94 protein-coding genes, 3 pseudogenes, 1 riboswitch and 3 other annotated features (2 of these 101 only partly in view) are annotated in these 115343 nt (G+C 31.0%); of the genes and pseudogenes, 15 read left to right on the top strand and 82 right to left on the bottom strand.

Annotated features, from left to right (window positions below; all coding sequences use genetic code 11):
- Window positions 1-195 carry the start of an SDR family NAD(P)-dependent oxidoreductase gene (locus tag DMR38_RS04615; protein WP_127723903.1) on the bottom strand. It extends 813 nt beyond the left edge of the window, so the window shows 195 of its 1008 coding nt (coding positions 1-195); it begins with the start codon at window positions 193-195; the stop codon falls past the left edge of the window.
- A 167-nt stretch (window positions 196-362) separates the two neighbouring features.
- Window positions 363-1187, bottom strand: coding sequence for a hypothetical protein (locus tag DMR38_RS04610; RefSeq protein ID WP_127720208.1), 825 nt, complete (start codon window positions 1185-1187; stop codon window positions 363-365).
- A 206-nt stretch (window positions 1188-1393) separates the two neighbouring features.
- Here DMR38_RS04610 and DMR38_RS04605 point away from each other — a divergent pair, with 206 nt between their 5' ends.
- Together DMR38_RS04605 and DMR38_RS04600 are read left to right on the top strand one after the other, a co-directional pair.
- The gene (locus DMR38_RS04605; RefSeq protein ID WP_127720207.1) at window positions 1394-2137 is read left to right on the top strand and encodes a hypothetical protein; all 744 of its coding nucleotides are present in this window, start codon (window positions 1394-1396) and stop codon (window positions 2135-2137) included.
- A 319-nt stretch (window positions 2138-2456) separates the two neighbouring features.
- Window positions 2457-3662, top strand: a complete 1206-nt coding sequence (locus tag DMR38_RS04600) for an IS256 family transposase (protein ID WP_175413112.1) — start codon at window positions 2457-2459, stop codon at window positions 3660-3662.
- Between the two features lie 237 nt (window positions 3663-3899).
- Here the strand turns inward: DMR38_RS04600 and DMR38_RS04595 are convergent, their stop codons facing one another.
- The 36 genes and pseudogenes from DMR38_RS04595 to DMR38_RS04415 all read right to left on the bottom strand — a co-directional run bounded on the left by DMR38_RS04595 (window position 3900) and on the right by DMR38_RS04415 (window position 41112).
- The gene (locus DMR38_RS04595; protein ID WP_127720205.1) at window positions 3900-4871 is read right to left on the bottom strand and encodes a flagellin; all 972 of its coding nucleotides are present in this window, start codon (window positions 4869-4871) and stop codon (window positions 3900-3902) included.
- A 288-nt stretch (window positions 4872-5159) separates the two neighbouring features.
- Window positions 5160-5486 carry a hypothetical protein gene (locus DMR38_RS04590; protein ID WP_127720204.1) on the bottom strand — a complete coding sequence of 109 codons (327 nt, stop codon included), beginning with the start codon at window positions 5484-5486 and terminating at the stop codon, window positions 5160-5162.
- A gap of 116 nt (window positions 5487-5602) precedes the next feature.
- Window positions 5603-6178 (bottom strand): annotated as a pseudogene (locus DMR38_RS04585) (AAA family ATPase); the annotation flags it as partial.
- A 504-nt stretch (window positions 6179-6682) separates the two neighbouring features.
- Window positions 6683-9013: a glycosyltransferase family 2 protein gene (locus DMR38_RS04580; protein WP_127720203.1), complete on the bottom strand. Its 2331-nt coding sequence runs from the start codon at window positions 9011-9013 to the stop codon at window positions 6683-6685.
- Window positions 9014-9548: 535 nt separating this feature from the next.
- Entirely contained in the window at window positions 9549-10163 is a 615-nt protein-coding gene (locus DMR38_RS04575) for a transposase (protein ID WP_243124439.1), read from the bottom strand.
- Between the two features lie 174 nt (window positions 10164-10337).
- Entirely contained in the window at window positions 10338-10913 is a 576-nt protein-coding gene (locus DMR38_RS04570; protein WP_127720202.1) for a hypothetical protein, read from the bottom strand.
- Between the two features lie 113 nt (window positions 10914-11026).
- The gene (locus DMR38_RS22620) at window positions 11027-14521 is read right to left on the bottom strand and encodes a flagellin (protein ID WP_347562540.1); all 3495 of its coding nucleotides are present in this window, start codon (window positions 14519-14521) and stop codon (window positions 11027-11029) included.
- Window positions 14522-14885: 364 nt separating this feature from the next.
- Complete coding sequence (locus tag DMR38_RS04555) at window positions 14886-15248, bottom strand: four helix bundle protein (RefSeq protein ID WP_127720201.1); 363 nt, start codon at window positions 15246-15248, stop codon at window positions 14886-14888.
- A 155-nt stretch (window positions 15249-15403) separates the two neighbouring features.
- Complete coding sequence (locus DMR38_RS04550) at window positions 15404-15565, bottom strand: carbon storage regulator (RefSeq protein WP_127720200.1); 162 nt, start codon at window positions 15563-15565, stop codon at window positions 15404-15406.
- A 336-nt stretch (window positions 15566-15901) separates the two neighbouring features.
- Entirely contained in the window at window positions 15902-16270 is a 369-nt protein-coding gene (locus tag DMR38_RS04545; protein WP_347562546.1) for an AAA family ATPase, read from the bottom strand.
- Between the two features lie 130 nt (window positions 16271-16400).
- Window positions 16401-16703, bottom strand: a pseudogene (locus DMR38_RS22115) (flagellin); the annotation flags it as partial.
- Between the two features lie 1725 nt (window positions 16704-18428).
- A pseudogene (locus DMR38_RS21690) lies at window positions 18429-18830 on the bottom strand (flagellin protein); the annotation flags it as partial.
- 301 nt (window positions 18831-19131) lie between these two features.
- Complete coding sequence (locus DMR38_RS04535; RefSeq protein WP_175412917.1) at window positions 19132-19470, bottom strand: flagellar protein FliT; 339 nt, start codon at window positions 19468-19470, stop codon at window positions 19132-19134.
- Between the two features lie 27 nt (window positions 19471-19497).
- A complete protein-coding gene (fliD, locus tag DMR38_RS04530; RefSeq protein WP_127720196.1) occupies window positions 19498-21363 on the bottom strand; it encodes a flagellar filament capping protein FliD in 1866 nt (621 codons plus the stop codon).
- Between the two features lie 162 nt (window positions 21364-21525).
- Entirely contained in the window at window positions 21526-21912 is a 387-nt protein-coding gene (gene fliS / locus DMR38_RS04525; RefSeq protein ID WP_127720195.1) for a flagellar export chaperone FliS, read from the bottom strand.
- 179 nt (window positions 21913-22091) lie between these two features.
- On the bottom strand, window positions 22092-22394 hold the full coding sequence (locus tag DMR38_RS04520; protein ID WP_127720194.1) for a hypothetical protein: 303 nt from the start codon (window positions 22392-22394) through the stop codon (window positions 22092-22094).
- A gap of 30 nt (window positions 22395-22424) precedes the next feature.
- Window positions 22425-22787, bottom strand: coding sequence for a flagellar protein FlaG (locus DMR38_RS04515; RefSeq protein ID WP_127720193.1), 363 nt, complete (start codon window positions 22785-22787; stop codon window positions 22425-22427).
- Window positions 22788-22820: 33 nt separating this feature from the next.
- The gene (csrA, locus tag DMR38_RS04510) at window positions 22821-23036 is read right to left on the bottom strand and encodes a carbon storage regulator CsrA (protein ID WP_063600793.1); all 216 of its coding nucleotides are present in this window, start codon (window positions 23034-23036) and stop codon (window positions 22821-22823) included.
- Window positions 23037-23468 carry a flagellar assembly protein FliW gene (gene fliW, locus DMR38_RS04505; RefSeq protein ID WP_127720192.1) on the bottom strand — a complete coding sequence of 144 codons (432 nt, stop codon included), beginning with the start codon at window positions 23466-23468 and terminating at the stop codon, window positions 23037-23039.
- Window positions 23469-23741: 273 nt separating this feature from the next.
- Entirely contained in the window at window positions 23742-25709 is a 1968-nt protein-coding gene (locus DMR38_RS22210) for a hypothetical protein (RefSeq protein WP_243124437.1), read from the bottom strand.
- Window positions 25710-25747: 38 nt separating this feature from the next.
- A complete protein-coding gene (locus DMR38_RS04490) occupies window positions 25748-26101 on the bottom strand; it encodes a four helix bundle protein (protein ID WP_127720191.1) in 354 nt (117 codons plus the stop codon).
- A 177-nt stretch (window positions 26102-26278) separates the two neighbouring features.
- On the bottom strand, window positions 26279-28222 hold the full coding sequence (gene flgK, locus DMR38_RS04485; RefSeq protein ID WP_127720190.1) for a flagellar hook-associated protein FlgK: 1944 nt from the start codon (window positions 28220-28222) through the stop codon (window positions 26279-26281).
- Window positions 28223-28245: 23 nt separating this feature from the next.
- Window positions 28246-28659, bottom strand: a complete 414-nt coding sequence (gene flgN / locus DMR38_RS04480; RefSeq protein ID WP_243124435.1) for a flagellar export chaperone FlgN — start codon at window positions 28657-28659, stop codon at window positions 28246-28248.
- Between the two features lie 21 nt (window positions 28660-28680).
- Window positions 28681-28953 carry a flagellar biosynthesis anti-sigma factor FlgM gene (gene flgM / locus DMR38_RS04475; protein ID WP_127720188.1) on the bottom strand — a complete coding sequence of 91 codons (273 nt, stop codon included), beginning with the start codon at window positions 28951-28953 and terminating at the stop codon, window positions 28681-28683.
- A gap of 238 nt (window positions 28954-29191) precedes the next feature.
- On the bottom strand, window positions 29192-30388 hold the full coding sequence (gene fliY, locus DMR38_RS04470) for a flagellar motor switch phosphatase FliY (RefSeq protein ID WP_127720187.1): 1197 nt from the start codon (window positions 30386-30388) through the stop codon (window positions 29192-29194).
- Window positions 30381-31376 (bottom strand): flagellar motor switch protein FliM, encoded by a 996-nt coding sequence (gene fliM, locus DMR38_RS04465; RefSeq protein WP_127720186.1) that lies wholly within the window; start codon window positions 31374-31376, stop codon window positions 30381-30383. Before fliM ends, fliY begins: the two co-directional genes overlap by 8 nt.
- A 27-nt stretch (window positions 31377-31403) precedes the next feature.
- The gene (locus tag DMR38_RS04460) at window positions 31404-31805 is read right to left on the bottom strand and encodes a chemotaxis protein CheW (protein WP_013237611.1); all 402 of its coding nucleotides are present in this window, start codon (window positions 31803-31805) and stop codon (window positions 31404-31406) included.
- 378 nt (window positions 31806-32183) lie between these two features.
- Window positions 32184-32546: a response regulator gene (locus DMR38_RS04455; protein WP_013237610.1), complete on the bottom strand. Its 363-nt coding sequence runs from the start codon at window positions 32544-32546 to the stop codon at window positions 32184-32186.
- Between the two features lie 33 nt (window positions 32547-32579).
- Window positions 32580-33179, bottom strand: a complete 600-nt coding sequence (locus tag DMR38_RS04450) for a chemotaxis protein CheC (RefSeq protein WP_127720185.1) — start codon at window positions 33177-33179, stop codon at window positions 32580-32582.
- Between the two features lie 11 nt (window positions 33180-33190).
- On the bottom strand, window positions 33191-35263 hold the full coding sequence (locus DMR38_RS04445; protein ID WP_127720184.1) for a chemotaxis protein CheA: 2073 nt from the start codon (window positions 35261-35263) through the stop codon (window positions 33191-33193).
- A gap of 12 nt (window positions 35264-35275) precedes the next feature.
- On the bottom strand, window positions 35276-36043 hold the full coding sequence (locus DMR38_RS04440) for a protein-glutamate O-methyltransferase CheR (protein WP_127720183.1): 768 nt from the start codon (window positions 36041-36043) through the stop codon (window positions 35276-35278).
- Window positions 36044-36047: 4 nt separating this feature from the next.
- Window positions 36048-37163 carry a chemotaxis response regulator protein-glutamate methylesterase gene (locus tag DMR38_RS04435; protein WP_127720182.1) on the bottom strand — a complete coding sequence of 372 codons (1116 nt, stop codon included), beginning with the start codon at window positions 37161-37163 and terminating at the stop codon, window positions 36048-36050.
- A 22-nt stretch (window positions 37164-37185) separates the two neighbouring features.
- Complete coding sequence (locus DMR38_RS04430; protein ID WP_127720181.1) at window positions 37186-37674, bottom strand: chemotaxis protein CheD; 489 nt, start codon at window positions 37672-37674, stop codon at window positions 37186-37188.
- Window positions 37675-37698: 24 nt separating this feature from the next.
- Window positions 37699-38145: a chemotaxis protein CheW gene (locus DMR38_RS04425; protein WP_065077683.1), complete on the bottom strand. Its 447-nt coding sequence runs from the start codon at window positions 38143-38145 to the stop codon at window positions 37699-37701.
- A gap of 124 nt (window positions 38146-38269) precedes the next feature.
- Window positions 38270-40222, bottom strand: coding sequence for a flagellar assembly protein A (locus tag DMR38_RS04420; RefSeq protein ID WP_127720180.1), 1953 nt, complete (start codon window positions 40220-40222; stop codon window positions 38270-38272).
- A 62-nt stretch (window positions 40223-40284) separates the two neighbouring features.
- Window positions 40285-41112, bottom strand: coding sequence for an aminotransferase class IV (locus DMR38_RS04415; RefSeq protein ID WP_127720179.1), 828 nt, complete (start codon window positions 41110-41112; stop codon window positions 40285-40287).
- A 517-nt stretch (window positions 41113-41629) separates the two neighbouring features.
- On the opposite strand from DMR38_RS04415, the gene DMR38_RS04410 reads away from it, so the two are divergent.
- On the top strand, window positions 41630-42274 hold the full coding sequence (locus DMR38_RS04410) for an HAD-IB family hydrolase (protein WP_127720178.1): 645 nt from the start codon (window positions 41630-41632) through the stop codon (window positions 42272-42274).
- A gap of 73 nt (window positions 42275-42347) precedes the next feature.
- Here DMR38_RS04410 and DMR38_RS04405 read toward each other — a convergent pair whose 3' ends face one another.
- From DMR38_RS04405 to DMR38_RS04395, 3 genes are all read right to left on the bottom strand, one after another.
- Window positions 42348-42695, bottom strand: coding sequence for a DUF1292 domain-containing protein (locus DMR38_RS04405; RefSeq protein WP_127720177.1), 348 nt, complete (start codon window positions 42693-42695; stop codon window positions 42348-42350).
- Window positions 42696-43137: 442 nt separating this feature from the next.
- Window positions 43138-46650 (bottom strand): pyruvate:ferredoxin (flavodoxin) oxidoreductase, encoded by a 3513-nt coding sequence (nifJ, locus tag DMR38_RS04400; RefSeq protein WP_127720176.1) that lies wholly within the window; start codon window positions 46648-46650, stop codon window positions 43138-43140.
- 609 nt (window positions 46651-47259) lie between these two features.
- The gene (locus DMR38_RS04395) at window positions 47260-48324 is read right to left on the bottom strand and encodes an undecaprenyldiphospho-muramoylpentapeptide beta-N-acetylglucosaminyltransferase (protein ID WP_127720175.1); all 1065 of its coding nucleotides are present in this window, start codon (window positions 48322-48324) and stop codon (window positions 47260-47262) included.
- A gap of 255 nt (window positions 48325-48579) precedes the next feature.
- Here DMR38_RS04395 and DMR38_RS04390 point away from each other — a divergent pair, with 255 nt between their 5' ends.
- Window positions 48580-49383, top strand: a complete 804-nt coding sequence (locus DMR38_RS04390; RefSeq protein ID WP_127720174.1) for a helix-turn-helix domain-containing protein — start codon at window positions 48580-48582, stop codon at window positions 49381-49383.
- A gap of 96 nt (window positions 49384-49479) precedes the next feature.
- On the opposite strand, the gene DMR38_RS04385 is transcribed toward DMR38_RS04390, so the two are convergent.
- From DMR38_RS04385 to DMR38_RS04295, 19 genes are all read right to left on the bottom strand, one after another.
- Window positions 49480-51489: a methyl-accepting chemotaxis protein gene (locus DMR38_RS04385; RefSeq protein ID WP_127720173.1), complete on the bottom strand. Its 2010-nt coding sequence runs from the start codon at window positions 51487-51489 to the stop codon at window positions 49480-49482.
- A 269-nt stretch (window positions 51490-51758) separates the two neighbouring features.
- A complete protein-coding gene (arcC, locus tag DMR38_RS04380; RefSeq protein ID WP_127720172.1) occupies window positions 51759-52724 on the bottom strand; it encodes a carbamate kinase in 966 nt (321 codons plus the stop codon).
- Window positions 52725-52774: 50 nt separating this feature from the next.
- A complete protein-coding gene (gene arcD / locus DMR38_RS04375) occupies window positions 52775-54205 on the bottom strand; it encodes an arginine-ornithine antiporter (RefSeq protein WP_127723899.1) in 1431 nt (476 codons plus the stop codon).
- 105 nt (window positions 54206-54310) lie between these two features.
- The gene (gene argF / locus DMR38_RS04370; RefSeq protein ID WP_127720171.1) at window positions 54311-55312 is read right to left on the bottom strand and encodes an ornithine carbamoyltransferase; all 1002 of its coding nucleotides are present in this window, start codon (window positions 55310-55312) and stop codon (window positions 54311-54313) included.
- An 88-nt stretch (window positions 55313-55400) separates the two neighbouring features.
- Window positions 55401-56681 carry an arginine deiminase gene (gene arcA / locus DMR38_RS04365; protein WP_127720170.1) on the bottom strand — a complete coding sequence of 427 codons (1281 nt, stop codon included), beginning with the start codon at window positions 56679-56681 and terminating at the stop codon, window positions 55401-55403.
- 376 nt (window positions 56682-57057) lie between these two features.
- Window positions 57058-58431 (bottom strand): amino acid permease, encoded by a 1374-nt coding sequence (locus tag DMR38_RS04360; protein WP_175413109.1) that lies wholly within the window; start codon window positions 58429-58431, stop codon window positions 57058-57060.
- A gap of 312 nt (window positions 58432-58743) precedes the next feature.
- Window positions 58744-59199 carry an arginine repressor gene (locus tag DMR38_RS04355; RefSeq protein ID WP_127720168.1) on the bottom strand — a complete coding sequence of 152 codons (456 nt, stop codon included), beginning with the start codon at window positions 59197-59199 and terminating at the stop codon, window positions 58744-58746.
- A gap of 56 nt (window positions 59200-59255) precedes the next feature.
- Window positions 59256-61028 carry a single-stranded-DNA-specific exonuclease RecJ gene (gene recJ / locus DMR38_RS04350; protein ID WP_127720167.1) on the bottom strand — a complete coding sequence of 591 codons (1773 nt, stop codon included), beginning with the start codon at window positions 61026-61028 and terminating at the stop codon, window positions 59256-59258.
- Window positions 61029-61222: 194 nt separating this feature from the next.
- Window positions 61223-62455, bottom strand: a complete 1233-nt coding sequence (locus DMR38_RS04345) for a pitrilysin family protein (RefSeq protein ID WP_127720166.1) — start codon at window positions 62453-62455, stop codon at window positions 61223-61225.
- A 49-nt stretch (window positions 62456-62504) separates the two neighbouring features.
- The gene (locus DMR38_RS04340) at window positions 62505-63059 is read right to left on the bottom strand and encodes a DJ-1 family glyoxalase III (RefSeq protein WP_127720165.1); all 555 of its coding nucleotides are present in this window, start codon (window positions 63057-63059) and stop codon (window positions 62505-62507) included.
- A 60-nt stretch (window positions 63060-63119) separates the two neighbouring features.
- Window positions 63120-64109, bottom strand: coding sequence for a lipoate--protein ligase (locus DMR38_RS04335; RefSeq protein ID WP_127720164.1), 990 nt, complete (start codon window positions 64107-64109; stop codon window positions 63120-63122).
- 251 nt (window positions 64110-64360) lie between these two features.
- Entirely contained in the window at window positions 64361-67234 is a 2874-nt protein-coding gene (locus DMR38_RS04330; protein ID WP_127723897.1) for a DNA topoisomerase IV subunit A, read from the bottom strand.
- A 79-nt stretch (window positions 67235-67313) separates the two neighbouring features.
- Entirely contained in the window at window positions 67314-69263 is a 1950-nt protein-coding gene (locus DMR38_RS04325; RefSeq protein WP_127720163.1) for a DNA topoisomerase IV subunit B, read from the bottom strand.
- A 139-nt stretch (window positions 69264-69402) separates the two neighbouring features.
- Complete coding sequence (locus DMR38_RS04320) at window positions 69403-70776, bottom strand: HAMP domain-containing sensor histidine kinase (RefSeq protein WP_175412916.1); 1374 nt, start codon at window positions 70774-70776, stop codon at window positions 69403-69405.
- Window positions 70767-71426: a response regulator transcription factor gene (locus DMR38_RS04315; RefSeq protein ID WP_127720162.1), complete on the bottom strand. Its 660-nt coding sequence runs from the start codon at window positions 71424-71426 to the stop codon at window positions 70767-70769. Before DMR38_RS04315 ends, DMR38_RS04320 begins: the two co-directional genes overlap by 10 nt.
- Window positions 71427-71624: 198 nt before the next feature.
- Window positions 71625-72398: a lantibiotic immunity ABC transporter MutG family permease subunit gene (locus DMR38_RS04310; protein ID WP_127720161.1), complete on the bottom strand. Its 774-nt coding sequence runs from the start codon at window positions 72396-72398 to the stop codon at window positions 71625-71627.
- Between the two features lies 1 nt (window position 72399).
- Entirely contained in the window at window positions 72400-73164 is a 765-nt protein-coding gene (locus DMR38_RS04305) for a lantibiotic immunity ABC transporter MutE/EpiE family permease subunit (protein ID WP_127720160.1), read from the bottom strand.
- A 5-nt stretch (window positions 73165-73169) separates the two neighbouring features.
- Window positions 73170-73877 carry a lantibiotic protection ABC transporter ATP-binding protein gene (locus DMR38_RS04300; RefSeq protein ID WP_127720159.1) on the bottom strand — a complete coding sequence of 236 codons (708 nt, stop codon included), beginning with the start codon at window positions 73875-73877 and terminating at the stop codon, window positions 73170-73172.
- Window positions 73878-74021: 144 nt separating this feature from the next.
- Window positions 74022-75170 carry a DEAD/DEAH box helicase gene (locus tag DMR38_RS04295; protein WP_127720158.1) on the bottom strand — a complete coding sequence of 383 codons (1149 nt, stop codon included), beginning with the start codon at window positions 75168-75170 and terminating at the stop codon, window positions 74022-74024.
- Between the two features lie 333 nt (window positions 75171-75503).
- Between DMR38_RS04295 and cooS the strand changes: the two genes are divergently transcribed.
- From cooS to DMR38_RS04280, 3 genes are read left to right on the top strand one after another with little or no spacing between them, the layout of a single operon-like run.
- Window positions 75504-77384: an anaerobic carbon-monoxide dehydrogenase catalytic subunit gene (gene cooS, locus DMR38_RS04290; protein WP_127720157.1), complete on the top strand. Its 1881-nt coding sequence runs from the start codon at window positions 75504-75506 to the stop codon at window positions 77382-77384.
- 18 nt (window positions 77385-77402) lie between these two features.
- Window positions 77403-77858, top strand: a complete 456-nt coding sequence (locus DMR38_RS04285; RefSeq protein WP_127720156.1) for a 4Fe-4S dicluster domain-containing protein — start codon at window positions 77403-77405, stop codon at window positions 77856-77858.
- Complete coding sequence (locus DMR38_RS04280; RefSeq protein WP_127720155.1) at window positions 77855-79117, top strand: FAD-dependent oxidoreductase; 1263 nt, start codon at window positions 77855-77857, stop codon at window positions 79115-79117. The genes DMR38_RS04285 and DMR38_RS04280 overlap by 4 nt, the downstream gene beginning before the upstream one ends.
- 781 nt (window positions 79118-79898) lie before the next feature.
- Here the strand turns inward: DMR38_RS04280 and leuB are convergent.
- From leuB to DMR38_RS04260, 4 genes are read right to left on the bottom strand one after another with little or no spacing between them, the layout of a single operon-like run.
- The gene (gene leuB, locus DMR38_RS04275; protein WP_127720154.1) at window positions 79899-80963 is read right to left on the bottom strand and encodes a 3-isopropylmalate dehydrogenase; all 1065 of its coding nucleotides are present in this window, start codon (window positions 80961-80963) and stop codon (window positions 79899-79901) included.
- Entirely contained in the window at window positions 80960-81454 is a 495-nt protein-coding gene (leuD, locus tag DMR38_RS04270) for a 3-isopropylmalate dehydratase small subunit (RefSeq protein ID WP_127720153.1), read from the bottom strand. Before leuD ends, leuB begins: the two co-directional genes overlap by 4 nt.
- On the bottom strand, window positions 81454-82719 hold the full coding sequence (gene leuC, locus DMR38_RS04265) for a 3-isopropylmalate dehydratase large subunit (RefSeq protein WP_127720152.1): 1266 nt from the start codon (window positions 82717-82719) through the stop codon (window positions 81454-81456). Before leuC ends, leuD begins: the two co-directional genes overlap by 1 nt.
- Before the next feature lie 28 nt (window positions 82720-82747).
- Entirely contained in the window at window positions 82748-84283 is a 1536-nt protein-coding gene (locus DMR38_RS04260) for a 2-isopropylmalate synthase (protein ID WP_127720151.1), read from the bottom strand.
- A 98-nt stretch (window positions 84284-84381) separates the two neighbouring features.
- Window positions 84382-84580 (bottom strand) — a binding site (T-box leader).
- A gap of 50 nt (window positions 84581-84630) precedes the next feature.
- Window positions 84631-84824: a binding site (T-box leader), on the bottom strand.
- Window positions 84825-85083: 259 nt separating this feature from the next.
- Between DMR38_RS04260 and DMR38_RS04255 the strand changes: the two genes are divergently transcribed.
- Window positions 85084-87198, top strand: coding sequence for a methyl-accepting chemotaxis protein (locus DMR38_RS04255; protein ID WP_127720150.1), 2115 nt, complete (start codon window positions 85084-85086; stop codon window positions 87196-87198).
- Window positions 87199-87239: 41 nt separating this feature from the next.
- Here the strand turns inward: DMR38_RS04255 and cutA are convergent, their stop codons facing one another.
- The 8 genes from cutA to DMR38_RS04215 all read right to left on the bottom strand — a co-directional run bounded on the left by cutA (window position 87240) and on the right by DMR38_RS04215 (window position 97246).
- Window positions 87240-87575, bottom strand: coding sequence for a divalent cation tolerance protein CutA (cutA, locus tag DMR38_RS04250; protein WP_127720149.1), 336 nt, complete (start codon window positions 87573-87575; stop codon window positions 87240-87242).
- A gap of 129 nt (window positions 87576-87704) precedes the next feature.
- Window positions 87705-88571 (bottom strand): NAD(P)-dependent oxidoreductase, encoded by an 867-nt coding sequence (locus DMR38_RS04245; RefSeq protein WP_127720148.1) that lies wholly within the window; start codon window positions 88569-88571, stop codon window positions 87705-87707.
- Window positions 88572-88670: 99 nt separating this feature from the next.
- Window positions 88671-89540: a DUF1002 domain-containing protein gene (locus DMR38_RS04240; protein WP_127720147.1), complete on the bottom strand. Its 870-nt coding sequence runs from the start codon at window positions 89538-89540 to the stop codon at window positions 88671-88673.
- 413 nt (window positions 89541-89953) lie between these two features.
- Window positions 89954-90478 (bottom strand): FmdE family protein, encoded by a 525-nt coding sequence (locus tag DMR38_RS04235; protein WP_127720146.1) that lies wholly within the window; start codon window positions 90476-90478, stop codon window positions 89954-89956.
- A 131-nt stretch (window positions 90479-90609) separates the two neighbouring features.
- Window positions 90610-92037, bottom strand: coding sequence for a transglutaminase domain-containing protein (locus tag DMR38_RS04230; protein ID WP_127720145.1), 1428 nt, complete (start codon window positions 92035-92037; stop codon window positions 90610-90612).
- A gap of 159 nt (window positions 92038-92196) precedes the next feature.
- Complete coding sequence (locus tag DMR38_RS04225; RefSeq protein ID WP_127720144.1) at window positions 92197-93381, bottom strand: cation:proton antiporter; 1185 nt, start codon at window positions 93379-93381, stop codon at window positions 92197-92199.
- Window positions 93382-93428: 47 nt separating this feature from the next.
- Window positions 93429-93487, bottom strand: a sequence feature (sodium ion sensor (DUF1646 type); this cis-regulatory element may regulate processes involved in with the transportation of sodium ions).
- 202 nt (window positions 93488-93689) lie between these two features.
- Entirely contained in the window at window positions 93690-95531 is a 1842-nt protein-coding gene (locus DMR38_RS04220; RefSeq protein ID WP_127720143.1) for an ABC transporter ATP-binding protein, read from the bottom strand.
- Window positions 95532-95536: 5 nt separating this feature from the next.
- Window positions 95537-97246 carry an ABC transporter ATP-binding protein gene (locus DMR38_RS04215; RefSeq protein WP_243124433.1) on the bottom strand — a complete coding sequence of 570 codons (1710 nt, stop codon included), beginning with the start codon at window positions 97244-97246 and terminating at the stop codon, window positions 95537-95539.
- Between the two features lie 203 nt (window positions 97247-97449).
- Here DMR38_RS04215 and DMR38_RS04210 point away from each other — a divergent pair, with 203 nt between their 5' ends.
- Both DMR38_RS04210 and cls read left to right on the top strand, forming a co-directional pair.
- Entirely contained in the window at window positions 97450-97836 is a 387-nt protein-coding gene (locus DMR38_RS04210) for a hypothetical protein (RefSeq protein WP_127720141.1), read from the top strand.
- A gap of 62 nt (window positions 97837-97898) precedes the next feature.
- Window positions 97899-99422 (top strand): cardiolipin synthase, encoded by a 1524-nt coding sequence (gene cls, locus DMR38_RS04205; protein ID WP_127720140.1) that lies wholly within the window; start codon window positions 97899-97901, stop codon window positions 99420-99422.
- A gap of 9 nt (window positions 99423-99431) precedes the next feature.
- Here the strand turns inward: cls and DMR38_RS04200 are convergent, their stop codons facing one another.
- From DMR38_RS04200 to DMR38_RS04190, 3 genes are all read right to left on the bottom strand, one after another.
- Window positions 99432-100793: a Na+/H+ antiporter NhaC family protein gene (locus tag DMR38_RS04200; protein ID WP_127720139.1), complete on the bottom strand. Its 1362-nt coding sequence runs from the start codon at window positions 100791-100793 to the stop codon at window positions 99432-99434.
- 180 nt (window positions 100794-100973) lie between these two features.
- Window positions 100974-101162, bottom strand: a complete 189-nt coding sequence (locus DMR38_RS04195) for a hypothetical protein (protein WP_013237552.1) — start codon at window positions 101160-101162, stop codon at window positions 100974-100976.
- Window positions 101163-101208: 46 nt separating this feature from the next.
- Window positions 101209-102390 carry an MFS transporter gene (locus tag DMR38_RS04190; protein ID WP_127720138.1) on the bottom strand — a complete coding sequence of 394 codons (1182 nt, stop codon included), beginning with the start codon at window positions 102388-102390 and terminating at the stop codon, window positions 101209-101211.
- Between the two features lie 112 nt (window positions 102391-102502).
- Here DMR38_RS04190 and DMR38_RS04185 point away from each other — a divergent pair, with 112 nt between their 5' ends.
- Together DMR38_RS04185 and DMR38_RS04180 are read left to right on the top strand one after the other, a co-directional pair.
- Entirely contained in the window at window positions 102503-103828 is a 1326-nt protein-coding gene (locus DMR38_RS04185) for a PLP-dependent aminotransferase family protein (RefSeq protein ID WP_127720137.1), read from the top strand.
- Window positions 103829-104103: 275 nt separating this feature from the next.
- Window positions 104104-104415, top strand: a complete 312-nt coding sequence (locus DMR38_RS04180; protein WP_127720136.1) for a DUF3471 domain-containing protein — start codon at window positions 104104-104106, stop codon at window positions 104413-104415.
- Window positions 104416-104697: 282 nt separating this feature from the next.
- Here DMR38_RS04180 and DMR38_RS04175 read toward each other — a convergent pair whose 3' ends face one another.
- The 5 genes from DMR38_RS04175 to DMR38_RS04155 all read right to left on the bottom strand — a co-directional run bounded on the left by DMR38_RS04175 (window position 104698) and on the right by DMR38_RS04155 (window position 110010).
- Window positions 104698-105435 (bottom strand): ABC transporter ATP-binding protein, encoded by a 738-nt coding sequence (locus DMR38_RS04175; protein ID WP_127720135.1) that lies wholly within the window; start codon window positions 105433-105435, stop codon window positions 104698-104700.
- Window positions 105416-106420, bottom strand: a complete 1005-nt coding sequence (locus DMR38_RS04170) for an ABC transporter substrate-binding protein (protein WP_127720134.1) — start codon at window positions 106418-106420, stop codon at window positions 105416-105418. Before DMR38_RS04170 ends, DMR38_RS04175 begins: the two co-directional genes overlap by 20 nt.
- An 11-nt stretch (window positions 106421-106431) precedes the next feature.
- Window positions 106432-107184, bottom strand: coding sequence for an ABC transporter permease (locus DMR38_RS04165; protein WP_127720133.1), 753 nt, complete (start codon window positions 107182-107184; stop codon window positions 106432-106434).
- 17 nt (window positions 107185-107201) lie between these two features.
- Window positions 107202-107936 (bottom strand): TatD family hydrolase, encoded by a 735-nt coding sequence (locus DMR38_RS04160; RefSeq protein ID WP_127720132.1) that lies wholly within the window; start codon window positions 107934-107936, stop codon window positions 107202-107204.
- A gap of 62 nt (window positions 107937-107998) precedes the next feature.
- Window positions 107999-108101: riboswitch (TPP riboswitch) on the bottom strand.
- Window positions 108102-108159: 58 nt separating this feature from the next.
- The gene (locus tag DMR38_RS04155) at window positions 108160-110010 is read right to left on the bottom strand and encodes an LTA synthase family protein (RefSeq protein ID WP_127720131.1); all 1851 of its coding nucleotides are present in this window, start codon (window positions 110008-110010) and stop codon (window positions 108160-108162) included.
- A gap of 179 nt (window positions 110011-110189) precedes the next feature.
- Here DMR38_RS04155 and DMR38_RS04150 point away from each other — a divergent pair, with 179 nt between their 5' ends.
- From DMR38_RS04150 to nhaA, 3 genes are all read left to right on the top strand, one after another.
- Window positions 110190-110771 (top strand): hypothetical protein, encoded by a 582-nt coding sequence (locus DMR38_RS04150; RefSeq protein ID WP_127720130.1) that lies wholly within the window; start codon window positions 110190-110192, stop codon window positions 110769-110771.
- Window positions 110772-110774: 3 nt separating this feature from the next.
- Window positions 110775-112151: a 23S rRNA (uracil(1939)-C(5))-methyltransferase RlmD gene (rlmD, locus tag DMR38_RS04145; RefSeq protein ID WP_127720129.1), complete on the top strand. Its 1377-nt coding sequence runs from the start codon at window positions 110775-110777 to the stop codon at window positions 112149-112151.
- Between the two features lie 198 nt (window positions 112152-112349).
- Window positions 112350-113546 carry a Na+/H+ antiporter NhaA gene (gene nhaA, locus DMR38_RS04140; protein WP_127720128.1) on the top strand — a complete coding sequence of 399 codons (1197 nt, stop codon included), beginning with the start codon at window positions 112350-112352 and terminating at the stop codon, window positions 113544-113546.
- Between the two features lie 186 nt (window positions 113547-113732).
- Here nhaA and DMR38_RS04135 read toward each other — a convergent pair whose 3' ends face one another.
- A complete protein-coding gene (locus tag DMR38_RS04135; RefSeq protein ID WP_127720127.1) occupies window positions 113733-114812 on the bottom strand; it encodes a branched-chain amino acid aminotransferase in 1080 nt (359 codons plus the stop codon).
- Window positions 114813-114829: 17 nt separating this feature from the next.
- Window positions 114830-115343 carry the final stretch of an APC family permease gene (locus tag DMR38_RS04130; RefSeq protein WP_127720126.1) on the bottom strand. The gene runs 878 nt beyond the window's last position, so 514 of the gene's 1392 nt are visible here — the last part of the coding sequence; its start codon lies beyond the right edge, outside the window — the gene reads right to left on this strand; its stop codon occupies window positions 114830-114832.

Below are 115343 nucleotides of genomic sequence, written 5' to 3'. Positions count from 1 at the left end.
TTCATCTAACTTATTTTCATCTCTTACGTCTCCACCTATAAACTTGAAATTAGAATTATTTTTAAATTCCTGTATATTCTCAATTCTTCCATTAGATAAATTATCAAAGGCTGTAACTCTATGACCATCTTCCAGCAGTTTTTTTACTATCCAGTGTCCAATAAAGCCAGCTCCTCCTGTAACTAATATGTTCATCATATTCTACCTCTTTTCCGCATATAAAAATAATTAATAATTAAGAGTTAAGAATTAATAATTCTAGTTGTGAACTGATTACTTCATATTATTTATTAATTTATTCTATAAAAGCATTTAATATCCTCTTTTATATGGTTAGCATCATAAACTCCTTTTTAATAAAATTAACTTAGAAGTTGTGAAACAGTACTATTTTGTAACCTAGATGATTGACAGTCCAGTGCATTAGCCGCGTTTTCTAAAATCGCTTTGGAATTATATAATGCAATACGTGCAGTATACTTATCCATAGCTTTTAATTGACATAAGTCTTTAACTGTCATATCTACTACCATATTCTGATACATAGCATCATCTACAAGCCCTCCTATTTGACTTTTTATATTACCAGAATATTTATCCAAAGGTTTTATCAAATTATTCTCTATTCTATTGGTATCTTTCAATATATCTCTTATACCTAGTTTCCCTTCAATATGAAATTTTCCATCACCATTTTTTTTATTGTCTTTATCCGCATCAGAATCTATACTTATATCAAAAGGTTTTAAATCTATAATAATATCAGATCCATGATTAGTTTCTACATTAATCTGATTCTCTCTAAAAGTATTATCTCCAAAAGTAGAGTTTACTACACTATTCATATAACTTATTATTTCATTGGCCTGTTTTTCTGCAGCCTTCCTATCTTCATCTGTCAACTTACCACTATTATATTCAGAAGATATTTGTTTCAATTTCTGGGACATATCTTTTAATGAATTTACAGCTTTATTTTCCTCTTGAAGGTAAGAAACCCCTTCTTGTATATGTTTCTCTGAAGTTTGTGCTTTACTTAGTTCAACTTTTAATTCATTTACTTCTAAAGTATCAGCCATTGATTTTTGAGAATCTAGCCTTGTTTTTACTGCATTTGATAATTTCTTATTTTGATTATTGTACATACTTAAAAAACTACTTTTAAATTTAATTTTTGAAATATTCATAATTACACGCCTTTCTACTTAAAAGTTGAGAATTAACAACGGATAGTTAAATACTTCGTTTCTCTTTCATTAACTATTTATGTTATCGTAGATAAATCAAAATCTTTATACCAAAGTAAATAATAAATAGTTAAGTTTTCCATATTTGTAACGATAAATGTTTTGGAAAAGTCTATTTATATAAAACCTGTTTTGGAGATGATTACATGACTATAAACTCAATTCAATCAAAAACTATAAATATAAATAGTTTATCTCATGATAATAAACTAGACAAAAAAAACAAAAAAAATTCAATAAGTAATATTAAATCTAATAATAATGTAATTCAAGCTTTGGAAAAAGAAAAAGAATCAATTCAAGATCAAATCCAGGGAATTAAAGATAGCAGTATGGATGAAAAAAGCAAGCAATCCAATATTAAAGATTTAAACAAACAAATTGAGCAAATAGATTCAAAAATTGCTGAAATCAAATCAGAACAAATAACTCATAAAAAAGAAAATGAAGAGAAACAAAAAAAGAAAGAAAATTCTACTGAAAAAATAACATATGATGAGAACGCACAGAAATCAATACAATTAAACAATTTAATAAAAATTGCTTCAAATGTCTCTAAATTATCTAAAATGTATACTATTAAAGCTGGTATGAAAAGACAAATGAATGTTATCCTAAGTGAACCTGATCCAATAAAGGGAACCTATTCTAATTCTCAGATGGCCCAAATGGATAAATTATCCTCAAATATAGGAAGGATAGATGAACAGATTTCATCTAAAACAAAAGAAGTCAAGAATGCTGCAAAGAAAAATATAGGAACCCAAGGAAAACAGTCTTCCAAAAAAAGTAAAACAGATAATATGATAGTTGATGATAATAAAGATACTTCTTCTACAAAAAAATCTCATAAAAAATCCAAGAAGGATAAGATAAGTACTTATGTATAACTAACTTTCGCAGTTTAAAAATATTGCGAAGCAACTAATTCACAATGCACGATGCACAGTTCACAATTAAGGATGATTTTCTTCCGTTAAAACTTCAGAAAATCTAAAATATAGCGCCATTGAAGCAGAGCTTCAATAAGCTTTAAATTTAAAATTTTTCGCAGCACAGCGGAGAAAAATCTACCGAAATTGTGCATTGTGGAGCCTGTGATAAAAAGTCTGTAAATCAAATAAAAACATAAAGCTTTCTATGATAAAATAAAAATTATAGGAGGCTTTTTTTATGGCAAGGAAAAAAGATGTTTATAAGGTAAAACCAATGACAGATGGTAAGAGAAATATTATAACTTCTCTTATAAGTGAGTATGATATCAAATCTGCAGAGGACATTCAAGATGCACTGAAAGATCTACTGGGAGGAACTCTTCAGGAGATGCTGGAAGGTGAGATGGACAACCATCTTGGCTATGAAAAGTATGGACGCTCAGATGAAGCTAACTACAGGAATGGTAAGAAAAGCAAGAAAGTACGAAGTAAATATGGTGAAGTAGAGATTGATGTACCTCAAGATAGGAACAGTACATTTCAGCCGCAGGCTGTAGCAAAGCGCCAGAAGGACATATCAAGCATAGAAGACAAAATAATATCGATGTATGCAAAAGGTATGACTACAAGACAAATATCTGAAATTATTGAAGACATATATGGTTTTGAAGCAAGTGAAAGTATGATATCTAACATAACAGACCGCATATTACCAGAGATTGAACAGTGGCAGCAGCGTCCATTGTCTACAGTTTATCCAATTGTTTTCATAGATGCAGTACATTTTTCTGTTAGAGATAATGGTATAGTAAAAAAACTTGCTGCCTATATAATCATGGGAATAAATGATGCCGGAATAAAAGATGTGCTTTCCATAAATATAGGTGAGAACGAGAGCAGCAAATACTGGCTTGGTGTTCTAAATGAGCTTAAGAACAGAGGAGTTAAAGATATTCTTATACTTTGTGCAGATGGTCTTTCTGGCATAAAAGAATCTATAAATGCGTCCTTTCCGGACACAGAGTACCAAAGATGCATCGTACATCAGACAAGAAATACACTTAAATATGTATCTTATAAACACAAGAAAGATTTTGCAAAGGATCTTAAGAGTATATATCAGGCTCCATCTGAGGAAACTGCTCATAAAAATCTGGAAATTGTAACTAAGAAGTGGAATGATAAATATCCAGGATCTATGCGAAGCTGGTTGAAAAATTGGGATGCTATAACCCCTATATTCAAATTTTCACCAGAAGTCAGAAAAGTAATATATACAACGAATGCCATAGAAAGCCTTAATAGCACATACCGCAGATTAAACAGTCAAAGAAGCGTATTTCCAAGTGATACTGCACTTCTAAAGGCACTTTATCTTGCAACATTTGAGGCAACTAAGAAATGGACGTCAGTCCTCAGAAACTGGGGTAAGGTTTATGGTGAACTATCCATAATGTATGATGGCAGACTTCCCGAATAAAATTTTTATGAAAATAACGCCTTTTTTCTTAGGCGTTATTGACATACTCATTTTTAAATTATATATTTGAAATTAAGACAGAAATAATTTTTTACATAGCTGTCTTTCTAAAATATCATAGAAAGCTAATTTACAGAAAAAATCTAACACTCTCGCATTGTGAACTGTGAATTGTGAATTCATTTAGGTCGTAATTTTTTTATATTAAGTCAAAATTTTATATGTGCAGAAGTTAAGCTACATTATAAAAGACTTTAATAACTGTGACATCCGTTCTGATGAATTACGATTAGCTTGTACTAGCATTGCCTGCGATGCTTGAGAAAGAATATTGTATCTTGAATAATTTATCATTTCCTTTGCCATATCAGCATCTTCTATTTTAGATTCTGATGCAGATATATTACTTGCTGTATCACCAAGACAATCTATCCTACACTGTAATACATTTTGAAGAGCTCCTAAACCTACTCTAAAACAAGATACCTTTCCTATAGCATCACTATATATTTTAATAGCAGCACTAGCATTTTTAGGATCTGTCATATCTAGTGCATACTCTACAGCTTTATTGTCATTTCCATCAGTAACTACATTATCTTTATCATTTGGATTTGACTCTACAAATTTTGCTGTTACTTTTCCATCCTTTGATGTAACACTTCCACCCGATTGTCCACTTATATTTAGTGCTTTGGCTTTCATATCCTCTACTTTGATCACATCACATTGCCCTAAATCAGCTCCAGCTTGAATTACAGGATGAGGATTAATTTGATTATATTTTTTGCCATCAAAGCTTAACAGCTTTATAGTATTAAACTCTGTATTGTCACCTATATCGTTAATTTCTGAGGTTAATTGATTGATTTCGCATTGAATATTTTTTCTATCTTGATCTTTTAATGTTCCATTTGCAGCTTCAGTTGCTAACTGCTTCATTCTTTGTAATATTGAAGTAGTCACCTCTAATGCACCATCTGCAACCTGTATAGCAGAAACATCATCCTGGGCATTTCTTGATGCCTGCTCTAGTCCTATAATTCGTGACTTCATTTTTTCAGATACTACCAAACCTGATGGGTTATCCGATGCACTATTTATGGCTAATCCAGAAGAAAGTCTCTTAGCAGCTTTTGCCATCTTAGACGTATTTATTGACATATGTCTCAATGCATTTACTGCATTTATATTATGATTGATTACCATGTGCCTGCCTCCCTCCAATTTCCTCACATTGTAATTTTATCATAAATAATTACATTTAACAAAAATAAGCACCAACAGCTTATATGCTAGCTATCGATGCCTACTTACATTTTCCAGAATTTATACTCCCGGAGTACTTTTAAGTAATTTCTCCAAATCGTTAAATTCATTAATATATACCTTTTTGATTGTTTCATCTAATCTTTTCATTGTAAAATCTCACATCTGTTGATGTCTCTATTAACGAACTCATATAATCATATATAAGTTGCTCATAAATTTTATTATTTATTTTATAATCTTCAAGCTTGCTATATTTTCCATATTTCTAGCTGTTACTACCTCAACTGTAGCTAAATCTTTTCTCATATCTTCAACTTTTCCTGAAAGTTGAATCATATCATTACTTAATTTATCATGCTCAGCCTTATTAGTATTAGCCTTATCCTCAAGTATTCTAAGTATAGCACCATGTTCTTTCTGCTGTATTCTTATAAGTTCAATATCATTTTTTATCCCACTAATATCACTTTTTATTTCTTTAATATCATCATTTATATATTTTAATTTTTCGTCAAGTAAATTACCTAATGCCTTTAATAATTCATTATCCATATTACACCACCCTACATCTAATATACATTACAAGTTTAACATGTCATTATTGCAAATTCAACATGTAAATTCCTAGTGGAGTATCTAACAATAGACTTCCACTATACTCTTTATATTCTTTTTTCTGAATACTCATGCTTCATAAATTGTTGAAATTTTAAAAGTATCTTTTGTACATCAAGGTTTCCATCTTCTCTTATAAAATTTGACTTTTCATTGTAAAATCCAACATCAGTTGATGTTTCTATTAATGAACTCATATAATCATATATCAGTTGTTCATATATTCTATTATTTATTTTCAAGCTATTGTCTTCATTTTTAAATATTCCATAAAGTATTCCCATATTTATAATTGGATTACTTATATTGTAATTAATTTTATTTCCATCTATAATTAAACTCTTTATCATTTCTTTCAGTTTACTGTTGTTTTCAATATTTTTAATCAAACTTTGAAAATTCGTATTATCATCATTTAAAAGTATCTTTACAGCTTTATCCATATATTCTTTTTTCCACTCAAGTTCACCTTCCTGCATTATTTTCTCGTCTATTATTTTGCAAAGTTTGCTTACAAGGAAAGGATATCCCGAAGTATAAAAGTAAAGTCTTTCTGAAAAATACTCTTTATTAAGTTCTACACCTTTACTTTGTACATAGTTATCCAGCATAGTTCCTATTTCTTCCTTCACATTTTTCCATTATATATAGCATATTTTTATTATGGTCGCAAGAAGTCAATTTTATGCAAACATTTGTTCTTTTAATAATCATTTAGATATACTAAAAAAGAGCAGCCAATTCAATGACCGTTCTAAAAATATTATTACATTATTTTACAGGTGTCTGTCACCATTGCTTAATTAAATTTTTAACTCTAATTACAATTTGTTCTCTGCCTATTTTTCTGCTCTCTAAATATATTGTTATATAAGAAGGCATAAATATCAGCATTACTGACATTGTAAAAAATAAGATGACAATACTGTCAGTAGTGCCGATATCCACGGCTGTTTTTGATTGTCCCTACTATTTTTTCGTAGGATTAGTAGGGCGGAAACTGTGCCCTATTTGCCCTACAAAATAGGAATATCCTCCACAACAAAATGAGCACTTGAACTAATATTAGATTAGCATAAGCAATAAAAATCACAAAGCATCAATATCTTTTATTTTTTACTATTTGAATTTTCTTATATACTTTTAAAAAAATCTTCAACTGTTATATTAGAATTCAAAATTTCTAACAAATTTTTAATAATGTTTCTTATATTCTCTTTTAGTTCTTTATTATCAGATGCCAAAAATGCAGTTTTATAGTATTCTATTGCTTTATTATAGTTTTGATTCATCTCATAAACGTAAGCTAAGTTAAATAATATATCTGCATTATCTGGGTCAACTTTTAGTCCTTCTAAAAGAATTTTTTCAGCTTCGCTATTTTTTTGCTGCATCATATAAATTACTGCTTTCATTGAATATATTTCAATATCATTTTTCACAATATCTTCGTATTGTGAAATTAAAAATTGTGCATTATCAAGTTTTCCACAATCAATTAACTTTGAAATATTCTGTTTTAATTTAGTCTTATAATTTTCAAATTCTTTTTCTTCTTTGCCTGTTAAGACTTTTTCGTTTTGCATTAAAATTTCTATTCCCTTTTTCATATAAGTATATGTTTCTAAAGCTATTCTCAGATATTTGTAATAACCTTTCATATCATTATTATCTCTGCATTTTTGAGCATGATATAAATAAATAAAAAAAGCATCCTCATTATTCTTTACATCATATACTATTTTATTATCTATACACCATTTACTATATATTGTTGTCACATAAGAAATACCAAATTTTATATATTTTTTAAATATATATTGATAGCTCTTATCATCTATGTTATCAATTAATAATACATATCTGCAAAATAATCTATTAATTCTAACATTATTGTAATTGTTAACGTCGTCATGAAAATTAATATACTCAATTAATAAGTTGGATAAATCCTTATGTGTATCATTTAAATATTCCATAAATTTATTGAGTCTAGAATCCCACACATTATACAACAATGACCCTATATCTCCACCAGCTTTAAGCATATAATATATCAAGTCTCCAAAATAATTTGGCTGCAAATTCATATCCATTTTGTTTACAAAATCAATAATAATTTTCTTTAAACCATTACTAGCTATTGCTTCTGAACTTCTTATTTTATTTAAATACGAATAAGAATTAGAATAGCCTGCAAACCTCTTTATCAAAAGTTCTCTCTTGCCTTTTTCTAATTCATTCATGCATTGTTCTAAAACATAATTAAATTTATTTTCAAACTGTATGCCATTTGGAATTATTACATCTTCATAATACTTGTTAAGTTCCAAATACCTATCTAATTTTATATATGAACTAACAACTGCTCCTATACTATTTTGTATAAATTCCTTTGAAGTTAATAATTTGCTATATTCCAAACACTTTTCATACATTCCAATCCCATAATAACCTACAACAAGATCATTATACGCTTCTTCTATTCTACCTAAAGTATACAGTCCTAAATTTACATTATACCTCAATTTAGAGTTATTGTATTCCTTGACCAGAGCAATATATCTCTTATAACTTTCAATGGATTTCTTAAAAGTTTCACTGAAAGCTTCAGATTTTGCCATATAAAATGCAAGATCAATATAATTATTATCTAATTTCAATCCTTCCCTGCAAACTTCTTCTGCTTCAGAATATTTTTTAAAATCCATTAGACAGATAACATACTGATAATAAACATACAAGAAATCCTTTTTATTAAAATGACCTTTATTCATAATCTCATAAGTTTTTTTAATCTGATTTAGTGCATCTTTACAATCATCATGCATTCTATATGTAACAGAAAGTTGAAACCCATAATAAATGTTATCTGGATCTTTTTCTAATTCCAATTTTAACAATTTGCTAGTTCTAAAAAATTTTCTTTCCATGAGATTTTTATCTTCATTAATATATCCATAATGAACAATCTTAGCATTTATTGCAATTACAGGCTTTTTAAATACCGGGTAATTATGAACCACTCCTTTATAATAAAACTCTCCATCATTTTTAAAAAGTCTAGGAGATTGTATTACACTATAATCGTATCTATCCTTTATACTATTTAAATTTTCAACAGGCATAATTGCAGTATTATACTCATTACACTTTTCTGATTTTAAAAAAGTAATCAATTGATTTTCATTTGAAACTTCCTCATCTGCATCAATAATAAATATCCATTCCCCAGCTGCATAATTTATTGTAATATTCCTCATTGCGGAAAAATCATTATTCCATTTATGTAAGTAAACTTTGTCTGTATATCGTTTTGCTATTTCTATGGTCCTGTCTTGTGAACCTGTGTCAACTATAATTAATTCTGACTCTATAGTACTCATTATAGTTTTTAAGCTATTTAAACATCTTTCTAAATTTTTTTCTTCATCTTTAACCATCATACATATGCTTAATTTCATATCAATTTATTCCTTTCAAATATAATAAACAAAAACCTTTTTGAGAACTGCATCTAGAACAGTGTATACAATAATTATCTACATCATAAAATACTTCTATTAGTAAATATTACATAAAACGTCATGGTTTTGTTTTATTTTGTTTGTTTCATCACTTATAATAATAAAACATTTTGATTGGCTTTTTTATACCTTAAATATTTCCATTTTACGATTCGAACTCACGTTAAATTATCATGCTTAGTCTTAATTCTTTTCCACTGTTTTCAAAAGCACATTCTAAGTCTTCAGCTAGTGGTTACAACTACCAAGTCCACAGCGGACTTTCACCGCCAAGTTGTCGCCCATGCTGGGCGCACCATTTATATTTTTATTATGGTCATAAAAAATTAATTTTATACAAACATCTGTTCTTTTTATAATCATTTAGGCATACTAAAAAAGAACAGCTACAGGTACTCCCTAATCCTTACTTTGTAGCACTAGCACCTACAAAAAAACAAGCACCAGCAGCTATTTATCCAGCTATTAATGCTCATTCTAATATTTTCCCATATTCTGTCTTCCTACTTTCTTCATTTGATGGGTCAAAAGCAGCCAACTTTCCATCAATTGAAGTTTCAACATATTTTTTATATAATTCTCTATCTTTGTCTTTAAAATAGTTCAATATTCTTTGACTGCAAATAATACGCTCTTTCTTCATACCTATGTACATAGAATAGCTGTTCCATTTATATTCCTCGGCACACTGTACCATTTTTGCTTTTACAGGGTTTAGATGAATATATCTGCTAGTTTCTAATGCTTGAGCATCATTTTCTATTAATTCTGAGTAATATCTTTCCTGAAACAGATGTCCTATATAATTATACTTATTGTTAAAGTATCGATCATATATACCATTTACTCTCCTCATAAAAAAACTTATATGTTTTTCCTTAGTTTTTACCATAAAATGAATGTGGTTAGTCATGAGACAATAACAAATAAGTTCATACTGGTAATCGTAATATTCAAATGTTCCCTCAATAATTTTTAGATAAATTTGAAAATCTTCTTCATCTCTAAAAATGTTATTCCTATGATTTCCTCTTGCTGTAATATGATAACTTGCATATGAAAGCCAAATTCTTTGTGGAGTTCCCATTATATCACATTTCCTTCTATAATGTTATATCTTAAAAATAACCATTCTTATTCAAAACTAATCACATTGTGACTATATTCTTTATTAACAATTTGTTCACGACCCCTTAGGCACTTGCGAAGGGACTTAGGTTGCTACATCCTTAGGGTGTTTGCGAGAGCTCGTCTGAGATTGCTAACCCTTTATCTTAATTAGGTTCCTCATCTCTTCAATAATATTATTATCATTCACATAAACAACGTGATTTCTTAATTTAGCAGCATATTCCTCTTTAGAATATCTATATAATTTGCTTTTACTTTTATAATTATCAAGGTACCCATAAAAATTATTTTTAAAATCTGCTATCAATTGACTAATATCTTCAGGAAAGCAGAACTCTCCCATTGCAATACTATTTAATTTTTGAGTTAATATTAAGAAATTATCATTGTGATGGTTTAATGGATTTATGTCTATATATGAAAACATGTCACTATTAAATGTATATTCCTCAAATGTCTTAATGTCCAAATCTCCATCATCACCTAATAATTGAGCAAGTCGAAATAAATAAATGTAATCAATAAACACATTATATCGCTTATCAAACAAATTAATTTTGTCTTCGACCATTGTAGATACTTGTTCATTTTTATATATTTCTTTTTGCAATTTTCTTTGATAATATGCAATTATAAATGAGGAACTAACGGTGAATATTCCACAAATAGTACTAATAATGTAGATTCCTAAATCTAAACCTTTCAACTAAATCACTCCTCGTATAACATATAATAAGTTTATAGTCAGTTAAATATATATTTCAAAAAGATCCAGAATACTAATTCTGGATCTTAAATAAATCTCTATAAGTTTATAAATTATCTTAATAACTGAAGAACCTGTTGTGGCTGTTGGTTAGCTTGTGCAAGCATAGCCTGAGCAGCTTGTGACAAAATATTGTTCTTTGAGTAATTTGACATTTCTTTTGCCATATCAACGTCTCTAATTCTTGATTCAGCTGTTGTTAAGTTTTCTGAAGCAGTTCCCAAGTTATTAATTGTGTGCTCTAATCTATTCTGATAAGCACCAAGTTTAGCTCTTTGAGTTGAAACTGCATTTATAGCATCATCAAGCACACTGATTGCTGCTGTTGCTTTCTGATTTGCTGTAGTTCCACCATCATTTGTGGATATATCCAATGCATACTCTGTATTTACATCAGAAGTTCCATCAGTTACATCAGAAACTGTAGTGTAGCTTGCAACTTTTCCATTTTTAGCTGCTACTTTAGCTTCAGAACCATCTCCACTAATTCCAAGAGCAGCAGATCTCATATCTGAAATAGATATCTTCAAGCTCTGGTCAGTATTTGCACCTACCTGCAATGTTGCAGAGAAATCTCCTTTTGTTGAACTAACAGTTTTTACATCTGGTGCTGTAGCTGATGCTTCAGTATCTTTTTGAGTTAATATAAGATTTCCAGTAGAAGCATCTACAGTAGCTGTATATTTATCTTTAAGAGCTGCATTTGTATTTATTGCAGTTGCCAATTCATTTGTCTGAGTAGCAGCATCTGCAGCAGCTTTTATAGCTGTACCATTTGCATATCCTACATTAGCTGGTTTTCCTGAAACATTTATTTCAGTTCCATCTATGACAAATTTAGCTCCATCTACTGCTGGTGTAGCGCCAAAATTCATTTCATACTGTCCTGAAGTTCCTGTAGCTTTAACTGAAACATCAGTTGTTTTCATATCTGTACCTGAAGCTGCTTTTTCTGTTAATGTAACCTTATTACCATTTGCTGTAACAGTATATTTTGTCTGTATATCAGCGTCAGAACCCAATGCATTAGCAATATTAGCAGCTTGAGCTGATTTGTCACCACCAGCAATATCAAATTCACCTGCTACTAAAGGCTTAATTGAACTATCACCAGCTGTAAGAGTCTTTCCTCCTACAACAACTTTATCGCCTACAGCAAAAGCTGTATCAACATTTACAGTATATTCTCCTTTAACTTCTTGGATGCCTCCAGCTAAAGTACTAGTTCCTTTAGTAATTGAATTTCCAGTTGTGCTTGTATCCCAGTTTCCTTGAGCTGTAAAAGTAAACTTAGACAAATCTATTGTTTTCCAATCTGAACCATCTTTGTATCCTACAACTCCTAATTTTTGAACAGCTTCTTGTATTTTTTGAGCTGTATTTTTATATGCAGTATCTCCAAGATGTATTTTCAAATTACCACCATCTACTTCAACACCCATAGTACCTGTTGTAGCAGCAGTTACTCCGCCAGCAAAACCTGCTGATGCAGTAGTAAAAGCACCGGCGTCAACATTATGAGTATTCCAGTCAGTACCACCTGTAGCAGTAAATTTGTTAAAATCAATACCATCTTTTAGGCCTAAGCTTTGTATTGCTGTTTGAATATTTGAATCTGTATTATTAGCAGCAGTTGTACCTAAAGCAATATTCAATGTACCATCTTTATAAGTTACCGATAAACCAGTACCTGTATTTCTTGATATTGTAGTAGTAAACTGATTAGCTGCTATTCCAGCACCAACAGCATTAACAGTTAATGTATTAGTACCTCCACCAGCACCAACTACCTGAGCTGTTGCATCTGCTGCTGCTTTAGTAGTTGCTGCATCTATAGCTACAGTTTTAAAGTTTTGTCCACCAGCATTTGTTACAACTAACTTATCATCAGTTCCATAACCTGCTACTATTGGATCAGTTAAATCAACACCCTTAGTCTTTCCAGCTAACTCTTTAAGAGTTATTTGAGAAGCATTAGGACCAGTTCCAACTGTTGCTGTTCCAAATCTAGCAGCTAAATCTGTATCAGCATTAATAGCAGCTGCTAAACTCTTTGCTTGCTCATTTTCCTGAGTGTTTGATAAAGCACTTGTTCCATCAAATGATAAAGCTGTTTCAATTGCAGTAACATCAGCAGTAGCACCAGTAACATCCATGCTTACTTTCGAAACTGCATTTTTAGATGTAATAGATAACTTATTACCTACTCCAGCTGTACCTACAACATTAGCAATATCTGATAATTTTGTTCCATCACTACTTGTAAGATTTCCTAAGTCAGTTACCAAACCAGCAACAGTTGTTTCTGTTTTTAATTTCGTATCATTAATTGTAAAGACTCTGTCTCCTACAGTAATACTCAAACTAGATGTACCTAGAGTACTCATAGCAGCTACATTAGTATCTGTTAAATCAGTACCGCCACCAGTTATTCCAACTGTATTATCAACTTTGAATTCTCCATTAGCTGCATTTGCAGTTCCTATTACTCCAACAAATTTCTTTCCAGCAACAGTAACTGAATCACCTTTTTCTTCAAATGCATCCTTAATACTAAAATCATAAGTACCTTGTGTTTCTGCTTTATTTCCAGACATTACTGATTGAGCAGTAACATCAGTTATAGCTACATTTGTGGATGCTGGCTCATCTACTACTAATTTTCCTTTTACATTAGTAGTATCTGTACTTGCATCTATAGCACTCTTTAATTGGTTGTACATTTCAGAAGTATTTGTAGCAAGAGAATTTCCTGCTGAATCTTTACCAATTGTAAAGGTATAAGTATTATTTCCTGCATTATAGTTAACTGAAGAAGCAGTATTATTTGTAGTTCCCTGTTCTATTTTTATAGTTCTGTTATCAAAATTATCTCCTAAACTATCTGCCTCTATTTTTATACCTTGAACAGTTGCTGATGATTTTACTCCTACAACGCTTGATGCTGTAGTTTCCATAGTTGATACTGATCCTGTAGCTGCTGCTCTTGATCCTTGAACAGTTGCTGTAGAATTCTGTGCTACAACACTTTTTTTAACAACATCTAAGTCTGAAAGTGCTCCAGTAACTACTCCAGCAATTCCTGCTTTATCTGTAGTTACATTTGTTGCTGTAGTAACTGCTGCTTTAGTATTTCCTTTTAATAAAGCCTGAGTATTAAATTCTGTTGTGTTACCTATTCTGTTAATTTCTGAAGTCAATTGGTTCATTTCTGTCTGTATTTGACTTCTATCATCACCTACATTAGTATCGTTGGCTGATTGAGTTGCCAATTGCTTCATTCTTTGAAGAATTGAAGTTGTTTCGTTTAATGCACCTTCACCAGTTTGTATCATTGAGATACCATCCTGCGCATTAGTTGAAGCCTGATCTAATCCATTGATCTGACCTCTCATTTTTTCAGATATAGCTAGTCCAGCTGCATCATCTGCTGCACTATTGATTCTTAAACCTGAAGAAAGTTTTTGCATTGATTTTGATGCATTACCTGAATTGATGTTCATGTTTCTTATAGCATTATTTGCCATTAAATTGTGATTTATTATCATAATATTTCCCTCCCTGATTTTTACCTGCACTTCCTTGTGCTAGGTTTGTTTTATTTATAGTTAAACCCTAAGGCTTACTAACAAGTTAATTAATAATTAATAGTGAAGAATTAATAGTTATGGATGATTTTCTTCCGCTGTGCTTCAGAAAATCTTTTAAAATATTAGTTTTTCTAAACAAAGAGAAGAAAAACTTTCCTTAACTCTTAATTATTAATTCTTAATTTTTAACTAAAAAAAGGAGCCAACCATCTCCGCCTCATCAGCATCCTGCTGAATTACGGAAATAATTGACTCCTCCTGAGTTCTTTTTATCAATTAATAATTAATAATGAAAAATTAATAGTTATGGATGATTTTAATTTCAATCATTTTTTAAATTTTGTCTTGTTGTCTTAACTATTGATACCAATATTTTACTTAACTCTTCACATTCACTTAAAATTGTTTTTGATGTATTAATATCTATGTAATTAGTTGCTGTTAAAAGTTCTAACCAATACATAGCTTCTGAAGATTCCTTAAGTGCTATGTTCATTTTTGATAGGAAATCTCTTTTACTTTGAGCAAACAAACCTTCTTTAACATTAGCACCTATACTTGTACCAGAACGTAACAGCTGTTTAGAAAGAATACTCTCCTTATTTTCATTGCATAAATATTTGTATAAATTAACTACTTTTATAGAAAATTTAAACGCTTTATTATAAATCAAACTATCCTTCAACTTTTTAATCTCCTAACTTTGTAAACATATCTAAAATTCTAGACATACTGGTTAGGATTTATTCAATTAATAATTAATAGTGAAAAATTAATAGTTATAGATCATTTTCTGAACATAGTGAAGAAAAACTTTCCTTAACTCTTAATTATTAATTTTTAACTATTCTGTTCTTCCCAGACTTCTCCTCTTGTGATTTCTACATCTTTAGGAGCATCTATGGCGAGTCTTAAGTCTCCTTTATCACTTTTTACAACTTTAACTTTTATATTTTCTCCAATTACCACATATTCTCCTGGCTTCCTGCCTAATACTAACATTTAATGTCCCTCCCTGGATTGTTATAATCAAAAAAACAACTAATACACCTACTCACATCTGCCTCCTGCAGAGTATAATAGGTATACCAGTCGTCCTGACTTTTTCTTTATAAACTTTTATGTTAAATTTTCGGTATATTCGTAAAAAACCTTATATCCATTTAATATATTTTTTTCTTATACTACCTATGTTTTCTACCTACTTAACTATTCGTTTTAAATTTAAAAAGCTTTATATTTAAAACAAAAAATTTTTATATTTAAATAACCAACCTTGGCACATGGGAAATTTTCACTTAAAAAACGCATTGCGAAGGCTGCATCTTTAACTATTGTTTAACCAACACTTTTTTCGCTTTCATCACCACTTATATCAAAAAAGCTTGAACTTTTTATTATATAATCATCAAATATTTCCTCAAAGGTTTCTATATCTCCTGTAACAAGGCTTTTAAGCATTATATTAAATTTATCGTTATTTATGCTTTCCTTAAACCATTCAAGTATTATCTGCCTGTATAAATAATTTACTTCCATGTTAGCTTCTATGCCATAATATTTTAATGTTTTCTCTACTTCCTCTTCTGTGAAACCAAAGTATTCATTATATTCACTGCTTAATATAGTACATACATTTATATTATTAAGTCCGAAAAAAATACTTTCCTTTGCCACTCTGAGTATTCCTGTTAGATTACAAACAATAATTAAGTATTTCTTTTAAACTCGGTATTAATTTTGTAACTCAACTTTCGCACATATAAATTTTTTGAAGATACCTTAATGTAAAAGAGCCAGAGAAAATCTCTGACTCTTTTATTATAAAAATCTAAAATTATCTTAATAACTGAAGAACCTGCTGTGGCTGTTGGTTAGCTTGTGCAAGCATAGCTTGAGCAGCCTGAGATAAAATATTGTTCTTTGAGAAGTTTGACATTTCTTTTGCCATATCAACGTCTCTTATTCTTGATTCAGCAGAAGTTAAGTTTTCTGATGAAGTTCCTAAGTTATTTATTGTGTGCTCTAATCTATTCTGGTAAGCACCAAGTTGTGCTCTTTGCGTTGATACTGCATTAATAGCGTTATCTATAACCTTAATTGCTGCAGTAGCAGTATCGTGTGTGGAAATATCAAGGGAAGATTCAACACTTACATTATCAGTTCCATTTGATACAGATTTAGCTGTTGTAAATTTAGCTCCATCAACAACTCCTTGGGAAGCTCCTGCAGTTGTTCCTGATATACCAAGAGCTTGTGCTCTCATATCCTTTACATCCATTTGGAAGCTTTGTCCCTGATTTGCACCTATTTGGAATTTAGCTGTAAATGTTCCACCAACAGTTTCATTTTTTACACCTGCTGCACTTGTATTAAATGTAAATGTTGTACTGCTTCCAGTGGATAATGATGAAGAAATATCTCCTACATTTATTACAGCCTCACCTACTCCATCTTGAGCTGTTACTCTAACATTTTGCTGACCTGAAACAACATTTACTGCACTACCTATTGTTCCATCTTTTTCAGTCAATTGTGCTTCATAGTGATTTTGAGTTACCTGGAATGTAATAGCATCTGTACCCGCAGCAGCTGCTGTAATGTGACCTGATGCTAATGTAAATGATAAATCTCCTGCTGTTTGTGCACCACCTGTTATTGTAATATCAGAATATCCTGATACAGTTGACCAAGTTGTTCCATCAGAACCCAATTGCTGAAGTTGAGCATGGTCAGCACCAGCAGCTAAACTAACATTTGTTAATCTATAGGTTCCTGTAGCTAAACTTGTATTTGCACTGATAGATAATCCTAATGCTGCTATATCTCCAGCAACAACTGCGCCACTAACTGCACTACTTGAAGTGCTTGTACTTGCAGCTTTATTTGTAATAGTTACTGTTTGCTGTCCATCTTTAAGTCCCTTAGCTGAAACTACACTTTCATTAGTAAGCTTATCACTTCCAATAAAATTTGAAACAGCTACAGTTGAGTTATCTGAAAGCGTATATGCATTTCCTGCTATTCCTGTAGTCTTTGCAGTAATTTCTAATTTTGTTCCATCAGTCTTGCTTACATATTCATTTGGTAGATAAGAATCCCCAGCAGCAACACTAACTCCAAACTTGTCAACTGCTGCGCCAGTACTATTATATAGAGCAGAAACTATCTTATCCACTATTGCTTCATCATTCCCAGCTCCCTTTAAATCAACTGCAAAATCTGCATATCCACTATAAGCTCCATCAGTACTATCATATAAGTCTATTTTCTTACCATCAATTACAAATCCTGTACCTTTTAAATCTGATACAGTTTTACCAGTAAAATCTATTGTAGCACTTGCATTAGCACCAGCTCCAGCAGTTGTAACAACTTCAGCTACTGTTGCACTAGCCATAGCAGAACTTGAACTATAAGTTACAGAGCCATTAATTCCAGCATCAGTACCCGTTAATTTTCCATTACTGAAGGATAATGCTTTAGCACTTACAACTACATCAGCATTTGAAGCTACAGTTAATTGATATTTACTTGATAAATCAGCATCTGCTGCAATTGCGAGACCTAGTGCTTTTTCTATTGCATCAGCAGAATTAGTAGCAGTAGCTGTATCACTAATTCCTATTTGTGTTGCAGTTGAATTTGCACCTGAAATATTTTTGTTTAAAGTAAATGTTAAATCTTTTCCGCCTAGATTAAAAGTTATAGTTTTTCCATCATCAGCACTTGTAAAGTTATTAGTAATTGTAAAAGTCTTAGTTAGTTGTGCCGAACCTTCTTCTCCACCTGTAAGTTGTGAAGGTACAGTTAATGCACTTGCTTTAGAAGCTAACTTAGGATCAACTCCACCACCATTAAGTAACTTTTGGGTATTGAATTCAGTAGTATTACCTATTCTGTTTATTTCTGAAGTTAATTGGTTCATTTCAGCCTGAATTTGAGTTCTATCATCGCCTACGTTAGTATCATTGGCTGATTGAGTTGCTAATTGTTTCATTCTTTGAAGAATTGAAGTTGTTTCATTTAGTGCACCTTCAGCAGTTTGCAGCATTGAAATACCATCTTGAGCATTAGCTGAAGCTTGATCAAGTCCGTTGATTTGTCCTCTCATTTTTTCAGATATAGCTAGTCCTGCTGCATCATCTGCTGCACTATTAATTCTTAAACCTGAAGAAAGTTTTTGCATTGCCTTACTAGCATTACCTGAATTAACATTCATGTTTCTGATTGCATTATTTGCCGCTAAATTGTGATTGATTATCATAATAAATTCCTCCTTGAATTTTACCTGGGCGTCCTTGCCCGTTTTATTTATAGTTAAACCCTTCGTCAATCGACAATTCACGATTCACATTTCACAATTATGAATTATCTATTAACTTCAGGCTTACTAACACTTTTTAAGTTGAAAATTAATAGTGGATAGTTGAAAATCAACATTATTTGTTCTTTGTTATCTGAACTTTGTTCTTTGTTTTGCTATTTATTTTATCGTTGCTATTTTTATTTACTTTACTACTTTTTTTGACTTTTTAATTGCTTTTTTATTTATTTCTATAATTTAATTATATTTTTTTACTAAATATAGTAGTACCTATATGTCTACTATAACTTTTTGTTAAAGTTCTTTTTTGAGATATATCATCAATTTTTCTTCTTAAATCCTTTTTCTTTTCAAACATCATTTTTGATAATTTATTCTGAAAATCAATTATTTTAAATTGTTTGACTGCATCATTATATTGTTTTTTTGTACAGTTCAATTCTTTTAAATTATCCAACAGCTTCTGTCTTTCACCCATTAAACTTTCAAGTCCATCATAATCATCATTCTCAAGTTTATTAATAAGTTCACAGGTTATATTTCTTAAATTCTCCATATCTTTTTCCAAATATAAATCCATCATTTACTCCCCATTCTAATTCTCATATCAACTTCCAAGCATAGAAGATAATTCTGATTGCTGAGCATTTAATTGATTCATTACGACTTCCAATTTGGAGAATTGCTGGTAATATTTTTCCTGCTTAGTAGCCATTTTTGCTTTAATATCTTTTATTTTAAGCTGCTGTTCATATATTTGATCTGGAAGTGTATTTTTTCCTCCAGTTCCTGTGAGAGTAAAGTCATATTGCTTATTTGCAAAAGAAGTCAGTATAGCACTGTTAAAAGTCGTGTTTGTATACCCAACATTTTTTTGTAATATTTTTGAAATTCTAGTAAAAATTCCGTCTTCTTTATATTGTGCAAGGCTGCTGTCGTATTCTACAGTACCATCCTTTGCTACGGTATTGGGAATAGCAGATATATTGGTAAACATTTTAGATATTTGATCACCTTTAGTTGCTATAGCCGTTTTTAATTGTTCTGGGTCAACTATATCAATATGTGCAGGTGTAGTATAATCTTTAGATGTATCTATACCAAAATTATTACTGCTATAACGACCTAACGAAAGTCCAACATTATTTACTGACGTAGTAAAGGCTGTGTTCAAATCATTAAGCATGGTTTCAAGATTATCATCATTTCTAAGAATACCTACTTTAGCTTTAGCTTCCCATGCTGTGATTTGTGAAGTAGTCATTTGAGCTTTTTGCGCATCTGTCAAAGGTTTATAATCAGAATTTGGCTTTTCAGTAAGTTTTGTTTGAATATCATCTACTATACTATTGTATTTATCAATAAATGATTTAATTTTATCATATACCTTGCTGGTATCTGAACCAATATTTACTGATGCAGTACCTTCACTTGATAACATATAGCTCATTCCATCTATAGTAAAATTATTAGTGGTCTCTGCATTACCATTTGTATCATTTAAAGTAACAGGACTGCCTCCCGGCACAGTAATAGTTACATCTGCATTTTGTGAATTTTGAATTGCGACTTTTGCAGCATCTGTGACCTTATAGTTACTTGCATTATCACTAGTAATTTTCCAATCTCCTGCAGTTACAGTAGTTGTTGTAGTTACACCATCTTTTGTAACTGTATTAGTAGTGGTTCCTGTTCCTTTATTTTCAACTACATCAGTAGAAAATCCAATTATACTAGAAAGCGAAGCTGTAGTCCCACTTTTTATCGTTAAATCTGAAGATTTACCTGTACCAGCTGAAGTTAAAGTAAATTGTCCTGTAAGTTCACTAAATTTGGCTTTTACATTGCCTATACCTTGATTATTTATTGCATTAACTAAATCTCCTACTGTAGCTTTTCCCTCCGTATTATCTAAGGTAATATTTACATCGCTTCCACCTGTATTTACTGTTAAAGTAATAACTTTCTTTAAACTAGTTGCTTCTGCTCCCTCTGCAGTTGTACCTGTTATATCAGTTAATTTTGTAGTAAGTTTTGTCCCTGCCGCTAATGTATTAGTTACTCCTGCACCTTTAGCTAATTGAGCAACTGATACCGTATATTTTCCTGTCTGTGCTCCAACCATTGGAGTAAATGTTGCCACTGATGTATCCACTGAGGATAATCCATCTGCTGCACTTACAGTAAATGGTGCAAAATTTGATTGTGATAAAATATTTTTTTCTGAAGTTCCTGAATCAAAAAAACTACTTTGCAACTCCTTTATGTTCTTTATAATATCTTGATATGCTTCTTGCTTCCACTGCTCAGTTTGCTGTGTCTGCTGAGCCTGGTCAAGTTTTGTCTGTTCTCCTGCCATCATTTTTTTTACTAATGCATCTACATCAAGGCCTGATGCCAAACCTGTTAATCTAATCATATTACCGCCGCCGGCACCAGTAGTACCGGATGCTACTGAACTTACATCACTCATGTTTATAACCTCCTCTTTTATCCAGTTAATAGTGTATAGTTAATAATTAATAGTTATGGATAATTTTCCTTCGCTCTGCTTCAGAAAATCTAAAATTAAATATTAGTTTTTATGAACATAGTAAAGAAATCTCATTCACTCTTAACTCCTAATTTCTAACTTTTACTTGCTTGTTTTAGAAATCTTATAGGCTTCTTCCCATGTGCTTCTAACATCTTCTATTAATGGAATTACCTCATCCATTATTTTTACATCTTTTTTCATATTTGCGTCTACTAATCTTCTAACTATAAAATCATATACGCTCATAAGAGATTGTCCCCATTTTCCTGCCTTGGAAACATCCAAAGATATCATAAGTTCATTAAATATATTCTGGGTCTTTATTATATTTTCGTGAGCCTTTTTTATATCCTTGTCCATCATCGCCTGTCTTGCTATTTTTGAAAACTTTGATGCTCCGTCTACCAGCATCAAAAGGAGCTGTTCCTTTGAGGCATAATTTACACTGTTACTTTTATAGGTTTTATAAGCATTTCCTGCATACATACAATAAACCTCCCTTTATTTAATTGACAATTCACAGTTCACAATTTAGGCTGATTTTTCTCCGCTATACTTCGAAAAATCTTAAATTCAAGTAGTGCAACCATTAATTTTTTAGATTTTCTGTGGTAACAGAAAATCTATCCTTAATTGTGAATTATGCATCGTGCATTGTGCATTAATTATTTCTTAACATCTAAAATGTTTCCTCTTTCATCATCTATTGAAATGTTTTCCTTATCTTCTTTAAAGGCTTTTACTTGAACTTCTTCCACTTTACTTGCTTCTACAAAAATACGTTTTTTATTTTTTCCCTGTTTGTATTTGGTGAGTTCTGACTTAAAATCTCCCTGATTATTTTTTTCCTTACCTTTAAAATCCTTATTTATAAAAATCCCTGATTTATTATGAACTTTTCCTGCACTTGTAGTTTCTTTTACTCTGCGGCGAACTTCCGGGTCTACTTTATTTAACCTAAATTCCATTAAAATCCCCCCTAGAATAATATCAATGCCTTAAACTTTTTTGTCCAGAAAAATTCCAGCCAATTCGCAAAGTTTATCTACCATATCTACTATACTTTTAGGTGGTATTTCTTTTATTACTTTATTAGTATTATTATCTACTATGCTTACCATTATATCTTTAAATTTTCCATACACTTCATATTTCAAATGAGTAGGCGTATCTTCCATTAACTTGTTTATTTTATCTACAGCTTTTTTTACATCCTTTTCATTTACATTTTCACTATTTGATAATTTATTATCTACAGTTTTGTTAACTACATCTGCATTTTGCTTAGTTTGCAAAACATCACTAGATGTATTAAACCCTAAAGATAGCTGTCTTCCTTGACCCACATCTTTAACTTCCATGCCAAACACCTCTTTAATAATTCTTTAATAAAACTATTTTTTTATTTTTTTTAATACGCTCATATCTGAAGCTGCCGCATTTTTATTTTCCTCTTCTACTTCCTTGTAAAGTTCTTTTCTAAGTATTGTTATATTTCTCGGTGCAGATATAGAAAGTTTAACACTTCCTTCTTCTATTTTTACAATAGTTATTTCTATATCTTCTCCTATACGAAGTGACTCACCTTTTTTTCTACTTATAACTAGCAATTAAAACTCCCCCTTAAAAAGTGGGTATTTTATTGGATAATCTACATTATCCAGTATTAATTGTTCCCCAATATTTTCATTCTTATTTATTATTATGGGAGCTTTTAAATTAACTGTTATATTTTCTAGTTTAGTGCTTAAGTTAACTGTATTTACTACAATAATATCTTTCTGGCTTTTTATATTAAGCTCGCATACCTTAATTTCATTCAAATCAAATTCATAATTTTTCAATACATTAAAGGGTGAAACTACCACAATTCCTATATTAACATCTTCAATAGAATGAAGTATATAAAATAATTTATTTTCCTCTGCAGGAAGCAATATAAATTTTCTCAAGTTTTCAAAACCAGGAATGCCTTTTTTAAACATTAGTATATCTTCATTTTCATAGTTTAGTACTCCATGATATTTTGTGTTTAATTTCATTATTATCTCCCTCTATGTTTAATTCACAATGCACGATGCACAATTCACAATTAAGGATGACTTTCTTCCGTTAAGACTTCAGAAAATCTAAAATGTATCACTATTGAAGCAAAGCTTCAATAAGCTTCAAATTTAAAATTTTTCGCAGCACAGCGGATAAAAATCTACCGAAATTGTGCATTGTGAACTGTGAATTGTGAATTCATTTAGATCGTAATATTTTTATATTAATTCAAAATTTTATATTAGATAAAGTTGCATTAATTATTAACTTTATCTAATATAATCTAAAAGCGTAGGCTGTATTACTTTTCCACCAGTTTGGAGACATGCCTGATAAACCGTAATAGAAGTATAATATTCTATAGTCTTCTGGGTAATATCTATATCTTCTGTTTTTGAAAGTACTTCTTTTAAGTCAGTTATTGAGGCTGCATTCTGAGTACTCAAGTCACCCATTCTCTTTTCTTTTGCACCAATCTTTGAACGAACCTGAAGAACCTTTTTGGAGGCTGCATCTATATCTACAAGATCCTGACCCATTAATTCTTTCTTTGCATCATCTTCACTATTTGCATCTTTTGTCCATACACCATATTTACTTATCATAGCTCCACCATCATTTTTTACTGTAACTAATACAGCACCTGGTGTAGTACTAGTTATTGGATTATTATTACTATCCGTATAACGCAACACTTGTCCTGCTAAATGATGCTGAATTCTATCCACAAGTGCATTTATACTATCTCCTGAAGTTGTATTATAGTCATTTCCATACTGCATTATATCTGATGCTGTTGCATTATAAGTGAGCACTACTCCCTGTGAAATTTCTATGCTTTTATCTGCACCTATGTTTTCCATAGTCATGTTTGAAAGCTGAGGTGATATATCTGATATATTGGTAGTCATATTTATGTCACTACCATTTATCATCACTTTTATATTAGTGCCATCAGTTTGAAAATTAACTTTTCCCTTTAAACTAGATGATTGTATTTGGCTATTTAGATTACTAACTATATCACTTGCAGTTGAACCTGAGGGAGTTAATTTTACTGGTGTATTTGTTCCGTCAGTAAAAGTTATATTTTTATCTGTTCCTTGCCAGTTACTAGATTTAAATCCACTAGAAACTACTTCCCCTGTTCCAAATAAAGTATTTGTCATATCACCTACAGTAGTATTAGTCGGATCTATATTTATACTATCGCTGCCATTTGCAGCAGTAAATTTTATACTGCCATCTCCAGTTTTTGATATACTTATCTTTCCATTAATTGTAGAATTACTTTTTAACTGACTGCTTAAATCACTAATTACACTGTCTATATCCGTATCCGAGGAACCTACTGTTAATGTAGCAGACGTTCCATTTACATCAAAAGCTATATTTTTCCCTGTCCAGTTACTCAATGTAAATCCATTCGATTGTGCTGAAGAAGTTCCAGAAAAAGTTCTGGACATATCACTTATATCCGTAGACAGCTTTATATTGTCTGAATTGTTCACAGCTATAAATTTCACATTTCCGTCATTGGTTTTTACTACATTTATTTTATCTGTAAGTCCGGTTTTCCCTTGTATCTGACTATTTAAATCCTTGACAACATCATCTATTCCTGGGTATGAAGACTTTAAATCAACCTGGTAATCAGTTCCATTGACATTAAAAGTTATACTTTTCCCTATCCAATTATTTACATCAAATCCATTAGACACCACATTAGGAAGATTAGTTACGGCATTTCCATCCTTATCAGCATACTCTAACGTCACAATTCCATTAGCATCAGTAGTTGTAGTTATTGGTTTTGAAAGTCCTGCAGTTCCTCCAAATATATATTCACCTTGAAAGTTCGTATTAAGCAATGTGGCAATCTGCTGTACTTCCTGATTTACTGCATCATTAATTTTATCTTTTTCATCTTGTTTATAAACTCCACCTGCTTGCTCTAAATTTTTTCTTATATTACTAAGTACAGTCCCAATTTGCCCTAATGTGGTGTCTGTTGTTTGCATCCACGTATTTGCAGTTTTTATATTAGAACCATACTGAGTGGTATAATTCACAGAGCTTTGAAGCTGCATAGCTCTTTCAACATTTATTGGATCGTCAGAAGGCTTTGAAAAATTCTTCGTAGAAGATACCTGCTGCTGGATTTTACTTAAATTTTCAAGATTTCTCTGCATATCTGCTAAAAAATTGTTCGATAGTGTTTTATTTGTTATTCTCAAAACTCAATCACATCCTTCTTCAATTCACAATTCACAGTTCACAATGCACAATTGTTTTTGGTGGTCTTAACTATAGAATTTAATATCTTGCATATTTCTTTACAGTTATCCAATATAGCATTTGGGTTATCTATGTAACCAGTATACATCAGTAATTCAATCCAATATTCTGTTTCATTTGCTTCTTTTAATGCTATATTCATCTTAGATAAAAAGTCTTTTTTTGATTGTCCTCTTAATGCTTCCTTAACATTTGCTCCGATGCTTGTTCCTGATTTAAGTAGTTGTTTTGATAAAACATATTCCCTACTTTTTTCACACAATTCTTTATATAAATTAACTATTTCAACTGAAAACTGAAAAGATTTGTCCTCAATTATATTTGAAACCATATTTAAACTCCTTTAAGAATATTTATCTTAATTATTATCCCAATTTAAAATAAGTATTCTTAAAATCGTCAATTGTTCATAATATATTACTAATTAATCAACTTTCATAATTCCATAGATTTTCTGTGACAACAGAAAATTATCCTTAATTGTGCATCGTGAATCGTGAATTGTACATTATCTCTTAAGTTGGTTTATAACTACATCCAAAAGTTCATCCACTGTGGATATCATCTTTGCATTTGCCTGATAACAGTGCTGAAATTGAATGAGATTTGTCATTTCTTCATCAATTGATACTCCCGAGTTCGCCTCTCTAGACTGAATATAGCTTTGACGCTTAACAGATTGAGTATCCACTGTTTGTTTAGCTTCCTGTTCATGGCTACCAACCTTATTTACAAGATCATTAAAATAGTTATCTAAAGTAGATCCTCCATTTACTTTTCCTACAGAATATACATTGTTTATTGTACTATCTGATGTAAATATATCTTTTAATAAATCACTTCTATCACTTCTAGTGTCTATTATTCCAGTATAAGTATCCTTATTGGTGTTTATACTTCCAATATTCATAATACTGTTGGCAAGCTGTGCTACAGCTACAGCTCTATTTCCATCAGTATTAGTGTTTAAGGAATTTCCCTTTGAATCATATTTACTATCTACTTTTATTTTAGATGGATCATTCATTATTGCCACATTTACTGTTATATTGGCTGCTGTTATATTGTTTTCATCTGCTGCTGAATATTTAGATGAATCTTTTTGATCTGCATTTACAAAGAAATTATTTATTCCACCCTCTGCAGAGCCATCTGTAGGATTGTCTTTTACCCAGGTGCTGCTCTGACTTATTATTGCATTTACGGAAAGTGCCAATCCTTTTGCAAATTTATTGAGTTCATCTTGATAATCATCTATATCCTTTTGTACTGATGTATAACCTTTAAGTTCACCTGTTGGAGGTTTAAAAAGAGCAAGCTCACTAAAGCTTATTGGATCTGTAGAAGTACCATCTAATTTTTCTCCATCAGTAACTGCTGCTTTGCCTGAAGTATCCTGCCCTCCTGTAACCTTATAGGCAACTCCATTTTTATCTGCCCAGAGCACCCTATTTTCATCCATTTCTTTTTCTTGATCAGATGTCATCCCTACATATATGGTTACTTTGTTGGCATCTGTGAGAGTATCTCCTTTTTTATAATAATCTACTTTATATACAGTATTTCCATTACTATCTTTTGTAACATTTCCGTCAGAATCAGTTTGAGGTGTTATACTAGTTATATAGGAAAATGCAGCTACATTTTCATCCGGATTATCTGTTTGAACTATATTAAGTGGTTTACCATTTAATATAGGTGCAGATCCATTATCCTTTTCAACGGAAGCACTATTTGAAGTAGTTACATCTATTCCATCATAGTCTTTATTCGTAATGCTTATTCCAAATTCGCTGCTGAGTTGATCTAAAAGTACATCTCTGCTGTCTAAAAGATCATTTGGATTTTGTCCCGACGTCTTTGTATCTTTTATCTGCTGATTTAAATTAGATATCTTTCCCAATATAGTATTTACATTTACCACCACATTTTTTATTTCTGTATTAGTATTGGTTTTAATATCTGAAATTTGTGAATAAGTATGGTTTAATTCATTAGTAAGTTGATAGGCCTGCTCTTTCACTGTACTTACGTTTTGAGATGATGTAGACAGTGACTGCCAGGAACTAAAAAACTTCTGTATAAGTGAGGATATTCCACTGCCTGTTGACCCAGTATCTGTTCCCAGTACATTTTCTACCTGACTCAAGTATTTATCACGTGCTTTATACTGTCCACTAGCTCCATTTTCTACCCTTATTTGATAGTCCAAAAAACTATCCCTTATTCTCTCAATGGATTCTATATTTACTCCTGTACCAAGCTGTCCTGCACCAGCTGCACTGTCCATACTTGGCAGTGTATAGGGTGTTGTGGTTACCATATCTGCCCTCTGCCTTGAATATCCATCTGTATTAGCATTTGCTATGTTGTGGGATGTTACATTTATGGCAGTTTGCTGTGCAAAAAGTCCACTTTTTGCTGTATTAAATATTGAAAATAACCCAGGCATTTAATTCAACTCCTTATTTTTATTTATCTGCTTTTTCCAAAAGCATTATAGGTTTTAGCTTGTCTGTTTGGGTTCAATGCCCTGAGCATTTGATTTGCAAAACCAAGCCACTGTTTTACAAGTGCTTCATTTGTATCCTTTTGAAATTTCATCTTTTCAAGCAAGTTAACTATATCTAAATATACTTTTTCTAATTTTTTATCTCCTGATTCTCTTATAATCTCCCTCATAGGCCTGTCACCAGTTATTTTTCTTCTTTGAACTTCGAGCCTTGCTACATTTCTACTTCTTTCTTCTATGACTTTCACTATTTTATCTAATAAAAACACCTGTCTTTCCACAAGATATTTATTTTGCTCAATCAAAGCTTCATAAAGTGATTTAAGCATCTCATATTCTTCTAACATAATCTCAGACAGCTGCAGTTCCAAATACATCACCTCCCAGGTATATGAAAATTATACTTTACCCTTTATATTATCTATAATTTTTTGTGCCACAAGCTTAGAATCTACTTTATAAGTTCCATTTGCTACGGACTTTTTTATGCTTTCTACTCTCTCTTTAGAATTTACAAATTTATCATCTAGGGAATAAGGGCTGAGACTCTTTCCTATAGATGATATGTGAATGGAATCCTTGCTGTTTGATTCACTCTTTAAACTTTTCTCTACATTATGCCTATTGTAAAAGCTCACCAGCTTACTGGAATTGATCCCATTTATTTTCATAAAAATACACCCCTAACCATAACTACTTCAAATATCGTTTTTCTTTACTAGTAACATTATCGGGTACATATATTTAATATTTATACTTTGAATTAAAGATAAATTGCTTATTTTAAATAAAAAGTCCCTATATGTTTCCACTTTAATACACAAATAAATCTTATTATATTAGGAATTAAAATAAGGTATGTACAGCTTCCACAATACACACCTTACTTTAAAATTTGTTGCTCTAATCTTACTTTCCTAAAGATTTAATTTTTTCCTCATTGCTTACTATTCCCGTTATTCTAACTCCAAAGTTTTCATCTATTACTACTACTTCTCCATAAGCTACTTTCTTACCGTTTACCAGTATCTCCACAGGTTCCTCTGCCAATTTATCCAATTCTATAAGAGAACCCGTTCCTAAGTTCAATATATCTTTAATATTCTTTTTTGTTCTTCCAAGTACTACTGATATTTCAAGAGGTACATCCAGTATAAGATCTATATTTTTAGGAACAACTTCTGTGTCTTGTGATCCACCAAGTGGCTGAAAAGATGCCTTACTGACTTCTACGGGCTGCCTATTTACATTTGTTTCTATAGGTTTCTCATATACCGGTGCCCTTTGCTCCATTTGAGGCTGCGTTGGTGCTGGCTGAGGCTGCTGTTGTACAGGCACTTCAGGTTCAGGTTCAGGCTGAGAACTAATACTCTCATTTTCAGGTGCACTAGGAGCTGACTCCTCTGGTGCAGTTTCTTCCTGACCCATCATTATAGAAACTACTTTTTTAGCTGTAGCTATAGGTAATACCTGCATTATACTGCTATCTACTAGTTCTCCTATTTTAAGAGAAAATGATACTTTTACAACCGCCTCATCTTCAGATATTCCTTCAGTAAGAGGTTTTGTAATATCATTCCATACTTTAGACACAGGAGGGGATATATTTACCTCCCTCATTAACATAGTAGCCATAGACGTAGCGGCAGACCCTATCATCTGGTTCATAGCCTCAGATACTGCACTTATTTCTATCTCGCCTAATTCTTTAATATCTGGATCTATTTTACCGTCTCCACCCATCATAAGACTTGCAATTACAGCCGCATCTGTAATCTTCATTACCAGTAAGTTTTCTCCTATTATACCTTCTGTATACTTAACTTCCAAAGCAACATTTGGAACTTCAAATTCATTTTTCAACTCTTTAAGAGTAGTTACAACTACCACCGGAGTAGTTATATTTACCTGCTGGTTTATTATTGTAGAAAGTGCTGTAGAGGCAGATCCCATAGATATATTTCCTATTTCTCCAAGTAAATCTTTCTCTATATCTGGCAACTGTGGGTCATCTTGAGAATTTGTTTCTGATGGTGGATCCGGCGTACTTTCTCCTCCATTTAAAAGTGCATCTATCTCTTCCTGTGAAAGAAATCCATTACTCATAATTTTCCACATCCTTATCTAAAATATCTAATATCTCAACGCCCATGTTCTTATCTATTACACCAGGCTTTCCATAATAATACACCTTATCTTCCACCATTAGTTTCACAGGGCTTGTAGTTTTTTCCTTTAGGGTCAATACGTCTCCCACATTAAGGTTCAAAAATTCTTGTACCGTAACATCTACAGTTCCAAGTATGGCAGTGAGTTCTACATCAACTACATCTAACCTATTTCTAAGCTTTTCTCTGGACTCATTCAATATATCTTCATCACTGTCCTGAAACCAGTATTGAACTACTAATTTATCAAGTACCTTTTCTATACTCAAATAAGGAATGCATATGTTTATAAAAGTACTACTGTTTCCCATCTCCACTGAAAAAGTTATAAGTGCAACAGGGTCATTAGGTGCAAGTGTCTGATTTAGTGCAGGATTTGTCTCAAGTCCCTCCACTTCTGTTTCTATAGGCATTACATCTTCCCATGCCAATTTCAAATTTGATATAAGCCCTGCATTTACAACTTTTATAATATTTTTATCTATATCCGTAAATTCCTTAACTTTGTATTTTCTATTACCGTTTCCTCCTAAGAGCAAGTCTATAATTTGAAATACAAATTGAGGATTCACTTCAAACAAAACAGATCCGCTTAAAGGCGGCATTTTAAATATAGTTAAAACAGTAGGATTAGGTACAGAATGAATAAACTCCTCATAAGTTATTTGCTGAACAGATTCCACTTTTACTTTTACATTAGCTCTAACCTGCGCAGTTAAATAATTTGAAATTATTCTAGCATAATTGTCATGAATAAGTTCAAGAGTCCTTATATGATCTTTAGAAAACTTCTGGGGACTTCTAAAATCATAAGGTTTTACTTTCTGCTTTTCCTCTTCTTTGGGTACTTCATCTGGAGTAAGTTCTCCAGCAGATAAGGCAGCTAAAAGGTCATCTATTTCATTCTGTGATAATACATCTGCCATTCTCTTCCCTCATTTCTTAAGAAAATTCTAATTTGAAAGAAGTTTGTCTATATCAATTAAAGTAACTATGCTATCTTTAAAATTTATTATTCCCTCTATATAGACTTTTTTTCCTTCATCATTTATCTTTTCAATAGCATTTTCTTCTACATCTAAAACTTCATCTACCTGATCTACTGTTATTCCCACTAATTCATCTTCCATTTCCAGTATAAGTATACTGTTTTCGCTTATTTCAGCTTTGGGAATATCCATCAAGAGATTTATATCCAGGAGAGATATTACATTTCCCCTTAAATTTATAAGTCCCTTTATATAAGCTGGAGCCTGTGGGACTTTTGTTATTTCCATAGAATTATTTATACTTTGAACTTTAGCTGTTTCTACAGCAAATTGTTCATTATTTAATCTAAATATAACAACTTGCATATTTACACCTCCATATGCATAGGTACATAAACTATGTAACAAGTATCTTTGCATAAAATTTCAAATCTCAATTTTCTGCTTACCAGATGAAATCAGAAATTAAATATATGGAGTATACTATCGAACTGTTTAAAGTTTACAGTAAATTTAACTCTACTTGATAGTTTTCGTAATAAACCATATTACCTTTATACTAGCCATAAAATTTTAATTTCTGATTACCCTTTAACAATGCACAATTCACAGTTCACAATGCACAATTAAGGATGATTTTCTGTTATCACAGAAAATCTAAAATATAGTGCTATTGAAGCAAAGCTTCAATAAGCTTTAAATTTAAAAATTGTAAATTGTGCATCGTGCATTGTAAATTGATTACTAGGAAGCTACTACTTTATTTATAGCCTCTAAAACTCTATCTGGTTGAAAAGGCTTTACTATAAAATCTCTAGCTCCAGCTTTTATAGCATCCATAACCATCGTCTGCTGACCCATTGCAGAGCACATTATAATTTTTGCACCTGCATCAAATCCTTTTATTGCCTTAACAGCTTCAATACCATCCATATCCGGCATCGTTATATCCATTGTAACTACATCTGGTTTTTCCTTTTTATATAACTCCACAGCTTTTAATCCATTGTTTGCTTCCCCCACTACCTCAAATCCGTTCTTTTCTAATATATCCTTTATCATCATTCTCATAAAAGCAGCGTCATCTACAATTAATATTTTAGCCATTTTCTTCCCTCCAAATTATTTACTACTAAATATTTATCCTATTCCTAAAGCAGTTAAAATTTTTTCCATTGAACCGGGCACCGGAATATAGTAAAAATGCCCACTTAACTCTGAATTATTTTGCATAAAAAGTGTTTCTATGTCAAGAACATACTCATCATACTGTCCTGATTCTATAAATGTAGTTGAAAGTATTGCTCCAAGCATATCGCAAGTAGCTGCTGGAACAGATGGTATTACATGCAGTCCAGTAAATTTTGCTATAGAATTCATATATGAACTAGATATTATATTGCCTATTTCGCATATAACAGAGTTACCCATATCACTTAATTCCTCTTCCCTCTGACCGGTTAACGTAGAAATCAGCTCCATAGCAGTATCCTTTTCAAATATAAACAGTATATTTCCAGGTATATCGCCTAAGATTCTAACTATTACGCCTATAACTACCTCACCTTCACCTATGTTTGTAAAGATGTCGTCAAAAGGCACTATATTTATAGCAGGTACTGTCATATCAACTTTTCTATTTATTAGTTGAGATAATGCTGTAGCTGCATTCCCTGTACCTATATTCCCAACTTCCCTTAATGCATCAAGTTGAATAGGAGTAAGGTTTTTATAGTCCATTGTTTTCCTCCTTATACCAGGGCAGCAACATCCAATATTAAAGTTACAAGTCCATTTCCCAATATGGTTGCTCCCATATATTCTTTCAAATTTTTCAGTGTTTTTCCAAGAGGTTTTATAACAATTTCCCTCTGTCCAAGTAAAGAATCTACCATAAGTCCTACAGTTTTTTCTCCTACTCTAACTATTACTATATAATTTTTACTGTTGTCTGATTTTTCAACACTAAGTTTTTCATAAAGTCTTATAAGAGGTATTACATTTCCATTATATATTATAACTTCTTTATTATTAGTCATCTTCACTAAATCATCTTTATAATCTATAACTCTGTCTACATAGCTTAAAGATATGGCCATGGTTTCATCCCCTACGCCTACAAGAAGTACTTGAATTATCTGAAGTGTAAGTGGAAGTCTTATTATAAAAGATGATCCCTTGTCTTTTTCACTTACAAGCTCTACTGTTCCACCAAGAGAGGATATTTTTGTCTTTACTACATCCATTCCAACTCCTCTTCCTGATATATCTGTTACCTCAGTATTGCTGCTTATTCCCTGCATAAATATTAGATTCTTTATGTCAGCTTCTGTCATTCCTTCAGTATTTATACCTGCATTTTCTGCTTTTTCCCTTATTTTATCTACAGGTATTCCACTTCCATCGTCTTCAACTTTTATTACGGCTTTAGTTCCTTCCTGATAGGCAATAAGTTTTATTTTACCTACAGGATCTTTTCCCTTTGCAATTCTTTCTTCCTTAGATTCCACACCATGATCTGCTGCATTTCTAAGCAAATGAATTAGAGGCTCTCCAATTTCATCTATTACTGTTCTGTCAAGTTCTGTATCTGCTCCTTCAATTATAAGTTCCATATCTTTATCAAGTTCTACGGATAAATCCCTTATCATCCTAGGAAATCTGTTAAATACAGTATCAAGAGGCAGCATTCTTATCTTCATTACTAAATCCTGTAAATCTGAAGTTGTCCTTGCCACCTGCTCTAAAACTTCATTTAATTCGTTTAACTTATAGCTGCTGCTAATTTGCTCCATCCTTGTCCTATTTATAACCAATTCAGATACCATGTTCATAAATTTATCTAATCTTTCCAGATCAACTCTTACAGACTGATGCATTTTTTTATGAGGTTCCTTTTTAGGAGGATTTTTACTTTTATTTTTGGTTATTGCTGCTGGTTTTGGCTTTACTACTTCCGTGGCAGCTTTCTTTTCAGCTTTAGCTTTTACCTCTTCTTCTTTTTTAGTTGAATCTGATTCCATTATCTTTGCTTTTTCTGTCTGGATGTCCACATCTTCCACAATAACTTCTTCTACCTCAGATATGTTCATTAAAAGTTTATGGACATCTTCTGAGGTACTTTTAGTTAATAAAACAAGGCATATTTCAAATTCAAAATTTTCATTTTCTATATCCTCTGTACTAGGAATAGACTTTATTATTTCTCCTACTGCTTCCAAATCCTTAAATATTAAAAATGCCCTTGCAGATTTCAAAAGAGTACTTTCACTAAGTTTAATTTTTATTTCATAAGCATTAAATTCTTTGTCCTCAGCCTGTTTAACTACATTTATATCATATTCATTCAATTCTACCATAGAATCTTTACCTTTAGATTCTACTGCAGCATTTTGTTCCTGAACATTATCTTCTTTTTCAGGCTTCTTAGCCTCACTACCATCTTTTTGACCAGATATACTTTCCAATTCTTCAATGATACCCTGAATAGGGGTTTCTTCATCTACCCCATCTTCTATATTTTTTATCATCTGTTCAAGAGTATCTAGGCACTTAAATAAGACTGTAACTACATCTTGATTTACTTTTAGCTGTCCATCCCTAAACTCAGATAGTACATCCTCCATTTTGTGAGTAAGTTCAGCCACTTCGTTAAATCCCATAGTAGCTGCCATTCCCTTTATTGTATGTGCTACTCTAAAAATTTCATTTACCTTATCTATGTTATCTGGTTCTTGCTCAAGCTGAAGTAATGATTCATTAAGTGTTTGCAAGTTATCCATTGATTCCTCTAGAAACATAGACATATACTGCGACGTGTCCATTTTATTCCCTCCTTATAGCTTTCTATATATAAAGGTAGAAGCCTTCTCAAAGCCATAATCTCTATAATTGTATATGCTTTCAGTGGCCCCGACAAATAGTAGTCCTCCTTTTTTAAGCGACTTGCTAAACTTTTCATATATTTTATCTTTTACATCTTGATTAAAATATATTACCACATTTCTGCATATTATTAAATCAAAGTTACTTTCATAATTTTGAAGTATTAAATCATGCTTTTTAAATGTGATTAAATTTTTTATTATAGGGCTTATAATATATTTATCGTCCTTTATTGTAAAATACTTATCTAAATATTCTTTTTTTACATTCTTTACTTCTGATAAAACATATTCTCCTTTTTTAGCTCTTTCAATTATAGTATTATCTATATCTGTTGCAATTATGGTATGTCTAACTCCATGGGACAATTCATCTAAATACATAGCCACTGAATAAGGTTCAGCCCCAATTGAGCAAGCTGCACTCCATATTTTCAAAGGACTATTTTTAGGAAGTAATTCTTCCTTTAATCTAACTTTTAATTCCTCAAATATATCCGGATTTCTAAAAAACTCAGATACATTTATAGTTATAAAGTCTAAAAACTTCTGTCTTTGCTCTTCGTCCCTTTTTAAGAGTTCTATATATTCATCTATACTTTTGGCTCCTACTCTGGACATCAAGCTGTTTATTCTCCTATGTAACTGGTTTGGTTTATATGCAGCTAAGTTTATACTGAATTCTCTCAAAACCCACTGCTTAAAATAAGCCATATCCATAAGTCTACCTCCCACCAAACTTTATTATTTTTACTATTTCATTTGCTATTTTGTCTATTGGTAAAACTAAATCCACTTTTCCTGTGGCATAAGCTGCTTTAGGCATACCATAAATAGTACAGGTTGACTCATCTTCAGAAAGTGTAATTCCTCCATTTTCCTTTATCTCTACAGTTCCCTGTGCTCCATCTCTTCCCATACCTGTCAAAACTGCACTTATAATATTTTCTCCATATACTTTTGATGCAGATATAAATAGCTTATCCACTGCAGGCCTTACTCCCCAAATGGCAGGTTCTTTGTTCAAATGTATTCTCTTATCTCTCCATACTTCCATATGAAATCCACCAGGTGCTACATAAACAGTATCCTTTTCAACATTCATACCATCCTCTGCTTCTAATACTTTTATTTTTGAATTAGAATCCAATCTATCTGCAAAGGCCTTAGTAAATCCTGCAGGCATATGCTGTACCACAAATACCGGCACTCCCATGTTTTGAGGAAATTGTGTTATAACTGAATAAAGTGCTTTAGGCCCTCCAGTAGATGCCCCTATCACCACTGCATTTATATCTCTTTTAATTTTTCCATCTACATTTGAACTTGTGGCATTTAATGTGGAAACTTTTTGATTTTTTGATATAGACAGTTGTATATTTTCTTGTGCTTTATCTTGTGCTTTATTTAGTTTAACCGTATTTGCCAGGTAGGCTTCTTTTATCTTCTTTATAAGCTCATTTTTAACTTTATTTATATCCAAAGATATCGTACCTGAAGGCTTAGGTAAAAAATCAAAAGCACCCATATCAAGACATTCCATAGTACGCTGTTTTCCTTCCTTGGAGACACTGCTTAAAACTATTACAGGTATATTAATATTACTTTTCTTCAATTCTCCTAGTGCTGTTATTCCATCCATCTTTGGCATCTCTACATCTAAAGTTATTACATCAGGCATATTGTTTTTAGTAAAATTTAACGATAGTTTCTCTAAAAGATCCTTTCCATTTCTAGCAGTCCCTACAACCTTTATAGCTTCATCTTCGCCTATCATGTCCGAAATAATTTTTCTCATTAATGCAGAATCATCTACTACTAAAACCTTAATTTTTCCCAAGCATTATCACTCCATTAAATTTTTAAATTTCCTTTATCCCAATTCCTACTGTCTTTATCTTGACACCTCCATCATTGGTATCAAATATCATAGTTCTGCCTTTATTGCCTCCTAGATCTTCTGCTAATATTGAAATAGAATTTTCTCTTAATATACTTTTTACAGCTTCCCCATTCCTACTTCCTATATTCATAACTACACTTTTATCTGAGAAATTAAACATAGAAGCCCCACCTGCTATTTTAGCCTTCAAATTTCTTTTATTTACACCTAAGGCTTCTAATTTTTTTATCAAAATAGGAATAGCTAAATCTGCAAATTTCATTGGATTTTTTGTATTTGTAAATTGGGTGCTGTCCGGCAGCATTATATGTGCCAACCCACCTATACATTTTTCTTTATCATATAAAGCTATACCTACACAGGAACCCAAACCAATGGTTATAATTCTATCAGGAGAACTTGCAGTATTCATGTCTGCTATTCCCACTCTTATCTCTTTTATATCCATAAATATACACCTTTCAAATTTTAATTATATGAGTTCCTTTTCTTCCTCCGTAAGTATTTTATCAAGATTTAAGAATATTATTATTTTGTCCTTTATTTTAATAAGTCCTTTTATATATCTTTTTGATATTTGAGATGCTATATCAGGCGCCTCTTCTATATCTGCAGTATTTACATCCGTTACTTCAGATACAACATCAACTATTATTCCTATTTTATTTCCATCCTGTTTTGTAACTATTATCTTAGCCTCATTACTTTCCTCAGCTGAAGCAAAACCAAATTTCTTACTTAAGGATATTATAGGGAGTATATTTCCTTCATAATTTATGACTCCCTCTACAAAGTTAGGAGAATCCGGCAGCTTCGTAGTCTCTTCATAACCCAAAATTCTCTCTACTTCCATAATATCTGTAGCATAGTACTCACCATTTATACTAAATATCAATACTTTTATTTCTTTGCCATCCATTTGAAATCCTCCTTAAATAATATTGTTAGCCATCCTTGTAAATCCTTATTTAAATCAATTATTACATAATTATAGCATATATCTACTTAAAATAGCATAAATCATGCATTTTGCAACAGGATTTTTATAGAACAAATTTGTCAACTACTATATCCCCTTCCTTCAAATATACATGTACATCTTTACTTGGAGAATCTAGAATAATTTCTTTGTTTTCAATTTTAAATACTGTATTGTGATAAGCCACATCTGCCCATATATTTCCATCTTTACTTTCTACTTGAAGCTTCGTAGAAACCCCTGCCTCACTTCCTACAATTTTACACTTTATTTCATTTTCAGCTTTCAGTGTTCCCCCTCTTGCCACACTCTTTTCTTGCAAAAATTCAATGGAACCATTGGCAGTAATTTGTGACACATATTCTCCTCTTCCTTTTATTATTATATCACCAGAACTCTGTATATTGGAGTCCTGACAGTAAGATAAAACCACTTTCACAGGAAGTGCAGTTGTGTTTTTTAGTTCCTTTATTTTATTTTCAACAATTTTCATTAATTCATTTAACTCAGAACAACTTTTAATACTTATGGGTCCCATTCCTATAAGTTTGGTTTTGATAAATTTTACAATTTTATCCTCTTGATAATCATCACTTTCAACATTCAAGTCTGCAATTACATTTATGCCCAGCTTAATAAGTCCTTTAAATTTACTTTCTAATAATATCTTTATTATTTCCCCATCCTTTTTACTTTTACCAAGCAGGTTATAGTCTTTTATCTCTTTTAAAGCCCCCACTAACTGTTCCATATTCTTATTAAATTTGCTCAGGTGTTCCACAGCCTTAATTTTCTTTACGCTGTCACCACCACCACATATTTGAGAACTAACAACAGTTTGTCCTATAATTACATCTCCTTTTACATTTAAACTGGCCCTTTCTACCTCTTTATCCACAATAAGGTCGCTGCCACATTCTACTTTCATGCCTTCTTTTACATTTCCATGTATAATTACATCTCCAATAAAATTTATATTTCCAGTACTTATATCCACATCTCCATTAATCTCATGTACCTGATGAACATAATAAATGTTACTTTTTATGGAGGGTTTACCATCTATTGATGCTTCAACAGTATTTTCATCTTTAAGTATACATCCATTTCCAACCTTTACTTTAATTTGTTTTATTGGTTTGTATTTCAAAACCTTTCCAGTAACATCAAATCCATCTTTACCTAAAGTGCCATTATGCTTTACTGCAATTATATCTCCCTTTTTTACAACATTTATGGTACCTATACTTTTAAAGTCTATATTTCCCACTGTATCTTCTTTTAAAACTACCGAGGTTTGAAACTTATTCTCTAGAAAATCATCTTTACCGTTTACAGCTTCTTTTCCACAAGCTACTACAAGTTTTTTATCACCGTTTACAGCTTCTTTTAAATTTTCTTCCATTATACCATAAACCACTTTATTATTAGATAATTCGTTCTTAATTTCATTTACTGTATACATAGGAGGCTTTATTGATTGAATTATTTCTCCTTCAAAATTCACTTTATGACTTTCATCTTTGTCTTTCAACTTGTAAACGTTTTTAGTTGTATATTTAACTTCAGCATATGCTTTCATCCTGTCATCAGATAGATATATATTCATCTGTCTTTTTGGTTCATTTTCCTCAAAAACTACTTCTATTTTATTTTTGCTAAATACTTCACATTTGTCCTTAACTTCAACTCCATCTACAAAAATAGATATATTATGTCCCCTATACATTACCGCAGGTTTCCCATCTTCAATAGGATCCTTTACAATTATTTTCCCATTTTCTAATTTTATGGTTCCATCTTTTTCATTTGTTTTTACAATTTCCTTCTCTGTAACAGAATTTACATTGCTCTGGTCTTCTTCGCCAAAAGATACTTCTATTATTACTTTTTTTCTAAAAAGCAATTTGCTTTTCTTAACAACCTTATATTGTAACTTGTCTTTTGGTATATTTAGTTTACAGCTGGCAGATTCTAAACATTCCTCTAGTGAAGTACCATGAAACAATTCTTTCATAATTATCTCCCCCCAATTAAAAACTTCAATATCATATATAATCTATCTTAAGCCCTCTATTTTTAATCCCTATCAAAATTTTCTATGTCATCCCTTACTTCTTTATCGTATGCTTTCATAATTTTAAGCAGTACTTTATTATTTGAAGAATCAAATTTAACGTTTTCCACTTTTTTTATAGGCAGTACTTTTGGCGATGTACCGGATATAAACAGTGCATCAAATTTTTCTACATCTTTATAACTTACATCTTTCTCTAACACCTCAAACCCCATTTTGCTGCAAATATCCATTACAATCTTTCTCGTAGTTCCAGGAAGAACATTTTTTAATGGTGCAGTTACAATAGTATTACCTTTTATCATAAATATATTAGACTTACTTCCTTCTGTAATATTTCCACTATTATCAACAAGTATAGCTTCAAACACCTTCTTTTCTTTTATCGTACTATCCACCTTAGTTCTAAACTCATTATTTATCACTTTTGCATTTGGATTTTCTCTTTCTCCATGATAAAAGATAGTGTCTACTCCTACTTCATACTTTTCTAGAGATGGATAATTATAAGGTAAGAAATAAGCTAAAAAAGTATTCTTTTCATAGAAATTAAAAATAATCTTTATATTACCCATGGAAATTTCATTTGCCTTTATAAGTTTTAATATATTATTTTTGATATCTTTTTCATTAAGCCATAATCTTAAATTAGTTATTCTTGCTGAGTTTTCCATACGTCTTAAATGTAACTTTAAAAAAAGTGGTTTTCCATCTATAATACGTATTACCTCATATATAGACTTTCCCTGCTTAAATTCACTTTCACTGAATTCCCTTTTATCTTTTAATTCATTATTATATAAAAAAAATTTTTCAATACATTTGCTCATGTAAATCCCCTTTTCATATATTTTATTATTATTTATAATATAATTTAAGTAAATGTTGCCATTTAATCCTTATTATATTCTATCATTATCTACAAGTTATTTTCTACATTGCAATGATTAATTTAATAATTTTAAGAATAATGTGAAGCAAAGCTTTGCAAGTTAAGAATTAATAATGAATAATTAATAGTGAAGGATGATTTTTAGCTATCGCAAAAAATCTTTAAATTTATATAAGTCAAAGCTTAATAATGTTTTGCTTTAGCAAAACGAGTCCTCAAAAATCGAATTAAAGATTTTTTGTAGTGTAACGAAAAAAAATCCACATTAACTATTAATTCTTCATTATTAACTATTAATTAAACTATTGTTTCCCAATTTTTTTATATTATAATTCTAAACAAAGCTTCCTACACTAGATAAAGTTTTTAATAAAAGCAAAGTATGATATTATAGTTAAAGAAAATCAATTCGTGTAGCACATGCTACACGAGATATCATAGAGGAAGTGATTTATTTGGAAAGACTCGCAATATTCGACGTAGACTTTACTCTAACAAATAGTGAAACTTTAATGGAATTTTACATATTTATGGTAAAAAAACGTCCTAGGCTCATAGTATATGCACCTTTTAGCATTATGTCTGCCCTTTTATTTGTATTGAAGATTTTTAGTGCTAAAAAAGCCAAAGAAAACTTTATTGCATTTATAAATGGAATAAGTGAAAAGGATATGGAACTTTTGACAAAAGAATTTTACGAAAAAAGATTGAGTAAAATATTTTATAAAGATGCATTGTATACCTTGAAAAAATTTAAAAATAATGGCTGCAAAATATATCTAATATCTGCTTCTGCAGAATTTTATTTAAAAGAACTCTATAAAATAGAGGAAGTTGATAAAATAATAGGTACACGATTTGAAATTGTAAATGGAAAACACACTAGAAAAATCCTAGGACAAAACTGCAAAGGAGAAGAAAAAGTAGCAAGACTTATGGAATCTTTAAAAAAAGACAACATAGAAGTTGACTTTAAAAATTCTTATATGTTCTCAGATTCACTATCTGATTTGCCCCTCTTTAAATTGGTAGGTAATCCTTATCTTATAAATTACACAAGAAAAGATAACCAAGGAATTGAAGTTTTAAGGTGGAAATGATATCAATTCACAATTCACGGTTCACAATGCACAATTAATTGTGCACTGTGCATTGTGAATTGTGCACTGAATATTATTCTTCTTCCATTAATTTCTCGTAGTACTTTGAAACTTCGTCAAATTCGTTATCTTCTGGAATAACAAGTTCACCTTCATTTTCTACTTTAAATAAATAAGTGGAACCATTCTCATGATTCTCAACTACGGCATATTTTCCTTCTTTATATTCAAAACCGTCAACTATTTCGCAGGAAACTATATTTCCATTTTCATCCTCTAAATCTACTATTAAAGGATCGGAATCTTCACAGCCGCATCCACAGCCGCAGTCATGTTCATGTTCGTGTGTTTCTGTGCAGCCACAATTTTCTTCTTTGCTAGTACAACCGCAGTTGCATTCATTTAAATTTTCTTTATCCATAAAGTAAACCTGGCATTTATTATTTTATCAGTATGTTACAAATATATTTGCCAGGAATCTTCACCTCCTTTTAACTGTTATGTTCTAATTTTAACCTTAATTGCTCTATAATAAAAGTATTTTTTTAATGTTTTTAAATGGACAAACTAATTTATTTTCCTGCTGTAATAATAATTGCCAAGCAAAGCTTCGCAAGTTAAGAATTAATAATGAATAATTGATAGTGAAGGATGATTTTTAGCTGTCGCAAAAAATCTTTAAATTTATATAAATCAGCAATGTTGCGCTTCAGCGAAACGAGTGGTGAAAATCTTAATCAAAGATTTTTTGTAGTGTAACGGAAAAAAATCCACATTAACTATTAATTCTTCATTATCAACTATTAATTAAAAAAGTACCAGACAGCTTAAGCCATCTGATACTTTTTATTAAATTTACTTGATTACTGTTCACTATCAAGCTTTTTATATCCTGCAATTCTTTGAAGAGCATCTTTCTTAGTCTTTTCAAATAATGCATCTGCCTGATCTGGGAATTGTTTAGCAAGTGAAGAGTATCTTACTTCTCCCATTAAGAATTCCTTGAAATCTGTAGTTGGTTCTTTTGAATCCAAGCTAAATGATTTCTTTCCTTCTTCTTTTAATTCTGGATTGTATCTGTAAAGTGCCCAATATCCACAATCAACAGCTCTCTTAGCTTCTCTCTGGCTCTTTCCCATTCCAACTCTTAAACCATGGTTGATACATGGAGCATAAGCTATTATAAGTGATGGTCCATGATAAGCTTCTGCTTCATGAATTGCTTTTAATGCCTGATTCTTATCAGCACCCATTGAAATCTGAGCTACATAAACATATCCATAACTCATAGCCATCATTCCAAGATCTTTCTTCTTAGTCTTCTTACCACTTGCTGCAAATTTAGCTACAGCAGCTGTTGGAGTTGATTTTGAAGATTGTCCACCTGTATTTGAATATACTTCTGTATCAAGTACAAGAATATTTACATCTTCATTTGAAGCTAAAACATGGTCTACTCCACCGTAACCAATATCATAGCCCCAACCGTCTCCACCGATTATCCAGTGGGATCTCTTTACTAAGAAGTCTCTATTTTCATAAATATCATTTAATAGAGTATTATTACCCTTTTCTTTTTCAAGTAAAGCTGTTATTTTATCAGCTCTTTCTCTTGTTCCTTCGCCTTCAGTAAAGTTTTTAATCCAGTCTTCGAAAGCAGCTTTAAGTTCTGCACTTAAACTACCCTTTAAAGCTTCTTCAATTTTATCTTGAAGTCTTTCTCTTGTCTGTTTAACTCCAAGGAACATACCTAATCCATATTCAGCATTATCCTCAAATAATGAGTTAGCCCAAGATGGACCATGTCCTCTGTAGTTAGTTGTGTATGGAGTTGCTGGTGCTGATGCTCCCCAAATTGATGAACATCCTGTAGCATTTGCTATCATCATTCTATCACCAAATAATTGGGTTACAAGTTTAACATAAGGAGTTTCTCCGCATCCTGCACAAGCTCCTGAGAACTCAAGTAATGGCTGCTCAAACTGACTTGCTTTTACACTGTATTTGTTCTTCATTGGGTTATCCTTATGAGATACAGTATTGACTGCATAGTCCCAGGCTTCTGTCTTTGAAAGCTGAGTATCTACTGGCTTCATAACAAGAGCTTTTTCTTTTGCTGGACATACATCTTCACAGTTTCCACATCCTGAACAATCAAGTGGTGAAATAGCCATTGTAAATTTAAGTCCCTTTGCTCCATTTGCATCTTTAGCTTCAAATCCTTGAGGTGCTTTAGCTAATTCCTCTTCAGTTGTAAGAACTGGTCTTATAGCTGCGTGTGGACATACAAATGAACACTGGTTACATTGTATACATTTGTCTACTTGCCATTCTGGAACATTTATAGCTATTCCTCTCTTTTCATAAGCTGCAGTTCCTGCTGGAAATGTACCATCTTCCATTCCTAAAAATGCACTTACCGGAAGTTTGTCTCCATCTTGTCTATTCATAGGGTTAACTATCTTTTCTATGAATGCTGGATCTTTCTTAGCTTCTACTGCTTCATCCTTAGCATCTTTCCATGAAGCTGGAACATCTATTTTAACTACTGCATTTACACCCTTGTCTATAGCAGCATTGTTCATATCTACAACTTTTTGTCCCTTCTTACCATAAGAAGTTACAACTGCTTCTTTTAAGTACTTAACAGCATCATCTATTGGAATGATATTTGCAATCTTGAAGAATGCAGACTGGCATATCATGTTTACTCTTCCACCAAGTCCAATTTCCTGTGCTATTTTAACAGCATTTAGTGTATAGAAATTTATGTTATTATTTGCTATATATCTCTTCATTGAAGCTGGTAATTCTTTTTCCAATTCTTCTGGAGTCCAGATTGTATTTAATAAGAAGTTACCACCTTTTTTAAGTCCTTCAAGTACATTATACTTGTGAACATAAGATTTATTGTGAACTGCAATAAAATCAGCCTTATCTATAAGATATGGTGATTTTATTGGTGATTTACCAAATCTTAAGTGAGAAACTGTTATTCCACCAGATTTCTTTGAATCATATGCAAAGTATCCTTGAGCATACATATCTGTATGGTCTCCAATAATCTTTATAGCACTCTTGTTTGCTCCAACAGTACCATCTGATCCAAGTCCCCAGAACTTACAAGCTGTAGTTCCTTGTGGTGTTGTATTTATATCTTCTCCTATAGGTAATGAAGTATTTGTAACATCATCAACTATACTTAATGTAAATCTATCCTTAGGTTTATCTGATTTTAAGTTTTCAAATACTGGTAGAATATGTGATGGTAATACATCTTTTGAACCAAGTCCATATCTTCCACCAACTATAACTGGTTGTACTTCTTGTCCATAGAAAGCATTCTTAACATCTAAGTAAAGAGGTTCTCCAATTGATCCTGGTTCTTTTGTTCTATCAAGAACTGCAATTTTCTTAACAGTCTTTGGTATGTATTTCATAAAGTGTTTTATTGAAAATGGTCTATATAAATGAACTGTAAGTAATCCGACTTTTTCACCTTTTGCTGTTAAGTAATCAATTACTTCTTCTACAGTTTCACAGACAGAACCCATAGCTATTATAATTCTCTCTGCATCTTTTGCTCCATAGTAATTAAACAAGTGGTATTCTCTTCCTGTAAGTTTAGTCATTTCTTGCATATAACCTTCGACTATCTCTGGAAGTGCTTCGTAGTACTTATTTGAAACTTCTCTTTCCTGGAAGTATATATCAGGATTTTGAGCTGTACCACGAGTTACTGGATGATCTGGATTTAAAGCTCTTCTTCTAAAATCATTCAAAGCTTTCTGATCAACTAATTTTGCTAATTCTTCATAATCTAATAATTCGATTTTTTGAATTTCATGAGAAGTTCTGAATCCATCAAAGAAGTTTACAAATGGAACTCTTCCTTTTATTGCTGATAAATGTGCTACTGCTGAAAGATCCATAACCTGTTGTACTGAACTTTCTGCAAATAGAGCAAATCCAGTTTGTCTTGTTGCCATAACATCTTGATGGTCACCAAATATGTTAAGTGAATTTGCAGCTACTGCTCTAGCTGATACATGGAATACTCCTGGTAATAATTCACCAGCAATCTTATACATATTAGGTATCATAAGTAATAAACCTTGAGAAGCAGTATATGTACTAGTCAACGCTCCTGCTTGTAGTGAACCATGTACAGCTCCTGATGCTCCAGCCTCTGATTGCATTTCCATAACTTTTACTTTTTGTCCAAAAATATTTTTCTTTCCTTTAGCTACCCATTCATCTACATGTTCTGCCATTGGTGATGATGGAGTTATTGGATAAATAGCTGCTACATCAGTAAATGCATAGGAAATATAAGCAGCAGCAGTATTTCCATCCATAGTTTTCATTTTACGCATAAAAATTCCTCTCCTTTTCCAAGTATATAATTAAATCTTTTTATTAAACTAGCAATAGTATAAAATAACCTACATTGTACTATTTAGATTTAATACAAAACATAATCTTAAATAACTATACTTATTTTTTATATGCAATTAATACAGCTGTATTACTACCATTAGTACAGTAAATAGAACAGCATTTTTTATAATTAAAAACTTGTATTAAACATCTAAAAAAGCACATTGAAAAGTACTTAACTATCTTTATTAATTTAAGTATCTTATGTATTCTACTATTTTAATATACATCAAAATTCTAAACATGTAAAATACATTTTGGAAAAATTAAAAATTAATTTAAAATCTTATATTACAGGTGTGCATTTTTTATAATACAGTTTTATCTCAATTTATAATAACCTGTAAAAATGAATACAAGTAATGCTTTTCACCTTTGTTTATAACTCTACATTATTATCTACTATTTTTCAAGTAATTTATGGTATTTTTTAAATTTTTGTGGTTGTTTTGCACTAAATAGCTGTTTAATTGTTAACATTTTTTTATATAACAGCTTTTTAAAACGGTTTTTTAAAGTTATTCTATGAATTTTTAATATTAAACTTAAATACTGCATTTTTCTATTAAATTTATGATTTTACCTACTGCATCCTGTACAGGACTTGCCTCCATATTATTTATATATTCATTTCTAGAGCTATATAGTTTAAAAATTCTATCTAAAAGTACCTGAGAAGTAAGTTCCTCTTCCTGGAGAACCATACTATATCCACTTTTTTCAAAAGAAGCTGCATTTAAAATCTGATCTCCTCTACTAGATTTTTTAGACAGTGGAATTAGCAAGTTTGGCTTTTTTAAAGCAAGTAATTCAAATATTACGTTTGCCCCAGCCCTAGATATAACTATATCTGCTGCATTCATTATATGCGGTAATTCTTCATTTATGTACTCAAACTGTACATATCCATTTCTCTCCTTAAGGGATCTATCTAAATTACCCTTTCCACATATGTGAACTATATTATAATTTTTCAAAAGCTCATTTAGTGAATTTCTAACTGTATTATTTATAAACATAGATCCTAGACTTCCACCTATTATGAGAAGTACTGGTTTCTCATTATCAAATCCACACATTCTCCTGCCTATTATCCTACTTCCATCTAGAAGTTCTTTCCTTATAGGAGTTCCTGTTAAAACTGAGTTATTGCCCTTTATGTTTTTTAAAGACTCTGGAAATGTAACACAAATCTTAGTACAATAAGGTGCAGACAATCTATTTGCAAGTCCGGGAGTTATATCCGATTCATGGGCAATGACAGGTACTTTATTTATATGTGCAGCAATTACCACAGGAACTGAAACAAATCCTCCTTTTGAAAATACTATGTTTGGTTTTTCCTTTCTTATTATAAGTATAGCTTGAAGTATTCCCTTTAAAACTTTAAATGGATCAGTAAAATTCTTTATATCAAAATACCTTCGGAGTTTACCACTAGATATTATATGGTACTCTATTTTTTGATCTTCTATTATTTTTCTTTCAATTCCGTTTTCGGTTCCTATATACTGTATGTTATATCCCAGTTCCTTTAATCTTGGAACTAAGGCCAGATTAGGTGTAACATGTCCAGCAGAACCTCCACCTGTAAGTATTATTTTTTTCAAGTTCTATTTCCTCCTCGTACAATTTTTCCAACTCTTAGATTTATTATAGTAATTATTTATGCTTTGTACAACAATAGGAGCAATATACATATTTATGAATTAAAATTTATAAATATGTATATTAAAATTTTAGTTTAATATTTTACAAGCTAGTATTTTAGGATAGTTATATTTAATTACCATAAAAAATGGAGTGACAACTTTAACAATAATGTGTATAATAATAAATGAAAATCTTACATGGAGGTCAAACCAATGGAATTAGAAAAAGAACTTATTTCTAAATTAGTAAAAATAGGATTTAACAAATATGAATCTATGATATATTTAACTTTATTGAAAAATCAAGAAATTACAGCTTATGAAGCTAGCAAGCGATCAGGCGTTCCTCAATCAAAGGTATATGATACAGTAAAGTCGCTTTTAAACAAAAATGTAATTATTAAAACCGGCTCTGACCCTTGTAAATACACAGCATTACCCTTAAAAGAATTTTTAGATATGTATAAAAAAGATACTAAATCTACAATAAGTTATCTAGAAGATAATTTAAATAGTATAAATGATTTAGAATCCATAAATTACTTGTGGCACTTTAATGATGCAGAACAAATAAAAGATAAAATTACATCTATGATAAGAAACGCAAATGAATCAATATATCTAGATATTTGGAGTAAAGATTACAATAATTTATATGATGAATTATTAGATGCTAAAAAAAGAAATATTAAAATAGTTTCCGTACTATATGGTAAAGTTGATGAAATAGGAAAAGTATTTTATCATGAAATGGATGGTATGAAAGAAGATGCTGCACTAAATGGAAGATGGCTTAGCTTAGTAATAGATCATAAAGAATGCTTGTTTTCAATATTTGAATCTGACAACACAAGCTACTGTATATGGACTCAAAACAAACCTTTTATGCTTGTAACTGAATGTTTTATAACTCACGATATATTTATTTCAGAAATATATTCCAAACATAGAAAAGAACTTGACGAAGAATTTGGTCCTAACCTGAAAAATATAAGGGATAATTTGGAAATAGGTTGACACTATTCTATTTCCAATTATAACCTTGATTGTGCTATATAAATGTACCCCAGATATTACACAACATTTCTTTGACAACTTCTTTGTTCAATCTTATCACGTTTTAAATAGCTGGATTGTTTCTAACAACTTTTTACTCATATTATTAATCTTTCTTATATTGTTAGATATCTTTTCCATACTAGCAAACTGTTCCTGCATTGAGGCGCTTACCTCTTCAGATGCTGCTGATTGCTGTTCACCGATACTAGATACATTCTCCATATTTTCAATTACTTCTATTTTGCTCTTCTTCATATTATTAGTTTCATCATTTAGCAAATTAATTTGGTGTATTAAATTATTAGAACAACTTATTACATCCTCAAAATTATTAATTGTACTCTTTAGCTTTATATTTGTGCTTTCTGATATAGCAGTAGTATTAGCCATTTGAACTTTTACCAAATTAATTATATCATCAATTTCACCTATTGCACTTTTTATTTTTTTTGATGAATCTGAAGAATCATTAGACAATTTTCTTATTTCATCAGCCACTACTCCAAAACCTTTACCTGCATCTCCTACTTTTACAGCTTCAATAGAAGCATTCAATGACAAAAGGTTAGTTTCTTTAGATATGGATTCTATAACTTGATTAATATCTTCCAGATATTTAAATTTTTTTGTTAAATCCTTTACTTTTTCATCCATAGCCCTAATAGAATTATTATTTTCTTCAAATTTTACCTTAAGTTCTTTGGCAGCAGTTAATCCAAGTTCATTTTTATCTTTACTTTTATTTGTTTCATTAACCATACTTCTCACATTACTATCTATATTATTTATGCTTTGCCCTAGAGAATTAACTTTTTCTAAGGTAATTGTCATATTTTTAGCTTGTTCTACACTTCCATTTGATATTTCTTCCATAGAATCTGTAACAATTTTACTTGTCTCTGTAACCTCACATATGCTTTTATCTGATTCATCGTTTCCAGCCTCTAAATCGTAAATCATCTGTTTCACATTTTTTATAAATTTTTGCTGTTTAGTAATCATGATATTAAAACTACCAACAAGATCACCTATTTCATCTTTAGTTCTAATATCTAGTGTTTCTCTGTAATCTCCATCAGCTAATAATTTTGTTTGCTCCTTAAATTTAAATATTGCCTTTAAAATTCTATTAATAATATATATTGAAATTAAAGAACTTATAATGATAGAAATAATAAACGAAATAATAAATCCTGAAATAAGTTTTGATAAAGGCTTTATTATTTCTATTTCAGGAATAGATAACACAAGAAGCCATCCTGTAGAACTTATTTTATCATAAACAAAATACTTGTTTTGTGCATCATAATCCTTTCCTTTGATTAATCCCTTACTTTCATTTTTAGATTTATTGGCTATCCTTGTATAAATGTAATTTTTTACACTACTCATATTTACATTCTTATTTGAAGACGGCAAAAAATTTTTATTCTTATGAATAATAAAATCATTATCTGAATCAACTAAAAACACATAATCATTTTTACCAATTTTATATTTTTGTGTAATATTCATAAGATAGTCCAAATATAAATCCTCACCTATAACACCTACAATTTTCCCATTAATTTTAATAGGCATCAAAATAGAAATAATACTTTTTTTGGTAGCTTGATCTATATAGGGTTTTGTATACACTAGCTTATTTTCATTCACAGCTTGAATATACCATTTCTGTTTTGTCACATCATAACCCTGTGGTGGTATCCAATTATCACTTCCAAAATATCTTTTATCACTAAGACCAACGTAATAAGCAATAACATATTTTTGTGATTGTTGTTTCATATGTAAATAATTTTTCATATTAGTTACATTAAAATTATTATAAAACTGTATATCTTCAGCCATTTGTTCTATAGCTTTTCCTTGACCTTCAATCCAATTATTTATATTACTAGAAACATTACTGCATGATATAGAAGCCTTTTGATTAAATTGGTCGTATAATATCTTTTCGCATATATTAAAGCTTATGATAGAACTTAGTAGCAAACAAATAAAATACACTATAATAATTATAGCAGTTCCCTTAAATTTTAAAGAATTTAACCTAATTTTCAAAATTCATATCCCCTCTATAAACAATAGGAACATTTCTTTTGGTATACTAAAATTGTATAATTATAGCCCCAATGTAGAAATGTTCCTAAAAATTGTATCCTAACAGTTCAATTTTAAATTTAATTCTAAAATAAGTGATTTTGAAATTTATAAAAGTATACATATATTTAGAAAAATGAACTCATAGGAATGTGAAAAATATAAAAGATGTGTTAAAATTTCATTTGAATAAGCCTTTTATCTTAAAGATTTTTTATACGTTGTTATACCTATATACTAGGGCATAATACTCTATCTGTTGATTTTATTGTCGTTCCAGTTTTTCCATTTAACGCATCTTTTGTTTTATCAAGTGATGCTATTATAGCTTTTCTTCCTTCTTTAGAAGAAACAAACTTTATGGTAGCTTTAACTTTAGGTAGCATACTTCCAGGAGCAAATTGATTTTCTTCTATATATTTTTTTCCTTCTTCTATTGTCATCGTATCTAAATCAATTTGATTTGGTTTGCCAAAATTAATTGCAATTTTGTCTACTGCTGTTAAAATCATAAGTACATCTGCATCCAAATCTTCTGCAAGCTTTTCTGCAGCAAAATCTTTATCTATAACTGCTGCTACTCCTTTTAGTTCACCGTTTCCATTTTTAACTACAGGTACTCCACCTCCACCAACGGTAATTAATACTTGTCCATCGTTAAATAACTTTTTAATGGTACTAATCTCTACTATTTTCTTAGGTTGTGGTGATGCTACAACTCTTCTATAGCCTCTCCCTGCATCTTCCTTCATCTTATATCCTTTTTCACTAACAATTTTTTCAGCTTCTTCTTTAGTATAGAAAGGTCCAATTGGTTTTGTTGGATTTTTAAACCCTTCATCATCCTTATCCACAACAACTTGAGTAATTACAGAAGTAACTGGTTTACTTATACCTCTCTTTACCAATTCACATCTTAGTGCCTGTTGAATATGATATCCTATCATTCCTTGACTCATGGCTCCACATACATCAAAAGGCATAGCTGGTGTTACTTTACTAGCATACTCATTTTGTATAACTATTCTCCCAACTTGCGGCCCATTGCCATGGACAATTACAATCTGATGTCCTTCTTCAATCATATCTGCTAAATAAACTGCTGTCTTTTTTATTACATCCAATTGTGCTTCAGCTGTAGCTGGTGCTCCTTCTTTTTGCAGTGCATTTCCGCCTAAAGCTACTACTATTTTCATTATTACTCCTCCTAAATCAAAATATATTTAACAATACGTCTTTCTATTTATCAACTTATTGACAATTTACCTGTTACTAACATAACTAATGCAACTATTCCTGCTACCAAGAAAATTAATGCTATCACTTTCTCATATGCTAAGAAAATATAATTCTTCTTGTTATTGCTATTGTTCTCTTTACTGGCAATCATAAATGCAGCTATGCCAATAGCAAAAAGTATAGTTTCTAACAAAACGTATTTTAACCCTGCTGCATATACTAACCATGCTGTATATATAGTTGCAACTGATGCAATTATAATATTTTTAGTTCTTCCATTTTCTTCTTTGTTCATTAATTGAAATTTTAGTCCAAACAGTGCGCTAAGAAAATAAGGAATTAATATAGCTCCGCTTGCTATTGAATATAATATTTGATAGGTACTACTGGAAAACAGTGTCAGTATAAGTGAAATTTCTACTAATATATTAGTAATCCATAGAGAATTTACTGCTGAACCATTTTTATTTTCTTTAGCAAATACCTTTGGAAACATACCGTCTTTTGCAGCTATATACGGAATCTCTGCTGCCAGAAGAGTCCAACCTAAAGTTGCTCCCAATAAAGAAATTACCAATCCTAAATTTATTACAATTGCTCCCCACTTTCCAACAACACTTTCAAGTACATATGCCATTGATGGAGTATCTAAACCAGAAAGACGAGCTCTATTCATTATTCCTAAAGATAACAATGTTATTAAAATATATATGATTAATGTTCCAACCAATCCTATTACTGTAGCTTTTCCTACATCATTTCTTCTTTTAGCTCTACCTGAAACAACTACAGCTCCTTCAATTCCTATAAAAACCCATAATGTTACTAACATAGTACTTTTAACTTGAGATACAATTCCCCCTAAGCTAGGAGTAGAACCACCCCAAAAATCTAAAGTAAATATATTAACTTTAAACATTATAATAGCTATAATTATAAATAGAAATATTGGCACTAACTTTGCAATTGTAGTGATAACATTTACTATAGCCGCTTGTTTTACTCCTTTTAATATCAAACCTTGAATAAGCCACAACATAATGGATGCACAAACAACAGATGCCAAATTATTTCCTTTTCCAAACACAGGGAAAAAGTATCCAACAGCTCCAAACATCATTACCAAATAAGATACATTACCAATTAGTGCACTTAGCCAATATCCCCAGGCTGAATTAAATCCCATGTAATCTCCAAAACCAGCTTTAGCATAACTATATATACCACCATTTAAATCTGGTCTTTTCATTGAAAGATTTTGATATACAAAAGCTAATGCTATCATACCAACTCCAGTAATTAACCATCCTATAATAATTGCACCTGCACTGGCTCCTTTTGCCATATCACCTGGCAGTGAAAATGCTCCTCCGCCAATCATTGAGCCGATAACTAATGCTATAAGTGAAAATAATCCCAATTTATTATTTTCTGACAATTCATTGTCTTCTACTAGTTTATTATCTTCCACAAATAAAACCTCCTAATTGTTTTATGAACTATATTGTTATTTTTATAACAATATAGTTCATAAACTATTTTATTAATCTCCTAAAGTAGCAACCATAACAGCTTTTATTGTGTGCATTCTATTTTCTGCTTCATCAAACACTACAGAATATTTACTTTCAAATACTTCATCTGTAACTTCCATTTCATTCAAACCAAATTTATCATGTATTTGCTTTCCAACTTTAGTTTTTAAGTCATGAAATGCAGGAAGGCAATGCTCAAATATAACTTTTTCATTTCCTGTCATCTTTATCATATCCATGTTGATCTGATAAGGCTTCAATAGTTTTATTCTCTGTTCCCAAACTTCATCAGGTTCACCCATTGATACCCAAACATCAGTATAAAGAACATCTGCACCTTTTACACCTTTAGCAACATCATCAGTTATTGTTATTTTAGCTCCGCTCTTTGCAGCTTCTTCTTTGCATTTATTTACTAATTCTTCTTTTGGAAATAATTCTTTTGGTGTTACTATTCTAAAATCCATTCCCATTTTAGAAGCCCCAATCATAAGTGCATTTGCAACATTATTTCTTCCATCACCAGAATAAACAAATGTCATCTTATCATATGGCTTATTTAAATGTTCGCTAGCTGTTAAAAAATCAGCTAAAACTTGTGTTGGATGATCTGCATCTGTCAATCCATTCCAAACTGGAACTCCTGAATATTTTGCTAAATCTTCAACAGTTTCTTGTGCATATCCTCTGTATTCTATACCATCAAACATTTTTCCTAAAACTCTTGCAGTATCTGCAGCGGATTCTTTCTTTCCCATTTGACTTCCTGTTGGTCCAAGATAAGTAACATGAGCTCCCTGATCCTGTGCAGCAACCTGAAATGAACATCTTGTTCTTGTAGAATCTTTTTCAAATAAAAGAACTACATTTTTTCCCTTCAACTTTTGTTCTTCATTTCCTAGGTATTTAGCTCTCTTTAAATCTCTAGCAAGATCAAGCATAAAGTTTATTTCTTTCTGTGAAAAGTCCATTAATGTTAAAAAACTTCTATTTCTTAAATTAAATCCCATGTCAATTTCTCCTTATTCGATAATTGTTTTATATCTTATTTTTTAATTTGTTATAACTTATCTTGTTATACTATATTAACTATTGGAATTATAAATTTTCTCTCCAAAGTGGCATACTCATACATCTTGGGCCGCCTCTTCCTCTTGATAACTCTGATGATGGCATAATATTAAGTTTTACTCCATACTCTTCGAGCAGTTTATTTGTAACATGATTTCTAGAATAAACTACTACTTCACCTGGGGCAATAGCTAATGTATTGGAACCATCATTCCACTGTTCTCTTGCAGCATGTATTTTGTCACCACCACCGCATCTTATTAATGTAATCTTTCTTCCAAGATATTTTTCCAATACTTCTTCTAATTCAATATTTTGTTTTACTACTTTTAATCCACTTGAACTATCTTTATCTTTTGTTATTTCATAAACAACCAAAGGTCCTTCAATTTCAGGATGAACAGTAAACTTATCATAATCAACCATAGTGAACACAGTATCTAAATGCATAAATGCTCTGGATACAGGAATCTGAAATGCTAAAATTGTCTTAAAGCTATTTCCTTTGCAGAACAATTTTCTACAAACTTTTTCTATTGAAGCAGAATCAGTTCTCTGAGAAATTCCAATAGCCAAAGTCTTGCTATTTAATATTAATTCGTCTCCACCCTCAATAGAGGTATTTTCGTCTCTGTCAAACCAAAGTGGTATATTACAATCCTTAAATCTAGGATGATATCTAAATATATATTTAGCAAATATAGTTTCTCTATTTCTAGTTTCTGTTCTCATATGGTTTAATGTAATACCATTTCCTATAGTTGCAAATGGATCTCTTGTAAAATATAGATTTGGCATTGGATCACATATAAATGGATATGAATCATTTACTTGATCATAAAGAGAAAATCTCTTATAATCTTTGAGTTCTTCTTTTCTAACTCCTGCCATCATTTTGTCAATCATATCTTTATTAGATAATCTTAAAAAATACTCTGTAAGTGCGTCTTTTAATGCAGGACTTTCTACTTTAGCTTCGTCAATAAATTCGCTAATAAAATTAAGCTTAGTATCTGTGTCATATAGAGATTCTGCTGCCAAATTCTCCAAGTAAAGAACTTCAACACCTTTATTTCTCAATATGTCAGCAAATGCATCATGTTCCTGCTGGGCTATTTTCAAGTAAGGAATATCATCAAATAATAACCTATTTAATAATTCTGGAGTAAGATTTTCTATTTCTTGGCCTGGTCTATGCAATAAGACTGTTTTTAATTTCCCTATTTCTGAAGTAACATTTAAAGCTGTTTTTGAAGTACCATTTTCAGAAGTAACTTCTGAATCTCTTCTTAAAACTTTAGTTTCCATCTTAATTTTTCCTCCCATCTAATATTTCGATAACTCAACATTACTTAATTTCAAAGTATATATATTAAAGTTTCATTTAATAATGCTATAGTACTAATCGCATTGGTAACCATCTAGGTGGTTACTACAGTTATTATTGTATGTTAACAAGATAACGTTGTCAATCCTTATTTTTCTATTTTTTTTTGATTTTTGACATACTTATACATGTATTTGAATGTTTATTATTCATAAAAATGACATTTATTATTCCTATTGGATTTTTATATGCACATTTTTTATAAATATTCAAAAAATTTTTTATAAAAAAATAAAATTTAGGAGGATATCTTAAGATTATCTTCCTAAATTTTATTTTACAAATTATATATATATTTCAATAATTTAAAGTACTATGCTTAATTCCATATAAAAAGTAAATTGCTAAACCAACTATTGTCCAAATTAAAAATCTCATCCATGTTAAAGGTTGTAAACCAGCCATTAAATACAAACAAAAAGCTACTGTTAAAATTGGTGTAAATGGAACTCCTGGACATCTAAACTTTCTCTCAGCGTTTGGCATGGTTTTTCTCAAAATTATTACACCTATAGATACCATAACAAATGCAGATAATGTCCCTATATTACATAAATCCATAAGTATATTAAATGGCAAAAAACCCGAAAGGATTCCCGTTATAATACCTGTAAGTATTGTACATATACCTGGTATCCCATTTTTGCTTGTTATCTTAGAAAATGCACTAGGAATTAATCCATCTCTTGACATAGTCATAAATATTCTAATTTGACCGTATAATGTTACAAGCAGTGTTGAAATCATACCTACCACAGCTCCTACACTAACTAACACAGATCCCCAATTAATTCCTATTTGTGATAATGAAAAAGGGAGAGCATTGTTTACATCTATTTTCACAAATGGAACTATTCCAGTTAATACTAAAGAAATAGTCAAATATAATACAACAATTACTGTCATACAAATCATAAGTCCAATTGGAACATCTCTTTTAGGATTAATGCTCTCCTCTGCAGAAGTTGAAACTGTATCAAAACCTATATAAGCAAAAAATATAACAGAAGAAGCTGTCATTATTCCTTTAAATCCAAATGGCGCAAATGGATGATAATTTTTTACATTTATATGTGGTACACCTAACGCTATAAAAATAACGATTACAGCAATTTTAATAATTACAGTAATGTTATTTATTTTACTACTCTCTGAAACACCTTTATACAACACATATGTTATAAAAATAATAAGAAGTACAGCTGGCAAATCAATTATGCCACCTGACAAAAGAGATTTGGTAATGGTATCAGGCAAATATATGTTGTATAATTTTAAAATTCCTACAAATACTGAGGACCACCCTGACGCTACTATAGCTGCAGATACTAGGTACTCAAGTATTAAATTCCATCCTACAATCCATGCTATTATTTCTCCAAAGGCAACATAGCAATAAGAATATGTACTTCCTGAAACCGGAAACATAGTAGCAAGTTCTGCATATGTAAGTGCACATAAAGTACTGGTTATTGCTGCGATTAAATAGGAAATTACAACTGCTGGTCCTGCCATATGTGCCCCCTGTCCAGTTACAACAAATATTCCAGTTCCAATTACTGCTCCAAGTCCAAGGGCCGCTATATCAATAGCATTCAATTTTCTTTTTAATCCATTGGCCTCTACAGAACTTTCAAGATTATTCACATTTCTTTTTCGAAATAAGCTCATAAAATACCCACAACTTTTACTGGAATTTTTAAAATCGTTTTCACTTTTTTTAATAAAGTTCACAGAATACTCCTCCTAAATTACTGATAATATTGAAATATTTATCTGCTGGCTACCTACTGTAACACTCTTACTATATTTGAACATTACCAATATACAACTATTCTGTAAAATATAATAACCACTGTAGTAGTTATTATATTTTACAGAATAATTATACCTTACAGAGCATTTTTTAGCAAATATTTTAAAAATTACTATGATAAAAGTCAAAAAAAGTCTTATTTCATGAATTGAGTTTTCTAAGAAATATTATTGATTAGAAATCATGTTTTTAATTTTTTTAGCCAAACTCAAGGCTGCTTTTTCATCTGTTGTTATTACAAATAATGTGTTATTTCCAGCTACAGTACCAACAACCCCATTAAAAGCTAAAGAATCTGCCGCTTCCGCTGCTGCCTTAGCTGAACCAGATAAGGTTTTTATGACGACAAAATTTTTCATAGTTTGTACATCAATAATTGTTTGTGAAAATATAGCTACTATTTTATCAGGAAACAATTTTCCTGTATGCCTTATAACAGAATATTTCGATTTTCCATTTTGGCCCACTACTTTTATAATTTTTAATTTTTTTATATCTCTTGACACAGTGGCTTGAGTTACTTCTATTCCCGCATTCTTAAGCTCTTCTACTAGCTCCTCCTGTGTTTCTATATCCTTTGAATTAATAATTTCAAGTATTTTTGTATGTCTTGCAGTTTTCATATATAATCTCTCCGTTTATCAATTTTAAAAAATATAAATCAAGTGTTATTTCTATTTTATGATAATCTAAAATCTTTTAATATAAGCTGTATATTTCTATTTCCTTTATACTCATTAACAGAAGGCAAATATATAAAATCCATTTTTAGATTTTTAAAATCATTATTTAAAATTTTATAAGCTTCCCTGCTTCCATAAGCTTTAAATACCAATTGTCTAAACTTTTCCCCTCCATCAAAAGATAGTGCATCAATTTTGTTTAAACTATTTTTCAGCCTGCAGAATAGTTTCAAAGTATTTTTGTCCTTACCTATGAAATAAATTCTGAATACATCCACACTTTTTTCTCCAAATACAGGTGTAGAATTTCCTTTGCCAAAAGGCTCTAATCTCTTTATATCTTCTATCATTTTAAAAGATATGCTGTTTAAGGGAACCTGTTTATCTATTCTAATCTTAGGTATTATATCCTCATCTGTAAGTTTGCAATTTTTATTTAATCTATCTCTAAGCTTATCTATATTTTCTTCTTCTATAGACAATCCTGCTGCCAAAGGATGGCCTCCAAATTGGTACATTAGCTCCTTACATTTTACAAGTTCTTCAAACATATTATAACCTTCAATAGATCTACCTGATCCCTTAGAAAAATCTTTTCCATTAGTTATTACAATAGAAGGTACATTATATCTTTCTTTAAGCCTTCCTGCAACTATTCCTGCTATACTTTCACGTACTCCTTTTTCATATACCACAAGTACTTTGTCTTTTTTCAAATCTGACTTTTCAACTTTATCTATTATTTTATTTAAACTGTTAATCGTCATATCCTGCCTATGAATATTTAATTCATGAAGTTTTTTAGCAAGTTCATATGCCCTATCCGGATCTTTACAAAGTAAAAGTTCCAGTGCTAAAGCTGCACTTTCGAGCCTTCCTGTAGCATTTATGCAAGGTCCGATTACAAATCCTATATGATAAGAATTCAAGGTTTTATCTTCTAATGAAGTTTCTTTTATAAGTTCCCTTATTCCTAAATTTTCTGTGTTATTTAACATTTCAAGGCCTTTTTTAGCTATAATTCTATTTTCACCTATGAGATCTACTACATCACATATAGTTCCAATAGCTGCATACTCTATAAATTTAAGTGCCTCTTCCTTTTTTATATTAAATTTATCATAAAGCACCTGAATAAATTTAAAAGCAACCCCTGCTCCACAAAGTTTTTTAAAAGGATATTTGCAGTCTTCCTGTTTTGGATCAATAACAGCATCTGCTTCAGGAATTAGAAATTTTCTTTTTCCATCTTCATCTGAAAAAGGTATATCATGATGGTCAGTTATGACTACCTGCATGTTTAATTCCACAGCCCTTTTAATTTGATCCAGTGCCGAAATTCCATTGTCACAAGTTATTATAAGCTGTATTCCATCTTCTTTAAGTTTTTCTATACTATGGATATTTATTCCATAACCTTCTGTAATTCTGTCAGGAATATGATATTTTACCCTAGCACCACACCTTAAAAGTCCACAATATAATATGTAAGTGCTCATTACTCCATCCACATCATAATCTCCATATACTGCTATATTTTTTTCCTCTTTTATAGCACTATATATTATATCTACGCCTCTTTCCATATCTTTCATAAGCAGCGGATTCTGGAGATCTCTCATGGAGGGATTTATAAAACTTTTTATCTCTCCCTGTGTTTCTATTTCCCTATTTACAAGAATTGAAGCTACAACTTCACTTATCCCTGCCATTTTGCCAATAGCTTTTACGTCTTTTTTACACCTTTTTAACATCCACTTTGCCTGCAATAACAATACCCCCCTTTTTTAGTAAACCAATGCTCAATTCACAGTTCACAATTCACAATTTCGGTAGACTTTTCTCCGTTAATGCTGAGAAAAGTCCAAAAACTAAGTGATATGAGCACTAAATTTTTAGATTTTCTGTAATAACAGAAAATCATCTTTAATTGTGAATTGTGCATCGTGCATTGTGAATTGATTTAGTTTCCAGTTAAAATCTGTATAGAGGGTTTAACCATAACCTTGTTTGCAACTCCAATTATATCTTCTTCTCGAACATCATCTAAATTATATATATTTGAATAACCATCATATCTGCACCCTCTTTGCATAAGTTCAGAAGTAACAACTTCTTTACAAAATTCAACGGATCTTTCAAATTTTATTTCTCTCTTTAAATTTATACTTTTACTTAAAGCCTTTATTTTAGCCCCAGTAAAGTACCCTTTTAAACATTTCAATTTGTCTATTGTATCGGAAGTTATAGAAATTGCTTTTTTTACATTTTCAAAAGAAGTGCCCATGTTTATAGAAAGAAGTTTTATTCCCCTTTCATTTTTTATGCTGCTTCCAACTTCATAAGCCAGTGCATTTTCTGTCCTTATCTTATTAAAAAGAATACTATCTGTTCCTTGTCCAAAAGCAGCATTAAGAAGAAGCAGCGCTTTGAATTCCTTCTGATTTAAATTTTGTATATCAAATATATATTGAATTTTAGCTCCAGTTATACCTGGTACAATTTCTTCAAATACTCCAGTTCTCACTGCCTCGCACAAACTTTTTTCATACACACATTTTTTTAAATCACTTTTCCATAATCCAAAATATGTGCTTATTATATCTATAATAAAATTAATATTTAAAGACGAACATACACAAATGGTACAATTTTCAGGAAAATAAAAGTCATGATAAAAACTTTTTATTTCATCTAAAGTAATTGATTCTATGCTGTTTTTATTGCCTACTATAAGTTCTCTTATCCTTCTTCTTTTAAAGGAATTTCTAAAAAGAGTACTCTCACAATGCCTATACATATCATCTTCCCATTCTTTAATTTCCTGAAGTATAACATTTATCTCTTCCTTAAAACCTTTAGTTGAAAAAAGAGGATTCAAGAGCAGGTCGCTGTAAAGTTCAACTGCTCTTTCCAAATCCTCTGAGAGACATGTACCATAGTAAATTGTATAGGGATAATTTGTCATAGCATTTTCAAATCCAAATATACTTTCAATTTCAAAATTTATCTGATTTTCACTTCTATTTTTACTTCCCTTAGATATAAGGTGTTCTACTGCATGAGCTGTACCTAAATGAATTTTTTTTTCTTCCTCTAATGCCCCTGCATTAAAACCTATACAGAGGGAAGTTACTTTTGCTGCTCTATATTCATATAACAATTTCAACCCGTTACCCAGTATATATTCTTGCAAGTTATGCCTCCATATGTATTTCATATTTTCTATTTATATTATAATACTGTCAAACTAAATTAAAAAGCATATCTTTCTTTAACTTTTCCAAAGTATCCCTATCTGCCAAATTTTCTAAAATTTTAAAGGCAAAATGCATGGCAGTAGCAGGGCCCCTACTTGTTATAATATTTTCATCTTGAACCACTACATCCTCACTATAGCTTACAGGTGCTATATCATTTTCATATCCTGGATAGGAAGTTACCTTCTTATTTTCAATAATACCTGCTTTTTTTAATACTATAGGTCCTGCACAAATAGCAGCTACTATCTTTTTAGAATTATTGAAGTCTTTTACAACTTGTATAACCTGATGGTTATCTCTCAAATTAGCTGCTCCAGGCATTCCACCAGGTATTATTAAAGCATCATATTTATCCGTATTGGTTTTTTCTAATAGGCTGTTAGCCTTTACATGTATCTCATGGGTACCCATTACATCATCTTCAGAATTTATAGAACAAGTTATACAGTGTATCCCACCTCTTCTCAAAATATCTACACAAGTTAAAGCCTCTACTTCCTCAAAACCTCTTGCAAGTAAAACTATAGCCTTTTTCATAATACAACCACCTCAAATCAATTATAGCACAGTATTAAATTGATAATTATACATATAAAATCATAAAAATAATTTCATAAAGTCATCATTAGTTAGTTTTAAAATATACTTTGACACATCATTTTCTTCTATAATATTTTTTATCTCTTCAATATTAAACTTTTTATCAATAAATAGATCTTCCATTTCCTTTATAGGATTTTCCTCAAAGAAGTCGCCCTCTACTTTAAATTCCTTCATCATTCCATCAATTACATTTACCTTTACACATATACTTCCTGCATCAAATCTCATTTCTTTATTATAATTAAACTTAGGAGATTTTCCAAAATTCCATTCCCAGGTGCCATACTTATTGTTAACAAGTTCATTTATCTTTTTCGTATCTTCCTCACTTAAAACATAATTTTTAGGATTCTCTTTTCTGCTTTCAAAAAAGCATTGAATTAACATATCTTTAAATTTTATAAGTGATAACCCTTTATCAATATGTTCACTTATATTTGTAACTCTGCTTTTTACCGATTTTATTCCCTTAGATTCAAATTTTTCTTTTTTTACTTTTAATGCCTTTGACAATATAGTTAAATCACTTGAAAATAAAATAGTTCCATGATGCAATAACTTTTCCTTATGAAAATACTGTGAATTACCAGAAAACTTTTTTCCATCTATTAAAATGTCATTTCTGCCACTGAAAGTTGCTTTAACTCCCAATTTATTTAGACAGGACACTACTGGTAGTGAAAAGAAAGAGAAATCGTTTTTATGAAGTTTGGATTTATTTTTTATTATAGTAAAATTCAAATTGCCAAGATCATGGTATACTGCACCTCCACCAGACAACCTTCTCACAACTTTAATATTGTTTTTATCTACATATTCCAGATTTAACTCTTCATAAGTATTTTGATTTTTACCAACTACTATAACTGGTTCATTCTGCCACAATATTAATATATCTTCTCTTAAATCTTTATATTTCACAAAATATTCCTCAAGGGCAAGGTTAAAATATGGATTATTTGAATTATTAACAACGTTTATCATTATTTTTTCTCCTTTTCGCATATGTGTTTCTAAGCAAAAAATCAACTTATACTTCGGATATTTTTTACATTCTTCAGCTTAATAGTTTCTTACTATAATTCAATTATACTATATATAGTTTATTAGTGAAAAGTTGAGTATTTAATATTTTATTTCAAAACTCATAGAAAAGAGTCTTACTTTAAAAGAACCAGTTATGTTAGTTCTTTTAAAGTAAGACTCTCTTTAAATTAATAGTTAAGAATGAAAAATTAATAGTTAATGTGGACTTTTTTAACCTTATCGTCCATAACTATAAGCATGATGCTTTTTCCCCTTCCTGCTCTATTTTGAAGGACTACATCTTTTAAATTTATTTGCTCTTTGTTTCCTTTTTCAGAAATTAGGTTTAGCTTATAATCTTTGCTATCATTACCATCTATAAGGAAACAATATGATACCTTATCATCTTCCTTTAAACTTATAGCTGTAACACCTGCAGCTAATTTTCCCATAGCATTTACGGTATTTGCTTTAAACTTTATTCCCATTCCTCTTTCAGTTATTAAAAATATTTCTATTTCTTCCTTGTCACTGTATTCTACATTTACAAGAGAATCTTTTTTATCCTTAAATTTATAAGCAGTAGAACATCCAGCAACCTGTTTAAATTCCATTAATGCAGTCTTTTTTACCATACCATATTGGGTAAAAAAGTATACATATCCGCAATCAAAATTCTCCACAGAAATTATCTTTAATATGTTACCTACATCTATATTATTCATAAGTACCTTAATATCTATGCCACTATTATCTACGTTCTGAAGCATAAAAGCAGGTATAGAAAAGACTTCTCCATCTAATGTAAATATCAATATGTAACTTAAAGAATTGGTAAACACACTTTTAGAAGATTTTCCTGAATTTAAAACTTTAATTATTCCAGACTTATTTATGTTTATATAAAACTCCTTATATTCTGGCTCTGTTGAAAAATCCATCTTTACTGCAAAATCTTCTCCTTGTAATGTAACAAGTGGTGTAGTAACTATATTTCTATCTTCTAAATTAAGTTCTGGACTTTTTACCGTAAACTCAAGTCCGGATTTAGTTTCTACTTTTATAAATTCTACATTTGTACTTCTATCAACAAGTTCTACCCCTATAAGTTTTTCCCCATTTTTTAATTTCAATGCCATAAGTTTTGTATAATTTGTGATGAATAACTCAATTCCCGTTCTTTTTATTCCACCAATGCTAGTAAAAAACACAAAATCCTTTTGCAAATTAAAATCTTTTATACTGTATACTGCAGTTATGTGATTTTCTTCTAAATCAATCCCTTTTATCAAGTTATCCAGCTTTTCTCCTTTTTCCTTCCACTTAAGCTCAGGGATATCCATTCCTCTAATCCTATACATATCACCAGAATCTGTAAAGAACATAAGGGTATCTTTTGTGCTGGAATTTATAAAATACTCGTTGAAATCTCCTTCTCTATATTCTATATCTTCAACTTTTCCACTAGAGCGATTATAACTTTTTAAAGAGGTCCTCTTTATATATCCCTCTTTTGACATAGTGATAACTACATCTTCATCTATTATAATTTCATCTACATCTATTTTTGCCTTTTCATCTTCTTCAACAATAGCAGTTCTTCTATCGTCCCCATACTTTTCTCCAACTTCAATAAGTTCCTTTTTTATAACTTTTAAAATTTCCTTCTCACTTTCCAATATTTTAGTAAGTTTTTTTATAACCTTCAAAAGTTTTTCATGTTCTTTTTCAAAAGAATCTATTTCAAGTCCAGTGAGCCTGTACAGCATAAGCTCCAATATAGCCTCCGCCTGTGGGTATGTAAAATCAAACTGTTCCATAAGGTTTGAAGCAGCATCTTTTTTCGATTTAGAGCTTCTAATAGTCTTTATAATTTCATCCATTATACCTAGAGCTTTTATAAATCCCTCTACGATATGAAATCTCTTTTTTGCTTCTTCCAACTCCCTTTTAGTTCTCTTTGTTATGATTTCCTTTTGGTATTCCACATAATATTTCAATATGAGTTTTAACCCCATAGTTATCGGCTTTCCGTCTCCTAATGCTACCATATTAAAAGATATATTGCATTGAAGATCCGTTTTCTTTAGTAAATATTTTAAAATCTTCTGAGCCAATTTCATATCTGTAGATTTTTTGAATTCTATTACTGCTCTTATACCACTTCTATCAGATTCATCCCTTATGTCTGATATAGGCTCTAGTGCCCTAGCATACCTTTTGTCTGCAGTCATTTCAGAAATTACCTGAAGTAATTTTGCCTTACTCCTTCTATAAGGGAACTCTGTAATAACTATTCCAAGTCTTCCGCTGTCCAATTTCTCTATAGAAGTCTTGGCCCTTAGTGTAACCTTTCCTTCTCCTGTTTCATAGGCTGAAATCATAGATTTTTTACCTATAATTATTCCTCCTGTAGGTAAATCCGGTCCTTTTATGTAATTCATAAGTTCTTCTACAGTTATGTCTCTATCATCAATATATGCTACAGTCGCATCTATTACTTCCCTTAAATTATGTGGTGGTATGTTAGTGGCAAGACCTACGGCTATTCCAAAAGCTCCATTTACAAGTAAGTTGGGATATCTTGCAGGAAGAACTTCCGGTTCCTTTTCAGAGCCAGAATAATTATCCACCATATTTACTACACCTTTTTCTATATCTCTTATCATCTCCATAGCAATAGGTGTAAGTCTTGCTTCTGTATAACGCATGGCAGCTGCACTATCTCCATCCTGACTTCCCCAATTTCCATGACCATCTATAATTGGCATCCTTGTTGTAAAATCCTGGGCTAGTATTACCATGGCGTCATATACGGAAGTATCTCCATGAGGATGATATTTTCCAAGGATGTCTCCTACTATCCTGGCAGACTTGTAATATGGTTTATCTGGAAAGGCCTTTAACATATATGACCCATATATTATCCTTCTATGTACAGGTTTTAACCCATCTCTAACATCAGGAAGTGCCCTGTCCTTTGCCACTTCTACTGCATAAGGAAGATAATTGTCCGGCATAGCTTCTTCTATAGGAATTTTTATTATATTGTTATCTTTTGGAATTACTGTGTTCTTAACCAAATCCATTTCCTCCGATTCTTTCAGTTTCACCTGTAAAATTTCAGCAACTGTGAATTGTGCATTGTGAACTGTGAATTATCTAAAATTGTGCATATTTATACATATATTTTTTTCTAGGCGCAACTACATCTCCCATTAAAAGTGATACCATCTTTTCAGCTTTAGCAGCATCATCTATAGTTATCTGCTGCAGTGTTCTCGTTTCAGGGTTTAAAGTAGTTTCCCAGAGCTGGTCTGGATTCATTTCACCAAGTCCTTTGTATCTCTGTACAAGCACACCTTTTCCTATTTTCTTTTTTGCATCTGGCAGTGTCTCATCACTATAGGCATACTTAATTATCTCTTTGCCTTTATTCTGCTTATATACTTTATAAAGTGGCGGCAGTGCTATATAAAGGTGACCATTTGAAATGAGCTGTCTCATATATCTATATATATAAGTCATCCAAAGGGACCTTATATGATATCCATCTACATCTGCATCACTTAAAATTATAATTTTATCATATTTTAAGTCACTTTCATTATAATTTTCAAGTATTCCAGTACCTATAGCAGTATTAAATATCTTAAGTTCTTCACTTCCAAGGACGTTTTCAAGCTTCTGCTTTTCCGTATTCATAATTTTACCCTTAGAAGGCATTATAGTCTGGAATCTTCTATCTCTGGCCTGTTTTGCAGAACCTCCCGCAGAATCACCTTCAACTACTATAAATTCACATTTTGAAGAATCCTTTAATGTGCATACTGCAACTTTCCCAGCAAGAGGAGCCGCACCTTTGCCTATCTTTTTCTTTTCCGCATCATTTATCTTTTTTATCTTCTCTCTTCTTGCTGCAGCATGGAGAGCATTATTTATTATAGCAGATGCTATCTCTTTATTATCTTCTATCCATTCTGAAAGCTTTGTATAGGCAAGATCATTCATCATAGTATAGGCTTCTGTATTTCCAAGCTTTGTCTTGGTCTGACCTTCAAATATAGGATTAGTTATTTTTATCTTAACTATAGCTGTCATTCCTTCTCTTAAGTCGTCCCCTTCAAATTCCTTATCTTTTTCCTTGAGTAAATTTAATTTTTTAGTCCATTCTTTAAACGCTCTTGTCATACCCGTTTTAAATCCACTTTCATGGGTTCCTGATTCTGTAGTAGGAATATTATTTACATAACTTGCTATATGATAGGTAGTAGAATCCGTAAATTGCATGCATACCTCTCCATGCATACCTAAATCATTTATCTTTCTTTCACCTTCAAATAGTATTGGATTCTTATGAATAGGTGTTTTACTCTCATTTAAATAATCTATAAAATCCAGAAGTCCCCTCTCTGAATGGTACTCCCTTTCTATGCTTTCTTCTCCTGTATTATCAATTAATTTTAAAGTTATACCTTTATTTTGGAAGGCCAACTCTTTTAACCTTTCATCTATTACATCGATTTTAAAATCAGTGGTAGAAAAAACTTTACTATCAGGCATAAAGGTTACCTTTGTACCTGTATCATCTGTATCTCCTATTACTTTAATGCCCGTTACTGGTGTACCAGGCATATTTTTCTTTAGTGACTTATCATAGGCATATTCAAATCTTTGTTTATATACATGCCCCTTTTGCCTGATCTCTACTTCCATCCAGGTAGACAGAGCATTCACTACTGCTGCCCCTACACCGTGAAGACCACCTGAAGTCTTGTACACTGAATTATTGAATTTTCCTCCTGTATGAAGTTCAGTAAACACCATTTCCACTCCATTCTTTTTCTTTACAGGATGAATTCCAGTAGGTATTCCCCTTCCGTTGTCCTGCACTGACACGCTGCCATCCTTGTTTAATGTAACATATGCCCTATCTCCAAATCCATTGGAAATTTCATCTATAGCATTGTCCAAAAGCTCCCATATGCAATGATGGAGACCTTTACTGCCAGTTGAACCTATGTACATTCCCGGTCTAACACGTACTGGTTCAAGTTTCTCCAATGAAGTTAAGGAGTTTACATCATAGACATTTCTTTCTTTGCCCTCCATAAAATTTCCCCTTTCACACATTTCCATATATATTTACGAAAAAAAACCTTCTCAAAAAAGAAGGTAGTTAACTTCAAAATTATTATATAAGTAATATTTAAATTATGCAAATTTATTTTCAAAAAATATCATATAAATTTCATTCTACTGGAACTTCAAGAGTGACTTGTCCTCCTCCTGTAACAGGCGAGTTTCCAATATGGAGCTCTCCTTTATGCTGTTTTAAGATAGAATAGGCAATAAATAATCCCATACCGTAATGTGTTTTAGACGTTCTACTGTTATCACCCATATAAAATTGTGCTGCAGCAAATTTAATGTCTTTATTTGAAAAACCTTTACCACTATCAGTAACGGTAAAGCATATGTTATCCTGAAAGCCTGCGGCTTTAAAATAAATTTTACTATTATCTGGTGAATAATCTACACCATTAGAAATGACATTAATAATTGCCCTGTATAATAAACTTTGATCAACTACAATTTCTTTAGGCAAACACTCTTCTTCAAATTCAACTTGTAATTTTTTTGTACACGCAAGTGCATTTAATTGATTATGAATATTTTCTACAAACTCACTTGTATTCACTTTACATGGCTGTATGCAAAACCCTTCTTCTGCTCTAGATAATTCAATAAGTATTTTTATATATTTCTCAATTTGATTAGAATTTTTATGAATAAATGCTGTATATTCCTTCTGTTCCTCATTTAAAGGTGAATCTATTAATAATTCTGCATTGCCCTTAATAACCGCAAGGGGTGTTTTTATATCATGGACAAGAGCTGAAATCTGCTTTCTTTTATCCTGTTCAATGTGCCACTGCTCTTTTAGGGATTTTTTTAATTCCTCTTTCATATCTGACAGTGACAATAAAACGCTGTCAAATTCTTTTATCCTTGAATGAGTTATCTCAAAATCCAAATCCTGTTCCTTGATTTTTTCTGATACTTCAAGTAAGGGATTTAACTGTTTCTTTAGCCTTCGTGCATAAAGTGTTGAAATTATAAAAATAATTGTAACAAATAAAAAAATATACACCAAAACAAACATTCCTTGGGGATTAGGTAGATTACTATTTAAAAAGTCAGAACTATATCTCATTATAATATAATACTGAAGTATGCATAAACCATCTTTTCTTTGTATAATATAATACTGTTTTGTCTCCCAATGGTTATTATATCCCTCTCCCCTTGCATACCTTTTAGCTTCGTCTAAATCTTTAGAATTTAAATCTGTTTTAACCACTCTATAACTTTTATCAAAAACAACAAATTTACATCCTTTAGGAATCATATTTTCTGTTATAGTAGGTGCTGTTTGAAGTTTAGATTTTACATTTGAAACTAAATTTTCACTATAATTTGCAGGTAAAAATACATTAGCATTTATAAGCAAAAAAACAAATTCAATATACAATGCTGAAACAACAATAAATATAATAGCTAAAGTTATCAGATATCTAAAAAAAATCCCTCTCATTGTAACTGTTTTTTTATTTATTCCCATTTATAGCCAATCCCCCAAACCGTTTTAATTGGAGATAAATCAAAAATAGCAAGCTTTGCTCTTATGTTTTTTATATGCTCTGCAATACCTGAGCTGTCACTTTCCCTTTCATATCCGTATACAGCTTCGTAAATTTGCTCTTTTGTAAACACCTGTCCCTTGCTGTGTGCAAGAAATTCACAAATAGCATATTCACTTTTTGTCATAGGCACTTTTTTATCTTCTATAATAATTTCCTTGCTTGTCAAATTGAATTTCATACCAGAAATAGAAATCATATTATGTTTTTCTCTTTTTTCTCTTCTCAGGTGGGCATTTACTCTAGCACGAAGTTCTCCTGTACTAAAAGGTTTTTTTATATAATCATCCCCACCTATTCCAAGTCCAAACATTACGTCATCTTCCATAGTTTTAGCAGTTAAAAACAAAATTGGACAATCCACTATATCACGGATTTTCTCACATAATTCAAAACCATCTATATCCGGCATCATAACATCCAATAAAATGAGATCATATTTTGTGTACTCGTTAATCAAAAATTTTTTTGGATTATTGACAATTGTAACGACATGCCCATCTTTCGCAAGAACATTTTTTACAAGCACTAAAATGTCCTCTTCATCATCTATTACAAGAATCTTGGCCATAGCTATCCCCCTTCAAATCAATGCACAATTCACAGTTCACAATGCACAATTTCGGTAGATTTTTCTCCGCTGTGCTGCGAAAAATTTAAAATTTCAAGCTTATTGAAGCTTTGCTTCAATAGTGCTATATTTTAGATTTTATGTGACAACAGAAAATTATCCTTAATTGTGAATTGTGCATCGTACATTGTGAATTGATTACTCATCACACTTGCGTCCTTCCCAAAACTGAAACCATAAAAGTTCCAGCATCAATATTCCCAAAGTATATGCACCTGTAATGTACGATGCTTTTCGAATACTATATAAAATATAAGGAATTTCTTTATGCATAGCTGCAGGCGCAAAATACAAAGTAGCAAAATCACAAAACCTTACACCCCATGCCCAGGGAAGATACATCCAGCATCTATCTCCCAGTCCTGTAATCATTAGCGCAGCAATTAGCATACCTGCAATTCCCAAAAAAATGGATGCTCCTCTGCCAAACTTTAAACTGATAAAAAAACTCAATATATAAATAAATATATTACTAAAAATAAGCCATCCAAACACCTGAAAATATAATAAATAAGGAACGTTGGATACATGTAAAAACAATTTTAGTCCAAAAAGCACTATACCAAGAGCTAAAAATAAAGAAAGCATTCCCATAAAAATCAAGGTAAGCAGCTTACTTAAACATGAAATACTTCTTGATTTTGTGCTGCCGAGCAATACTTGAAATTGACCTGCTTGTTCTTCTTGTGAAACAACCATGCTGCAAATTATTCCAATTAGAAGTGGAAAAACCATGCCAAGTAATTCAAAATAAAGTACGTGCTTCTCAATATTCTCTACCTTGTTAAATAAATTGTAACAGACCAGAAAAAATAATGCACCTATTATCGGAATTACAATGTGAATCCAAAATATTTGAGTATGTTTTAATTTTTGAAAGTCAGCCCGTAAAGCTCTAAATAATGACAACATTTTATACCACCTCCTGATTTTTAAACCAACTTGATGTAGCAGTAAGTAGTACAACAAATAGTAAAATAGATAACACAATTCCTACTGGAATAACACCTGGTCTAAGCATTATTGTATCTTTTCCTATTGGCAACTGCCCATTTGGAAGTACACCGAGTATAGGACACATAAGACGACTCGTCCAACTGTACGGGCACAGCCACCAGATGGATTTCACAGCCATTGTCCCATTAAGGCCTATACCTACTGCAACATTTAAAATAACCGGTACAAAAAATCCAAATTTCTTAGCTAAAAATAGACAAAGTGGAATTTGCCATAGTGACGTTATTGCAATAACAATAGCTGCTGTAATTGCATTTATACCTGGAATAGTAACTATAGAACTTAAAGCAAAACTTGAAATAACTTTTGGCAAAACATATTTTCCTACTATACCAACTCCTAACACCAAAAGAATACAAGAAAATAAAACATAAACAGCTATAAGAATAACTTTTGAAACCCAAACTTTTTTTAAATCAATAGGCATAGAAAAAATAGCTCTATATTTAATTTTCTTCTCTTCTTTTTGATTTACAAGTGCACAGATAACTGCAACACTCCCCGGCAGCATAAACATATACCACCAATTAAATGTATTTAATTGATAATAAACTCCTGTCATAAAGCCAAAAAAAAGTGTGACAATTGGAAAAATCAAAACAAGTTTTTTTGTCATTGTCCTTTTTAACTTTAAGTTCTCTGCCTTCAAATATGAACTCATTTTAATTACCTCATTTCCCTTTTAGATTTTTTAACTACTTCCATGAAGAGTGATTCTAGATCCTCACCCGGATTAATTTTTGCTTCATATCCTAAAATTCCATTACTAATAATCCCAATGTGATCTGCAATAAGCTCTACTTCAGACAATATGTGGCTAGATAAAATAACTGTTATACCCTGCTCTGGAAAAGAACGAATAAGATTTCTCAAATCTTGAATACCAATAGGATCTAGTCCGTTAGTAGGTTCATCTAAAATTAAAAGTTTAGGGTGATTAAGTAGTGCAATAGCAATTCCAAGCCTCTGCTTCATACCCATAGAAAATTGACCTGCACGCTTTTTATCTGTATCTGTTAAATCAACCGTTTGGAGTACTTCATCAATACGTGATTCCTTAAGTCCAAGTAGTGTAGTTCTGACCTTTAGATTTTCCCTTGCAGTTAAATTCTCATATAGTGGAGGAGCTTCAATTAGTGCCCCAATATCCTTTAAATCTTTTCTGCTCCAGGGATGTCCTTCAAAAATAATTTCACCTGAAGTTTTCTTAAGTATCCCTGTAATCATTTTTAATGTAGTAGATTTTCCAGCACCATTAGGGCCAAGCAATCCATAAACGGAATTTTCTTTTATTGCAAGTGAAATATTATTTGCCGCTAGCTGTCCCTTAAAATTTTTGCATAAATTTTTTGTTTGTAAAATATATTTTTCCATCTTTATAAATCCTCCCTTATCAATTCATGTTAATTGTAAATACTAATTTTAAGGATTTTATAAGGATTTAAAAAAATGATCTCAGCGATTTTTTATCACTGAGATCATTTTTGTCAACTTTAATATAAGTAATAATCCTTTTTCTTATCTATGCTCTATTATTTTTCCTTTGTACATATCTTTTAAATCTATTTTTATATTAAATGCCTTTTCATATTGTTTTAATAATTTCTGCTCTTTATTTGTGATTATGCATATAGATGTCCCTTCCTTGCCAGCTCTTGCTGTTCTCCCTGATCTATGTAAATAATTGTCGGCATCTTCTGGTATATCATAACTGAAAACATAATCTACATCCTCTATATCAAGTCCTCTTGCTGCTATATCTGAAGCTACTAATAAATTAATTTTACCTAGTTTAAAACTTTCCAAAGCTCTTTTGCGCACTTTCTTGTCTTCAGCTCCATATATAGCTTCTGCTCCTAATTTATGATATTTTAATTTTTCCGTAAGTATTTCTATTTCATCTGGTTTATTTACAAATACAATGGCTCTCTTTGGATTTAATATATGAACAAGTTTCCTTAGAATTAATATTTTATCTCTTCTTTCACACATAAAACACATATGCTTTATGTTTTCATTCATAGAAGTTGTTTGTTCTGCCTTTATAAATTTGTAATCTTTCATTAAATCCCTTGCTATATCTAAAGTTCTATCATCTATTGTAGCTGAAAAAAACATTAATTGTCTTTCCTTTAGCGTAGTTTTTATTATAGCTTTAACATCATTTATGTTATTCTTATCCAAAAGTTTATCGGCTTCATCTACTACAATGGTCTTAACAGTATGAGATTTTAGTTTTTTCATTTTAATAAGTTGAAGTATTCTTCCTGTAGAACCCACTACTATATGCGGCTTTTCACTTTTTAAAATTTCCACCTGTCTTTTTATATTTACATTTCCTATTATAGCTGCAGACCTAACTGGAATATTTGAATTGTCAGCTAAGTTTTTTATTACATTATGTATTTGAATTACAAGTTCATGTGTAGGTGCAAGTATATATGCCTGAACATCTTTACTTTCAAAATCAATTTTTTGAAATATAGGAACAACATAAGCTAACGTTTTTCCACTACCTGTTTCTGATTCTCCTACTATATCTTTACCCAAAAGAGCTTCTGGAATGGCTTTATATTGTATTTCTGCAGCATATTCAATACCTTCTTTTTTTAGTCCTTCTGTTATTCCTTCATTTATACCCAATTCATTAAACAAAACTTTTGTCATATGTTTTTACTCCTTAATTTTTAATACCTCTATTCTTCTATTATATCAATATAATATAATTTTCAACCAAATAAGAATTATTTTATATTTTGTATTGACAAGGAAACCGAAAAGGTTTATATTATTGTTATTGGATAACAATTATCTCATAGTTAATTGTACTTGTAGATAAATAATATTGATTAATATTATTAAGTTATTAACATTATTGTATTTCTATTTCAAATTATGATTACTTTATACATTTTACCGATTAGATTATGAATTTAGTTTTAATCAGTAATTTTAATAATTTAATAGTATACTTAAATAGTATAGTTTGGAGGTTTTATTATGTCAAATAACAAAATTTGTAAGTCAGCAGATAAGGTACTTGAAAAGTTTATAGGTTCTCTAGATGGTGTAGAAACTTCTCATCATAGGGTAGAAAGTCAAAGTGTTAAATGTGGTTTTGGTCAGCTAGGAGTCTGCTGCAGACTCTGTGCAAACGGTCCCTGTAGGATAACACCTAAAGCTCCAAGAGGAGTATGTGGTGCTAATGCTGATACCATAGTTGCAAGAAACTTTCTTAGAGCTGTAGCTGCCGGCAGTGGATGTTATATCCACATAGTCGAAAATACAGCTAGAAACGTAAAATCCGTAGGTGAAACCGGTGGCGAGATAAAAGGAATGAATGCTCTCAATACCCTGGCAGAAAAACTCGGTATAACAGAATCTGACCCACATAAAAAAGCTGTACTAGTAGCTGATGCCGTGTTAAAAGACTTATACAAACCAAAGTTTGAAAAAATGGAAGTTATAAACAAATTGGCTTATGCACCTAGACTGGAAAATTGGAACAAATTAAATATAATGCCCGGCGGTGCAAAATCAGAAGTTTTTGATGGTATAGTAAAAACTTCTACAAATCTAAACAGTGACCCTGTAGATATGCTTCTAAATTGTTTAAAACTTGGAATATCCACTGGGATTTATGGACTTACCCTTACAAATTTATTAAATGACATAGTTTTAGGTGAACCTGCTATAAGACCTGCAAAAGTTGGTTTTAAAGTTGTAGATACGGATTATATAAATTTGATGATAACAGGTCATCAGCACTCCATGATTGCCCACCTTCAAGAAGAACTTGTAAAACCTGAAGCTGTAAAAAAAGCCCAAGCAGTTGGTGCTAAAGGATTCAAACTAGTTGGATGTACCTGTGTCGGACAGGATTTACAGTTAAGAGGCAAATACTATACTGATGTTTTCTCAGGTCATGCAGGAAATAATTTTACAAGTGAAGCCTTAATAGCAACCGGAGGTATAGATGCAATAGTATCTGAATTCAACTGTACTCTTCCTGGCATCGAGCCGATAGCAGATAAATTCATGGTTAAAATGATATGCCTGGATGACGTTGCTAAAAAATCAAATGCAGAATATGTAGAATACTCTTTTAAAGATAGAGAAAAAATAAGCAATCATGTTATAGATACAGCTATTGAAAGTTATAAGGAAAGAAGATCTAAAGTTACAATGAATATTCCTAAAAACCACGGCTTTGATGACGTCATAACAGGTGTAAGTGAAGGTTCCTTAAAATCCTTCTTAGGTGGCAGCTGGAAACCTCTAGTTGACTTAATTGCTGCTGGAAAAATTAAAGGTGTTGCTGGAATAGTAGGTTGTTCAAACTTAACTGCCAAAGGTCACGATGTATTTACAGTAGAACTTACAAAAGAACTTATAAAGAGAAATATAATTGTACTTTCTGCAGGCTGTTCAAGTGGCGGACTTGAAAATGTAGGACTTATGTCTCCAGGAGCTGCTGAACTTGCAGGAGATAGCTTAAAAGAAGTATGTAAGAGCCTAGGAATACCACCTGTACTAAATTTTGGTCCATGTCTTGCTATTGGAAGATTAGAAATTGTAGCAAAAGAACTAGCAGAATACCTAAAAATAGATATTCCACAGCTTCCACTTGTACTTTCTGCACCTCAATGGCTTGAAGAGCAAGCATTGGCAGATGGAAGTTTTGGTCTTGCCCTTGGATTACCACTTCACCTTGCTATATCTCCTTTCATTGGTGGAAGCAAAGTGGTAACAAAAGTACTATGTGAAGATATGGAAAATCTAACAGGCGGCAAGCTTATAATAGAAGATGATGTAATAAAAGCTGCAGATAAATTAGAAGAAACCATACTTGCAAGAAGGAAAAGCTTAGGTCTTAATTAAAATTTAGAAGGTGATCTCATGAAAAGAATAATGATAAATAAAGATTTATGTACCGGATGTTTAAATTGTACTTTAGCTTGTATGGCAGAGCACAATGAAAATGGGAAATCTTTTTCTGATCTTGATCTCAGCAATGAATTTCTTGAAAGTAGAAATCATATATCTAAAGATGATAATGGAAACAAGCTTCCTATATTTTGCCGTCACTGTGACGAACCTGAGTGTGTAATGACCTGTATGAGCGGTGCCATGACTAAAGACCCTAAAAGCGGTATAGTATCCTATGATGAGCATAAATGTGCCAGCTGCTTTATGTGCGTCATGTCCTGTCCTTACGGAGTATTAAAACCAGATACTCAGACCAAAAGTAAAGTAGTTAAATGTGACCTGTGTGGTGACAGAGATACACCTAGATGCGTTGAAAATTGTCCAACAGGAGCAATTTATATTGAAAAGGAGGCAGATCTCCTATGAGTGGTTTAACAATAAAAATATTTTTTCATACAAAATATGTAATAATAGGAGCTAGTGCTGCTGGAATAAATGCTGCTAAAACTTTAAGAAAGTTAGATAAATCCTCCAAAATAACTATTATTTCAAAGGATGATGCAGTTTATTCAAGATGTATGCTCCACAAGGTAATTGAGGGAAGTAGAAATTTAGAGACTATAAATTTTGTAGATTCTGATTTCTTTGAAAAAAATAATATAGAATGGATAAAAGATGCAGATGTAAGCAATATTGATATTGATAAGAAAAAAGTCTTACTTCAAGACAACAGCAGTTTCAAATTTGACAAACTCCTTATAGCTTCTGGTGCTTCCTCCTTTATTCCCCCAGTTAAAAATTTAAGAGAAGCTAAAGGAGTGTACTCCCTTAGGAATTTTGAAGATGTAACTGCTATACAAGATAAGCTTAAAAGCACAAAACAAGTAGTAATACTTGGTGCAGGTCTTGTAGGAATTGATGCTCTTTTAGGTCTTATGGTGAAAAATATAAAGATTTCAGTTGTAGAAATGGGAGATAGGATTCTCCCCCTTCAACTGGACAAAACTGCATCCACTATATATGAAAAGTTGTTAAAAGAAAAAGGTATAGATGTCTTTACTTCAGTTAAATTGGAAGAAGTAGTTTTAAATAAAGATGGCTTTGTAAGTAAAGCAGTACTATCAAATTCAACTGCTATAGACTGCGATATGATAATAGTTGCTGCCGGTGTTAGACCAAATGTAAACTTTATAAAAGACAGCAGAATAAAAGTTGAAAAAGGCATTGTCATAGACAAACATTGTAAAACCACTGTAGATAATATATATGCTGCAGGAGATGTTACTTTTACCGCTCCTATATGGCCTATAGCTGTAAAACAGGGAATAACTGCTGCTTATAACATGGTAGGTATAAATAAAGAGTTAAATGACACTTTTGGCATGAAGAACTCAATGAATTTATTTAACCTTCCATGCGTATCCCTTGGTAATGTAAATATAGCAGATGAAAGTTATGCTGTAGATACGTTAGAAGGAGATGGAGTTTATCAAAAAATAGTTCACAAAGATGGAGTAATTTACGGTGCACTTCTAGTTGGAGATATATCTTACTGCGGCGTACTGGGATATCTCATAAAAAATAAAATAAATATAAGCAATATCCATAAAAATATTTTTGACATAGATTATTCTGATTTTTACAATGTTGAAAAAGATGGACAGTATAGTTATCAATTGAGGTAAATTACCTTATAGAGTTTCTAAGCAAAAAATAAAACTTATACTACGGATATTTTTTACAACCTTCAATTCATTAAATATTTTGATAAGTCTAAGTAAAAAATTCTAAAAAAGCTAAGAACTTTTGAAAACTCGTACCTCAGACAATTCAAAAGTTCTAAGTTTTTACGAATTTTTTTCTAAGACTTATATGCAAAATATTTAAAAGAACTTCATTATTGTAAAAATATGCCTGCGTATAAGTTTTATTTTTAAGTTAAAAACGCTATAGGTTTTAGCTCAACTATTGAAAATGTATTAATATCTTCTCAAGCTATAAATCTTCTAGCAAACCTCATATACTTTGGAAAAATACTTCTCATAAAGGGATAACCATAGTAAAGTCTACTTCAATTTTAAATAATTGTCATACTGTTAATGACATTTATTCTTCTCAGAATACAATAACATTGGGAAAAATTAAATCACACATAGCATATTTAATATACATTTATTTTAATAACTGGAACATAATTTATAAATTCTATAGTAATTCTAATAAAATTTTAACTTATACATAAAATATACTAACAAAATAGAAATCACACTTAAAAACTTTTTTTATAAGTCTTAGTGAGGTATTTTAGAAAATCTTAGAAGCTTATATATGTCTGAGGTACGAGTTTATATAAGCTTCTTTAGATTTTCAAAATACCGAACTTTAGACTTATAAAAAGTTTTTAGTGTGATGATTTTTGTTAGTATATGGCTGGTATAAGTAAACTTTCTACTTAGAAACTCTACATTATAAATTCTTAACTATTAAGTCTCCCATTTCTTTTGTACTAACTAATTTTGAACCTTCTTTTGCTATATCAACTGTTCTATAACCTTCTTTAAGTACCTTTGATATGGCATTTTTTATATCCTCATAGGCCTGTTCCATATCAAAACTATATTTAAGCATCATGGCAACACTCATAATTGTTCCAATTGGATTTGCCTTATTCTGCCCTGCAATATCTGGTGCAGAGCCATGTACAGGTTCATATAATCCAAAGGAATCTCCCCTTACACTTGCGGAAGGCAGCATTCCAAGAGAACCCGTAAGCATTGAAGCTTCATCACTTAAAATATCTCCAAACATATTTTCAGTCAAAATTACATCAAATTGTTTAGGATCTCTTATAAGCTGCATAGAAGCATTATCCACATACATATAGTTTATTTCTACATCCTCATATTCCTTTGCTATGTTTCCCACTACTTCTCTCCACAACTTGGAACTTTCAAGTACATTGGCCTTGTCTACTAAAGTAAGTCTGTTATTTCTCTTTCTTGCAATTTCAAAAGCTTTTCTAGTAATTCTATCTATTTCAAAGCTGGTATAGCTTATAGTGTCCCATGCCTTTTTTCCACCTTCAATATCTATTCTGTTTTTCTCTCCAAAATACGCTCCACCTATTAATTCTCTAACTATCATAATATCTAGACCGCCGCCAAGCACTTCAGGTTTCAAATTTGAAGCTGATATAAGCTCTGGAAATAGTATGGCAGGTCTCAAATTTGCAAATACCCCAAGGGCCTTTCTTATACCCAAAAGACCAGCTTCTGGTCTAAGTTTACTAGGTAAACTATCCCACTTTGGTCCACCTACTGCGCCTAAAAGTACAGCGTCACTTTTTTTGCAAACTTCAATAGTCTTATCAGGAAGAGGAACTCCTGTGACATCCACTGCTGCACCACCTAAAAGTACTTCCTCACATTCAAAATCAAATTTATATTTTACAGAGGCTGCCTTTAACACTTTCTTTGCCTGTGCAATTATTTCTTCTCCAATTCCGTCTCCTGGTATTATAGCTATCTTCACTTGTTTTCCACCTCTTCTTTTATATAGTTTATAAGTCCCTCTGATTTTATGATCTTCTGCATAAATTCAGGAAAAGGAACAGCTTTATAAGTTTTGTTTTTAGTTATATTCTTGATTACTCCAGAAACTGTATCTACAGATACTTCATCTTTTTCATCTATGTCCTTTGCAGCTTCTTCACATTCCATTATAGGAAGTCCTATATTTATGGAATTTCTAAAGAATATTCTAGCAAAAGTTTCAGCAATAATACAACTTATTCCAGAAGCTTTAATAGCTATAGGTGCATGTTCTCTAGAAGAACCACATCCAAAATTTTTACCAGCTATCATTATATCCCCTTTATTTATTTTCTTTGAAAAATTTTTATCTATATCCTCCATACAGTGAGAAGCAAGTTCCTTATGGTCACTGGTATTTAGATATCTAGCTGGAATTATAACATCCGTATCTACATTATCTCCATACTTAATTGCCTTTCCTTTTATCATTATTTTACTACCTCCTCTGGTGATGAAATTTTACCTGTTACTGCTGAAGCTGCTGCTACTTCTGGACTTGCCAGGTATACTTCACTCTTTACATGTCCCATTCTACCTACAAAATTTCTATTAGTAGTTGATACTGCCCTTTCTCCTTCTGCCAGTATTCCCATATGTCCACCAAGACAAGGCCCACAGGTAGGAGTACTTACCACTGCCCCTGCTTCTATAAATATTTCAATAAGTCCTTCTTTCATTGCCTGAAGATATATAGCTTGAGTAGCAGGGAAAATAATAGCTCTTACATTTTCATTAACTTTTCTTCCTTTTAAAATGCTAGCTGCTGCCCTTAAATCTCCTATTCTACCATTAGTACAGGAACCTATGACAACCTGATCTATTTTTATGTCCCCTACCTCATCAATGGTCTTTGTATTTTCAGGTATATGTGGAAATGCCACTGTAGGACGAATTTTTGATAAATCTATTTCTATAACCTGGCTATACTCAGCATCACTATCTGCTTCATATACAGTATAATTTTTCTTTGAATGTTCTTTTACATAACTTATAGTATTTTCATCTACAGGGAAAATTCCGTTTTTAGCCCCTGCTTCAATAGCCATATTGCATATAGTAAAACGATCATCCATAGTAAGTGAACTTACTCCTTCACCCGTAAATTCCATGGATTTATAAAGTGCTCCATCCACTCCTATCATGCCAATAATATGAAGTATTACGTCTTTTCCACTTACCCATTTAGTAAGCTTTCCTTTAAGAACAAATTTTATAGCTTCTGGCACCTTAAACCAAGCTTCTCCTGTAGCCATACCTGCTGCCATATCTGTACTACCAATTCCTGTAGAAAATGCACCTAAAGCTCCATAGGTACAAGTATGAGAATCTGCACCTATTACTACATCTCCACAAACTGCAAGACCCTTTTCTGGAATTAAAGCATGCTCAATTCCCATTCTTCCAACTTCAAAATAGTTTTTGATTTCCATCTTCTTTACAAATTCTCTAACATATTTACACTGTTCTGCAGATTTTATATCCTTATTTGGTGTAAAATGGTCAGGGACAATAGCTATTTTATTTTTGTCAAAAACATTGTTAAGACCAATTTTATTAAATTCATTTATAGCTACCGGCGTTGTTATATCATTTCCAAGTACTAAATCCAATTTAACTTTTATTAATTGTCCTGCCTTTACTTCATCCATTTTAGCATGGTGAGCTAGTATTTTTTGCGTCATGGTCATGCCCATGTTTATCAACTCCTATCAAAATTTTATTTTAACATTCTGCAGCTTTCTTTAAAGAATTTTCATAATGAATCTTGTTCATAGCATTTATAAAAGCTTTGCCACTCGCCTCTACTATGTCTGTACTTACTCCTTTTGCTGAAAAAACTTTACCTTCCTTTTCAACCTTTACAGTAGCTTCTCCTAATGCATCCTTGCCATATCCTACAGATTTTATAAAATAGTCATTTAAAGTAACATCAATTCCTATAGCTTTTTCAATGGCTTTAAAAGTAGCATCTACAGGTCCATCTCCACAGGAGGCTTCCTTTATACTTTTGCCATTGCACTCTATTTCTACAGTTGAAGTAGACATTACAGCGTTTCCTGTAGAAACCTGATAATATTTCAAGTTAAATACTTCTGGTACCTGGAAAATTTCATTTTTTACAAGACTTTCTATGTCTTCATCTGAAACATGCTTCTTTTTATCAGCCAAATCTTTGAATTCTTTGAATATTTCATCTATTTTTTCTTTACTTAAATTTTTATATCCCAATTCTTCAATACGTTCTATAAACGCATGTCTTCCCGAATGCTTTCCAAGTACTATAAGGCTTTTCTTAAGTCCTACAGATTCAGGCGTCATAATTTCATAGGTTTCCCTACAATTTAAAACACCATGTTGGTGTATACCTGATTCATGAGCAAAAGCATTTGCACCTACTACAGCTTTGTTATTTTGAACTTGCATTCCAGTTATATGACTTACAAGCTTACTGGTTCTTGTTATTTCTTCTGTTACAATACCTGTTTCACAATTAAAACAATCAGATCTAGTTTTAATTGCCATTACTATTTCCTCAAGTGCTGCATTTCCTGCTCTCTCCCCTAAGCCGTTTACTGCACATTCAACCTGCTGTGCTCCATTTTCAATAGCTGCCAGGGAGTTTGCCACGGCAAGACCTAAATCATTATGACAGTGAACACTTATTATTGCCTTTTTTATATTTGGTACATTATCTTTAATTCCTTTTATTAATGCTCCATATTCACTTGGAGTAGTATATCCTACTGTATCTGGTATATTCACCACATCTGCCCCTGCATCTATAACAGCTTCCACCACTTTATATAAAAACTCAGGTCTAGTCCTTGTAGCATCTTCTGGAGAAAATTCTATGCTGGGACACAAACTCCTAGCATAAGTTACCATTTCAACTGCCTCTTTTAAAACCTCATCAGGTTCCATTTTAAGTTTGTATTTCATATGCAAATCCGACGTTGCAATGAAAACATGTATTCTAGGCTTTTTAGAGTATTTAATAGCTTCCCATGCTCTAGATATATCATTCTTTACAGCTCTTGCAAGTCCTACTATAACAGGTCCTTCTATATTTTGTGCAATAGTCTTAACTGCTTCAAAGTCTCCTTCTGAAGCTATTGGAAATCCAGCTTCTATTACATCTACAGATAACTTTTGAAGTTGTTTTGCAATAGTGAGTTTATCATTTATGTTTAAACTGACATTTGGTGTCTGCTCTCCATCCCTAAGTGTAGTATCAAATATATTTATCTTACTCATAATTAAATCCTCCTAAATTTATTTTTATATAACACAAGTTTTTTATTGGCCAGTAAAAAAACTACTATCTGAATATTTAGGGGTATAAAAAAACAGGCCTCTCTTGGGGCGAGAAGTCTGTTCGCGGTACCACCCAAATTATTACTCAATTCAATAACGGCATTTTGCCGATACAGCTTACTGTAATTTCAGCCTATAACTCAAGGATGAGTTCAATGTACAACATCTATGGGTTTTCACCTTTTGCCCACTCTCTTTAAAATATAAATTACATCTACTATTTCCTATCATAGTTCTCTTATTTTCAATTTTTTATATACCGCAAATTTATAATATAAAAAACAGGCTTCTCTTGGAGCGAGAAGTCTGTCGCGGTACCATCCAAATTTTTACTTAATTTAATAACGGCTTTCGCCGGCTCAGCTTACTGTAATTCAGCCTACAACTCCAGGGCGAGTTCAAAATATACTATATGTGGATTTACACCCTACACCACTCTCTTAAAATACAATACAAATTTACTAATCCCTATCTAAGTTTTTATCTAAAAATTATTATGTTGTAAGTATAGTACAATTCATTTTTGTTGTCAACTGTTAATTTCACTTTTATGTTCATCCCACTTTTTTTAATGTATACATATAGATAATATATAAATTATCTACAAAATTTTACACAAAATTTAATATTTACACTAATTTTTTCACTTATACATAACGAATAAATAGATGTAAAAGAAAAATGCAGAAGTATAGGATAATTATGCTATTAATTGTCCTATAAAATTTGAAAGGAGTCGCAGCATGTTTAAAAAATTAAATCTAGCAACTAAATTAAGTATTATACTTGGCATAGTAGTGCTTTTAGGAATTGCTATTATTGAAGGAGTTACACTAAAAAAAGTTCAACAAAGTTCTTACAACCAAGCCAGTGAACAGGCAAAGCAGGTGTCAAATGCTTTTGCAAAAGATATACAGGGAGACTTTAAAGTATCACAGGCCACTGTGGAAGGAATAAGGAATACTGTTCTATATTGTAAAAAATCAGGGACTTTAAGCAGAGAACAAGTAATTGAACTTTTAAAAACTACACTAGAAAAAAATAGCGATATACTAGGATTATACACAGCCTGGGAACCTAATACATTTGACGGGAAAGATAGTTCCTATATAAATAAGGATGGTCATGATGCTACTGGTAGATTTGTTCCCTATCTCGTACGAGAAAATGGAAGCATAAAACTAGAACCTTGCACAGGTTATAATGATGAAAGTAGTGGAAGTTATTATTTTCTTCCAAAGGAAACGAAAAAAACTTGTTTAATAGAACCATATACATATAAAATAAATGGCAAAGACACTTTAATCACTTCGCTAACAATGCCTATACTTGATGATAGTGGAAATTTTTTAGGAGTGGTAGGAGCAGATATTAAACTCCAAAATCTACAGCAAACTGTCAACAAAGCAAAACCTATGGGTGGTTATGCATCAATAATTACAAATACAGGTAAAATTGTTGCAAATGGTAAAAATCAAGAATTAGTGAATAAAAATATAGTTGATTTGGATAAAAGTGAAAAAGATATTTTGGATAAAATTTCTAATGGTGAAAGTTTCCATACTCACAAAAAAGCCATAGCAACAGGAACTTTATCACTAAAAGCATACTCTCCAATAACTTTAAATGGAGTAGCTAACAAATGGACCTTTGCCTCAATGATTTCAGATAAACAAATGTATGTTGAATACACCCAACTTTTCAGAATAATAATGCTTATGACTATAATTATTACCTTAGCAGTAATTGCATTAATGTTTATTCTTATTAAAAGAAATATTTATCCTGTAACTGTGGCATGTAACCATCTAAAAGTGCTTTCAAATGCCGATTTTACTGAAAAAATGCCAGAAGAATTTTTGCATAAGGAAGATGAAATAGGTATACTTGCAAAATCCATTGATAAAATGCAAAGCTCCATTGGTGAACTTGTTCTAGGTGTTAAAGACGAGTCCTCTAATGTAGAGGGTGCAGTTATAGACACTGTAAAACATATGGAAGAATTAAATTCAAATATAGAAGATGTTGCTTCAACTACTGAAGAGCTATCGGCAACTATGGAAGAAACAGCAGCATCTACAGAAGAAATGAATGCTACATCAAATGAGATAGAGAAATCAGTGGAAGTTATAGCCCACAAGGCTAAAGAAGGTGCAGTATCCGCTAAAGAAATTGATAATACTGCTAAAAAATTAAAGTCAAACTTTTTAGAATCAGAAAAAAAGAGACTTGAAATTTATGAAGAAACAAGTGAAAAACTTAAAAATGCCTTAGAACAATCAAAATCTGTTGATGAAATTACTGTTCTTTCAAACACTATAATGGAAATAACCGAACAAACTAGCCTTCTAGCTCTTAATGCAGCAATAGAAGCAGCAAGAGCTGGAGAAGCCGGTAAAGGTTTTTCAGTAGTTGCAGATGAAATAGCAAAACTTGCAGATGATTCTTCTAATGCAGTTTCAAAAATTAAACAAATAACAGAAAAGGTAATAGCTTCAGTAAATAATCTTGCACAAAGTGCAAATGGTATGATGGATTATATGACAAATAATGTTAAATTAGATTATCAAACTATGCTTGATGCAGCAGATAAATACAGTTTAGATGCAAATTCCATTAAAAACATGGTTTCAGAATTTGATGATGCATCAAACCAAATTCTTGATTCAATTAAAAATTTATCGGAAATAATAAATGGTGTAACAACTGCTGCAAATGAAGGTGCAAATGGAACTACTACTATTGCTGAAAAAACTAACACAATAGTTGAAAAATCAGAGAAAGCTAAGAATCTTTCAGAATATGCTAAAGAAAGAAATGAAAAACTTAAAGGTTTGGTTTCAAAGTTAAAAATATAATAAATATTAAAAAGCATGAAGTTACTAGAACTTCATGCTTTTTAATATTTTACAAAATTCGAAAGAGGTATTACGTTTATAACCGGTTCTTCATAAGGATGAACCTTTTTTATAGTGTTTATAGCTTTTTCTACTATGTCACTCTTACAGCAAAACTCTACTTTACATTCCTCTTCTTCACTTACTTCACCCTTTTCTCCTTTAAATGGATTTGCTCCTGAAAGGGGTCTCCAGTACCCTGTAACTTTAGAAACTGACATACAGTTATCATAATTTCCACCTATAGTTAATGCCCCTATATCATTCAAACTCTCTCGAAGCTTTGTTACATATTCCTCAGGTATAAAAGTTTCCATCTTATAATTTTTATATTTCAAAATTATTCCTCCAATTATATTTAGGCATTTTCAAAAAAATAGCTGACCAGTATGCTATCCTATTTTTTCAAATGCCTTAAGTTGAAAATGGAGAGCAACAGAAAATCATCCATAACTCTCAATTTCTAGCTACATTTTATCAATTAACTGATACAAAACCTGTGTTCCATAGTCACCTTTATCGTCTTTTAAAAGTTTATCATATAAAGACTTTGAAAGCTCAAGTGCAGGTGTTTTTAAGTTCATATCCTTAGCCTCACCTAAAGCTATATTCATATCCTTTATAAAATGCTTTACATAAAATCCAGGTTCAAAATCTCCCTTTATCATTCTAGGAGCCAAGTTACTAAGAGACCAACTGCCTGCAGCTCCTCCTGCTATACTTTTGAGTACCGTTTCAGCATCAAGTCCAGACTTTTTAGCATATACCATGGCCTCACATACCCCCATCATATTTCCAGCTATTGCTATTTGGTTACACATTTTCGTATGCTGACCAGAACCTGATCCTCCTTGCCATATTATATTTTCTCCCATAAGTCTAAATATAGGAAGCACTTTTTCAAATACTTCTTTATCTCCTCCTACCATAATACAAAGAGTCCCATTCTTTGCTCCTATATCTCCTCCAGATACAGGAGCATCCAAAGAATATACCCCTCTTTTTTTAGCTTCTTCATATATTTTTTTTGCAAGAGATGGCTTAGATGTAGTCATATCTACAACAATACCACCCTTTTTTATATTATTTATTATTCCATCATCACCTAAATAAATTTCCTCTACATCTTTAGGATATCCTACCATAGAAATAACAATATCTGCTTCTTTTGCAATATCTGAAGGAGTGTTTTTCCATTTTGCTCCCTTTTCAATTAAGTTTTCAGCTCTTGATTTTGTCCTATTGTAAACTATCAGACTATATTCACTTTTTAGTATATTTAAAACCATGCTATTTCCCATTACACCTGTTCCAATGAATCCTATTTTTTTCATATAGTATCAACCTCCAATTATATTTAAGTTTAAAGTTGAAAGTGGATAGTTGAAAGTAAATAATAACTTTCAACTATCCACTCTCAATTCTAAACTATATTAAAATAGATTAGAAAAAAAGTTTTTAACTGCATTAATAATTTTAGTAAAAAATCCCTGAGTCTGCTCACTAGATAAAGTACCCTTTAACTGGTCTGCAACACCGCTTAACTGACTTTTTATATCTCCAAAATTCAAGTTTAAACCATTTATTTTATTCATAACATTGGTTATTTTATCAATATCTCCAGTACTCAAATTTAAGTTATAGTTATTAGTTACATTTTCAACTATCTTTCTTACACCAGCTTCAGTTGAAGGCTTATCTTTAACTACTTGTGTTTTTATATCATTCATTACACCAGCAGCTTTATCTTTTCCTATCTTGTCTCCTAATTCACCTGTAGTAACCAATTCATCATTGGCAGCTTTCTTTTTATTTTCATCAATTTTGCCGCCGTTTGCACTATTTTCAAAACCCTTTAAAATTCCAGTAAGAGCTGCTGTTCCAGATACATTAAAAGGAGCTGATGCCTTAACATTTGCATTTTTTATTCCTGCAGTAATCAGTGCATTTTTTATCATGCTGCTGCTTACCCAATATATGTTATTTGTAGATACATTTACTCCACCACTTGACGTTGGTTCTACATAAGAACAGGATATAGACTTTGTACCTATTTTATCACTGCTTGCAACATCTCCTAAATATTTTTTCTCTTCATCTATATTGACATCTATTACATTAGCATCCTGTCTGGTAACTCCAAAATACTTAAGCATTTCTTGTTTTTGGCTATCTGTTAGATCTCCCCCTAAGGTTACAACTTTATAGGCATCTGCATAAACTTTATTTCCTGAAATAGGTAAAACTACAATTATGGCCATAAGGACTACCAATAATTTACTAAAAATTGTTTTAAATTTCATGTGTTTAAACTCCTTTTTTTTAGTTTTATAAATACTCAACTTTCGCACATATAAAACTTTGACGTAATATAAAAACTTTGCGAAGCAATTAATTCACAATGCACGATGCACAGTTCACAATTAAGGATGATTTTCTTCCATTAAAACTTCAGAAAATCTAAAATATAACACCATTGAAGCAAAGCTTCAATAAGCTTCAAATTTAAAATTTTTCGCAGCACAGCGGAGAAAAATCTACCGAAATTGTGCATCGTGAACTGTGAATTGTGAATTCATTTAGGTCGTAATCTTTTTAAACTGCGAAAGTTGAGATAAATATTAATACATATTATAAATATACTATACTATATTTATGAATAAAAGAAGTATAAAATTATAAACAAATATAAAATTTTAATATATTATTAAGATATTTATTCTTTCCTTGAATATTCTTTAAAGCAATCTAAACATACCTTTTTTCCATTCATTATTCTAATTCTATGTTCAGCTGTATCTTCTCCACAATTTTCACATACTACATTATTAAATAACCTAGCCTTTTCCGGCACAGAAAACCCTGGTTGTTTATAATAAAATAATTTTTCACAAGGACAGTTTAGCAAATAATCAATATCTTTTTGTCTATCCCCACTTCTCGGCCAATTTTTTAATACCACTCTCAGGGCATCACCATTTTTTCTATTAAAAAAACTAAATGCCATTTTACCGCGGTCTCTATAAATCAAGTTTCCTTTTCCCATAGTACACCCTGTTATCACCTGAACTGCATCTACTCCACAGGCATCGTTTTCAGTTATGCACACTATCTCCTCATCTTTTGAAAAAGAAATTCCCATTTTTTCTTTAGCTACCTCACTGGCTTTATAGCCTATTGCAAGTCCAGGACATAAATGTCCATGAAACTCAACACATTTTTCCCATAGTTCTTTATTCATTTTGTTCCCTCCTGACTAAATCGTTTATATAAATTATACGTCATTTATATAAACATTTACAGTAATATAATTCATTTCAATTATATGTAACAATTAAATAAGGGAATCAGAGACCCCCTTATTTTCTTTAATTAGGATTTTACTATTGTGAAAATTTCTGAACCAGATATTTCATCTGAATAGTAGGTTAAATTATAGTCTCCATAAATATTATACTTAATAACTATTTGCTTCAAGGTTTTTGGCACATTGTAATTTGTAGAATTGTAATTTAATATTTTAATACTAAAAGATTGCCTCTGACTAATTACATAATTTTTTAATGCATTGTAAAAGTCATTATAATTATCTACAACCTTTATATCATTGCCATATTTGTCTTTCTCCGCTACACCTAGTTTAGAAAAACTATAGTCAGTACTATTACATTCAGGGTAATCTGATTTATCCCACTCATGATTTTTAGCAATCTGAGAATCAGTTATATTAAAATAAGAATGTGAAAGAAGCTTGGAGCCATCATTTGTAACAGGATCATCCCAGGTAGAGTCCATCTGATAATACTGCCCCTGTATTTTTACTATATTCCAAGCATGGCTTATCCATCCATCTCCATCATTTCCCTGTCCTATTACCATTTTACATTCTATACCAACAGCTGCAAGAAGCCTGTCCATTGCATCTGCATAACCCTGACAAACTGCTGTTTTATTAACTAAAACTCCATAAGCAGTATAGGAATCATCAGGCATATCTGCTGAACCTGCTCTTTGATCATATTCTGTGTTGTTTACCACATAATCATGAAGCGCCAGTTCTTTTTCATAGTCTTGCATTTGGGGTGTTGTTACACTGTTTACTATTTCATCGACTTTTTGCTGTATTGCATTTTCCTTAGCTATTAAATTTTGCTTAGTATCATCATACTTAAAATTTATAGTCATTTTAGTAGAACTGGAACTCTCAACATTACTTCCTGCACTTGAGTACCAATCTCTTAAATTTGGATTGTCGTGTAAAATCTTATCTATGACACCTAAATTATAAGTGCTTCTATCATAGTTTGTTATATTTAAAACTAAAGTATCTTTATAATTAGAAAGTGCATCCTTTACAGCATTATAATACTGAGTATAATTTTCTATGGAAATTTCACCATTGGAACTATTTTGCCCACCTACTGTAAAATTATATTTTACTCCTTCATTTAACTGCTTGCCATCAGTAGATTTTAAGTTATTATCTATCACCAAAACGTATTTTTCACCAGAAGTGTATGGATTTTCAGGTGATACCTGTACAGCATCTGATTTTGAACTCACTACATTAACTGCTACTGATTGATTATTGTCTTGCTCATACACTTTAATAGAGTTTTTTGCTGAATTTATATCAATATTCTTATTAAAACTTATTGTCCATGTCTTGTTATTGGCTACATTAGAGGTGGCACCGCTATTCCAAATTTTATAATTTTCTGCAGCATAGCAATTTTTTCCTACAAATAGCAATCCACATACCACAGCTGTTACAATAAACTTACCTATTTTCTTAAACACAATACCATCTCCCAACAACAATTATTTTTTAATTTCATACATTAGATAGTACGTTTCTTTAGCTAAATTATAATTGTATTTTACTATAGTGTCCAGATGTTTTATCAATTCACAATTTTGATAAATTTAAAACTTATTGAAAGTTTTGCTTCAATAGTGCTATATTTCAGACAAAGAACTCTTTTTATGGGAAAAGGCCATTTTTAAAAGTACAGGAGTTATAATTGTAGTAAGTATTACAACCATTAAAGTTGGAAGAAATATTTCATCCGATATAATATTTTTTTGTAATCCTATATTTGCAGTAATTATAGCAACTTCTCCTCTAGAGATCATACCTACTCCAATTTGTAAAGACTCACTTTTACTCATTTTAAGAACTCTAGCTGCACCACCACATCCAATTATTTTTCCGACAACTGCAATGACAAACATAACTAAAGTAATAATAAGTACTTCTAGATTGAGACCTTTTAAATTTGCTTCAATGCCCACACTCGCAAAAAATATAAGTGATAAAAATCCAGAAGAAATTGCTTTGATATTTCTTTCTAAATACTTTTTATGCTCAATAGAGGAAAGTACAAGTCCACATATATATGCTCCTGTAATAGCCGCTATTCCAAGATACTCTGCAACACATGCTATTAAAAGTGCAAAGGCTAGTGAAAAAGTAAGCATCTCTTTACCTGGCTTTACATACCTAGTAAATTTATTTATATACTTAGGTAAATACACTATACCCAATATAGAAAATCCACAGAATAAAATTATTTTTACAAACAAAAAAACAAGTGACATCATTCCGACAGCTGAGGCTCCAGAACCTGAGTTTTGGGCTACAGCAAGTACTATAGATATTAGTATAAGCCCTAATACATCATCTATTACAGCAGCTCCCAAAATATTTATACCAGCTCTTGTATTTAACTTACCAAGTTCCTTAAGAGTTTCCACAGTAATACTTACACTAGTGGCCGTTAAAATAACTCCAACAAATACATTTTCTAGGAAATTATTAAAAAATATATATGCACTTAAAGTTCCCAAAACAAAAGGCAAAATAATACCGCATATGGCAATTATAAAAGAAGACAAGCCTGCTTTCTTAAATTCTTCAACATTAGTCTCAAGGCCTGCAAGAAACATGAGCATAATTACTCCTAAATTTGAGAGAAGTTTTATATTATCATCATACTGAACAATATTTAAAACAACAGGTCCAAGTATTACACCTGCAATAAGTGCGCCCAAAACTTCCGGCATTTTCAATTTTTTACTAATAATTCCGCCTATCTTTGTACATATAAGAATTAATACGATATCTAATAAAGTTTTTTCCATTATATCCTCCTTATTTGGGTTTAAAAAAGTGGAAAGCCCCCCTAAAGGACTTTCCACCCCAAAAGTCATATTATCATCTTGAAAACAAATAAATATTTGTCCAACCGAAATATAAATTATTTTTAATTTTAATACGGACATAATATCACAATTATGTCAATTATTCAACATATAAATTGTTTAGAATTTCTCCAAAATTAAAATTCACGTCAAAGCTATCTCAATAATTGCAACATTTCCTAACACTTTAGCAATTCCAACTACAGAAAATCCATGACAAACTCTATCACAGTTGTCCACACTATTTTTTATAGTGGCTCTTTTCTGTAAAATTGGTTATGATACATATTGTAGTATATACTCTTCTTTTTAATTAAATCTCTATGACTTCCTTTTTCTACTATTTCTCCCTTATCTATTACCATTATAATATCTGAATTTTTAATAGTGCCTAATCTATGAGCAATAATAAAACTAGTTCTCCCTTTCATAAGTTTATTCATGGCATCCTCTATTTTAAGTTCTGTTAGTGTATCTACATTACTTGTAGCTTCGTCTAAAACAAGTATTGCTGGATTTGAAAGTATTGCCCTTGATATAGCTATAAGCTGCCTTTCACCTTGACTTAAATTATTTCCTCCCTCATGAATTAGAGTATTGTATTTTTGTGGAAGTTTTTCAATAAATGTCTTTGCATTGGCAAACCTAACTGCCTGCTTAATTTCAGTAAAATCTGCATCCAATTTACCATACCTGATATTTTCAAGTATCGTTCCCGAAAAAAGATACGTATCCTGAAGAACCATACCAAAACATTTTCTAAGACTATCTCTCTTATAATTTTTTATATTCTCTCCATCTATTAAAATTTTACCATCTGATACATCATAAAATCTGGTGAGCAAATTTATAATAGTTGTTTTACCAGCTCCTGTAGCTCCAACAAGAGCAACTTTTGTCCCAGGACTTATATCAAAATTTATATTTTTTAATACTTTAACATCTTTTCTATAGCAAAAACTTACGTTTTCAAAGCTAACCCGCCCTTTTACATGCTCAAATTCTTTTGCATGAGAAATATCTTCTAACTCCTCTTTTTCATCCAGCACTTCAAATACTCTTTCTGCACCTGCTGCTGCCGATTGGAGTGTATTAAATATACTAGCTATATCATTTAACGGTCTTGCAAATTGCCTTGAATAACTTAAAAAACTAGCTATAATTCCCACTGTTATAATATTCTTTAAAGCTAAAACTCCCCCTACACCTGCTACAGCTGCAAAACCTATATTGTTTATTACATTCATAATTGGCATTAAAAATCCTGACCAAATTTGAGCTTTTAATCCTACTTCACATAAGGAAGAATTTATTTTATTAAAATCCTCTACAGACTTTTCACCATGATTAAAAGCTTTTACTACTTGAAAACCCGATATTGTTTCTTCTATATGTCCATTAAGTTTTCCAAGTTCTATCTGCTGATTCTTAAACAGCGGATTTGTTTTTTTTGCTATACTTTTAGTTAATAAAAAAACCATAGGCACTGTAATTAAAGTCACCAGAGTAAGAAATGGACTTAATATAAGCATCATTACAAAAGATCCTAAAACTGTTATTACCCCTGACATAAGCTGAACAGTAGACTGTGATATAGTACTACTTACATTTTCTACATCATTTGTAAGTCTGCTCATAATTTCTCCGTGAGTATTCATATCAAAAAAAGATAGCGGAAGCTTTTGAAGTTTGCCGAATAAATTTTTTCTAAGACCCATTATTATCCGCTGGGCTACCCCTGACATAATCCATCCCTGAAAAAAAGTTAAAATAGCATCAACTACATAAGTTAATAAAAGCAATATAATTATTACCCAAAGCATATGAAAGTTTACTTTTCCATAGGATTCTGACATGGCATCAATAGCTTTTCCTATAAGATAAGGTCCTATAAGTCCTACTAGAGAATCTATTATTACAGATATGAGTATTATAACTAACAATTTTCTTTCACTTCCAAAATATTTCCACAGTCTTAGAAGCGTTTTTCTTAAATTTTTTGGTTTTTCTACAGGTCCAAGTCTTCTTCCCCTTCCCTTCTTTCTAGATCCTAAAGGCACTTCTATGTTATTTCTATCATACTTTCCCATATCCTCTATATGTTCTCCTTTCCACACTGAGATATGAATATGTTTTCATAAGTTTTACAGGTTTTCACAAGTTCATCATGCTTTCCAATACCTACTAATTTCCCACCATCAATTACAAGTATTTTATCAGCCCACATTATAGAAGATATTTTCTGTGAAATTATGATACACGTTAAATTTCTTGAATCTTTTCTTAAATTTTCTCTTATATTAATTTCTGTAACTGCATCTAATGCACTTGTACAGTCATCAAATATAAGTACTTCAGGCCTTTTAATAAGTGCACGTGCTATAGAAATTCTCTGTTTTTGTCCACCTGAAAAATTAATTCCTTCTTGTCCAATTTTAGTATCATATTTTTCAGGAAATCTATCTATGAATTCATTAACTTCTGCAATTTCACAGACTTTCTTAACTTCTTCTAGAGAAGCATTTTCCTTGCCCCATCTTATATTCTCAAAAACTGTTCCAGTAAACAATGTTGTTTTTTGAGGCACTAAAGCTATTTTATCCATCAAAGTTTTTTCATCTATATTCTGTATATCTACTCCATCAATTTTTATGATTCCAGAAGTTACATTATAAAATCTAGGTATTAAATTCACCAAACTGCTTTTACCTGAACCTGTAGGACCAACAATACCAATTGTTTCTCCTGGCATACAGGTAAAACTAATGTTATTTATAACTTGACGTCCATCCGAATAGGAAAAGCATACATTTTCAAAATCTACTCTCCCTTTTTCAGTAAAATTTGTAGAGACTTCATTAAGCTCTACGTCATTCTCCTCATCTAATACCTCAAAAATTCTAACTGCTGAGGCTTTAGATCTAGCAAATACATTAAATACAGCAGATATCATCATAATAGAAAAAAGTATTTGCGTCATATAATTGGTAAAAGCAATTATTTTTCCTACCTGAATGTCTCCTGCTTCTACGTACTTTCCACCAATCCATAAAACACATACTATTCCTATATTTATAATCAAATTTCTTCCTGGAGAAAATAAAGACATGATACGCATTGCAGTTGTAGTTAATTTTCCTAAATTTTCATTTGCAATTTCAAATTTTTCACTCTCATAATTAAATCTATTAAATGCCTTTACCACCCTTATTCCGGATAAATATTCCCTCATAACAGAATTTATTTTATCAAGTGATACTTGAACCTTCATAAAATAGGGATATCCTATTTTCATATTTAAGAATATAAGTAAGACTATAATTGGTATTATAATAAACAATATCACTGCTAAATGTAAATTCAGCCTGGAAGCCATAATAATACTTCCAATACAAACAATAGGAGATTTCACAAATATCCTCATAAGTCCATTGACAAAATTTTGAACCTGAGTTACATCATTAGTAAGACGTGTTATAAGTGAACTGCTTTTAAATTTATCAATACTGTTAAGCGAAAAACTCTGAATTTTTTTAAATAAATCTGCCCTTAAATCCCTACTAAATTTTTGAGATACACTTCCAGATAATATATTACGTCCCGACGCACCTAAGGCACCTAATCCTGTAACTATCAGCATTATAAATCCGTGTTTAACTATGTAATCCATATTTCTATTTGCTACACCTATATCTACTATTTTTGACATTATAGTAGGCTGCATCAAATCACACATTGCTTCCACAGCAAGACAAAATATAGCAAAGCAAAAACCTTTCCAGTATTTATGTATATATTTTTTCATATATTTCAACGGACACACTCCCAAAATTTTATCTTATTTATTGATAATATTACTTTTCAATTACAATTTCAATTATGAACATAAGATTAATTAATCTTCTTGCCTAATGCAAAAGCACTAATTATACTGTATAATTATCTCGAAGTTAAATAGAATATTATGTAAACCTATAAATATCAATCTAATTTAAAGAGGCGATCACTTTGAGAAATTTTTTAAATAAGCTTTCCTATTATTTTAGAGAAAGTTATGGCATTGATAAACTTTCTACCCACCTTTACATTGGCGGAATTGTTCTATCTTTATTTAGACGTACAGCTACATTAGGATTTGTATTTTTCATATACAGTACCTGGAGATGCCTTTCAAGAAATAAATACAGAAGATACAAAGAACTTGAGGCCTATGAAAATTTCATTTCACCTCTAGCTAAAAAGTTTAGTGGATTTACCTATTCTATCAACAATCATAAACAATATAAAATATTTAAGTGTCCAAACTGCTCTCAAAAATTAAGAGTTCCTAGACACAAAGGAAAGGTAACCATAACATGTAAAATTTGTGGTACTTCTTTTAAAAGGAAATCATAACCTTTTTCATTAACATAGTTTATGATAAAATAGAATAAAAACTTGAAAAGTAGGTGCTGCTATTGGGTGAAAGAAGAATATTTGTGGCAGTTTTTAAATTTGTAATTTTAATATTTTGGACAATGTTTCAATTTATAGCTATTGCACTAGTTTTCAATTCATTTAATATATCCTTAATGTATTATTTTGTTTTTTTCGAAATCATAAGTGTCATTTTTGTAATTCACTTAAACTATAAAGATAAAAATACTTCTTATAAAATCAGCTGGATAGTTCTAATTCTTCTCATTCCAGTGGTGGGAGCACTTATTTACATTTTTTCCATGATTGGAATAAAACGTAACTTTAATAAGATAAACAAAATAGAATTGGATAAAGACGTATTTCCAAAGGAAGACCAAAATATGCTATCTTCTTTTAAAAAACAAAATAAAATAAGATACAATGAAACAAGACTTATAAAAAATATTAGTGACTATGGATGCTATACAAACACAAAAGTTGGTTACTTCTCTTCAGGAGAAGACATGTATAAAAAACTTTTAGAGGAATTAAAAAATGCTAAGGAATTTATTTTTTTAGAATACTTCATAATATCAAAAAGTAAAATGTGGGATGAAATTTTTGATATTTTAAAAGAAAAGGCCAATAATGGTGTAGAAGTAAGAGTACTAGTAGACTATGTAGGTTCTTTTGTTGTTTTACCAAAAGATTTCAAAAAATCTCTTAAAGTCAATAATATAAAATTAAAAATATTTAATCCTTTTAAAATAATTTTAAATTTTATGCTAAATTACAGAGATCACAGAAAGATAACTGTAATTGATGGAAATGTTGCGTTCACTGGTGGAATTAATATAGGTGATGAATATATAAATGAATATAAGAAATATGGTTACTGGAAAGACATGGCTGTATGCTTAAAAGGAGAAGCAGTTTATAGTTTTACAATTATGTTCTTAAGAATGTGGCAATCAATATCAAAAAAGAAAGAGAACTTTTCAAAATATAAGACTTCATGCAAGCTAGAAAAAAGTCAGGGTATTGTAATGCCTTACAATAGTGGACCCATAAAACCTGATGGGGCAGCAGAATACGTGTATTTAAACATTATAAACAGTGCTAAAAATTACATTTATATTACTACCCCCTACTTAGTAATAGGTTACGAAATGATACTGGCACTTTCTCTTGCAGCAAAAAGAGGGGTAGATGTAAGAATAATAACACCTTTTATTCCAGATAAAAAAATCGTACAGATTCTCACTAGATCCCATTATGACAACTTATTAGATTCAGGAGTAAAAATATACGAATATACACCAGGATTTATCCATGGAAAAACTTTTGTATCTGATGGGGAATGTGCAGTAGTTGGAACTATAAACTTAGATTACAGAAGTTTATATTTGCATTTTGAATGTGCAACCTACCTGTACAATGTCCCCGTAATAGATAATATTTATAAAGATTTTTTAAGAACTATAGAAGTATCAAAAAAGATAAATAAAGATGTATGGGAAAAAAGAAGTCTTTCAAAAAAAATTGTAGAATCAATTTTGAGAATGTTTGCTCCATTGGTATAAATAATTATATTATTCTACTTTTTTGACTTTGCAAATACAAGCTGCAAATATGGTTACTATGGGTAGCATATAGCACAGCAATGCATAGGGTGCATACTTAATTGTAGAAATACCTGTAACTGCTAAAATTAATAAAGAATTTACATTCCATGGAACTAATGGAGCAATAACAGTTCCAGTATCAGATATTGTTCTAGCTAATATCTTATTTTCCACACCTAATTCCTCATACTTGTGTCTCAAAAGTTGTCCAGGTAATATTATGCCAACAGTTTGGTCACAAGCTATTGTGGACATTCCACTTATAGCACAAGTCTTTATAACCAATTCTTCCTTTGATTTTATAGTTGAAATTACTTTATCCACTATAGGTTTTATAAGGCCTGTTCCTTGAAAAATACTATTTAACGAAATAGCTCCTCCCATTATAAGTAAAACCTCAACCATAGAAGTTATTCCCCCACCGGTTAATACCTTATTCAAATACTCATATTTTGTATTTCCTACATAACCCGTAGTTATTTCCATGACAACACTCCAAATGCTAGTATTTTGTACTGTCATAGATAAAATCACACTAGCAACTAATCCAAGTGAAAGCGAATTAACTATTTTTACACCTAAAAAAGACACTATAAAAATTACTGCAGGTATTAATAAAAAAAGTGGTGAAATTACAAAACTTTTCTTAATTGAAGTAGTATACCTACTTATATTTGAAGAGTTAGAACCCACACTATACCTTTGTCCAATGTAAAAATATACAGAGCCAGCTATTAAATATGCAGGAAATAATATCTTAACCATAGATGAAAGCATATTTTTATAGGATGTTTTAACAGTGGTTAAGGTAAGATTTACAAGTCCTGAAATCGGAGACATTTTATCTGCTAAAAATGCACCTGAAACAATTACTCCTAAAATAATATAATCTGGAATTCCAAAAGCCTTTGCCAACCCTAAGCTTGCAATTCCAATGGTACTTATAGTTGCAAAAGCAGACCCTATAAATACTGCTACAGCAGACGTAAGTATAAAAATCATAAATAGAATATTCATGTGCTGCATATATTTAAAACCATAGTACATTATTGTAGGTATAACTCCAGATGAAAACCATACAGGGATTAAAGCTCCTATCAATAAAATTAAAGTAAGTAATTGTCTGCAGTCAAGAAGACTATTCTTTACCATAACTAATAGCTCAGTAACACTAAAGCCACTTTTTATAAAAACGCAGGTTGAAAAAATTATACTTATAGTAAATGCGTAAAATAATGATATCTTAAAAATTATAGAACTTAGTATGGCTATAAATGCAAAAATTAGAACCATGTACCTACGTCTTTCCGAGATGTTCTTATTACACATAATATGCCCCCAAAATAATTAATAATTATCTCAACTTGCAAAGTTTTTAAGCTGCGAAAGTTGAGCAAATATTTAAAAAACTCCCATATTTTATATTATATTATCTTTGTTAAAAAAGTCTAGTAATTTTTATAAAAAATAGAAGGTCATAATAACCTTCTATGATATAATTCTATACAGCTATCTTTCAAATTTATTAAGCAATCTTTCTAGTTCCCGTGCTTGCAGGGCAGATTCTTCTGCAAATTTTTTAAACACCTGATTTATTTCTTTATTCTCTATTTTACCAGAATACTCCTGGTAATCTCTAACGCTCTCCTGCTCATCAAGAAGTTTTTGCTTTATCATATCTTCAACTGTTAATTTCATCCTTATCTCTCCCTTCTACTAATAGTTTTTGTTACATAAAAAGGTTTTATTCATTATTAATTTGTTTATATGTTGCAAAAATAAAGATTGAAATAAAAACAGAAAATATCACCCATAATAACTGATAGCCTATTTTAGCAATGACAATGCCACTAAAAACACTGCCCAATCCACCACCACAAAATAGACCGAATCCAATTAATCCTGAAGGTAACCCTTTAGAATCAGATGCCACATCAAAAGCCATAGTAGCCAAGGTAGATTGAACGAAAATATATCCAATGCCCAAACTGATAGTGGCAACCAAACCCATTTCCCAGCAGTGAAAATTTATTAAAAATAAAGTCATCATTAGTGCAAATATTTCACCTAATATGATCACATTTTTATATCCTATTTTTACATTTAACTTTCCCATGATAGAGCCTGCACCAAGACAAGCAAATCCATAAAACATTACAATTATTCCACATTCCATATAATTTAACTTTAAGGCATAATGAAAATAGGCACCTAAATAACTATACAAACCCAAAAATAGAAACCCGGATATAAGTGCCATAGGAAAAATTATTTTCCCACTTGGTGTTAAAGTAACACGTTTAACTTCAGTAAAAAACTTCTTATTTACAGAAATAATATTATCTTTAGGTATGGTAAACAAAAGAAATACCGTGCATATTGCAGCTGCCACAAAAAAAATAAATAATACACGCCAGCTGATATATCTAGCTAATGTTCCACCTAAGCCAGCACTAAAACCTTGTCCCAGAAAAACAATCCCCATAAATTTTCCAACATATTTTGATCGCTTTGAAACTGGAACGGTATCCCCAATCAAAGCTAGAGATACAGCTATAATACCTGCAGCAAAAAATCCTGTTACTGTCCTCCATATGCTCAGTACAAATAAAGAACTAGCAAATGCACATCCACAGGTTCCTAAAGCAAATCCACATATAATCAACTTAAGTATTCTAACTTTACTGTAACAATCACTGAAATATCCATAAACAGGCTGCATTATTCCATAGGGTATCATGTATAATGTCAATATAATACCAGTCTTAGGAATTGATGTATTAAATTCTGAAGCTATTGCCGGAAGTATCGGCGATACAAACCAATTATCAGCAGCAGAAATAAATCCTCCAATTCCTAAAATTACAATTAATATATCATATTTTAAACTTACTTGTTCTTTATTTTTACAAATTAAATGCTTCATATTTTGTATCTCCTTATATAGTATAATTAAAGTATAAAAAATATATATTTTCTATACAATGCAAAAAATTCTAATGTGGCCTAGTACAGATTCATAGGAAGTAGGTAGTTTTATGAAGTATAACTTTATTTACACATATATAAAAGAACAAATATTTAAAGGATATATTAAACCGGGTAAAAAATTACCTTCTATAAGGAACATATGTAAAAAATTTGAGTGCAGCAAAATAACTGCTGCCAAAGCATATGACTTATTGATAAAAGATCACATAATATACGCTGTACCTAAAAGTGGATACTACCTTATTGAAAACAGTCTAAATATGAATAATAGTTTTGATAATAAAAGTATAGATTTTTCAACATCCGCTCCAGATGAACGTATTTTGCCTTATAAAGAATTTCAGGATTGTTTAAATCAAGCATTAAATTTATATAAAAAAAATCTTATCTCTCCCTCTAGTACACAGGGAGTTGAAAACTTGATTTGTACCATACAAAAGCAGCTTCAAAATTATCAAATTTTTACTGACAAGCCATATATATTTATAACAGCAGGCTCTCAACAAGCTATAAATATACTCACTATGATGGATTTTCCAAATGGTAAAAAAAATGTGCTTATTGAGGAACCAACCTATTACGGAGTTATAGAATCTTTAAAACTTAATAATGTAAATATTATAGGTATAAATAGGACTTCAAAAGGAATAGACTTTTATGAACTTGAAAATATATTTAAGCACAAAGATATAAAATTTTTTTATATTATTCCACGTTTTCACAATCCTACAGGATTTTCATATTCAAATAGTGAAAAAAAACAAATATTAAAACTTTGCCAAAAATATAATGTATATATAGTTGAAGATGACTATTTAGCTGACTTGGATATTGAAAAAAAGTCTGATCCAATATATGCTTTAGATTCTTACTCAAAAGTTATATATGTAAAAACCTATTCTAAAGTATTATTGCCTGGATTGAGAATTTCTGCAATTGTACTTCCAAAAGAGATACTAAAAACTTTTGGCAAATATAAAAAATGGAATGATTTAAGCACATCCGTACTTTCACAGGGAGCCTTAGAAATTTATATAAAAAGTGGTATGTTTGACATACATGCAAAAAAACTTAGGGAGGTATATTCTAAAAGAATGGCCTGTCTTAATAAATGTGTAAAAACTTGTTACAACTCTAATATAATTTGGCACGTTCCCCCTTCAGGTTTTTTTGCCAGTTTTGAGGTGGTTAACAGTACACATATAGACTATATAATTAATGGGTTAAAGTCAAAAAACATTCTTCTGACCGATCCAAATATATTTTATTTAAATACCAATATATCAAAGAAATTAGTAAGACTAAGTGTTAGTAGAAGTAATACCATTGAAATTGAAAAAGGTATAAACAAAATTTGCACTATGATTAAGTAGCTTCAAATCATCTTAATTAACTTCAATTTTTAAATTATTATTGAGTTTTCCATTTTTTGTGATATTATTATATTCATAAAAGTTACTATTAACATAAAAATTAGACAACTATTTAAGCTTATTCCAAAGAGCAGATAACTTCCACGGAAGTGTACTTGTAGCTCAAGATGGAAATATAGCAAGATATCCAGATAAAGATCTAAGCATAATTACGCTTACAAAATATAGGATATTATAACGTAAATTCTCTCACTGATACTTTATCAAATATCCGTATGGGTGGAAGTTATGAGCTTCCAAATACAAAACGAGTAGTAAAAGTGGACAGTAAAACTTTAGATAAATATGTCGGAAGCTATACTATTCCAGGAGGTCTAAATATATCTATAACAAGTAATGGAAGTCATCTTTATTATGAACAGGGTGGCAGTAAAGCAAAATACGAACTCTTTCCAGAATCACAGAATAAATTTTTTCTAAGAGTATCCAATGTGGAAATTAAATTTAATGTAAACACTAAATATCAAACTACAGGATTAGAATTATATCAATTAGGTGAAGATGTCCACATAGATAAATCTAAATAGCTATAGGGTTTCTAGGTGATAATTTAACTTATACGCAGACATATTTTTACAACGATGAAGCTCTTTTAAATATTTTGTATATAAGTCTTAGGGAAAAATTCGTAAAAACTTAGAACTTTTGAATTGTTTGAGGTACGAGTTTTCAAAAGTTCTTAGCTTTTTTAAAATTTTTTGCTTAGACTTATCAAAATATTTAACGAACTGAAGGTTGTAAAAAATATTCGAAGTATAAGTTGATTTTTGTTTAGGAACTCTATATAGTGTTTATTTTTTATCAATAATTTAAAGCAGCTTTAAAATATCTGCTTTCATTTCTAAAAGTTTTTTAGAAAATATTCTGTTTTTCTTGTTCTCACTTTCAAAATCTACGTTAATTTCTTTTTTAATCACTCCAGGTTTAGAGGATAGTACATATATCCTATCAGAGAGCAAAATTGCTTCTTCTATATCATGAGTTACAAAGAGTATACTTCTTTTCAATTCTTGCTTCATATCAAGAACCCATCTTTGCATTTTACCTCTAGTTATAGAATCCAGCGCACCAAAGGGTTCATCAAGTAGCATTATTTCCTCAGAAGACAGAAAAGTCCTCAAAAAACTTGCCCTCTGTCTCATACCTCCTGAAAGTTCATAGGGATATTTCTTTTCATAGCCTTTAAGTCCAACTATTTCAATATACTTAACTGCCCTTTCCCTCGATTCTTTTTTATTACTACCTCTTATATCAAGTGGAAGCACTACATTTTCCATTACAGTTTTCCAGGGCAAAAGTAAATCTTTCTGCTGCATATATCCTATGTCTCCCTTTACTGAAACCTCTCCTCTGTATTCTTTAATAATACCAGTTATTATATTAAACAAAGTACTTTTTCCGCATCCACTTGGACCTAAGATAGAAACAAATTCTCCCTTTTTTAAGTTAAGAGATATATCTTTTAGTATAAGATTTTCCTCAAAACTTATACTCACATTTTTAACTTTTATGATGGAATCATCATGTTTATTTTGGCAAAAATTCATTTGTGAAAGCATCGCTTGTTTTTAGCTCCTTTTTAATTAACCCTTTACTTTGTAAAAATTTAGCATATCTACTCCATACATCAGATTTCATTACACCCCATCTAGGTGCGTCTGCTATGTACTGCTTTGCCATATATTTCTGACTTTCTGCAGCTATTTTCTTATCTATTTCTGGTGCATATTTGACAAGTATTTTTGCACTTTCATCAGGATTTTTTATAGCATATTCATATCCCTTTGCTGTAGCTTTTAAAAACTTTCGAACTTTATCTGGATTTTGACTAATATTTTTATTACTAGTTATTAAAATAGGAGTGTAGTAATCAAGTGCAGAATCTAAATCTTTGACAGGTATAAAATTTAAGTCCACACCTTTTAATTTTGCTTCAACTCCAGTCCATCCCTGGTAGATCCAGGCAAAATCAACGTTTTTTTTCGTAGATGCAAAGAAATCATCAGTTCCCATATTCACAATTTTAAGTTTACTGAAATCTGCTCCATTTTTCTCCATAACAGCTTTGATTACAGCTTCTTCTGAAGGAGAACCCCATCCTCCATAAACTTTTCCTTCAAAATCTTTTACACTTTTTATATTTTTGCTTTTAGGTGATGCAAACCCTGAAGTGTTGTGCTGTATTATTGCCGCAATGGATTTTATAGGAAGTGGATTTTTGTTTGTAACCGCATAGGTTACATCTTCCTGATAGCTTACACCAAAATCTCCTTTGCCTGCAGCTACAAGATTTGTCACATTACCTTGTGAAGGTTGAACTATCTTCACATCCAGTCCTTCCTCCTTATAATATCCTTTATCTAATGCTACATATAATCCTGTATGATCTGTGTTTGGAGTCCAGTCAAGTATTACCGTAGTTTTATCTAAAGAAGCAGCTTCCTGTTTCTTTTCACCCGTTCCACATCCCCCAAATAACAAACTTATAATAAATATAGTTACCGACAAGAATACAATTTTATTTTTTTTCATATTCGTCCCCTCTATTTCCAATGTATTATTTTTTTACCTATAAAATCTATAATGTAAATTATTATAATGCTTACAATAACAATGACTAAAATTGAAGCAAAAACCTTGTCCAATTGATATGCATTTTTTGCCCTTACCATGTATACACCAATACCATTATCTCCTCCAAGCCATTCACCTATAATTGCAGACATTATCATATAAGTTGCTGCTATTTTTAAGCCTGAAAAAAAATTCACCATAGCATAGGGAAGCTTTAAGTGATAAAATGTCTGTAATTTTGAAGCTTTCATAGTGCTAAATAAATTTATATAATCCCTGTCCACTTTCTCAAAGCCATCCACAAGGCTTACAACTATCGGGAAAAAACATACCATTACCACTACTATTATTTTCGGAAGTACTCCAAATCCAAACCATATTATAAACAAAGGTGCAATTGCTATAGTTGGAATAGTTTGAGATATTAGTAAAATAGGATATATTGACTTTCTCACAATCTCAAAACTATCCATTATTACAGCCAATATAAAGGAAAATATTATAGATATAAAAAAACCTATAAAAGATTCGTACAATGTAGTTTCTGTATTTTCCATTATATTTTGGAAATCTGATACAAGAGTTTTTAAAATATCCAGCGGAGAAGGAATAATATACTGAGGAACATGGGCAAAGTTTATTGTTAACTGCCATATAAGTACAACTATTGCTATTGTAACTATAGGATATATTTTACTTTGAATGTTTTTTGTTTTTTCCATATATAAGCACCTTCAGTCTATAATTTTAATTTATTAAAATTGTCATAAATTTTTTCTCTAACTTCTTCAAACTGGAGATTCTTTATTAAAGAAATTTTTCTTACAATATTTATAACTTCAGATGGATATCCATATTTTTTATTTACCCATTCAAGTGAAGTAGGTCCATCAGTTTCTGTTAAGATTTTACCTAGAGGAAGAATTTTTACTATCTCATCTGTAAGTTTAGAATATCCTATATCAACACTTATTGTAAAATAGCACCCATACTCCAAAAACTTTTTTAATATATTCAAATCTCCACTATACCAATGAATTATAGGTGTTCTTAAATCATATTTCTTTATATAATCCAATACCTCCTTTTCTGCTCCTTTAGTATGAATGTTTGTTATTTTGTCATATTCCTTAGCTTTACCTAAAAAGTATTCAAATACTAGATTCATATAAGGATATTTTTCTTTCTCCAAAACCCAATAGTAGTCAAGTCCTATTTCTCCAATAATTTTACATTCCTTTACATAATCATCGAACTTATCTAAATCCTTGTAGTTTTTATGTGCCTCCCATGGATGTATTCCAAAACATGGAGTTATATTTTTATTATCTTTACTTAATTTTTTTGTAAATATATAACTTTCCAAATCCATAGAACATCCTAGGGTTTTAATATTGCTGCGATTTATACTCTTAATTGCATTATTTAAATTATCTTTATAAAAATCCATATGATTATGCGCATCTACAAACATTTTATTCTCTCCCTATACTTTAACAAAAATAAAAAGCACTATTATAAAAACAGTGCTTTGAATCCAATATTAAAGTAGCTTTCCTACGTCGGCGTTACCCGAATCAGGTTCAAAGGGTTAAAGTTTTCACTTTTCTCAGCACAAATGGCACCCCTGGCACTATAAATAATTTTAGATTAATTACATTTTTATACTAGCACTTATCCAAATAAATGTAAATATATTATTTGTTCTTGTCCAAATTTAGTTTTTTAATTAAATTATGTCTCAAAATATAATCTGAATAACTCAGCTGATTCAATATGTAATCTTCTTCTTTTTCAAGTTTATCACTTTTAGAAATTTTATTTCCCGTATTTACATCATAATAAATATCATCTTGTGAAGAATAATAACAATCTTTATCTATAAAAGAACCATTCCTAAATATAACTCTTTCGCTTTCAGGATTAAAGAGATCTTTACCAAGCATTTCTTCTTCCTTAAGTTTAAATAAATTACATACCGTAGGATATATGTCCATCTGACCTCCATAAACATGGTTTACTCCTTTCACAGATTCATCAGGAAAATGAATAAGCATAGGAACCTTTTGAAGCTTCTCCCACTCTAAATCAGATTTGGAACTCATCCTTAAAAAGTTAAAAAGCTGATCTTGTTTATCTTTAGGTATTGCATAATGATCTCCATATAGTACAACTATTGAATTTTTTAAAGTACCATTTTTGTCTAGTTCATCTAAAAACATTCCAAGCTGTTCATCCGTATAATGTATTGCCTGCATATAATTCCCAATAAGACTTCCTTTATAATCTCCTACATCAAAATCCCCATATTTATTTACATCATCATAAGGAAAATGACTTGTTAGAGTTATTAGGAAAGCATAATATGGACTTTTCATATTTTTTAGCTTGTCTACAGATTGGTTAAGAAAAGACCTATCGCTTAAGCCAAGTCCTATAGACTCATTTTGTTTATAACTTTTTTCACCATAAAAAGTATCAAAGCCAAGCTTTTTATACATTATGTTTCTATTCCAAAAACTTTCCCTAAATCCGTGTAAAGCCGCAGTATAATAACCTTCATTCTTAAAATTTTTAGGCATTGCATTGTATTCATTACCAGAGTAAAGCAAATATGCTGCACCTGCTGATGCAGGATAAAGTGAATTGTTTGTCATAAATTCTGCATCAGAAGTTCCTCCAGCTGCCACCTGATAGTAAAAATTATCAAAATACTCCGAACGTCCTATCCATCTATTTAAATTGGGAGTTATCTCCTTTCCATTTACAGAAGAATTTATAACAAATCCTTGTAGTGCTTCTACCTGTATCATTATCAAGTTTTTGCCTTGTCCAATTCCGTTTAAATTTTCATGACTGGACTTGCTTTTATCTATAAAATATTCTATAGCCTGAACTTTGTCCTTAGACATAGGAGTTAACCTATTTATATTGGCAGAAACACAATTATAAATATCCAGGCAGTGATAATTTACTGTACCCAATTTTTTTGCTATATACACTTTATTATACATAGTTGTAAGAAGTCTTGGTTGTTCTTTTGATAAAGCGTAAAAGCTTTTGAAATCAATAAAAATACCTACTAAAATAAATACTAAAAACACTGATACTCTAACTTTTGTAGAAAGCCTCCTATTATGACCTACCAAATACCTATTTATAAAGGGAATTATAAATACAATATCAAAAAGATATAAAAAATCTTTAAAGTCCAGTAGGTTAGCAACACTAGATTTTACCGCATTTAATTGAAATCCGCTTATCAGAACAGATACAGATATAATATCTTTAAAATACTTATAATAGATCAAATCACTAACTATGAATATACTTATAATACAATTACATATATACAAAAATCTAGCACGACCTCTAGTTTTAAAAATGAAGGCAATAGATACCAATACAAATACTGAGGCTAAAGCTGGCATAAACGAGCTTTTAAATGAACTCATATGTTTTCCATATACTAATATTTTAAACATTACTACAGTTACAAAAAAAATTACATCTATAAAATTTGTAAAAAAAGATTTAATTTTATCCATATTACTTTCCCCCTATGGACATTTGTAATCCTAAAATTCATGAAACTAATATGTATAATTATAAAACAATATGTTAACAAAATGAAAGTATTTTTTCGTACCTATTTACATAAATGCCATAGTGTAGCATAATATATTTATTACGAAGAAGTTAAAAGAATTAGGAGGTTGTATTTTTAATGGGAGAAAAAGAAGATAACATAGAAGATAATATAGAAGAACTCTCAGTAAATGAACAAGACAAGAAACAATTTTTGGAAGAACTTAAAAATAAAAATTTAGAAGAAGAGAAAAAACTTGAAGAACTTAAAAATAAAAAATTAGAAGAACAAAAAAAGCTTGAGGAAGAAAAAGCAAGATTTGAAGAAGAACAGAAAAAGAAGGAATTAGAAGAACAAAATAAACAAGTAGAACATGTTGAAGAACATATTGTTGAAGAACATATTAATGAAAAAGTTCCAAATAAAATTGAACCTAGTGAGGATAAGTCAAATGAGAAAAAAGGAACTCTGATGCGAAATTTCAAAATTTCTTTCATAGACACAGCTGTATCAGCTGTAGTTTCAATAGCAGCTTTATATTTATTTGACTTGATATTAAGACTCATATTTGGATACTATGTTTCGGATATGAAGGGAGTATTTATTATACTATTTGTAGTAATACTAATTCTATATCCTATTATAATGAAAGGTTCCAAATTAAATAAAACATTAGGTGAAAGGTTCTCCAAAACAACATCCATAGAAAGGAAAGATTAAAAGTTGAAAAAAGGCAGCGAATATGAATTTTTCATAGAAGAACTACAATTTCCAGCTATAGGAATAGCAAAAAAAGATGATATGGACATACTTATAAAAAATACTGTTCCAGGTCAAAAGGTAAAAGCTAGAATTACAAAGAAAACAAAACACTATTTAGAAGCGAAAGTTACAGAAATACTTGAAAATGTAAATTATGCAGTAGATCCGTTTTGTCCTCATTTTAATTTATGCGGTGGATGTACCTCTCAGTTTATACCTTACGGCAAACAATTAGAACTAAAAGAAAAACAAGTTTTAGATTTATTTGAAAAGTCATCTATTTGTGACTTTGAATTTCTAGGCATAGAAAAAAGTCCTGAAAAAACTGAATATAGAAATAAGATGGAATTTTCCTTTGGTGATGAGCAAAGGGGAGGACAACTCACCCTTGGAATGCATATAAAAGGAAGATCTTTTGGCGTTGTAAATGTAGATAATTGCAGCCTGGTAGATGCAGATTTTACACTTATTTTAGATAAAGTTGTGACTTATTTCAGAGAAAAAAATTTGCCCTATTACAAAATAAAAAGCCACGAGGGATATCTAAGAAATTTAGTATTGAGAAAAGGTAGAAATACTGGAGAAATACTTATAAACATTGTGACAACTTCTCAAATACAATTTGATTTAGATGGTTTTAATAAATTATTGCAAGATCTCAACTATAAAGGCACTTTAGTTGGGATACTTCATACTGTAAACGACAATCTATCAGACATGGTAAAAGCAGATAAAGTAGAAATACTCTATGGTAGGGATTATATTATGGAAGAAATTTTAGGATTGAAATTTAAAATATCTCCTGAATCTTTCTTTCAGACTAATTCAAGGGGTACGGAAAAACTATATTCCATAATTAAAGATTTTCTTGGAGATGCTTCCTCAAAAACAGTTTTTGACTTGTACTGCGGTACGGGAACTATAGGTCAAGTTTTAGCTTCCAGTGTAAATAAAGTAGTGGGAGTAGAGCTTATAGAAAAGGCTGTTGCTTCTGCCAATGAAAATGCCGGGTTAAATAATATAAAAAACTGTAGTTTCATAGCCGGAGATGTAAAGGATATTTTAAATACTTTAGCGGATAAACCAGACATAATAATACTTGATCCACCAAGACCGGGAGTTCATCCTAAAGCATTAAAATATGTAATTGATTTTAATGCACCTGTAATAATTTACGTATCCTGTAATCCTAAAACTCTAGTTCAAGATTTAAATGTATTAATTGATGCAGGTTACAATGTAGATAAAGTAAAACTTATGGATATGTTTCCTCACACACCTCATGTTGAAACCGTGGTTAAGCTAATTAAGTACACCCAAGAGGTAAAATATAAATAACAAAAATAGGTAATTACTACAAAACTTTCAAAAAAAGAATGTTTGGAGGAAATCCATGGTGGGAAACTCGATTAGAGTGTCCCACCTTTTTTGTTGAAAATTTTTAGAAACAAAAATTTTCATAAATAATTTATGATACAATATTTTATTTAAATTAAGCTTTTAGGGTATATTTAATATTAGAAAGGAAATTAAATTATGAAAAATAAGTTTTATAATAAAATTGTTAATCCACTTATATACTTTTTTAAGAATGAGTCTTCTAGTGGTTTAATACTTTTAATTTGTGCAATAATAGCAATTATAATGGCTAATTCCAGCTTAGCTGAAGCATATGAACATATACTTCATACTTATATAACTATTGGGTACAGAGAAATTTCTATATCTATGTCAGTTCTTCACTGGATTAACGACGGACTAATGGCTATATTTTTCTTTGTAGTTGGCATGGAAATAAAACGAGAATTAATAATTGGAGAACTTAAATCTATAAAAAAGGCACTATTACCAATATGCGCTGCTATTGGAGGTATGATTGTACCAGCAGTTATTTATGTATTATTTAATTATAAAGAACCAACTATTACAGGCTGGGGAATTCCTATGGCAACAGATATTGCATTTGCTTTAGGAATACTTTCCTTAGTAGCTAAAAAATCACCTAGAGGAATTGTAGTTTTTCTTACAGCTTTAGCTATAGTTGATGACTTGGGAGCTATTATTGTAATTGCTATATTTTATACCAATCAAATTTACTGGGGAGCTTTAGTTATAGGCTTAATTACTTTTATTGTTCTTATATTATTTAATAGGTTTAATGTTAAAGCTATATCTATATATATTATTGGAGGCATTATATTATGGATTAGCTTTTTAAGGTCAGGTATACACCCAACAATTGCAGGTGTATTGCTTGGTATGTGTCTGCCTGTTGGGAAAAATATTGATGAATTCAAAACATCTACGTTACATAGGCTTGAGCATACTTTAACACCATGGTCTGCCTTTGTAATTATGCCAATATTTGCTTTAGCAAATGCAGGCGTAACTATTAACATTAATAACCTGTCAACACTTATATTGACACCTGTTAGTTTAGGGATTATATTTGGACTTTTTATTGGCAAACAGTTAGGCATATTTGGGGTCTCATATATTTTGTTAAAGTTAAAAATTGCTAAACTTCCATATAAAGTAACTATAAAACATCTGTATGGTGCAAGTATTCTTGGAGGCATTGGATTTACTATGTCATTGTTTGTATCATCTTTATCATTTGCAGATAAAACTATATTATCTGTGTCAAAAACTAGTATTATAATTTCTTCAATTTTAGCTGCAATAGTAGGTGCAATAGTGTTTAAGGTTATAGACGTTCAAATAAAAAAATAAATATAATGGAATGAATAAAATTGGAGGATGCCAGAATTAAATGTAAAAAATCAATTTTATTAAGCAAACACCTCACGTTGAAACCGTAGTTAAACTAAGTAAGTAAAACCTAAAGTGCACCTTAAATATTAGTTATCTTTCTCTAACATTTAAGGTGCACTTCATTCATAATTCTTTTCACTAAAACTATATTGTATCCACTGTTTCTATCCAACCAAAAATATCTTCATCTTCACCATATTGGATGTTTACAAGCTTATTATAAAGTTCTTCTGTTACTTTTCCTACCTTGTTATCACCAGCATAAACAGTTTCTCCTTTATAACATAAACCACCAACAGGAGCTATAACTGCTGCCGTACCTGTTCCAAATATTTCAGTAATTTCTTTATCTTTAATTTCTTTCACAACTTCATCTATTGATATATTTCTTTCTTCAACCTCATATCCTAAATGAGCTGCCAATTTTATTACAGAATCTCTAGTTATACCAGGAAGTATTGAACCTGTAAGCTTTGGTGTTACAAGCTTATTTCCATAAACGAAGAAAATGTTCATAGAACCTGCTTCTTCTATGTATTTGTTTTCTTTAGCGTCTAACCAAAGTACCTGAGAAAATCCCTCCTTCTCTGCCTTTAATCCTGCTAGAAGGCTTGCAGCATAATTTCCTCCTGTTTTTGCATCTCCAACTCCACCTACAACTGCACGAACAAGCTTGTCCTCTACATATAAGCTAACAGTATTGAAACCACTGCTAAAATATGCTCCAACAGCAGTTATAAAAATGCAAAAATTATATTCTGGTGAAGGATGAACACCTAAAGCCACTCCTGTTCCCATGAGCGTAGGCCTTATATAAAGAGATGTGCCCTTTTCCTTTGGAAGCCACCTTTTATCTATTTTAACAAGTTCCTTTACCGCTTCTACAAAAACATCCTCTGGAACTGGTGTCATACACAGTCTTTCAGCAGACTTATACATTCTTTTAGCATTATCAAATGGTCTAAATAAAAGCACTCTTCCATCTTCTGAATAATACGCCTTCATTCCTTCAAAAACTTCTTGAGAATATTGTATTACCACTGATGCAGGATCAAAGGACATTGGCTCATATTTTTTAAGTTCCCCCTTTTCCCATCCCTTTTCCTTAGTCCATTTCATAGTAAACATATAATCTGTATAAATCTTACCAAATCCCAAACTATCATAATCTTTATACATTAGTTTTAATTCATTATCTGGAATTTTCTTTGTCAAAAAATCCATTATACTCACTCCTATCACTATATCGCATTTTCTTCATATAAATCTTCATGTAATAACTCTTCATGATTTTTTCTATAAATTTGACTAAACACAAATCCTACAATTGTCCATCCTAGTACTATATAAGGGAAGAGGTTTGCCGGATAGCTTGGTACAGGATAAATATTAGAATAGAAAGCAAAAGCAAGTCCAAGTAATCCTACTGTGGGAAGTATCAAATTATGAATCTTCCATACATTTTTAGCTTTAAAATATATTATAGCTCCAAGACATGTTAGTAAATAAGATATTAGTAAAGCTAATGCACCAATTGTCCCTAAATATCCAAAAGTAGTTATTCCATCATTTTTAAACATTAAACAAATTATAACTACTGCTGCTACTAACATTACATTAAGTGCTATATAAGGCGTGCTGTGCTTATGATGCACTTTTGTAAATATATTTGGGACATTACCATCTCTGCTCATTGTAAAAAGAATTCTTGCACCTGCTGTTAACGCACCTAATGCTGATGAAAAAGCCGATAAG

Source organism: Clostridium sp. AWRP, assembly GCF_004006395.2.
Lineage (GTDB): Bacteria > Bacillota > Clostridia > Clostridiales > Clostridiaceae > Clostridium_B.
Note: the sequence above shows the minus strand (reverse complement) of the source record. Positions and strands in the feature narration are given on the sequence as shown.

Excerpts from the sequence above, each read along its gene's own strand:
- DMR38_RS04610 (WP_127720208.1), bottom strand. The coding sequence starts at position 1,187 with ATGAATATTTCAAAAATTAAATTTAAAAGTAGTTTTTTAAGTATGTAC.
- DMR38_RS04605 (WP_127720207.1), top strand. The coding sequence starts at position 1,394 with ATGACTATAAACTCAATTCAATCAAAAACTATAAATATAAATAGTTTA.
- DMR38_RS04600 (WP_175413112.1), top strand. The coding sequence starts at position 2,457 with ATGACAGATGGTAAGAGAAATATTATAACTTCTCTTATAAGTGAGTAT.
- DMR38_RS04595 (WP_127720205.1), bottom strand. The coding sequence starts at position 4,871 with ATGGTAATCAATCATAATATAAATGCAGTAAATGCATTGAGACATATG.
- DMR38_RS04590 (WP_127720204.1), bottom strand. The coding sequence starts at position 5,486 with ATGGATAATGAATTATTAAAGGCATTAGGTAATTTACTTGACGAAAAA.
- DMR38_RS04580 (WP_127720203.1), bottom strand. The coding sequence starts at position 9,013 with ATGAAATTAAGCATATGTATGATGGTTAAAGATGAAGAAAAAAATTTA.
- DMR38_RS04575 (WP_243124439.1), bottom strand. The coding sequence starts at position 10,163 with ATGGGAACTCCACAAAGAATTTGGCTTTCATATGCAAGTTATCATATT.
- DMR38_RS22620 (WP_347562540.1), bottom strand. The coding sequence starts at position 14,521 with ATGATAATAAATCACAATTTAATGGCAAATAATGCTATAAGAAACATG.
- DMR38_RS04550 (WP_127720200.1), bottom strand. The coding sequence starts at position 15,565 with ATGTTAGTATTAGGCAGGAAGCCAGGAGAATATGTGGTAATTGGAGAA.
- DMR38_RS04535 (WP_175412917.1), bottom strand. The coding sequence starts at position 19,470 with ATGGATTTATATTTGGAAAAAGATATGGAGAATTTAAGAAATATAACC.
- fliD (WP_127720196.1), bottom strand. The coding sequence starts at position 21,363 with ATGAGTGATGTAAGTTCAGTAGCATCCGGTACTACTGGTGCCGGCGGC.
- fliS (WP_127720195.1), bottom strand. The coding sequence starts at position 21,912 with ATGTATGCAGGAAATGCTTATAAAACCTATAAAAGTAACAGTGTAAAT.
- DMR38_RS04520 (WP_127720194.1), bottom strand. The coding sequence starts at position 22,394 with ATGGAATTTAGGTTAAATAAAGTAGACCCGGAAGTTCGCCGCAGAGTA.
- DMR38_RS04515 (WP_127720193.1), bottom strand. The coding sequence starts at position 22,787 with ATGGAAGTTAAAGATGTGGGTCAAGGAAGACAGCTATCTTTAGGGTTT.
- fliW (WP_127720192.1), bottom strand. The coding sequence starts at position 23,468 with ATGAAATTAAACACAAAATATCATGGAGTACTAAACTATGAAAATGAA.
- DMR38_RS04490 (WP_127720191.1), bottom strand. The coding sequence starts at position 26,101 with ATGGTTTCAAATATAATTGAGGACAAATCTTTTCAGTTTTCAGTTGAA.
- flgK (WP_127720190.1), bottom strand. The coding sequence starts at position 28,222 with ATGCCTGGGTTATTTTCAATATTTAATACAGCAAAAAGTGGACTTTTT.
- flgN (WP_243124435.1), bottom strand. The coding sequence starts at position 28,659 with ATGTATTTGGAACTGCAGCTGTCTGAGATTATGTTAGAAGAATATGAG.
- flgM (WP_127720188.1), bottom strand. The coding sequence starts at position 28,953 with ATGAAAATAAATGGGATCAATTCCAGTAAGCTGGTGAGCTTTTACAAT.
- fliY (WP_127720187.1), bottom strand. The coding sequence starts at position 30,388 with ATGAGTAATGGATTTCTTTCACAGGAAGAGATAGATGCACTTTTAAAT.
- fliM (WP_127720186.1), bottom strand. The coding sequence starts at position 31,376 with ATGGCAGATGTATTATCACAGAATGAAATAGATGACCTTTTAGCTGCC.
- DMR38_RS04460 (WP_013237611.1), bottom strand. The coding sequence starts at position 31,805 with ATGCAAGTTGTTATATTTAGATTAAATAATGAACAATTTGCTGTAGAA.
- DMR38_RS04455 (WP_013237610.1), bottom strand. The coding sequence starts at position 32,546 with ATGGCTAAAATATTAATTGTAGATGACGCTGCTTTTATGAGAATGATG.
- DMR38_RS04450 (WP_127720185.1), bottom strand. The coding sequence starts at position 33,179 with ATGGACTATAAAAACCTTACTCCTATTCAACTTGATGCATTAAGGGAA.
- DMR38_RS04445 (WP_127720184.1), bottom strand. The coding sequence starts at position 35,263 with ATGGACACGTCGCAGTATATGTCTATGTTTCTAGAGGAATCAATGGAT.
- DMR38_RS04440 (WP_127720183.1), bottom strand. The coding sequence starts at position 36,043 with ATGGATATGGCTTATTTTAAGCAGTGGGTTTTGAGAGAATTCAGTATA.
- DMR38_RS04430 (WP_127720181.1), bottom strand. The coding sequence starts at position 37,674 with ATGGATATAAAAGAGATAAGAGTGGGAATAGCAGACATGAATACTGCA.
- DMR38_RS04425 (WP_065077683.1), bottom strand. The coding sequence starts at position 38,145 with ATGGATGGCAAAGAAATAAAAGTATTGATATTTAGTATAAATGGTGAG.
- DMR38_RS04420 (WP_127720180.1), bottom strand. The coding sequence starts at position 40,222 with ATGAAAGAATTGTTTCATGGTACTTCACTAGAGGAATGTTTAGAATCT.
- DMR38_RS04415 (WP_127720179.1), bottom strand. The coding sequence starts at position 41,112 with ATGAGCAAATGTATTGAAAAATTTTTTTTATATAATAATGAATTAAAA.
- DMR38_RS04405 (WP_127720177.1), bottom strand. The coding sequence starts at position 42,695 with ATGGATAAAGAAAATTTAAATGAATGCAACTGCGGTTGTACTAGCAAA.
- nifJ (WP_127720176.1), bottom strand. The coding sequence starts at position 46,650 with ATGCGTAAAATGAAAACTATGGATGGAAATACTGCTGCTGCTTATATT.
- DMR38_RS04390 (WP_127720174.1), top strand. The coding sequence starts at position 48,580 with ATGGAATTAGAAAAAGAACTTATTTCTAAATTAGTAAAAATAGGATTT.
- arcC (WP_127720172.1), bottom strand. The coding sequence starts at position 52,724 with ATGAAAATAGTAGTAGCTTTAGGCGGAAATGCACTGCAAAAAGAAGGA.
- argF (WP_127720171.1), bottom strand. The coding sequence starts at position 55,312 with ATGGGATTTAATTTAAGAAATAGAAGTTTTTTAACATTAATGGACTTT.
- arcA (WP_127720170.1), bottom strand. The coding sequence starts at position 56,681 with ATGGAAACTAAAGTTTTAAGAAGAGATTCAGAAGTTACTTCTGAAAAT.
- DMR38_RS04360 (WP_175413109.1), bottom strand. The coding sequence starts at position 58,431 with ATGAGCTTATTTCGAAAAAGAAATGTGAATAATCTTGAAAGTTCTGTA.
- DMR38_RS04355 (WP_127720168.1), bottom strand. The coding sequence starts at position 59,199 with ATGAAAACTGCAAGACATACAAAAATACTTGAAATTATTAATTCAAAG.
- DMR38_RS04340 (WP_127720165.1), bottom strand. The coding sequence starts at position 63,059 with ATGAAAAAGGCTATAGTTTTACTTGCAAGAGGTTTTGAGGAAGTAGAG.
- DMR38_RS04335 (WP_127720164.1), bottom strand. The coding sequence starts at position 64,109 with ATGATAAACGTTGTTAATAATTCAAATAATCCATATTTTAACCTTGCC.
- DMR38_RS04325 (WP_127720163.1), bottom strand. The coding sequence starts at position 69,263 with ATGGAGGGCAAAGAAAGAAATGTCTATGATGTAAACTCCTTAACTTCA.
- DMR38_RS04320 (WP_175412916.1), bottom strand. The coding sequence starts at position 70,776 with ATGGGAATAAATAAAAAAACAGTTACAATGAGAGGGATTTTTTTTAGA.
- DMR38_RS04315 (WP_127720162.1), bottom strand. The coding sequence starts at position 71,426 with ATGGCCAAGATTCTTGTAATAGATGATGAAGAGGACATTTTAGTGCTT.
- DMR38_RS04310 (WP_127720161.1), bottom strand. The coding sequence starts at position 72,398 with ATGTTGTCATTATTTAGAGCTTTACGGGCTGACTTTCAAAAATTAAAA.
- DMR38_RS04305 (WP_127720160.1), bottom strand. The coding sequence starts at position 73,164 with ATGAGTTCATATTTGAAGGCAGAGAACTTAAAGTTAAAAAGGACAATG.
- DMR38_RS04300 (WP_127720159.1), bottom strand. The coding sequence starts at position 73,877 with ATGGAAAAATATATTTTACAAACAAAAAATTTATGCAAAAATTTTAAG.
- DMR38_RS04295 (WP_127720158.1), bottom strand. The coding sequence starts at position 75,170 with ATGACAAAAGTTTTGTTTAATGAATTGGGTATAAATGAAGGAATAACA.
- cooS (WP_127720157.1), top strand. The coding sequence starts at position 75,504 with ATGTCAAATAACAAAATTTGTAAGTCAGCAGATAAGGTACTTGAAAAG.
- DMR38_RS04285 (WP_127720156.1), top strand. The coding sequence starts at position 77,403 with ATGAAAAGAATAATGATAAATAAAGATTTATGTACCGGATGTTTAAAT.
- DMR38_RS04280 (WP_127720155.1), top strand. The coding sequence starts at position 77,855 with ATGAGTGGTTTAACAATAAAAATATTTTTTCATACAAAATATGTAATA.
- leuD (WP_127720153.1), bottom strand. The coding sequence starts at position 81,454 with ATGATAAAAGGAAAGGCAATTAAGTATGGAGATAATGTAGATACGGAT.
- leuC (WP_127720152.1), bottom strand. The coding sequence starts at position 82,719 with ATGGGCATGACCATGACGCAAAAAATACTAGCTCACCATGCTAAAATG.
- DMR38_RS04255 (WP_127720150.1), top strand. The coding sequence starts at position 85,084 with ATGTTTAAAAAATTAAATCTAGCAACTAAATTAAGTATTATACTTGGC.
- DMR38_RS04245 (WP_127720148.1), bottom strand. The coding sequence starts at position 88,571 with ATGAAAAAAATAGGATTCATTGGAACAGGTGTAATGGGAAATAGCATG.
- DMR38_RS04240 (WP_127720147.1), bottom strand. The coding sequence starts at position 89,540 with ATGAAATTTAAAACAATTTTTAGTAAATTATTGGTAGTCCTTATGGCC.
- DMR38_RS04235 (WP_127720146.1), bottom strand. The coding sequence starts at position 90,478 with ATGAATAAAGAACTATGGGAAAAATGTGTTGAGTTTCATGGACATTTA.
- DMR38_RS04225 (WP_127720144.1), bottom strand. The coding sequence starts at position 93,381 with ATGGAAAAAACTTTATTAGATATCGTATTAATTCTTATATGTACAAAG.
- DMR38_RS04220 (WP_127720143.1), bottom strand. The coding sequence starts at position 95,531 with ATGGGAAAGTATGATAGAAATAACATAGAAGTGCCTTTAGGATCTAGA.
- DMR38_RS04215 (WP_243124433.1), bottom strand. The coding sequence starts at position 97,246 with ATGAAAAAATATATACATAAATACTGGAAAGGTTTTTGCTTTGCTATA.
- DMR38_RS04200 (WP_127720139.1), bottom strand. The coding sequence starts at position 100,793 with ATGTGTAATAAGAACATCTCGGAAAGACGTAGGTACATGGTTCTAATT.
- DMR38_RS04195 (WP_013237552.1), bottom strand. The coding sequence starts at position 101,162 with ATGAAATTAACAGTTGAAGATATGATAAAGCAAAAACTTCTTGATGAG.
- DMR38_RS04190 (WP_127720138.1), bottom strand. The coding sequence starts at position 102,390 with ATGAAGCATTTAATTTGTAAAAATAAAGAACAAGTAAGTTTAAAATAT.
- DMR38_RS04185 (WP_127720137.1), top strand. The coding sequence starts at position 102,503 with ATGAAGTATAACTTTATTTACACATATATAAAAGAACAAATATTTAAA.
- DMR38_RS04180 (WP_127720136.1), top strand. The coding sequence starts at position 104,104 with ATGGGTGGAAGTTATGAGCTTCCAAATACAAAACGAGTAGTAAAAGTG.
- DMR38_RS04175 (WP_127720135.1), bottom strand. The coding sequence starts at position 105,435 with ATGAATTTTTGCCAAAATAAACATGATGATTCCATCATAAAAGTTAAA.
- DMR38_RS04170 (WP_127720134.1), bottom strand. The coding sequence starts at position 106,420 with ATGAAAAAAAATAAAATTGTATTCTTGTCGGTAACTATATTTATTATA.
- DMR38_RS04165 (WP_127720133.1), bottom strand. The coding sequence starts at position 107,184 with ATGGAAAAAACAAAAAACATTCAAAGTAAAATATATCCTATAGTTACA.
- DMR38_RS04160 (WP_127720132.1), bottom strand. The coding sequence starts at position 107,936 with ATGTTTGTAGATGCGCATAATCATATGGATTTTTATAAAGATAATTTA.
- DMR38_RS04155 (WP_127720131.1), bottom strand. The coding sequence starts at position 110,010 with ATGGATAAAATTAAATCTTTTTTTACAAATTTTATAGATGTAATTTTT.
- DMR38_RS04150 (WP_127720130.1), top strand. The coding sequence starts at position 110,190 with ATGGGAGAAAAAGAAGATAACATAGAAGATAATATAGAAGAACTCTCA.
- nhaA (WP_127720128.1), top strand. The coding sequence starts at position 112,350 with ATGAAAAATAAGTTTTATAATAAAATTGTTAATCCACTTATATACTTT.
- DMR38_RS04135 (WP_127720127.1), bottom strand. The coding sequence starts at position 114,812 with ATGGATTTTTTGACAAAGAAAATTCCAGATAATGAATTAAAACTAATG.